This window comes from Flavobacterium sp. N1736 (assembly GCF_025947065.1).
Lineage (GTDB): Bacteria > Bacteroidota > Bacteroidia > Flavobacteriales > Flavobacteriaceae > Flavobacterium.
In genome coordinates, this window is sequence record NZ_CP109994.1 from 980,412 (window position 1) to 1,095,754 (window position 115,343).

106 protein-coding genes and 1 pseudogene (2 of these 107 cut by a window edge) are annotated in these 115,343 nt (G+C 33.7%); 52 read left to right on the forward strand and 55 right to left on the reverse strand.

Annotation, left to right across the window (positions count from 1 at the left end; genetic code table 11):
• The 8 genes and pseudogenes from OLM54_RS04240 to gwsS all read left to right on the forward strand — a co-directional run.
• A protein-coding gene (locus OLM54_RS04240; protein WP_264537358.1) for a SusC/RagA family TonB-linked outer membrane protein crosses the window boundary here: on the forward strand, positions 1-1,359 show its 3' end. 1,782 nt of this gene lie to the left of the window's left edge; the window shows 1,359 of its 3,141 coding nt (coding positions 1,783-3,141); its start codon lies off the left edge, out of view; it ends in the stop codon at positions 1,357-1,359.
• Positions 1,360-1,363: 4 nt separating this feature from the next.
• The gene (locus tag OLM54_RS04245; protein ID WP_264537359.1) at positions 1,364-2,839 is read left to right on the forward strand and encodes a RagB/SusD family nutrient uptake outer membrane protein; all 1,476 of its coding nucleotides are present in this window, start codon (positions 1,364-1,366) and stop codon (positions 2,837-2,839) included.
• Between the two features lie 140 nt (positions 2,840-2,979).
• A complete protein-coding gene (locus tag OLM54_RS04250) occupies positions 2,980-3,255 on the forward strand; it encodes a hypothetical protein (protein ID WP_264537360.1) in 276 nt (91 codons plus the stop codon).
• Between the two features lie 97 nt (positions 3,256-3,352).
• Positions 3,353-5,104: a hypothetical protein gene (locus OLM54_RS04255; RefSeq protein WP_264537361.1), complete on the forward strand. Its 1,752-nt coding sequence runs from the start codon at positions 3,353-3,355 to the stop codon at positions 5,102-5,104.
• A gap of 6 nt (positions 5,105-5,110) precedes the next feature.
• The gene (locus OLM54_RS04260) at positions 5,111-6,034 is read left to right on the forward strand and encodes a hypothetical protein (RefSeq protein ID WP_264537362.1); all 924 of its coding nucleotides are present in this window, start codon (positions 5,111-5,113) and stop codon (positions 6,032-6,034) included.
• On the forward strand, positions 6,027-6,194 hold the full coding sequence (locus OLM54_RS04265; protein ID WP_264537363.1) for a hypothetical protein: 168 nt from the start codon (positions 6,027-6,029) through the stop codon (positions 6,192-6,194). The genes OLM54_RS04260 and OLM54_RS04265 overlap by 8 nt, the downstream gene beginning before the upstream one ends.
• Positions 6,195-6,196: 2 nt before the next feature.
• A complete protein-coding gene (locus OLM54_RS04270) occupies positions 6,197-6,397 on the forward strand; it encodes a hypothetical protein (RefSeq protein ID WP_264537364.1) in 201 nt (66 codons plus the stop codon).
• 12 nt (positions 6,398-6,409) lie between these two features.
• Positions 6,410-7,270: pseudogene (gwsS, locus tag OLM54_RS04275) on the forward strand (grasp-with-spasm system SPASM domain peptide maturase); the annotation flags it as partial.
• 281 nt (positions 7,271-7,551) lie between these two features.
• On the opposite strand, the gene OLM54_RS04280 reads toward gwsS, so the two are convergent.
• From OLM54_RS04280 to OLM54_RS04340, 13 genes are all read right to left on the reverse strand, one after another.
• Complete coding sequence (locus OLM54_RS04280) at positions 7,552-8,481, reverse strand: winged helix-turn-helix domain-containing protein (RefSeq protein WP_319802310.1); 930 nt, start codon at positions 8,479-8,481, stop codon at positions 7,552-7,554.
• A gap of 30 nt (positions 8,482-8,511) precedes the next feature.
• Entirely contained in the window at positions 8,512-11,643 is a 3,132-nt protein-coding gene (locus tag OLM54_RS04285; RefSeq protein ID WP_264537365.1) for a type I restriction endonuclease subunit R, read from the reverse strand.
• Positions 11,644-11,673: 30 nt separating this feature from the next.
• Positions 11,674-12,714: a PD-(D/E)XK nuclease family protein gene (locus tag OLM54_RS04290; protein WP_264537366.1), complete on the reverse strand. Its 1,041-nt coding sequence runs from the start codon at positions 12,712-12,714 to the stop codon at positions 11,674-11,676.
• A 19-nt stretch (positions 12,715-12,733) separates the two neighbouring features.
• Complete coding sequence (locus OLM54_RS04295; RefSeq protein WP_264537367.1) at positions 12,734-13,747, reverse strand: PIN domain-containing protein; 1,014 nt, start codon at positions 13,745-13,747, stop codon at positions 12,734-12,736.
• A 3-nt stretch (positions 13,748-13,750) separates the two neighbouring features.
• On the reverse strand, positions 13,751-14,947 hold the full coding sequence (locus OLM54_RS04300; RefSeq protein ID WP_264537368.1) for a restriction endonuclease subunit S: 1,197 nt from the start codon (positions 14,945-14,947) through the stop codon (positions 13,751-13,753).
• Positions 14,944-16,452 (reverse strand): type I restriction-modification system subunit M, encoded by a 1,509-nt coding sequence (locus OLM54_RS04305; RefSeq protein WP_264537369.1) that lies wholly within the window; start codon positions 16,450-16,452, stop codon positions 14,944-14,946. The genes OLM54_RS04300 and OLM54_RS04305 overlap by 4 nt, the downstream gene beginning before the upstream one ends.
• A gap of 398 nt (positions 16,453-16,850) precedes the next feature.
• On the reverse strand, positions 16,851-17,840 hold the full coding sequence (locus OLM54_RS04310) for a virulence RhuM family protein (protein WP_264537370.1): 990 nt from the start codon (positions 17,838-17,840) through the stop codon (positions 16,851-16,853).
• A gap of 324 nt (positions 17,841-18,164) precedes the next feature.
• On the reverse strand, positions 18,165-18,977 hold the full coding sequence (locus OLM54_RS04315; protein ID WP_264537371.1) for an SDR family NAD(P)-dependent oxidoreductase: 813 nt from the start codon (positions 18,975-18,977) through the stop codon (positions 18,165-18,167).
• Positions 18,978-19,150: 173 nt separating this feature from the next.
• Positions 19,151-19,738, reverse strand: a complete 588-nt coding sequence (locus OLM54_RS04320; protein ID WP_264537372.1) for a TetR/AcrR family transcriptional regulator — start codon at positions 19,736-19,738, stop codon at positions 19,151-19,153.
• A gap of 303 nt (positions 19,739-20,041) precedes the next feature.
• Positions 20,042-21,592, reverse strand: a complete 1,551-nt coding sequence (locus tag OLM54_RS04325) for a DHA2 family efflux MFS transporter permease subunit (protein ID WP_264537373.1) — start codon at positions 21,590-21,592, stop codon at positions 20,042-20,044.
• Positions 21,593-21,773: 181 nt separating this feature from the next.
• Positions 21,774-22,235 carry a PaaI family thioesterase gene (locus tag OLM54_RS04330; protein WP_264537374.1) on the reverse strand — a complete coding sequence of 154 codons (462 nt, stop codon included), beginning with the start codon at positions 22,233-22,235 and terminating at the stop codon, positions 21,774-21,776.
• A 289-nt stretch (positions 22,236-22,524) separates the two neighbouring features.
• A complete protein-coding gene (locus OLM54_RS04335) occupies positions 22,525-23,115 on the reverse strand; it encodes a TetR/AcrR family transcriptional regulator (protein ID WP_264537375.1) in 591 nt (196 codons plus the stop codon).
• Between the two features lie 98 nt (positions 23,116-23,213).
• Positions 23,214-23,570, reverse strand: coding sequence for a winged helix-turn-helix transcriptional regulator (locus tag OLM54_RS04340; protein ID WP_264537376.1), 357 nt, complete (start codon positions 23,568-23,570; stop codon positions 23,214-23,216).
• Between the two features lie 280 nt (positions 23,571-23,850).
• On the opposite strand from OLM54_RS04340, the gene OLM54_RS04345 reads away from it, so the two are divergent.
• The 12 genes from OLM54_RS04345 to OLM54_RS04400 all read left to right on the forward strand — a co-directional run bounded on the left by OLM54_RS04345 (position 23,851) and on the right by OLM54_RS04400 (position 33,664).
• Positions 23,851-24,594: an SDR family oxidoreductase gene (locus tag OLM54_RS04345; protein WP_264537377.1), complete on the forward strand. Its 744-nt coding sequence runs from the start codon at positions 23,851-23,853 to the stop codon at positions 24,592-24,594.
• A gap of 180 nt (positions 24,595-24,774) precedes the next feature.
• The gene (locus OLM54_RS04350; RefSeq protein WP_264537378.1) at positions 24,775-25,347 is read left to right on the forward strand and encodes a Crp/Fnr family transcriptional regulator; all 573 of its coding nucleotides are present in this window, start codon (positions 24,775-24,777) and stop codon (positions 25,345-25,347) included.
• A gap of 302 nt (positions 25,348-25,649) precedes the next feature.
• The gene (locus tag OLM54_RS04355; protein ID WP_264537379.1) at positions 25,650-26,186 is read left to right on the forward strand and encodes a YceI family protein; all 537 of its coding nucleotides are present in this window, start codon (positions 25,650-25,652) and stop codon (positions 26,184-26,186) included.
• A gap of 10 nt (positions 26,187-26,196) precedes the next feature.
• A complete protein-coding gene (locus OLM54_RS04360) occupies positions 26,197-26,415 on the forward strand; it encodes a tautomerase family protein (RefSeq protein WP_042564553.1) in 219 nt (72 codons plus the stop codon).
• 5 nt (positions 26,416-26,420) lie between these two features.
• Entirely contained in the window at positions 26,421-27,155 is a 735-nt protein-coding gene (locus OLM54_RS04365; RefSeq protein ID WP_264537380.1) for an SDR family NAD(P)-dependent oxidoreductase, read from the forward strand.
• Position 27,156: 1 nt separating this feature from the next.
• Positions 27,157-27,606, forward strand: a complete 450-nt coding sequence (locus tag OLM54_RS04370) for a nuclear transport factor 2 family protein (RefSeq protein ID WP_264537381.1) — start codon at positions 27,157-27,159, stop codon at positions 27,604-27,606.
• A gap of 16 nt (positions 27,607-27,622) precedes the next feature.
• On the forward strand, positions 27,623-28,708 hold the full coding sequence (locus tag OLM54_RS04375) for an NAD(P)H-dependent flavin oxidoreductase (RefSeq protein WP_264537382.1): 1,086 nt from the start codon (positions 27,623-27,625) through the stop codon (positions 28,706-28,708).
• Between the two features lie 258 nt (positions 28,709-28,966).
• On the forward strand, positions 28,967-29,377 hold the full coding sequence (locus OLM54_RS04380) for a cupin domain-containing protein (RefSeq protein WP_264537383.1): 411 nt from the start codon (positions 28,967-28,969) through the stop codon (positions 29,375-29,377).
• Positions 29,378-29,511: 134 nt separating this feature from the next.
• Positions 29,512-30,513 carry an alpha/beta fold hydrolase gene (locus OLM54_RS04385; RefSeq protein WP_264537384.1) on the forward strand — a complete coding sequence of 334 codons (1,002 nt, stop codon included), beginning with the start codon at positions 29,512-29,514 and terminating at the stop codon, positions 30,511-30,513.
• A 176-nt stretch (positions 30,514-30,689) separates the two neighbouring features.
• Positions 30,690-31,451, forward strand: coding sequence for a DUF1223 domain-containing protein (locus tag OLM54_RS04390; RefSeq protein WP_264537385.1), 762 nt, complete (start codon positions 30,690-30,692; stop codon positions 31,449-31,451).
• Positions 31,452-31,899: 448 nt separating this feature from the next.
• On the forward strand, positions 31,900-32,916 hold the full coding sequence (locus OLM54_RS04395; protein ID WP_264537386.1) for a sensor histidine kinase: 1,017 nt from the start codon (positions 31,900-31,902) through the stop codon (positions 32,914-32,916).
• Entirely contained in the window at positions 32,897-33,664 is a 768-nt protein-coding gene (locus OLM54_RS04400) for a LytR/AlgR family response regulator transcription factor (protein ID WP_264537387.1), read from the forward strand. Before OLM54_RS04395 ends, OLM54_RS04400 begins: the two co-directional genes overlap by 20 nt.
• 374 nt (positions 33,665-34,038) lie before the next feature.
• Here OLM54_RS04400 and OLM54_RS04405 read toward each other — a convergent pair whose 3' ends face one another.
• A complete protein-coding gene (locus OLM54_RS04405; RefSeq protein WP_264537388.1) occupies positions 34,039-34,425 on the reverse strand; it encodes a DoxX family protein in 387 nt (128 codons plus the stop codon).
• Between the two features lie 229 nt (positions 34,426-34,654).
• On the opposite strand from OLM54_RS04405, the gene OLM54_RS04410 reads away from it, so the two are divergent.
• The gene (locus OLM54_RS04410) at positions 34,655-35,137 is read left to right on the forward strand and encodes a TlpA family protein disulfide reductase (protein ID WP_264537389.1); all 483 of its coding nucleotides are present in this window, start codon (positions 34,655-34,657) and stop codon (positions 35,135-35,137) included.
• A 2-nt stretch (positions 35,138-35,139) separates the two neighbouring features.
• The gene (locus OLM54_RS04415) at positions 35,140-35,748 is read left to right on the forward strand and encodes a thioredoxin family protein (RefSeq protein WP_264537390.1); all 609 of its coding nucleotides are present in this window, start codon (positions 35,140-35,142) and stop codon (positions 35,746-35,748) included.
• Positions 35,749-35,790: 42 nt separating this feature from the next.
• Here the strand turns inward: OLM54_RS04415 and OLM54_RS04420 are convergent, their stop codons facing one another.
• Positions 35,791-35,934, reverse strand: coding sequence for a hypothetical protein (locus tag OLM54_RS04420; RefSeq protein WP_264537391.1), 144 nt, complete (start codon positions 35,932-35,934; stop codon positions 35,791-35,793).
• Positions 35,921-36,406 carry a DUF6934 family protein gene (locus OLM54_RS04425; protein WP_264537392.1) on the reverse strand — a complete coding sequence of 162 codons (486 nt, stop codon included), beginning with the start codon at positions 36,404-36,406 and terminating at the stop codon, positions 35,921-35,923. Before OLM54_RS04425 ends, OLM54_RS04420 begins: the two co-directional genes overlap by 14 nt.
• Positions 36,407-36,634: 228 nt before the next feature.
• Between OLM54_RS04425 and OLM54_RS04430 the strand changes: the two genes are divergently transcribed.
• The 7 genes from OLM54_RS04430 to OLM54_RS04460 all read left to right on the forward strand — a co-directional run bounded on the left by OLM54_RS04430 (position 36,635) and on the right by OLM54_RS04460 (position 46,258).
• A complete protein-coding gene (locus OLM54_RS04430) occupies positions 36,635-37,261 on the forward strand; it encodes a LuxR C-terminal-related transcriptional regulator (protein ID WP_264537393.1) in 627 nt (208 codons plus the stop codon).
• A gap of 174 nt (positions 37,262-37,435) precedes the next feature.
• Positions 37,436-38,965, forward strand: a complete 1,530-nt coding sequence (locus tag OLM54_RS04435; RefSeq protein ID WP_264537394.1) for a pyridoxal phosphate-dependent decarboxylase family protein — start codon at positions 37,436-37,438, stop codon at positions 38,963-38,965.
• 7 nt (positions 38,966-38,972) lie between these two features.
• Positions 38,973-40,304: a lysine N(6)-hydroxylase/L-ornithine N(5)-oxygenase family protein gene (locus tag OLM54_RS04440; protein ID WP_264537395.1), complete on the forward strand. Its 1,332-nt coding sequence runs from the start codon at positions 38,973-38,975 to the stop codon at positions 40,302-40,304.
• Between the two features lie 2 nt (positions 40,305-40,306).
• On the forward strand, positions 40,307-41,446 hold the full coding sequence (locus OLM54_RS04445) for a DUF1624 domain-containing protein (protein ID WP_264537396.1): 1,140 nt from the start codon (positions 40,307-40,309) through the stop codon (positions 41,444-41,446).
• An 8-nt stretch (positions 41,447-41,454) separates the two neighbouring features.
• Positions 41,455-43,854, forward strand: coding sequence for a GNAT family N-acetyltransferase (locus tag OLM54_RS04450; protein ID WP_264537397.1), 2,400 nt, complete (start codon positions 41,455-41,457; stop codon positions 43,852-43,854).
• 12 nt (positions 43,855-43,866) lie between these two features.
• Entirely contained in the window at positions 43,867-44,463 is a 597-nt protein-coding gene (locus tag OLM54_RS04455) for a GNAT family N-acetyltransferase (protein ID WP_264537398.1), read from the forward strand.
• A 10-nt stretch (positions 44,464-44,473) separates the two neighbouring features.
• A complete protein-coding gene (locus tag OLM54_RS04460; RefSeq protein ID WP_264537399.1) occupies positions 44,474-46,258 on the forward strand; it encodes an IucA/IucC family protein in 1,785 nt (594 codons plus the stop codon).
• A gap of 237 nt (positions 46,259-46,495) precedes the next feature.
• Here the strand turns inward: OLM54_RS04460 and OLM54_RS04465 are convergent, their stop codons facing one another.
• From OLM54_RS04465 to OLM54_RS04515, 11 genes are all read right to left on the reverse strand, one after another.
• Positions 46,496-47,104 carry an Abi family protein gene (locus OLM54_RS04465; protein WP_264537400.1) on the reverse strand — a complete coding sequence of 203 codons (609 nt, stop codon included), beginning with the start codon at positions 47,102-47,104 and terminating at the stop codon, positions 46,496-46,498.
• Between the two features lie 49 nt (positions 47,105-47,153).
• Positions 47,154-47,339, reverse strand: a complete 186-nt coding sequence (locus OLM54_RS04470; protein WP_264537401.1) for an Abi family protein — start codon at positions 47,337-47,339, stop codon at positions 47,154-47,156.
• Positions 47,340-47,557: 218 nt separating this feature from the next.
• Positions 47,558-47,806 carry a hypothetical protein gene (locus tag OLM54_RS04475; RefSeq protein ID WP_264537402.1) on the reverse strand — a complete coding sequence of 83 codons (249 nt, stop codon included), beginning with the start codon at positions 47,804-47,806 and terminating at the stop codon, positions 47,558-47,560.
• Between the two features lie 333 nt (positions 47,807-48,139).
• The gene (locus OLM54_RS04480; RefSeq protein ID WP_264538610.1) at positions 48,140-48,529 is read right to left on the reverse strand and encodes a RidA family protein; all 390 of its coding nucleotides are present in this window, start codon (positions 48,527-48,529) and stop codon (positions 48,140-48,142) included.
• Between the two features lie 319 nt (positions 48,530-48,848).
• Positions 48,849-49,412 carry a Crp/Fnr family transcriptional regulator gene (locus OLM54_RS04485; RefSeq protein ID WP_264538611.1) on the reverse strand — a complete coding sequence of 188 codons (564 nt, stop codon included), beginning with the start codon at positions 49,410-49,412 and terminating at the stop codon, positions 48,849-48,851.
• 228 nt (positions 49,413-49,640) lie between these two features.
• Positions 49,641-50,795, reverse strand: coding sequence for an acyltransferase family protein (locus OLM54_RS04490; RefSeq protein ID WP_264537403.1), 1,155 nt, complete (start codon positions 50,793-50,795; stop codon positions 49,641-49,643).
• Positions 50,796-50,897: 102 nt separating this feature from the next.
• Complete coding sequence (locus OLM54_RS04495; protein ID WP_319802323.1) at positions 50,898-51,173, reverse strand: LytTR family DNA-binding domain-containing protein; 276 nt, start codon at positions 51,171-51,173, stop codon at positions 50,898-50,900.
• 17 nt (positions 51,174-51,190) lie between these two features.
• Positions 51,191-51,799, reverse strand: coding sequence for a hypothetical protein (locus OLM54_RS04500; RefSeq protein ID WP_264537404.1), 609 nt, complete (start codon positions 51,797-51,799; stop codon positions 51,191-51,193).
• Positions 51,800-52,036: 237 nt separating this feature from the next.
• Positions 52,037-55,174: a T9SS type A sorting domain-containing protein gene (locus tag OLM54_RS04505; protein WP_264537405.1), complete on the reverse strand. Its 3,138-nt coding sequence runs from the start codon at positions 55,172-55,174 to the stop codon at positions 52,037-52,039.
• 49 nt (positions 55,175-55,223) lie between these two features.
• Entirely contained in the window at positions 55,224-55,985 is a 762-nt protein-coding gene (locus tag OLM54_RS04510; RefSeq protein WP_264537406.1) for a LytR/AlgR family response regulator transcription factor, read from the reverse strand.
• Between the two features lie 113 nt (positions 55,986-56,098).
• On the reverse strand, positions 56,099-58,033 hold the full coding sequence (locus OLM54_RS04515; RefSeq protein WP_264537407.1) for a tetratricopeptide repeat protein: 1,935 nt from the start codon (positions 58,031-58,033) through the stop codon (positions 56,099-56,101).
• Between the two features lie 262 nt (positions 58,034-58,295).
• Here OLM54_RS04515 and OLM54_RS04520 point away from each other — a divergent pair, with 262 nt between their 5' ends.
• The 3 genes from OLM54_RS04520 to OLM54_RS04530 all read left to right on the forward strand — a co-directional run bounded on the left by OLM54_RS04520 (position 58,296) and on the right by OLM54_RS04530 (position 61,415).
• Entirely contained in the window at positions 58,296-59,204 is a 909-nt protein-coding gene (locus tag OLM54_RS04520) for an oxidoreductase (protein ID WP_264537408.1), read from the forward strand.
• 19 nt (positions 59,205-59,223) lie between these two features.
• Positions 59,224-60,192, forward strand: a complete 969-nt coding sequence (locus tag OLM54_RS04525) for an SDR family oxidoreductase (protein ID WP_264537409.1) — start codon at positions 59,224-59,226, stop codon at positions 60,190-60,192.
• Between the two features lie 443 nt (positions 60,193-60,635).
• Positions 60,636-61,415: a helix-turn-helix domain-containing protein gene (locus tag OLM54_RS04530; RefSeq protein ID WP_264537410.1), complete on the forward strand. Its 780-nt coding sequence runs from the start codon at positions 60,636-60,638 to the stop codon at positions 61,413-61,415.
• 38 nt (positions 61,416-61,453) lie between these two features.
• On the opposite strand, the gene OLM54_RS04535 is transcribed toward OLM54_RS04530, so the two are convergent.
• The 9 genes from OLM54_RS04535 to OLM54_RS04575 all read right to left on the reverse strand — a co-directional run bounded on the left by OLM54_RS04535 (position 61,454) and on the right by OLM54_RS04575 (position 68,125).
• Entirely contained in the window at positions 61,454-61,861 is a 408-nt protein-coding gene (locus OLM54_RS04535) for a response regulator (protein ID WP_264537411.1), read from the reverse strand.
• A 1-nt stretch (position 61,862) separates the two neighbouring features.
• On the reverse strand, positions 61,863-61,946 hold the full coding sequence (locus tag OLM54_RS21705; RefSeq protein ID WP_413614473.1) for a hypothetical protein: 84 nt from the start codon (positions 61,944-61,946) through the stop codon (positions 61,863-61,865).
• A complete protein-coding gene (locus OLM54_RS04545) occupies positions 61,916-63,070 on the reverse strand; it encodes a sensor histidine kinase (protein WP_413614464.1) in 1,155 nt (384 codons plus the stop codon). Before OLM54_RS04545 ends, OLM54_RS21705 begins: the two co-directional genes overlap by 31 nt.
• A gap of 50 nt (positions 63,071-63,120) precedes the next feature.
• A complete protein-coding gene (locus OLM54_RS04550; RefSeq protein WP_264537412.1) occupies positions 63,121-63,420 on the reverse strand; it encodes a circadian clock KaiB family protein in 300 nt (99 codons plus the stop codon).
• The gene (locus OLM54_RS04555; RefSeq protein WP_264537413.1) at positions 63,421-63,723 is read right to left on the reverse strand and encodes a circadian clock KaiB family protein; all 303 of its coding nucleotides are present in this window, start codon (positions 63,721-63,723) and stop codon (positions 63,421-63,423) included.
• 6 nt (positions 63,724-63,729) lie between these two features.
• Positions 63,730-65,403 carry a circadian clock protein KaiC gene (gene kaiC, locus OLM54_RS04560; protein WP_264537414.1) on the reverse strand — a complete coding sequence of 558 codons (1,674 nt, stop codon included), beginning with the start codon at positions 65,401-65,403 and terminating at the stop codon, positions 63,730-63,732.
• 188 nt (positions 65,404-65,591) lie between these two features.
• A complete protein-coding gene (locus OLM54_RS04565; protein ID WP_264537415.1) occupies positions 65,592-66,830 on the reverse strand; it encodes an RNA polymerase sigma factor in 1,239 nt (412 codons plus the stop codon).
• A gap of 64 nt (positions 66,831-66,894) precedes the next feature.
• Positions 66,895-67,230 carry a YciI family protein gene (locus OLM54_RS04570; RefSeq protein WP_264537416.1) on the reverse strand — a complete coding sequence of 112 codons (336 nt, stop codon included), beginning with the start codon at positions 67,228-67,230 and terminating at the stop codon, positions 66,895-66,897.
• Positions 67,231-67,672: 442 nt separating this feature from the next.
• On the reverse strand, positions 67,673-68,125 hold the full coding sequence (locus tag OLM54_RS04575; protein ID WP_264537417.1) for a carboxymuconolactone decarboxylase family protein: 453 nt from the start codon (positions 68,123-68,125) through the stop codon (positions 67,673-67,675).
• Positions 68,126-68,595: 470 nt separating this feature from the next.
• Here OLM54_RS04575 and OLM54_RS04580 point away from each other — a divergent pair, with 470 nt between their 5' ends.
• The 6 genes from OLM54_RS04580 (at position 68,596) to OLM54_RS04605 (ending at position 80,497) form a co-directional block, all read left to right on the forward strand.
• A complete protein-coding gene (locus OLM54_RS04580; protein WP_264537418.1) occupies positions 68,596-70,053 on the forward strand; it encodes a glycosyltransferase in 1,458 nt (485 codons plus the stop codon).
• Positions 70,054-70,362: 309 nt separating this feature from the next.
• Entirely contained in the window at positions 70,363-70,755 is a 393-nt protein-coding gene (locus tag OLM54_RS04585) for a response regulator (RefSeq protein ID WP_264537419.1), read from the forward strand.
• Positions 70,756-70,895: 140 nt separating this feature from the next.
• On the forward strand, positions 70,896-72,338 hold the full coding sequence (locus OLM54_RS04590) for an ATP-binding protein (protein ID WP_264537420.1): 1,443 nt from the start codon (positions 70,896-70,898) through the stop codon (positions 72,336-72,338).
• A gap of 3 nt (positions 72,339-72,341) precedes the next feature.
• The gene (locus tag OLM54_RS04595; protein ID WP_264537421.1) at positions 72,342-72,770 is read left to right on the forward strand and encodes a response regulator; all 429 of its coding nucleotides are present in this window, start codon (positions 72,342-72,344) and stop codon (positions 72,768-72,770) included.
• Between the two features lie 206 nt (positions 72,771-72,976).
• Positions 72,977-79,252, forward strand: coding sequence for a HAMP domain-containing protein (locus tag OLM54_RS04600; protein ID WP_264537422.1), 6,276 nt, complete (start codon positions 72,977-72,979; stop codon positions 79,250-79,252).
• A 9-nt stretch (positions 79,253-79,261) separates the two neighbouring features.
• Positions 79,262-80,497 (forward strand): response regulator, encoded by a 1,236-nt coding sequence (locus OLM54_RS04605; RefSeq protein WP_264537423.1) that lies wholly within the window; start codon positions 79,262-79,264, stop codon positions 80,495-80,497.
• A 624-nt stretch (positions 80,498-81,121) separates the two neighbouring features.
• On the opposite strand, the gene OLM54_RS04610 is transcribed toward OLM54_RS04605, so the two are convergent.
• From OLM54_RS04610 to OLM54_RS04635, 6 genes are all read right to left on the reverse strand, one after another.
• The gene (locus OLM54_RS04610) at positions 81,122-82,138 is read right to left on the reverse strand and encodes an FAD:protein FMN transferase (RefSeq protein ID WP_264537424.1); all 1,017 of its coding nucleotides are present in this window, start codon (positions 82,136-82,138) and stop codon (positions 81,122-81,124) included.
• Positions 82,139-82,388: 250 nt separating this feature from the next.
• Positions 82,389-84,587 (reverse strand): PepSY domain-containing protein, encoded by a 2,199-nt coding sequence (locus OLM54_RS04615; protein WP_264537425.1) that lies wholly within the window; start codon positions 84,585-84,587, stop codon positions 82,389-82,391.
• Between the two features lie 10 nt (positions 84,588-84,597).
• Positions 84,598-85,077: a DUF2271 domain-containing protein gene (locus OLM54_RS04620; RefSeq protein WP_264537426.1), complete on the reverse strand. Its 480-nt coding sequence runs from the start codon at positions 85,075-85,077 to the stop codon at positions 84,598-84,600.
• 10 nt (positions 85,078-85,087) lie between these two features.
• Positions 85,088-86,566, reverse strand: a complete 1,479-nt coding sequence (locus OLM54_RS04625; RefSeq protein WP_264537427.1) for an ankyrin repeat domain-containing protein — start codon at positions 86,564-86,566, stop codon at positions 85,088-85,090.
• A gap of 202 nt (positions 86,567-86,768) precedes the next feature.
• The gene (locus tag OLM54_RS04630) at positions 86,769-87,203 is read right to left on the reverse strand and encodes a DUF1810 domain-containing protein (protein WP_264537428.1); all 435 of its coding nucleotides are present in this window, start codon (positions 87,201-87,203) and stop codon (positions 86,769-86,771) included.
• A 199-nt stretch (positions 87,204-87,402) separates the two neighbouring features.
• A complete protein-coding gene (locus OLM54_RS04635; RefSeq protein WP_264537429.1) occupies positions 87,403-88,245 on the reverse strand; it encodes an AraC family transcriptional regulator in 843 nt (280 codons plus the stop codon).
• Positions 88,246-88,338: 93 nt separating this feature from the next.
• Here OLM54_RS04635 and OLM54_RS04640 point away from each other — a divergent pair, with 93 nt between their 5' ends.
• The 3 genes from OLM54_RS04640 (at position 88,339) to OLM54_RS04650 (ending at position 91,925) form a co-directional block, all read left to right on the forward strand.
• Entirely contained in the window at positions 88,339-89,337 is a 999-nt protein-coding gene (locus tag OLM54_RS04640) for a hypothetical protein (RefSeq protein ID WP_264537430.1), read from the forward strand.
• 532 nt (positions 89,338-89,869) lie between these two features.
• On the forward strand, positions 89,870-90,451 hold the full coding sequence (locus OLM54_RS04645) for a TetR/AcrR family transcriptional regulator (protein WP_264537431.1): 582 nt from the start codon (positions 89,870-89,872) through the stop codon (positions 90,449-90,451).
• 262 nt (positions 90,452-90,713) lie between these two features.
• The gene (locus OLM54_RS04650) at positions 90,714-91,925 is read left to right on the forward strand and encodes an MFS transporter (RefSeq protein ID WP_264537432.1); all 1,212 of its coding nucleotides are present in this window, start codon (positions 90,714-90,716) and stop codon (positions 91,923-91,925) included.
• An 87-nt stretch (positions 91,926-92,012) separates the two neighbouring features.
• Here the strand turns inward: OLM54_RS04650 and OLM54_RS04655 are convergent, their stop codons facing one another.
• Positions 92,013-92,897: a DMT family transporter gene (locus OLM54_RS04655; protein WP_264537433.1), complete on the reverse strand. Its 885-nt coding sequence runs from the start codon at positions 92,895-92,897 to the stop codon at positions 92,013-92,015.
• Positions 92,898-92,927: 30 nt separating this feature from the next.
• On the reverse strand, positions 92,928-93,569 hold the full coding sequence (locus tag OLM54_RS04660) for an FMN-dependent NADH-azoreductase (protein WP_264537434.1): 642 nt from the start codon (positions 93,567-93,569) through the stop codon (positions 92,928-92,930).
• A 78-nt stretch (positions 93,570-93,647) separates the two neighbouring features.
• On the opposite strand from OLM54_RS04660, the gene OLM54_RS04665 reads away from it, so the two are divergent.
• The 3 genes from OLM54_RS04665 (at position 93,648) to OLM54_RS04675 (ending at position 96,226) form a co-directional block, all read left to right on the forward strand.
• Positions 93,648-95,111 (forward strand): PLP-dependent aminotransferase family protein, encoded by a 1,464-nt coding sequence (locus OLM54_RS04665; RefSeq protein ID WP_264537435.1) that lies wholly within the window; start codon positions 93,648-93,650, stop codon positions 95,109-95,111.
• A 181-nt stretch (positions 95,112-95,292) separates the two neighbouring features.
• The gene (locus OLM54_RS04670; protein WP_264537436.1) at positions 95,293-95,748 is read left to right on the forward strand and encodes a MarR family winged helix-turn-helix transcriptional regulator; all 456 of its coding nucleotides are present in this window, start codon (positions 95,293-95,295) and stop codon (positions 95,746-95,748) included.
• 43 nt (positions 95,749-95,791) lie between these two features.
• On the forward strand, positions 95,792-96,226 hold the full coding sequence (locus tag OLM54_RS04675) for a carboxymuconolactone decarboxylase family protein (RefSeq protein WP_264537437.1): 435 nt from the start codon (positions 95,792-95,794) through the stop codon (positions 96,224-96,226).
• 107 nt (positions 96,227-96,333) lie between these two features.
• On the opposite strand, the gene OLM54_RS04680 is transcribed toward OLM54_RS04675, so the two are convergent.
• Complete coding sequence (locus OLM54_RS04680; protein ID WP_264537438.1) at positions 96,334-97,392, reverse strand: DUF4932 domain-containing protein; 1,059 nt, start codon at positions 97,390-97,392, stop codon at positions 96,334-96,336.
• Between the two features lie 106 nt (positions 97,393-97,498).
• Here OLM54_RS04680 and OLM54_RS04685 point away from each other — a divergent pair, with 106 nt between their 5' ends.
• Both OLM54_RS04685 and OLM54_RS04690 read left to right on the forward strand, forming a co-directional pair.
• Positions 97,499-98,653: an alpha/beta hydrolase-fold protein gene (locus tag OLM54_RS04685; protein ID WP_264537439.1), complete on the forward strand. Its 1,155-nt coding sequence runs from the start codon at positions 97,499-97,501 to the stop codon at positions 98,651-98,653.
• 41 nt (positions 98,654-98,694) lie between these two features.
• The gene (locus OLM54_RS04690) at positions 98,695-99,462 is read left to right on the forward strand and encodes a methyltransferase domain-containing protein (RefSeq protein WP_264537440.1); all 768 of its coding nucleotides are present in this window, start codon (positions 98,695-98,697) and stop codon (positions 99,460-99,462) included.
• 143 nt (positions 99,463-99,605) lie between these two features.
• Here the strand turns inward: OLM54_RS04690 and OLM54_RS04695 are convergent, their stop codons facing one another.
• Positions 99,606-100,709, reverse strand: a complete 1,104-nt coding sequence (locus OLM54_RS04695; protein WP_264537441.1) for a PepSY-associated TM helix domain-containing protein — start codon at positions 100,707-100,709, stop codon at positions 99,606-99,608.
• Between the two features lie 235 nt (positions 100,710-100,944).
• On the opposite strand from OLM54_RS04695, the gene OLM54_RS04700 reads away from it, so the two are divergent.
• Both OLM54_RS04700 and OLM54_RS04705 read left to right on the forward strand, forming a co-directional pair.
• Entirely contained in the window at positions 100,945-103,353 is a 2,409-nt protein-coding gene (locus OLM54_RS04700) for a TonB-dependent receptor (protein ID WP_264537442.1), read from the forward strand.
• Between the two features lie 409 nt (positions 103,354-103,762).
• Positions 103,763-104,011, forward strand: coding sequence for a hypothetical protein (locus OLM54_RS04705; protein ID WP_264537443.1), 249 nt, complete (start codon positions 103,763-103,765; stop codon positions 104,009-104,011).
• Positions 104,012-104,198: 187 nt separating this feature from the next.
• Here OLM54_RS04705 and OLM54_RS04710 read toward each other — a convergent pair whose 3' ends face one another.
• The 8 genes from OLM54_RS04710 to OLM54_RS04745 form a co-directional block, all read right to left on the reverse strand.
• Entirely contained in the window at positions 104,199-104,501 is a 303-nt protein-coding gene (locus OLM54_RS04710; RefSeq protein WP_264537444.1) for a hypothetical protein, read from the reverse strand.
• Positions 104,502-104,524: 23 nt separating this feature from the next.
• Positions 104,525-104,662: a hypothetical protein gene (locus tag OLM54_RS04715; protein ID WP_264537445.1), complete on the reverse strand. Its 138-nt coding sequence runs from the start codon at positions 104,660-104,662 to the stop codon at positions 104,525-104,527.
• A 121-nt stretch (positions 104,663-104,783) separates the two neighbouring features.
• A complete protein-coding gene (locus tag OLM54_RS04720) occupies positions 104,784-105,236 on the reverse strand; it encodes a hypothetical protein (protein WP_264537446.1) in 453 nt (150 codons plus the stop codon).
• A 122-nt stretch (positions 105,237-105,358) separates the two neighbouring features.
• Positions 105,359-105,499 carry a hypothetical protein gene (locus tag OLM54_RS04725; RefSeq protein WP_264537447.1) on the reverse strand — a complete coding sequence of 47 codons (141 nt, stop codon included), beginning with the start codon at positions 105,497-105,499 and terminating at the stop codon, positions 105,359-105,361.
• Positions 105,500-105,621: 122 nt separating this feature from the next.
• The gene (locus OLM54_RS04730) at positions 105,622-107,202 is read right to left on the reverse strand and encodes an FAD-dependent oxidoreductase (protein WP_264537448.1); all 1,581 of its coding nucleotides are present in this window, start codon (positions 107,200-107,202) and stop codon (positions 105,622-105,624) included.
• 150 nt (positions 107,203-107,352) lie between these two features.
• The gene (locus tag OLM54_RS04735; RefSeq protein ID WP_264537449.1) at positions 107,353-108,825 is read right to left on the reverse strand and encodes a glycoside hydrolase family 130 protein; all 1,473 of its coding nucleotides are present in this window, start codon (positions 108,823-108,825) and stop codon (positions 107,353-107,355) included.
• A 424-nt stretch (positions 108,826-109,249) separates the two neighbouring features.
• On the reverse strand, positions 109,250-109,846 hold the full coding sequence (locus tag OLM54_RS04740) for a hypothetical protein (RefSeq protein WP_264537450.1): 597 nt from the start codon (positions 109,844-109,846) through the stop codon (positions 109,250-109,252).
• Between the two features lie 78 nt (positions 109,847-109,924).
• Positions 109,925-110,275 (reverse strand): hypothetical protein, encoded by a 351-nt coding sequence (locus OLM54_RS04745; protein ID WP_264537451.1) that lies wholly within the window; start codon positions 110,273-110,275, stop codon positions 109,925-109,927.
• A 132-nt stretch (positions 110,276-110,407) separates the two neighbouring features.
• On the opposite strand from OLM54_RS04745, the gene OLM54_RS04750 reads away from it, so the two are divergent.
• Positions 110,408-110,830 carry a hypothetical protein gene (locus tag OLM54_RS04750; protein ID WP_264537452.1) on the forward strand — a complete coding sequence of 141 codons (423 nt, stop codon included), beginning with the start codon at positions 110,408-110,410 and terminating at the stop codon, positions 110,828-110,830.
• Positions 110,831-110,920: 90 nt separating this feature from the next.
• Here the strand turns inward: OLM54_RS04750 and OLM54_RS04755 are convergent, their stop codons facing one another.
• Positions 110,921-111,334, reverse strand: coding sequence for a helix-turn-helix domain-containing protein (locus OLM54_RS04755; protein WP_264537453.1), 414 nt, complete (start codon positions 111,332-111,334; stop codon positions 110,921-110,923).
• Between the two features lie 353 nt (positions 111,335-111,687).
• On the opposite strand from OLM54_RS04755, the gene OLM54_RS04760 reads away from it, so the two are divergent.
• The 3 genes from OLM54_RS04760 to OLM54_RS04770 all read left to right on the forward strand — a co-directional run.
• A complete protein-coding gene (locus OLM54_RS04760; RefSeq protein ID WP_264537454.1) occupies positions 111,688-112,266 on the forward strand; it encodes an RNA polymerase sigma factor in 579 nt (192 codons plus the stop codon).
• Positions 112,267-112,500: 234 nt separating this feature from the next.
• Positions 112,501-113,352 carry a FecR family protein gene (locus OLM54_RS04765; protein WP_264537455.1) on the forward strand — a complete coding sequence of 284 codons (852 nt, stop codon included), beginning with the start codon at positions 112,501-112,503 and terminating at the stop codon, positions 113,350-113,352.
• A gap of 136 nt (positions 113,353-113,488) precedes the next feature.
• Positions 113,489-115,343, forward strand: partial view of a TonB-dependent receptor gene (locus tag OLM54_RS04770; RefSeq protein ID WP_264537456.1) — the 5' portion only. It continues 1,379 nt past the right edge of the window; only the first 1,855 of its 3,234 coding nucleotides appear in the window; it begins with the start codon at positions 113,489-113,491; its stop codon lies off the right edge, out of view.

A 115,343-nucleotide genomic window follows, 5' to 3' on the forward strand; every position in this document is an offset into this window, starting at 1 on the left:
TCATATACAAGAAATTATGGAACTGAATCTTATTTTTCAAGAGTTGGATATGATTATAAGGATAAATATATTTTCTCGGCATCATTTCGCAGAGACGGATCTTCAAAATTTTCTAAAGAGAACAGATGGGGAAATTTTTGGTCTTTTGGCGGAGCCTGGGTACTTTCTAAAGAAAATTTTCTAATTGATAATGCTATAATTAATGATTTAAAACTACGCGCGTCAATAGGAGAGGTTGGAAATGATTCTCATACCAATAATACACGTTTGAATTTTTATGTAAGCCAGCCAACGTTTAGTCTGGGTTATGATAATGGCAGCGAGGGCGGAATTATTACGAATGCTGCAGCTGCACCCAATTTGCAATGGGAAGTGAATACGCAAAAAGATCTGGCGGTAGAATTTGGTTTATTTAAAAACAGGCTAAAAGGAACTGTAGAATATTATAACCGAAATACGGACGGGCTTATATTTTCGGTTCCAAATCCATTGTCTTCAGGTTTAGACAATAGAGTAGAAAATATAGGTTCTATGTTTAACAGAGGTTTTGAGGTTTCATTGGATGGCATAATTTTAAAAACCAATGATTTTTCGTGGAGTTTAAATATAAATGCATCTACTATTTATAATGAAATTACAAGTTTGCCTCAAAAAGAAATAATCACCGGATCGAAAAAATTGGCTGTAGGGCAGTCTATTTACGATTATTGGCTGAGAGATTGGTATGGCGTTGATCCTGCAGACGGATACGCTTTATACGTCTCCAATCCTGATTTAATGGTGGCGAATGACCCAACAGGGCGCGTTGTAAACGGTGTTAATGTTACAACAGATCAAAATAAAGCTGCCTATCATTATGCAGGTTCTGCAATTCCGGATTTGTTTGGAAGTTTTGGTACCGCTTTTAAATATCTCGGACTTCAGTTGGATGTTCTGTTTTCGTATCAATTGGGAGGTTTGATGTACGATTCAAACTATTCCGGATTAATGCATACGGGAAATAATTACGGATCTGCTTTTAGCACAGATATTTTAAACAGATGGCAAAAGCCCGGAGATATTACTGATGTTCCGCGATTGGATATTAATAGAAATACGCAATCTTCTGCAGGTTCTGACAGATGGTTAAAAGGATCTGATTATTTGAATTTAAGGCAGATTAATTTATCGTACAAATTACCTACAGATCTGGTATCGAAACTTGAAATTGATAATGCCACTATTTATATCAATGGCGAAAATCTTTTATTATTTACAAAACGTCAGGGAATGGATCCAACCCAAACCTTTAACGGAACAACGCAGAATAGATATATACCATCACGAGTAATTACGATGGGCTTTAATTTAAATTTTTAATATTATGAAATCAAATTATATAAAAAGGATATTGGGTATAGTGGCAATCTTTATTTCAGCATCTTGTTCAGATGATTTTCTGGATAAAACGCCAACGGAGTTTGTAGATTATGATGCTGCCACAAAAACAACAGAGAATTTAATGACGACCTTAAATGGTATTCACAGATCGTTATACATACGCTACGAATCGAATCAAAACGAATGTGGTTTGGGCGGATTAATGCAGCAAACGGATCTTGTAGGCGATGATGTTGTTTTTCCGGCTGTAAACAGTTATTTTTTGTCTGTGTACAACTGGAGCGGATTAAGCAGTGAAAATTCACAAGATGTCAGGTTTCCATACAGAACGTATTACCGTATCATAAGAAATGCAAATACGATAATAAATGCCGCCGACGCTGCAACGGGTTCTCCGGAAGATAGAAATAGTGTAAAAGGACAAGCGCTTTTATATCGTGCTTTTTGCCATTTTCAGTTGGTTCAATTGTATGGAAAAAGATATGTAAACGGCGAAACAAATTCTCAATTGGGAGTTCCGCTGATATTAACGGTTGGCAATGATAATCTTCCGCGTTCTACAGTCGAAGAAGTGTATGCCCAAATTAATAAAGATCTGGACGAAGCAAATATTTTGCTCGTTGGATATAGTAAACCAGATAACTCTCATTTGAATCTAAAAGTAGCACAAGGATTAAAAGCGCGCGTAGCATTAACGCAGCAAAATTGGGCAATTGCAGCAGATTATGCCAATAAAGCACGATCTGGAATGAGCTTAATGTCTGCTGCAGATTATGGCTCAGGATTTAACGATTTTACCAATAAAGAATGGATGTGGGGAAGTCATATCAATGAAGCGCAAACGGATTATTTTGGAAATTTTGGCGCTTTTATGTCCAGAAATTATAATTCGACTGTAATTCGTACTTGTCCAAGAGCCATTAACAGCAAGCTTTACAATATGATTCCGTCTACAGATGTGCGTTCTTCTGTTTTTAGTAAAGATGGTGATCATCCAAACCTTTCATTGCCGGGTAACTTTTCTAAATTTCCGTATACAAGTCAAAAATTCCTTTCGATAAGTACCGGAGACAGCCGATGTGATGTTCCTTACATGCGTGTAGCAGAAATGTACCTGATCGAAGCCGAAGCAAAAGCAAGATTAGCACAACCCGACGCCGCAACCATACTTTTTGATTTCGAAAAAGCCAGAAATCCAGATTACGTTTTATCGACCAATACAGGACAAGATTTAATTGATGAAATCCTCATACAAAGAAGAATAGAATTATGGGGTGAAGGATTTCGGTTTTTTGACTTAAAAAGAACAAATTCAAATCTGGACAGAACAGGAGCAAACCACGATTCGGCAATTACAAACGGAGTTATGACGGTTCCTTCAACAGATAAAAGATGGCAATGGCTGATTCCGAAAGCGGAAATTAATGCGAATCCGTTAGTGAAGCAGAATGAGTTGTAGGGTTTGATTATTCGAAATTCGAATAAAATACCCAAAATTCGAATAAAAACAGTCGATAATCGCATAAGAAAACACCTATGAATCGAGTATCTTAGGTTTTTTAATTAAATCATTATTTATAAATTAAAATCGAATTGATTATGAAGTTAGAAAGTTTAAAATTAGACAAGTTTAAAGACTGTACTTTAAAAAAAGAACAACTGTTTATGCTAAATGGTGGTGGTATTTATTCAAGTGGATCGAACATTTGTGCTCCTCATGGAGCTTCACAGCGAATCATGAACTTTGATTATGGCTATGACTCCAATAGAAATGGAGTAATTACATTTCATGATAGAACCAATATTCAAGATATTTGTAATAACGGTTTTATTACTGCAGATGATTTAGATATTCCTCTTAGACCAGTTCTATAATAATTATTCTTTTTTGGTCTGAATTGTTTAAATACAATTCAGACTGTTTTTTATTCTTTTGAAGGGATTTATAACCATTAAATTAATATTTATTATTTTGAAAAACACATTTATAATTTTTCTACTTATCTTAATATACATTAGTTCTGTAAATATATCATTTGGACAAAATAAACCTAGTCTTAAAACCTTTAGCCAAAATGATTTTGATAAAAATAAAATATTTGATCAGACTTATAACTTATGGAAGGCTCAAAATAATTGGTTTTCAGAATCAAAAGATACTATATCTTATTTTGTAGACGATAGAAATTATAAAGGCGTTATTAATTATGGCGTAACATTTCGCAGCAAAAATTATAAAAATTTCCATTTTGTTGAACATTTATCTATGTGTTTTTTACAGGTAGAGATAAGTAAGTGTGTTTATAATCCTAATGACAACACCATAGATATTGAAGGATTTATTAGTGGAAATGATGATTGGGGGGCGAATCAATTAATTAAAAGAAAAAAACAAAAAAAATATATTGATGTTTTTCTGGGAGTAAAGACCGATACTGTAAAAATCTGTTATTTAGGTAAAATTGTAAACAAAGACAGTATAGAAGTAAAATTAAGCAATAAAGAAATAGATCAATCGACTACGATTCTTGATACTTTTCCTGCTTTTTATTTTAAAAACAACTCTTTTTATAAAACAATTCAAGGAACGAGACAGCCTTTTAAAATAACCGGAAAAGTTACAAAAAACACATTGCTTGCTTTTGGCTCCGGTATGAATTATTCAGAAATTTTTGATTTGGGTTCTATGGTTTATGACCCCAAGAAAAACAGTCAAAAAAAAATTATCAAAAAAGAACAACTTGAATGCAGACCCATACTTACCGCTAATAAGCTCGTAGCTGATATTGAAAAAGAAAATGCTCAAAAAAAAGAAATCAATTATTACACCTATACACAAAATGCAGAGAATTTTATTTTAGCCAGGCAATATGGTAAAGCAAAAGAAGAATATAATGTGCTTGCTCAAAAATATCCTGTTTTATTTGCCAGAGATATTCATAATGCTATTCGTTGTGCCATTTTATCAAGAGATTTTAAAACTGCTTTTTTATGGAGCGAAAAACTGGCTTTAAAAGGTGTTGAAATACCATATTTCAATTCTAAAATTTTTAATGGTATACGTAAAAATCCCGAATGGAAAAGTTTTAGTATTAAATATGACTCAATTTGCAAATTGACAAAAAAGAGTTTTAACTACAGTTTAGAAAAAGAATTAGCTGATTTACTAAACGAAGACCAAGCTGATTATGGATTGGAAAACCGAAAAAAGCCTAAAGAATTATATGAAACTACAGAAAGAGTGACCGCTAAATTGATTGATCTATTAAAAAAAGAAGGCTATCCATCTGAAGAAAGAATAGGGGCGTATGTAGCAAATGACACCACTTTAATATCCTTTCCTGATTTTAATGTTTTAATACTGCATGCTGTTCAGCTAAAACCAAAAAATCTGGATGTTTTAAACGAATTACTAGACAAAAGCACCAATGCATTGGAGTACGATAGCAAAAGAAGTTATAATACTAACAACGAATTTGGTTCCTGCTTTCGTATCTATAAAGGCAATTTGTACAATTCAAAATCGTGCGGAACAAATTATGCTGAGTTTAAAAAAATAAGTTTCAAATTTAGCAATCCTAACAGTTTTATTATGGATTACGGAAATTTTGTTATTGAAGCATATGATCCTAAAAACCATAAAGCTGCGGACGATTACTATGAAGAAAACTATAATCTTATTATGAAACTTACGGATGATTGGGAGTTTTATGATAAATTTTAATTGACTATGATTTTGATATACAGTAAAGATGTTGATGATTTTGTAAATAATGTGATTGATTGTTTAGATGTTGATTTTGTGAGAATAGGAGAGTCAGATAAAGTTACTATTGTGGAAATGAATTTTAGTAATGAAAATAGCTCTTATACAATCAACACAGACTATTTAGAAAATATAGAATTAGAAAAAATTCAAAGCGTTTGGTTTAATGGCGGCTGTATTAATTCGACAGGAAGCAGTTATGAAGATAAATGTTATGAAGTTCTTAATGATGCCTTTATTTTGCAAAAATCTATTAAAAAAATAGGGAAAAGAATTACCGATTTTGAAACCAATCGGCTTGATATAATGCTGGAAGCAAAAAAGCAGGGATTAAAAATTCCGCATACTTTAATTACCGGCAGTAAAGAAAAGCTAAAAACATTCTATGATATTTTTAATAGTAAAAACGGTATCATAGCAAAAAGAATATTAGATACGCTTTATTATCAGGATGATGATTTTCATTATAATTTTAATTTGACTTTTCAGATCACTGATGAAATTCTGGACAAAACATCAAATGAATTTGCTATTTCATTTTTTCAGGAAAGAATCATAGCCGATTTTGAAATTAGGGTAATTTACATTGATGGTTATTTTTATTCATCAGCAATTCACAATTTTGTTAATACTGTAGATATTAGAACTAAATATATAGAAATGAATGATTTGAGAATAGTACCATTTAAATTACCATTCGTTATTGAAGAAAAACTAGAAAAAGTTTTCAAAAAGTTTAATTTAAATTATGGCTCTGCCGATTTAATGTATTGCAATGACGATTATTATTTTCTTGAAATAAATCCAACCGGACAAGTAAGTTTTATAAATAATGCGTGCAATTATGATCTGGAAAATAAATTAGCTAAAATTTTAGAAAATGGATAATAAAAATAAAAAACCAATTAATGTTTTTAATGGACTAAAATCTAAAGTTAGCAAAGAAACTCAAATGATGCCTGCAAGCAATCTGATTACAATAAAAGCATATCAAAATTCTCAAAATATATCTAAACCATTTGTTAAACCAATTTCTAAAATAATCTGATTTTGAAACAATCAAACTTTATTCTTTTTGCTGACTGTATTCCTGTAAAAGGATTTAACAGAAGCATTATTTGTGACACAAAGAATAATAAATTTTATTTCATTCCCAATGGTTTATATGATATTTTAGAAATATATAATGGTAAAACAATAGAAGAAATAAAAGAAAATTTTAAACATCAGTATGATGAAATTATTGATTAATATTTTGATTTTTTAGTTGCCAATAAACTTGTTTTTTTTAATTCAAATCCTGATTTATTTCCAAAAATTAGTACGGAATGGAATTCACCATCATTAATAACAAACATTATTATAGATTACGATGAAATCTTTCATGACTTTAATAATTTAATACCTCAATTTGAAGCATTAAAATGTTCCTATATTCAGCTAAGGTTTTATAAAAATATAAATCTTGATTATATAAAAAATATTGCAAAATTATTAAAAAAGGAAAAATCCAGAATTGTTTCTATCGATTTTATTTTGCCCTATTATCAAGATTTTAATTTGGAAGAATTAAACATATTATTAGCAGAAAATACCAGAATACATTCAATCATCATTTTTAATTCTCCGAATGATAAAACTTACCAGCCATTAAGGCAAAAAATGGGTTACGTAATGCTAGTAAAAAGAAATATAATCGATGAAAAACATTGCGGAATTATAAATGAAGAATATTTTTATTCGAACATTAAACTTTTCAGTGAATCTCAATATCACAACACTTGTTTAAATAAAAAACTTTCTATTGACAAAAATGGTAACATAAAAAATTGTCCATCAATGCATGAAAGTTTTGGTAATATAAAAGATGCAACATTAAAAGAAGTCTTGAATAAAGCCAACTTTAAAAAATATTGGAACATCACCAAAGATCAAATAGATGTTTGTAAGGATTGTGAGTTCCGACATATTTGTACTGATTGTCGTGCTTATATTGAAAATCCTGATAATATAAATTCAAATCCTTTAAAGTGTGGGTATGATCCTTATACTAATCAATGGACAGAGTGGCAAACGAATCCTCTAAAACAAAATGGGATTGGGTTTTATGGGATAGAAGTATAAAGAACAGATTCTAATTTGGATAGAGAGGAGCAAATCATGATTCTGCCATTACAAGCGGAGTTAAAATGGTTCTAGCACGAGATAAAAGATGACAATGGTTGGATTCCGAAAGCGAAGCTTAATGTAAATCCATTTGCGGTGCAGAATGAGTTGTACGGTTTCTATTGATTTATTGTTATAAACCTGCCCGGATTTTGGGCAGGTCTATTTTTTTAATAAAAATCCTAGAATATAAATGATTCTAAATTATTATATAAAATATAAGAAATAGCTTTTTTATCCTAAATCTCCTCAAAAAAATCCATATCAATTCGTTTTAATTGAATAGTTTCATCGACTTGAACACCAACATTAAATTCGATAGCTAGATTGGCTAATTTTTTGCCATCAATAAGAATAATTTTATGTTGTTTGCTTTCCGATGCAGTTTTTATTGCTTCCGGAGAAAATGAAGAAGTTGTTAGAAAAACACCTTTGCTAAAACCTTTAATAGCTAATGAACCAATAAAATTTCGGATATCTCCAGAACCTGCATTATTTGTGGTAAACCTTTTTGCCTGAATACCTACTGATTCTAAACCAAGGACATCCTGTAAAATTATACCATCAATACCATTATCTCCACTTGAGCCTGTTACCATTCCTGAATCTTTTCTAAATCCTCCATATCCCATTGATTGGAGCAATTGAACCACAAATTTTTCAAAATATTGGAAAGTATTTCCTTTTAAATTATCTAATATATCCGATGCTAATTGTTGATTAATTGCATCGATTGTTGTAGTAAGTCTTTCTTGTGGCGTTAGTTCTTCTTCTTCAATTTTACTTGATTCATTTTCTAATCCTTGTGATCCTGTGTTCGAGTTAAAAGTAGAGCGCCATTCATTATACATTGGAAATTGTAGCAATTCCTGCATTCTTAATTTCTCAGGATTTGTTTTCAGAAAATCTAGGCCAACTTGAGTTATTTGGTATACGCCACGTTCTGGATAATGAACCAATCCTGCATTTTTTAAGTAGCTTCTTGACCAACCAACACGATTTCGAAACAATCCCATTTTTCCGCTTGGAACTTGTAAAGATAGATCATCTGGAGTCAATTTGAAGTGACTTGCTAGATTTTCCATAACTTGATTTAGCGACTGTTTATTGCCGTCGTTTAAGTTTTGTAAAAAAGGTAACATTATGGTTTGAAAATCGGGTACTGACATTGTTATTTATGTATGTTTAATTAAAAATATCTAATAATTATTTAAATTATTCTCTGGAAATACATCTGCTAAAGACTCACTTTGTGCAATAACTCTATCAGCTTCCATTTTTGCAACGGCTGGTGGATAACCATAGCGCATTAATATTTTCTTTACAGTTAAACGTAATTGAGCTCTCACATCATCACGTTTACTCCAGTCTACAGTTGCATTTTTCCGTATAACATCGACAATAGTATGTATTAAATCTTTCATCTTGTCATCATCTAAAAAGGAAGTAGAATCATTATTTTTCAAAACACTATAAAAAGCATACTCTTCTGGTGTTAAACCTAAATCCTTTGATTTTTTATCTTCTAATCGCATTTCTTTTGCAATTTCTGATAGTTCCTGTAATACTTGGGCGGAATCTATTTGATTGTTATGATAACGCTTGACAACTGATTCCAGCATTTCGGAGAACTTTTTACCTTGAATAAGATTTTTTGTTTTACGAACTTTTACTTCTTCGCTTAATAATTTTTTAAGTAATTCAAATGCAAGGTTTTTTTGTTGCATATTTTTTACTTCCAACAAAAACTCGTCTGATAAAATCCCTACTGATGGGGCTTTTATTCCTGCTGCTTCAAAAATGTCAATTACACCATCACTTGATAATGCTTCATCAACAATTTGTTTAATTGCAGTTTCTACTTCATAGTCTGATTTTACACCATTACTATTGAACTTGTTTATTCTTGATTTAACTGCCTGAAAAAATGCTACTCCATTTTTAATTCTATCAGCGTCTGCACTAGGAATAGACATTGCAAACAATCTTGATAGCAAAGTAACTTCTTTTAAAAAGCGATCTTTCAAAGTTTCGCTTGATAATATAAAGTTTTGAGCTCCTAACAATATTTGTAATTTTTGAGGAGTTTCTGAAACAAAATAGGCTTTAAAATTATAGCCATTAAACATTTGTTCTATAACTTCAAATTTCTCTTTCATTCCCGCAATAGCTTCTTTTATATCAAATATTGGTTTTCCTTCACCGCCACTTTGCAAATATATTGCCATTGCATTTCTCAAATCTTGACCAATCCCTATATAATCAACTATTAATCCTCCTGGTTTGTCTTTATAGACTCGGTTAACCCTTGCAATGGCTTGCATCAAATTGGCTCCCTGCATTTTTTTATCGACATACATGGTATTCAAACTTGGCGCATCAAATCCTGTAAGCCACATATCTCTAACAATAACTAATTTTAGTTCATCATTAGGATCTTTCATTCTTACTGCTAAATCTTTGCGCTGTTTTTTTGTTGTATGGTGTGGTTGTAACAAAGCAATATCATCAGAAGCACTCGTCATAATAACCTTTATTTTTCCTTTGTCTATATCTGAATTGTGCCATTCGGGTTTTAGGGCAATTATTTCTTCATATAGTTTAGCGCAAATAGCTCTAGTCATACAAACTAGCATTGCTTTACCTTCAAACACTTCTTGTCGTTTTTCAAAGTGATTAACAATGTCTTTGGCAATGTCTTTCAATCTATCAGGATGTCCAACTACTGCATCAATAACAGCTACTTTCTTTTTTGCTTTTTCTAATTGTTCTTCAGTAGCATCAGAAATGGCATTGATTTCTTCATCAATTGTGGATGTAGTTGCATCGTCTAATTTAATTTTTATTAAACGTGATTCATAGCTAATAGGTACTGTTGCACCATCATCAACTGCTTGTTTGATGTCGTAAACATCTATATAATCACCAAAAACGGCAGGTGTTGATTTGTCTTCTTTTTCTATTGGTGTTCCTGTATACCCTATGTAAGAAGCATTAGGTAAGGCATCACGTAAGTATTTTGCATTACCATATCGCGTTTCCATACCATCTTTAGTTTCCAACTCTTTACCTGCAAAACCATATTGACTTCTATGTGCTTCGTCCGCAACGACAACTATATTCGTTCTTGCTGATAAAGTATCGTAAACATTGCCTTTTTCGGGTGAAAATTTTTGAATTGTAGTAAAAATTACTCCACCACCAGAAACTTTTAATAATTCTTTGATGTGTTCTCTGTTTTCGGCTTGTACTGGTTTTTGTCGTAACAAACCAACGCAGTTACTAAATGTTCCAAATAATTGATCGTCTAAATCATTACGGTCGGTTAAAATTACAATAGTCGGGTTTTCCATTAACGGATGCGTAATGATTTGTCCGCTATAAAAAACCATCGTTAATGATTTACCGCTTCCTTGTGTGTGCCAAACTACACCAGCTTTTCTATCACCATCCGTGCTATGTATTGCTCGTATGGTTTGCGCTACAGCTTTTTGCACCGCATAATATTGATGATAAGCGGCCACTTTCTTCACCTTTGTTTGAAAAATTAATCCTGTTTTTTGATCTTTCTTTTCTTCCGATTCAAAAACGGTACAATAACGTATCAATTCTACTACTGTTTTTTTATCTAACATATATTCTGTTAGAATTTGCAACTCGGTTTTAACTTCGTTACCATTATGTTTTGGTGCTTTCCAAGGTAAAAATCTCGAAAAAGGAGCAGAGACACTTGATGCTTTAGCATCTATACCATCAGAAATAATACAAAGTGCATTGTAGTAAAAAATGCTTGGAACGGTATTTTTATACGTTTGTATTTGTTGAAATGCTTTTAATAATGTTGCTTTTTCATTAGTGGCATTTTTTAATTCTATAAAGACCAGCGGTAAACCATTGATATAAATTACTATATCAAAACGTTTTTCGTTATTATTTTCTTTAACTACTAATTGATTGACAACCCAAAAACTATTATTTTCAATATTTTCGGTATCTAATAGAGTAACCGGAATACCAATTATATTTTCGTCTTTTGTATATTCAACAGTAACACCATTAACAAGATGGTTATGGAAGCGCTCGTTGTTTTCCATAATATCTTCTGTACCCAAATTGATCACTTTTTGAAAAGCTTCTACTCGTGCCGATTCAGGAAGCGTTTGATTAAGTTTTTTTAAACAGTCTTTAAAATGATTTTCTAAAATAACCGAAGCAAAATTTTCTCTTTGTGGGTTTTCACTATAAGGTGCAATATCAGGACCATAAAAATAAGTATATCCTTGATTTACTAATTGTGCTATTAGTGACTGTTCTATAGTGTTTTCATTCATATTTTATCCTGAAAAGATTATTATTTTTTCTTAAACTAAAATAGCGTTTCTGCTATCTGCGTATTCGTTAAGCACATTTTGATAAAACTCAATTTGTTTCACAAATTCAAGATAGTGTAAATCTCCATCAATATTTGTAATTTCAGCTAAAAGCATTGTTTCTCTCGCATTCGAATATTTAGCTTTTCGACACTCAACTCCACTTTTTTTTAAGAAAGGAACAAAGCCATCATAAATATCATTTCGTATTTGAATATTGATTTTTACATTCTCCTTTAGATAGATTCTGTAATTCACACGAAGCCTATCATGTTTGAAAACAATATCCATATAAATTCCAATATTTTTGTCAATTGAGGTTAATTCTTTACCTCCAAACCAAAAAGCAAGAAGCGCTTCTCTATTATTAGCAACCTCACCCCAACCAGCATTAAAATGTTGCTTGTACTGGTGAAAAAAGCGAACACAAGACCACCATTTCCAATCTTTTATTGGTTTTATGAGATAATTGTTTGCTTCGATTTCGGCATTATCGAAATGATTTTCTTTTTTTAGCAAATAGCTGTGATATTGTGATAGAAGATCATTATTTATAACATTAACTTTTTCTAATGTGATTACATTCAAAAGATCTTTTACTGTATAATGGTGGTAATTGTTTTCAATTATTCTTGACAGATTTACTTGATATCCTGTTTTGAAATAAATAGGCACTATAACATTGCAAGTTTTTAATTCGGATATTTTGGTTAAATAGCGCTCTAATTGATTAGAATGATCGGAGCTATGTATTTTATCTTCTATGATAATTCCATAAGTACAATAATCCATTTTAAAAGTAACAAATACATCTATTTTATGAAATTGTTGCTTGATTTCCAGTTCTGATATCTCTCCAATTGTAATATTTTGAAAAGCTACCAAAGATTGTAAAAATGAAGTTCCTAAGTTGTGTAATTTCTCATTCTCATTTTTAAATAAAGAATTAGCCCAATGCAATAGCCAGGTTATAAATGCGTCTTGAGTTAGTTCGCTCGTAGCATAATTGAAAATGTTGGGTTGGTTGGTCATTAGTTATATTATTCTTCTGCTATTCAAAAACTCCTTTTAAAAAACTTAATAATTTCTCATCATCAATAATTTCTTTTCGACTTTCAAATAATAAACCAAGTAATTCTTTAATTTGCGGTTTTTCAATGATCCATTTGATTTGGTTATTTTCCCACGAAGCATTTAAAATTCTCAATATTTCTTCATTATTGAAAAAGATTGTATAAGATAAAAGCAAATCTACTAATTCATCAATTCGATTAGAATCATTAGTAATGACCAACTCATCAATCAATGTAATATAATTACTTCTATAATTAAAATCTATAATTTCTCCCGAATCTGTTTCAATTACATATTCTTCTTCTTCGAATATAATTAATACTACCTTATTATCATTAATATTATACCAGTACTCTTTTATGTTTTCTTTTATAATTTTAATATTTAATTCTTCATTTACTTTTTCAATAAAATAATTATCAAAAAATTGAGAAATACTATATTGCTTAAATTCGTTGTAGTCTTTAACTACAAATACATTAGGATTATTTTTAAATGCTTCTCCTAATCGATTATCCTTGGCACAAACAAAAACATATTTGTTAGGTATTTCTTGTAAATATTCTAAAACAGAAAAATAAATTAGAGCGTCTTTAAATCCTTTGTCTGTATTATCATTGGCTTCAAAAGGAGGTAATTTAGATATTGCCAATTCTTTTATTAGTGGAAGGACAGCATTACTTTTTAAATCAATTACATCAAACGGAATAGTCTCCTCATCAATTAGCTTCTGAATATAATTGTCTATATCAAATAGTTTAGTGTCCTCCTCTTTTATTCCCACAAGTTTATGGAAAGGATTAGAAATAAAACTATTTTTTTTATTAATTAGAGAAACTCTTTTTTGTCTTTTAATCTCTTCTAAGACAGTATAAGGTACTAAAATATCAGCATCTTGTGCAAAAAGCTCGAGTTCTTTCCTATTACCGAGAAAAGTATTTGCTTCTGTATTATGTGTTGTATTAGTGTCAAAAATTACTTTCTCTTTCATATTCTAAACTTTAAATTCATGTAGACGGATTTCACCACTCATTAATCTTGGCAATAATTTATTTCGTGTTTTATTAAGAGTTTGGATTTGGGTGTTGTTAATTTCTAATTTATCTAGCAAAGGGCTAAATAAGTTGTTTAATTTTTTTAAAGTCTCATTGTTTGGAATAATAACTTCCGCTAAATCTAAATGATTTCTATTGATATGTCCCATTGTAGTAGCCTTTGTTGCCGCAATACTTTTAAATTCATTTAAATGAAACAATAACCAATGGTAATAAAACCATTTAGGATATTTTTGAGAAGTAACTTTAAATAAATGCTGATTTAAAGCACCTATATCATGTTGCCAAATTACTACTTCTAAACTTCCTGACCAAGAAAATAAAACATCACCATTCTTAATGATATACTTTTTATCTAAAGTTTTATTGGCCCTATCAGTATTTGAAGTAATACCTTGTTTTAGTTCTTTAATTTTTATCACGGGTAATGATTCCTGACCGTCAATTGGTGGATATTTTTGCAAAGCTAAACCATTCAAAAAATCTGCAATATCAGACAATTTGCCAACGCTCCATCCATCAGGTAACACAGTATTAATTGAATCTTTCCCAAACCATTCTGTAAAAATAGTTTGTGCTGTTGCTTCAAGGGTTTTGTTTTGAGCTTGAAGTAATTCTATTTTATTGTCAAAAGCGCTGAGAATGCAACCAATAGATTTTTGTTCTAAATATTTTGGCAGATTAAATTTATGATTTACTAACATGTCTGTTTGAACCCTTTGGCGTCCTGAAGTTCCGTTCATAGCTTTAATAGCAATTTCTCTAAATCTTGGAGATATAGAAAGATAATATATGAAATGTTTGTCGCTTTTGTCTTTAATTTCTCTAAAAACTAAATATTCAGTTGAACCAAATCCAATCTCGTTTTCATTAAGAATATCCACAAAAGCAGTTTTCCCATTTTCCAGACATGGAGTTATTCTAGCCAGTAGGGTATCACCATTTCTAAATTTTGTGCCACCTCCAAATTTTTTTGAATTATAACGTTTTATCTTTTTTGAAAAAGAATCTATACAATCCATAGGTACGTTAATAGCAATAGCGCCTTTAGATAATGATTCTCTGGGATTCACTAGTGTAATATCATTTAAAGTAGTTTCCTCCCAACCCTCAGGTATGTTATTCACTTCAATCATAGGGTTAAACCAATTTTAGCTAATTGTGTAGCAATTTCGTTATTCAGTTCTACCTCCTTGTTCATTTGCTGTTTTAAAGTAGTTGTTAGTGCAGTTATTTTGGTTTCAAAAGAAATACCATCGTCTTCAAAAGCTTCAATACCAACATAACGTCCTGGTGTCAATACATGATTATGTTTTTCAATTTCTTCAATTGTAGCGCTTTTACAAAAACCTTTTATATTGTTATAGTTTTCTCTTTTACGCCAGTTGTGGTAAATATTAGTAACTAAATCAATATCTGCATCAGCTAAATCACGATGTACACGGTCTTTCATATAGCCCATTTCGGTCGCGTCTATAAACAATACTTCACGATTGTGGTTGCTTTTTTCTCTACGTAAAAACCAAATACAGGCAGGAATACTTGTATTGTAAAATAATTGTTTCGGTAATGCTACAATACATTCAATCAAATCGTTTTCTACTAAATTTTTACGTATGTCGCCTTCACCACTGGTATTAGAACTCAAAGAACCATTACTCAAAACAGTAGCCATAACGCCTCGTGGTGCTAAATGGTACAACATATGTTGCATCCAACCATAATTGGCATTTCCGCTTGGTGGAATGCCGTATTTCCAACGTCCATCTTCTTGTAAAATATCAATACCCCATTCGTTTTGGTTAAATGGTGGATTGGCTAAAATAAAATCGGCTTTTAAGTCTGGATGCGCATCTTTGAGAAAAGTACCTTCAGTATTCCATGCTACAAATTTGGAGTTGATGTTGCGAATAGCAAGGTTCATTTTGGAAAGTTTCCAAGTCGTTTGGTTGCTCTCTTGTCCATAAACGGTAATATCTTTTATATTTCCTTGGTGTTCGGTTACAAATTTTTCACTCATTACAAACATTCCACCGCTACCACTTGCCGGATCATAAACTCTACCTTTATAAGGTTCAATCATCTCTACCATCAATTTTACAATGGATTTTGGTGTATAGAATTGTCCTCCTTTTTTACCTTCGGCATTAGCAAATTCACCTAAAAAGTATTCATACACTCTACCAAAAAGGTCTTTTGATTTACCGTTTTCTACTTGTAATTCTGTGTTAGAAATTAAGTCAATTAATTCGCCTAAAGAGGTTTTGTCTAAATTAGCTCGACCATATACTTGCGGCAAAACATTTTTAAGTTCTTTGTTTTCTCTTTCGATGGCTTGCATTGCTTCGTCAATGGTTTGTCCAATTGTTGGTAATTTAGCATTGGCGTGTATGTGGCTCCAACGTGCCTCTTTTGGGACAAAGAAAGTATTTGCTGCCAGATATTCATCTCGGTCTTCGGGATCTGAATATTCATCAGCTTTTAATTTGTCATGCAATTCTCCAAAAGATTCGGAGATATATTTTAAGAAGATTAAGCCTAATACTACGTGTTTGTATTCAGCCGCATCAATATTTTTTCGCAGTTTATCTGCTGATTTAAAGAGTTTTTGCTCAAAAGTACTATTGTCTATTTTAGCCATTAAAAGAATTAATTTGTGATTGTCAAACTTACCAATAAATTAGCACTTTATCAATTGTAAAATCATTATAAATTTAACGTTTTGGAAAATTTTATTTCTATAAAACTATGTAATAGTTAATTGTTTTCATCTTTCAATTCTGAGAATGACAGCAATATACCTATAAATATAATTGATCAATTTAAACAAAACAAATATTGATTTTTAAAAATTAATTTCCTTACGGAAAAGCATATTTCATTACAATTAATTTTCATCAAGGATAGCAATAAATAAAAATAAGACGCTACGTATTTATACATGAGTTTTTATTATTTGATAACCAATTACCTTAAACTAGATATAACAGATGAGCGGAAATATCTCCTTAATGTTTCCTCTTAATTATTTTGATGCTGTTATTTTTTCAATCTTTTAATATCTGCTTCAATTTCCTTTAAGCTTTGTTCGATCTCTATTGTTTTTCTGCCTTCTTTAAATTTTTCAAATTCTTGAGTAGATTTATCCAAAGCCATTTGATGACTAATTTTACCCGCATGCGACAATAATTCTCTTCCGTTAAGTTGCAAAATACTATCCAGACGTTCTGCCCAATCTTTCATGTACATAGGGGTTTGTTGTTGCGCCATAGTCTCTGCAAATGCTAAATATTGCTCTACCAATAATCCTAAAAGTTTTATTTCATCTTCATTAAGATAATTTTTGGCAATACTAACATCTGTTTTCTGAACTGCTTTTGCTTCTTTTTTATCAAAAGATTGCATTCCTAATAATGGTAAAGAAGCATCAACTCTGCGATATACTAATTCAGCAGCCGTGTTTTGAGAAATTGCCCAAAGGAGTTTGTTTTGTACGATTTTGAAAAATGAAACTGTTTTTTCATCTTTTGGATCATAATCGATGCTTGTGGTATAAATATCTTTTATTTTTTGGTAGAAAAACTTTTCAGATATTCGAATCTCACGAATGCGTTGCTGCAATTCGTTAAAGTAATTCATCGTATTGCCTGATTTAAAACGATCATCATTCAATACAAAACCTTTTACAATATATTCTTTTAATCGTTGGGTTGCCCAAATACGAAATTTTGTTCCCTGAAGTGATTTTACTCTGTAACCTACAGAAATTATGACATCAAGATTGTAAAAATTAGTTTCATAGTTTTTACCATCTGACGCAGTTGTTCGGTATTTCCGAACAACTGAACTTTCATCCAATTCGCCTTCCTCAAAGATATTTTTTATATGTTCGCTAACTGTAGCTTTAGATTTTACAAAAAGATCACAAAGTTGTGCCTGAGTCAGCCAAACCGTTTCTTCTTCAAGTCGCACATCAATTTTAATATTGCCTTCCTGATTTTGATATATAAGTATTTCCCCTGTATTCATAATTATGCTGTTCGTCTATAAAATTCATTCATCTTCATTAAAAGCCATTAAGGATTGAGATAAAGTTAAAATGTAATAATTAGATTGCTAAAGTATTGATTATTTAATTAAGATGAATATGAAAAGCATAAACGATTAAAAAAGATATGTTTCTAATAAAACCGATTGTTTTAGCCCTGATGGGAGGGAAAATCCTTTTACTTTTTTCTTTAAAAAGTAAAAGATTTGGAAGGACAGCAGGAACAGCTCCAAAAAAAACGAGACCATTTCTCCTAAAAGAAACAATCTCGTTTTCAATCAACTTAAAAAAATCAGAAATATAAATTATCCGTGCGCTGCTACAGAGACGTCAGCCCATTCTTCCCAGGTTGCTAGTTTTTGTTCGTAAGTTTGTTTTGCAAATGGCAAAGCTACTTTTCCTAAAAATAGGCGTAAAGGTGGGTTTTCAGCTTCAACCAATTTAATAATTGCCGGAACTGTAGCACTTGTTTTTCCGAAAGTATCAGGATCATGTCCTTCTGCAACCGTTTTTTTGATTCCTTCATAAGCTTCGATGCTTTCGCTGTTGAATCCGTTACCCCAAATGTCTGTAAAATAGCCGTTTGGTTCTACCAAAGACACTTTGATTCCGAATTGTTTTACCTCTTGAGCTAAAGTTTCAGTAAGACCTTCAACGGCAAATTTAGAAGCGTTATATATTCCAATAAGTGGTAAAGTTGCGATACCTAAAATAGAAGAAACCTGAATAATGTGACCGCTTTTTTGGTTTCTCATAATTGGCAATACGGCTTGTGTTAACCAAAGCGTACCAAAGAAATTAGTTTCAAATTGTGCTCTTGCTTCGGTTTCGCTTGCTTCTTCTACAGCACCGTTTAAAGCATAACCGGCATTGTTGATCAGAATATCGATTTTACCAAAATGCTGTTTTACTTTTTCTACTACTGCAAATGATTCCTGACGATTGTTTACGTCTAATTTTAGCGGTAAAATGGCATCGCCATATTTTGCTTTTAAATCGCTTAGTGTATCAATATTTCTGGCTGTTGCAGCTACCTGATATCCTTTTTCTAAAAATGCTTCTGTCCAGGCTTTTCCAAATCCTTTTGAAGCTCCTGAAATTAAAATTGTTTTTGACATGATTTCTAATTTTTAATTGTTAATGGTGAAATTTTAATTGTGAATTATAAGTTGTGAATTGTTAATTGTGAATGTTACTATTGAAATTGTTTTTTGCTATTGATATTTGTTTTTTGCCATTGTCATTGATACTTAAACATGACCGTTCGGTCATGTTTTTGATAAAAAAAAAGTTATAAGCACTTTTCTTCAATCATAGATTTTAGGGTTTTGGTGATCACTTTCATTTTTTCGTTATTACCTGACATTCTTGAAATTAAATGTCCGCCTTCCATCATCGCAAACATTACAGTTGCAAAATCGTCTGCGTTCCAGTCCGGTTTAAATTCGCCGTTGGCAATTCCTTTATTAATACTGCTCGCTAAAAGTTGTTGATTAGCGTTACAGCCTTTGTTTATTTTTTCTTTTACAATTGGGTTAGTATCATCAGCTTCAGTTCCAAAATTCAATAACGGACAACCTCCGGTAAGTGGCGGATTTATAGCATTGCTAAAGAAACTGATATAGGTAAATAATTCCTCTTTTGCTGTTTTGGCTTTGCTAATTTCAGACAAAAGTCTATCGCCCAATACTTTCATATTATGATCTACCGCAGCCCAGGCAAGTACTTCTTTATTTTCAAAATGAACATACATGCTTCCTTTAGAGAGTTTGGTGGCCTCCATAATATCGCTCATAGCTGTTGCAGCAATCCCTTTTGTGTTAAAAATTGGGGCAGCTTTCTCTATGATAAATTGTCTGGTTTCTTCTCCCTTTGCCATGATAGCTTTTATTAGGTGTTTTAATTTTACAGTACAAATATATGACCGATTGGTCATATATGCAAATTTATTATGATTTATTTATGATTTGTATGGAAAATAGATTCTTTATGAAGAGAGTTTTTGCCACAGATTTCGCAGATAAAAAGGATTTTTTTCTCGCAGATTACGCAGATTTACGCAGATTTTTAATTTATAAATCTGCTTAAATCTTTTTTAAATCTGTGTTGCGACTTAGCGACTTTGCGAGATTACAAAAGCAGTATAATAAATAATCTTTTTAATCTGTGGCAAGAAAAAATACTAATGATCAGAAAGTATCATATTTGTTTTTGGCTTTTTAGATTTGTTCATTACCAATAATAATAGGGGCAAAGACAAAGCAAAAAACAAACCCACAAGAACAAACGCATCTCTGTAACTTAATAGCGATGATTGTTTGGTAACAACGCCTTCCATGAGTTTTAGAGCTTTACTTCGGGCATCGTTATATGCAAAACCTTTATGTTGAAAATAGTTTATATATGCATTAATTCTGTCCATAGCTTTTACATTATCTGGCGTAACATTTGCAATTAGTACATTTCGGTGTGCGGCAAAACGGTGCGCGATGTACGTATTGATAATCGATACGCCAAAAGAACCTCCCAATTGTCGCATCATATTATTTAGAGCCGCTCCCTGACCAACATCTTTATCATCCAGAGACGAAACGGCGAGCATCGTTAGCGGAACCGTAAGCAAAGCCATTCCCAAAGCCCTAAAAATAAGCGCTGTCGAAATTTCAAACGCACTTGTATTTAAGGTTATGCCTGACATTCGCCAGTTAAAATAAATAAACAATAGAAATCCTGCTGCAATAATAATAACCGGAGAAACGCCTTTTTGTAATAAAGTCCCGCAGAGTTTTAAGGCTACAAGTGCAAATAAAGCTCCCGGAAGCAACAACAAACCTGTTTGATACGGTGAAAAACTCAACAAACGCTGCGCCACAACGGGACTTATATAAATAGAAATAAACATTCCAAAACCGGTTACGAAAGTTAAAATAGCCGCAATACTTAGCGTTTTACTTTTAAGAACCCTGAGATTTACAACGGGTTTTTCGACTTGCAATTCCCAATAAATGAATAGTAATAATGTGGTTACAGCGATCACAGTTAAAATAATAATATATCGGGTTTCAAACCAATCTTCGACTTCGCCTCTTTCCAGAACCGTTTGCAAAGCGCCAACACCTATGGCAAGTAAAGCAATTCCTGTCCAGTCAACTTTTGCTTTTTCAGGTTTAACGGGCGGTTCTTTCAGCAGAAAATAACATGAGATCGCTACCAAAATTCCAATTGGAATATTGATTAAAAATATCCACGGCCAATCGTAATTCTCCGTAATATAACCACCAAGTGTTGGTCCAATTGTGGGACCAATAAAAATTCCTGCACCAAACAAAGCGCCTGCTGTCGATTGTTTGTCTTTCGGAAATAGCTCAAAAACAATAACTTGAGATATAGACAATAAAGCGCCGCCGCCAATGCCCTGAAAAAATCTGAAAAACACCAGCATCCAGATATTCGAAGCATGTCCGCACATAAACGAACAGAAAGTAAACAAGATAATCGAACCAATATAATAATTACGTCGACCGAGAGTCGCGCTCAAAAAACTCGTAATCGGAATAATAATCACATTGGCAATTGCATAAGCGGTGATAACCCAGGAAGTATCTTCGAGCGTTGCGCCAAGATTTCCGCTCATATGATACAGCGCCACATTTACAATCGATATATCAATTAGCTCCATAATGGCGGCTAAGATTACGGTAAAAATCAGTAGTTTTCGGTTTAATTCACTCATGTTATATTTTATACCAATCGGTATATTTTAGTTCAAAAAAATTGTTTGATATGTTGTATAATTTCCAAACACATAGAAATATAGATTTTATAAAAAGCAAAAAGTCGTTTCACTAGTATTAATAAACATACCTATGCTTGAGAAACTATATGTTTCTATGTGTAGATCAATAGGCAAAAGTTTATTTATCAGATGATAAAACCTTTTTTACCACATTGGTTTTATAAAGATTTGAATAGGCGCGGGCAATTAATCTGGTTTCGGCTTCGTTCCAGATTTCGCATTGTGCATTAATAAATTGTCTTCCTTTTTTAATAATTAATGTTTTGGCAAATATCGTATCGCCTACATGAGCGGGAGCAAAATAATCAACATTCAGGTTTATCGTGGTATAAAAATGTTCTTCATCCAATGAAAATAAAGTCGCACCAATACAATCGTCGGCAATTGCAGCGGTAACACCACCGTGTAATGATTTAATCGGGTTCGACATTTCTTCCCTTACAACATATTTAAAAGTAACTGTTCCGGGTTCTGCAACCACAACAATTGGTTTCATCCACAACATAAAAGGCGAGGGCGAAGCTGTAAATTCCCTGTCAAGGTGATCTTGTAATACTTGTAATCTTGTTTTTCGTTCCATTATTTTTGAATTGTAAATTGTGAGTTGTGAGTTGTAAAATGTGAATTGTAAAATATGAATTGTAAATTGTGAGTTGTGAGTTGTGAATTGTGAATTGTGAGTTGTGAATTGTGAGTTGTGAATTGAAAATGTGAATTGAGTTTATTTTGCTTTTGACATCTAACATCTAACATCTAACATCTAACATCTAACATCTAACATCTAACATCTAACATCTAACATCTAACATCTAACTTTTAACTTTTAACTATTTTCATACTGATCGGTATATTTTTGAATAAAAAAAGAGTTATTCTAAGTCGTTTATGATTTTATTTAATGAGATCATGATCGTAGATAAAATGCTTAAATCTCCGGTAACTTTTGCAATCATAACCGCGCCTTCAATTATGGCTATAAAAGTTAAGGCAGTTCGTTCAACGTCAATAGATTTGGCTTTAAATTCGCCCGCAGCAATGCCTTGTTCGATAAAATACATTATTTTTTCTTTCCACCAAAGAATAGCCCTTTCTACATTTTTTCTCAGTATTTGGTGTGTGTCGTCAGCTTCTGTGGCCGTATTCAAAATTGGACATCCACCGCTTGTAACCCTTAAATCATAATAATGAGAATACAAACGCGGATAAACTAATAATTTGTCTTTGAATGTTTTTTGCTTATCAATTTCATTGGCAAAAGTATCCTGAAGTTTTTTGATATTGTATTTAAAAACAGCAATTGCCACTTCATCTTTATTTTCAAAATTGCCGTAAATACTTCCTTTTGTAAGTCCCGTAGCCTCAGTAATATCGCTCATAGAAGTTCCGCTGTATCCTTTTTTATTAAAAATAGGTGCAGTTTTTTCGATGATATATTGCTTGGTTTTTTCGGCTTTACTCATAATTGAAATGAAATAACAGTGCAAATATATACCAATCGGTATAATAAATAATCCTTTTTTATCAATTTTTTTAATTTGAAGAGGATTGAAGTAGAAATTTAATTTTTAGCAGCAGCTTTTGTTTCTCTATTTTTAATATGATTTCGGTGTGCAATTCCCCAATTAATCATCTCCATTATAATTGGTCCAAAAGATTGACAATACTCAGTCGATTCATAAAGTATAGGCACTTTTGCATCACGGTCTTCCGTTCTTTTTACAAGATTATTCAACTCCATATCTTTCAGTTCTTTCGAAAGCATTCGTGAAGTTATGCCCGGAATACTTTGCATAATTTCTGTAAATCGGGTATTGCCATTGCAGATCGAATTAATGATAGGCAATTTCCATTTTCCACCCAAAACATATATAGTATCCTGAAGCGCCTGAAACTCTTCTTTCTGATTTCTAGCCATGAAATATTATTTTTTACTAAGGTATAAAAAACATTTTATTTCTTTTAAAAACACATAAGTGATATAAGTAAAGATATATTTTTTTAAGTCTTGTTGTATTTAAATTTATATCATTCACATAGTTTCGTAACTAATTAATTAAACCTTCAAACCTCTGTCCCTATGAACCTCTGTCCCTTTGCACCTTAAAAAAAACAATTTCAGTATACTCAATGATACCTCCAAAAAAGCAATATACATTTGAATTTAACTTTGTCCCGTTAATTTAAAACATATAAAAATGGACAATTTAAAAAATAAAGTTGCCGTAATCACAGGCGGAAACAGCGGTATTGGTTACGCAACAGCAAAACAATTAAAAGAGCAGGGCGCAACGGTTATTATTACCGGAAGAAGAAAAGAAGCCATCGAAACCGCCGCTTCACAATTAGGCGTTACTGCTATCGTTTCAGATCAGTCAAATGTTGCCGATACAGAAAATCTGGTTGCAAAAGTGAAACAAGATTTTGGCCAGGTTGATATTTTGTTTATCAATGCCGGAATCACTGGATTAGGAACTATCGAACAAACTACCGAAGCTTTATTTGACAGTATTATGAATATCAATTTTAGAGGCGCGTATTTTACTTTAAGCAAATTTATTCCAATTTTAAAAGACGGCGCGTCAGTTGTATTTCTATCTTCAAATACGGCAAGTATGAGTTACGCAGGATCATCTGTTTATTCGTCTGGTAAAGCGGCACTTAATTCTGTTATGAAAATTGCATCTTTAGAATTAGCGCCAAGAAGAATCAGAGTAAATTCGATTAGTCCCGGACCAACAGAAACCGAAGTAATGAAAAAAGCAGGTCTGGACGCTGAAACCCTTAAAACAATTATGGAAGCTGTGGTAGACAAAATTCCCCTAAAACAAATGGGAACTTCAGAAGACGTTGCCAAAATGGTTTCGCATCTAAGCAGCGACGCCTCAAAATTCATCACCGGAGCCAATTTTATTATGGATGGGGGAATGGTTCTTAATTAAGGTTCAAAGGGACAGAGGTTCAAAGTAGCAAAGGCTCAAAGCTGCAAAGTTTTTTTTAAAGTTAATAAGGTTCTAAGTTTTTGCCTACTGTCTTTGTTCCTATGAACCTTTGCAGCTTTGCACCTTTCTCAAAAAAACCTTTGTACCTTTGTTGCTCTGAACCTCTGAACCTTTTTTTTCATGAACTCCAAAGAACTCCTAAAACAGCATATCTCCAAAAACGCTTCATTAACCGATGAACAATTCGACTATTTCTTTTCGCATTTTAAATCGCAGTCTTTTAAAAAAGGGCAAACTATTATAAGTGCAGGCGATAAAGTGGATTGCGAGTATTTTGTGATTTCGGGTTGTTTGAAGGCTTTTTTTATCAACGATGAAATTAAAATGTATATACTGCAATTTTCGATGCCTACCTGGTGGACATCAGATTATGATGCTTTATACAGCCAGACAAAAGCAACCATAAATATTGACTGCATAAGTGATGTTGAAGTGCTTTGTCTTTCCAGTACTGATCGCGAAAAACTGTGTGCCGAATTTCATCAAATAGAACACTTTTTCCGTTGGCGAACCAATAAAGGATATGTCGCTTCTCAAAAACGACTTTTATCTTTCATGAATAATAATACCAAAAAACGCTACGAAGAACTTTTGGCGTTATATCCACAACTTTACAATCTTGTTCCCAAACATTTAATTGCCGCTTATCTGGGCGTTTCAAGAGAAACCCTGAGCAGGCTTTATAATTCTTGATTTTTTTAGCCACAGATTAAAAAGATTAAAGGATTTTTCTAGTTTTCGTGTAGTTTGTCATCCTGACGAAGGAAGGATCTTCGCGAGTAACTCGACATGCAAAATTAACTTTGTGTAGCTTCTTGCGGGGATCCTTCCTTCGTCAGGATGACAAAAATGAGAATAAAATCTGCGTGAAATAAAACAGTTATTGCGTGAAACTAAAACCACAAATTCACCCAAAAATCCGAATGTGATCTACATCACGTAACCAATTTCTATAGTCGCCGTTCCTTTGTATTGTACTTTTAAATACAATAAAAATGGAAACAACAAATTTTAAAATCGTAAGCGCAAACAGCCAAATCGATTGGACCGGAAGAAAAGTAACCGGCGCACATAATGGTACAATTGGTATCAATGAAGGTAATTTCATCTTTAATGATGGAAAAATAAAAGGTGGCAATATTGTCATTAACACGACAGCAATAAAAATTCTGGACGTTACAGATCCTGCAACAAATGCACAATTTGCCGGACATCTTGCTTCGGATGATTTTTTCTCAAGCGAAAAATTTCCTACTGCATCTTTTGATATTCTTTCAGTAAAAGAAATTGCAGAAAACACGTCTTATCTTGAAGGAAATCTTACCATAAAAGGTATTACACATCTTGTTGGTTTTGAGGCATCGTCTGAAAATCATAACAAAAACCTGACACTTAAAGGTAAACTTGTAATTGACCGTACAAAATACGATATCAAATTTCGCTCAGGAAACTTCTTTGTAGATTTAGGTGATACGTTGATTTACAACGACTTTGACTTAGATTTTAATATTACTGCCGAAGCAACAATCTAAAAACTAAACCATGCCTTACGTAAAAATCGAATTGACCCGCGAAGGAGTAACACGCGAGCAAAAACAGGAATTAATAAGTGGCATAACCAATTTAATTACCGATGTTTTGAATAAAGATCCGCATTTAACACATGTGGTCATTCAGGAAATCGAATTAGACGATTGGGGTTACGCAGGCGAACAAGTATCAGTATTAAGAGAAAAAGGCATAACAGCCGATAAAAAATAAATATCATGAAAAAACAAACTATAATCGTTACCGGAGCAGCTTCCGGTATTGGAAAAGGAATCGCCAAATACTTTTTGGACAGAGGCGATAATGTGGTCATCAATTCAGTAACACCAAGTTCATTAGAAAGCACTTATAACGAGTTTGGCGCAGGCGATAATCTGGCAATGTTTGCCGGAGATGTAAGCAAAAAACAAACCGGAGAACAATTGGTGAAAATTGCCATCGAAAAATTTGGTTCTGTAGATGTACTGGTAAATAATGCCGGAATTTTTGACAGCAAACCTTTTTTGGAAGTTGATGAAGCGTATCTTGATAAATTCCTGACTACGAACTTAAAAGGAACTTATTTTACAACACAATCCGTAATTCCGCAAATGCTAAAACAACAAGACGGAGTTGTAATTAACATTGGAACTCCGCTTGTAAATCACGGATTAGGCGGATGGCCGGCAAGTGCTCCCGTAGCAAGCAAAGGCGCAATTCATGCACTTACGATTCAGTTAGCGGCAGAATTTGGAAAGCAAAATATTCGTGTAAATACCGTTGCGCCCGGAGTAATTCGCACACCAATGCACGGTGATAAAGCCGATCAGAATGCAGGTTTGCATTTGGTAAACAGGGTAGGTGAAATCGATGATGTTGCCGAAATGGTTTATACCATTGCAAAAAGTACTTTTATTACCGGATCAATCATTAATGTTGATGGCGGAAAAGGTGCCGGACACAATTTAAACTAAAATGAGAACTTTTTTATTAATTGCTTTTATGCTCTGGAATTTTCAGGGCATAAAAGCACAAATTAAGACTAAAATGGAAAATCAGAAAGAAGTTGAAGCAATTAAAAATGCCATAGAAAACAATTATTTCAAAGGCATTTATGAAGGAGACGAAACGGTTTTGGGAAGCATTTTTTATCCCGGCACATTAGTGTACGGAGATGTAAAAGGACAGCCTTATTTTAAAACCGCAGATTTATATCTTGACGGCGTAAAAAACAGACAAAGTCCCAAAGATTCAGGCAAACCTTTTAAAGGAGAAATTTTGGATATACGTGTTGTAAATTCAATAGCTGTAGCCGAAATTAATGTTAAAATGTACGATTTTAATTATCGGGATTTTTTATCTTTCCATAAGATTAACGGAAAATGGCTGATTGTCAATAAAATGTTGACAGATGTAAGTGAATAACTTTAAATGGAGAAAAATGTGGTACAATACAAAAGCTACAAAATTATTAGGTATTGATTATCCAATAATGCAGGGACCGTTTGGCGGTAATTTATCTTCGGTTGAATTGACCGCAACAGTATCAAACGCCGGCGGACTTGGCGGATACGGCGCTTATACCATGAGTCCGCAGGAAATTTTTGATGTTGATAAACAAATAAAAGCAGCAACCAATAAACCGTATAATATCAATCTGTGGGTTTCTGATCACGATATTCCGCCAACTGGTTTAACAGATGAAAAATTTCGTAAAACGATAGAACAATATAAACCCTATTTTGATGAAGTTGGAGTTCCGTTACCGGAAAAACCCGCGCCGTTTCAATCCAGATTCGAGAATCAATTAGACGTTATTTTAGACATTCGCCCAAAAGTATTCAGTTTTATGTTTGGCGTGCCTTCGGCAGATGTTTTAGAAGAATTCCGCAAAAAAGGAATTGTAACCGTTGGTGCCGCAACCACTTTAGACGAAGCCATTTTTCTGGAAAATGCCGGAGTAGATATGATAATTGCGTCAGGTTTTGAAGCCGGCGGACATCGACCTTCTTTTTTGGCTCCAGCCGAATCATCCTTAACGGGAAGTTTTGTTTTAATGCAATTGATTAAAGAAAAAGTAAAAACACCTATTATAGCCGCAGGCGGAATCGCAAACGGAAAAGGCGTTGCGGCAGCTTTGGCATTAGGCGCCGATGCAGCCCAAATAGGAACCGCATTTCTTGCCACCGATGAATCGAACGCATTACCAATTCACAGAGAAATGTTATTTTCTGATGCATCAAAATATACATCATTATCACGCGCCTACACAGGCAGACTGGGACGCGGAATAACCAGTCGAATCGCCAGAGAAATGATTGGAAAAGAAGAAAATATTCTGCCATTTCCGCTACAGACTACATTAATTTCACCATTGCGAAAAGCAGCACTCGATCAGCAAAAATGGGATATGATCTTATTTTGGGGCGGACAAATTTCGCCCATTTTGAAACACACAAAAGCCAAGGAATTAATGCATTCTTTAATTGAAGAAACTTCTGCATATTTCAATGATTTGAAAGCTTAATTTCAAAATTCACATCAAACCCCAATATTTGTCATTGCGAGGAACGAAGCAACCTCACTCGCTGAATCTACAAAGTTTACCCGCAATATCAAACCCGACAGGTTTTTAAAACCTGTCGGGTTTATCGTCAACCCTCCAAAATGTCCATTTCAACATCTGCTTTGCCTGCTTAACCTATTTACTGATTTTAAATCGCTTGTTATCGTAATACTTTTGACGAAGAAATTAACTGATAAACAATAATTTAAAACATAAAAAATGAAAGCAAGTAAAAACTTCGGCATTTATGCAATTGCAATTTTAGGTTTGATTGCATTACTAATTCCAACAAATACACAGGCACAACAAAACGGAATAAAACGTACCGATTTACAAAGACACAATCTTAGTATTTCAGGAATAGAAACTGTTCAGGCACGTATCGATTTTGATGCTCACACCGCTTTTGGAAAACATTCTCATCCGGGTGAAGAAATCATTTATGTTCTCGAAGGTTCTTTAGAATATGAAATAGAAGGAGAAGCTCCGGTAATCTTAAAAGCAGGAGAAGTACTTTTTGTTCCTGCCGGAAAAATTCACTCGGCAAAAAACAATACAGATAAAAAAGCGTCAGAACTGGCAACTTATATTGTCGAAAAAGGAAAACCAATTCTGGTTATGAAGAAATAATTTCAGGTTTTAGCCTGTCCGTTTCAGCTTTTAATTCGTCCGTTTCAACTTTTTATTCCTTGTACAAGGGCTGTAATCGCGATACTTTTGACGAAGAAATTCACTAATAATCACAACATTAAATATAATATATTATGAAAATAAATATTCAACGCAAAAAAAATATTTCGTCATTACTGCTTTCAAAAGTAGTTTTAATAGCGGTATTTTTCTTTACAATAACACAAATGTCTGCACAATCAGAAAGTTCACTTGGAACATTAAAACAAATTAATGCAGGACTTTTAAATGTGGGTTATACCGAAGCCGGACCTGCAAACGGAAACGCAATAATCCTGCTGCACGGCTGGCCTTATGATATTCACAGTTATAATGAAGTGGTGCCCATTTTGGTCGCAAAAGGATATCGGGTAATCACACCTTATTTAAGAGGTTTTGGCACAACTCGTTTTCTTTCTGACGCAACTTTCAGAAACGGTCAGCAAGCCGCATTAGCAAGCGATATTATTGCTTTAATGGACTCCTTAAAAATTAAAAAAGCAACTATTGGCGGATTCGACTGGGGCGCAAGAACCGCAGTTGTTATGGCAGCACTTTGGCCGGAACGCTTAAACGGATTGGTTTCTGTAAGCGGTTATTTAGTAGTAAATCTTGAAGCCAACCTAAAACCATTATCTCCGCAAGCAGAATTAGGCTGGTGGTATCAATATTATTTTGCTACTGAAAGAGGGAAAATCGGCTACAGCCAAAACACGTACGAATTCAATAAACTAATCTGGAAAATAGCCTCTCCAATCTGGAATTTCGATAAAGCAACTTACGATCAAACAGCACAATCGTTCAATAATCCGGATCATGTGGCAATTGTAATTCACAACTACAGATGGCGTCAATCACTTGAAGCAGGAGAATCTAAATATGATTCTTTAGAAAAACGTTTGGCAGAAAGACCAGCAATTAAAGTTCCGACAATAACAATTGGAAGTGATTTTGACGGCGCTTTCGCAGATGGAAAAGCCTACGCCAGCAAATTTACAGGAAAATACGAACACAGAATTCTAAAAGGAATCGGACATAATGTACCGCAAGAAGATCCAAAATCATTTGCACAGGCAATTATCGATGTGACTAAATAAATTGCAAATGTCAAAAATCAATTACAATATCAATATCAATTACAATATCAATTACAATTACAATATCAATTACAATTTTAAATAATCTAAAATCTAAAATCTAAAGTCTAAAATCTAAAGTCTAAAATCTATAATCTAAAATCTAAAATAACCCCTTGCAGATTAATATAAAAATCATGAAAAAAATAAAATTAATACCTGTTTTGAAAACATTATTTCTTTTTATTGGAATAACTGCTTTCGCACAAAATAATACAGACAGAAAAAGTTTTGCCCTTTTAGAATTATATACTTCCGAAGGATGTTCCAGTTGTCCGCCCGCAGATGAATTGATGGGAAAAATTCAGAATGAATATGAAGGCAAAAATGTATACGTTTTATCGTATCATGTTGATTATTGGGACAAACAAGGCTGGAAAGATATTTTTAGCAATCCCGAATATACCAAACGACAATATGATTATGCTGAATTTTTGGGAAAAGAACCTATTTATACACCACAATTAATCATAAACGGAAAAGCAGATTATATTGGCTCTCAGGAAGCTACAGTTAGAAATGCAGTTAAAGCAACACTTTCAAAACCGGCAGCTGTCGATTTATCTTTACAGGCAAATCTGGTAAATAACAATGTAGAAATAAATTATAATGTCGACGGAATCGCAAAAAATGGTCAATTATGGATTGCGATAGTTCAAAAATCAGCCAAAAGCAATGTAAAAAGAGGCGAAAATGCACATCGCGTTTTATTGCATCACCAAATTGTACGTCAGCTTCATTTAATATCATTATCGAAAAAAAAGAAAGGATTTACGGTGTATCATTTGCCTAAAAATTTCAATTCTAAAGATTTTGAAGTAATTGGTTTTGTTCAGGATTTTAAAACCGGAGCTATTTTAGGAGCGAATAAAGCAGTATTTCAATCATCATCAATATAGGTTTTAGGTGCAAAGGCGCAAAGGGGAAAAGGGACAAAGGCACAAAGTTTTTTCACGCAGATTTAAAAAGATTCACGCAGATTTACACAGATAATTAAATTAAAATCTGCTAAATCTGCCAAATCTGCGGGAAACAATTTTTTAATTTTTTAATCTCGCAAAGCCGCAAAAGCGCAAAGTTTTTTCACGCAGATTCAAAAAGATTCACGCAGATTTACACAGATAATTAAATTAAAATCTGCTAAATCTGCCAAATCTGCGGGAAACAATTTTTTAATTTTTTAATCTCGCAAAGCCGCAAAAGCGCAAAGTTTTTTCACGCAGATTCAAAAAAGATTTAAGCAGATCTAGACAGATAATTAAAATTAAATCTGCTCAAATCTGCGTGAAACTAAAATACTTTTAAAATATTCTATCTTTGGCAAAGCAAGATAAAAAACAATAAAAAATGGAAAAAGCAAAACGCTTTCAGGTATCGCTGCGTGTTATATGGGGAAGCTCGGTAGCATTGGCAATTCTTGCTTCGATACCTAAATTATTCGACGCTTTTTCAACTCCGTCAGACATCATTATAAACTCATCGATTACCCTGATGTTTTCGATATTTATTTGGTATTACAACATTTACAGCCTGCCAAAATTTACGGCGCAGCGCACCAATAAAAGTTTATTTAACTGGAAATTACTTTTGAGTGTTATCATGGGAATCCTGGTAATGGTTATATTGGTAATCGCGCATCAGGAACTTTTTCAGGTATCAAAAATGGACGCACCTATTATGTTTGAATTACGAGGTGTTTTAATCAATTTAATCGTTTATATGTTTCTGCATTTGCTGTTTCAAAATTATCAGACACAACAAATTGCAGTAGAGTTAGAGCGAACACAAGCCGTAAATCTGGGCGCACAATACGAACTTTTGAAACAACAGGTAAATCCACATTTTTTATTCAACAGCCTCAATACATTAAAATCAATGGTTGATATTCAGGATCCGCAAAGTTCTGATTTCATACTGAAACTTTCTGATTTTTATCGTTTTACACTCGAAAGCAGAAAATTAGACTTAATTTCACTTCGCGAAGAACTTCAAATTTTAGATTCGTATGTTTATCTGCTAAAAGCTCGTTTTGAAGACGGATTTGTAATGTTAAACCAAATCGATGAAAAGCAATACAACTCAGCAATTCCGCCTTTTACATTACAATTATTAATAGAAAACTGCATCAAACACAATGTCGTTTCATTAGATAAACCTTTGCAGATTAAATTATATACTGAAGATGATTTCCTTGTAGTCGAAAATCCAATTCAGCTAAAAAGAGGCGCATTATCAACCGGAGTTGGTCTGGATAATATCAATCAGCGTTTTAGTCATTTAATTCACAAAGAAATTGAAATTGACAAAACCGAAACTATTTTTAAAGTAAAAATCCCCATGATTTATGACTATCGTAATAATTGAAGATGAAGTAAAAACAGCCAAAGCGCTTGGTCAGCTTATATTGAGTATCAGACCGGATGCCCAAATTTTATCGTACATACAAAGTATTGACGGAGCGGTGAGTTATCTTTCAGAAAACGATCAGCCCGATCTTATTTTTATGGATATTCAGCTTGCCGACGGTTTGTGTTTTGAGATTTTTAAAAGTGTTACCGTTTTATCACCCGTAATATTTTGTACCGCTTTTGATGATTATGCGATTGAAGCCTTTAAATCAAACGGAATTGATTATGTACTGAAACCATTTTCAAGAGAAAGCATTGCGCAGGCGATTAAAAAGGCGGGAGAATTGAAGAATTTTTTCCAAAGAAATAAAAATGCAATGCCCGATTTTGATTATTTATTAACCAGAACCGGAGAAAATAAAGGGAAAAGCAGTTTTTTGGTTTTTAAAAACAACAAATACCAAACCGTTCTAACAGAGAATATTGCGTTGTTTTATATCAAAAATGAAACCCCAACTATATTGACTTTTGATAAAACAGAATATCAAATTACACAATCATTAGACGAAGTTCATAAACTATTGTCGGCAACTCAGTTTTTTAGAATCAACAGACAATATTTGATTAATTTTTCGGCAATAAGAGAAGCAGAACATTATTTTTCGCGTAAGCTCATTATTAAATTAACAATTCCTACCGAAGAAAAATTATTGGTAGGAAAAGAAAAAGCAACAGCTTTTTTAAGTTGGTTAGAAAACAGATAAGAGTTTCAGTTTTCTATTTCAATTTTTCAATGGCATTTTTAACTGCAATTTCATTTTCCGGAAACATAAAACAACTCAGGAACAATAAGGCAGAAATAACAATTGCAAAAATGATTAAGAGAATTTTTTTCATGATTTTTTATTTTAAGATTAACAAATTGCCTAAGACCAATTCTTAGATTTTTTTATCTCACGCAGATTTTAAAAAGATTTAAGCTGATTTGCGCAGATAATTAATATTTAATTTGCTTAAATCTGCAAAAATCTGCGTGAAAAAAAATTAACAGAGCTATGTGTTTTAATAAGTGAAACGCCTTTTTTAAGCGCACAAAATCTATGTTTCTATGTGTTAAAACTACAAACAGCAAGTAAATTTATGCCACAACATACGTTGCAGGATATAATTTTCTAAACATAAAATAAGTAACACTTACCATTACAAAAGCAATAATAGCATCAGTTGCAGCAGCAAAATTTAATACAGCTAATTTTGAAAAGAAAGCAAAAATGATGTCAAAGTAAATTCCCGTAAATACCCATTCTTTCAATCGAAGCAGTTTATTCGGAATCAATAAAGTGAGAACGCCAGCAAGTTTTACAACACCAAGAATGTAAATAAAATGTGCCGGATAACCAAGTTGCTGCGTTATTTCCCAGACAATTTTATTGGTTGTAAGTTCGAAAAATCCGCTTGCGCCAAACCATAAAGAAGTTAATACTACGCCAGTCCAATAAATAATTTTTGTTGTTTTTGAATTCATAATTTTTATATTTTAAGTTGTTAAACAGGACAAAAGTGCGTTACAACAGAAAGATTTGCGAATGATTTTTTGTCGAAACGGACAAATTAAACTTTGAAATAGACATTCTTAAACCTGATTAGAATTTGTTCTAAAAAATAAACTATTAACAAGAATTAACATTTTTTAAAAATGGATTCGTTTTATATTTGTAATCGACATTTAACAAATAAGATCCAAATCCATTTGTATGAAAAAAATTAAAGTCTTTAAAATTATTGTTTTTCTGTTTCTGGCTTTCTCCTTAAAATCTTACAGCCAGCAAGTAAAATTGCTTAATATCGATCAGCTTCAGGAAAGAATCAAAAACGGAAAAGACAGTACATACGTTGTTAATTTTTGGGCAACCTGGTGTGCGCCATGTATTAAGGAATTACCGCATTTTGAAAAACTAGGCTCAGAATATAAATCAGAAAAACTAGCCGTATTATTAGTAAGCGTTGATTTTAAATCGAAACTAACATCTGCCGTTGTGCCGTTTGTGAAAAGAAAAGGTCTTAGAAATCAGGTATTTATGTTAAACGAAAGCAATCCGCAGGAATATATCGATCGTATTGATCCGTCGTGGTCAGGAAGTATTCCCGCCACATTATTCATCAAAAACGATAAAAGAAAATTTATAGAAAGCGAACTTACCTACGAACAATTATTAACCGAATATAAAAAACTATAATCATGAAAAAGTTTATCACACTTGCATTAATTTTTAGTGCCTTTCTTTCTCAGGCACAAGCTCCAACACTAAAAGCCGGACAAACTGCACCGGATTTTAAACTGAAAAATGTAGACAATAAAGAAATTTCTTTTGAAAGTTACCCAAAAGCAAAAGGTTTTATTGTGGTATTTACCTGCAATACATGCCCGTATGCAAAAGCTTATGAACAAAGAATTATCGATTTGGATAATAAATTCAAACCACAAGGATATCCCGTAATTGCTATTAATCCAAATGATCCTGAAGCTTCAAAAGCAGATACTTTTGACAAAATGCAGGATTTGGCGAAAGAGAAAAAATACGCATTCCCATATTTATTTGACAAAGGACAAATCGTTACAGATCAATATGGAGCAAAACACACGCCACATCTTTTTATAGTTTCAAAAACAGCAAAAGGAACTGTTGTAGAATATACAGGCGCTATCGATAACGATCCGGAAGGAACAAAAGACCTGAGAACAAAATATGTTGACGATGTAATTACATCATTAATAAACAATCAAAAACCGGCAATAACCGAAACAAAAGAAATTGGCTGTACAGTAAAAAGAAAAGCGAAAGCGTAAGTTTTATGCATAAATGAAAAACGCCTCAATTGAGGCGTTTTTTTATATCGTAAATTGAAAATTCATTGTTTTCAATTCTTCTAATTTATTTGAAGTTGTTTTTACAGTTTTGACACTATCTAATTTTTTGTCTATACTGTATTTTGCACCTGTTTTAGTATCTGTAAGCTTCTTAGTTTTCTTCATTGCATTTAGCTTTTATATAAAATCCATAAAAATCATCCGATGCATTAAAAGGTACATTGATAATTTTACCATTGATATTTATTGCACCAAATATAGCGAATGTTTTTGAAATATAGTCAAATTCCTTACAAATCGCTCTTCTGTATAATCTTGTTCTTGCAGGAGTACTACCTTTAAAAAAAATAAGACGATCTGGATAAGTTTCAGAAAAAATATAGGCAGAACTGGCAATTGTAGCCAGAATCTTTTCTAAATCACCATTATTACTTACAGCTATATCATCAATATTTAACTCTCCCGTTTCCTTATTTATTCCTTTGTTATCACCAAAGCAAAGATTATATATTTTAATTTCTTCATTTATGCATTGATAGGTAATGGCTTTTCCAATATTACCATTAGTTCCTTTACTGATAAATTCAAATGTAATATTTTCAGTACTGGAGGTAAAGTCGTATTTGGGATAATTCATTTGTAAGATTTAACTAACAAAATTAATGTTTATTTTTTAAGTTTCTTGTTATAATAATTTAATAATAGGATATTTTGAATTTTATTAAAAAATCTGTTTAGATCTTATTGTCACTCTGACTTTTCTTGCTATACCTGCTATTATAAGAAAATAACTATTTTTTCACTATAAGTTATTCTCCAATTCAATTTTATTATTAATTTTGTTTAGAATTAATCTAAATAATAAATGAAAAATTTCCTTATAGCCGATTCCGAAAACCTACACATAATTGGATTGAGGCATACGCTTAAAAAACGGGTAAAAACACCCAATTTAAAAGTCGTAAATTCAAGAGAAGAATTATTTAAGTGTTTGGATAAGAATAATATAGATTGCCTGATTATTGACCCCAATAACATTTTTTTATTTTATGATGATGATTTAAAACTCATAAAAATAAATTATCCGTCCTGCAAGATCATTATTCTTTCTTATTTTAAAAACAAACAAACCCTCGACAGTTTTTTAAAAGATAATATAAATGGCTTTATATCAAAAGATTGCGAAGAACAAACCATTTTCGATGCCCTTTATAAAATTCAGAACGGTGAACGCTATTTATGTCCCAAAACCTTAAATGCACTTATGGATGTTTTAGTTTTACCATCTGAAGACAGCGATCAAAAACTGACTATTAGGGAATTCGAAATCCTGAAACAGATTGCTCAGGGAAACAATGGTAAAAATATTGCATCAGATCTTTTTATAAGCATTCATACCTTTAGAACGCACCGAAAAAACATCATGAAAAAAACGGGCAGACACACTACTTCTGAACTGATACTCTATGCTTTAGAGAAAAAAATAATGTAATTTTCGTATGACATTAAACTAATTTATGTTTTATTTCCTACTATATATGAGGTATTTTCTCTACCACATATATAGAAACAATTTTCGCTTTTTTGTGGTATTGATTTAATTTTCTCACAAATATACATTTGCTAAAAATTATTCTTTAGAATCAATCTAAATTAAATACCACAAATGGAAGCACAAAAAGTAATAGCATTACAGCAAGAAATTGCAATTGATAATGTGCATGATAAGCATGTTTTTTCGAACAATAATAAATCGATTGGGATTTATAGAAAAAGCATGAAAAAAGCCATTAAAGCAATTGGAAATCACTTAAAAGAAAGGAATACCCCATTTACAGGAACCAGTATTTCAATCATTAAAAAGAAAATTGACAACATTGATATCGAAGAAAATATAAAAGGCAAAAGCCTGGATTATGTTTTAGACGAATTGAAAGACATTTATCTCGACGATTGTATTCATTTTCATAATCCAAAATACATTGCGCATCTTAACTGCCCAATTCTTACGCCGGCACTTGTTGCTGAGGCTTTTATATCATCCTTAAATTCCTCTATGGATACCTGGGATCAAAGTACCGGAGCTACTTTTATCGAATTAAAACTGGTAGACTGGACGCTTGAAAAATTAGGTTATCCAAAAAATGCCGACGGAATTTTTACCAGCGGAGGAACACAATCCAACATGATGGGATTGCTTTTGGCAAGAGATCATTATATTAAAAAACATTACGGAATTGACCCAAAAATGGACGGTTTACCGCCGGAAGCTTCAAAATTCAGGGTTTTATGTTCAGAAGTAAGTCATTTTAGCCTAAAGAAAAACCTGAGTTTATTAGGTTTAGGACAAAATGCAGTAATTCCCGTTGCCGTAGATCCTGATTTTAAGATGAATACCAACGCTTTGAAAAAAGTGATACAACAGCAAAAAGATTTAGGAAACATTCCGATCGCAGTTGTGGGAACAGCCGGAACAACAGATTTTGGTTCTATAGATCCATTGGCAGAAATTGCTGCTGTGGCAAACGAAAACGACTTGTGGTTTCACGTAGATGCAGCTTATGGCGGCGGATTATTGATTAGCGATATTCACAGATATAAACTGGACGGAATTGAATTATCAGACTCAGCAACAATAGATTATCATAAAACTTTTTATCAACCCGTGAGTTCAAGCGGTTTTTTTATGAGAGATAAATCATTCGTCGATTACATAAAATACCACGCCGATTATCTAAATTCGAAAGAACAGGAAGACGAAGGAATTCCAAACATGGTAAAAAAATCAATCCAGACAACACGCCGTTTTGATGCCTTAAAATTGTGGTTTACGCTAAGAATGATCGGAACAAAAGGTTTGGGATCATATATGGAAAAAGCAATCGAAAATGCACAATTTACAGCCAATTTGCTTCGACACAGAGACGATTTTGAAATCATTCATAAACCAGAAATAAGTGCCGTTGTATTTCGTTACACACCATTTAACGGAACTGACTCATCATATTGTGCTGTAAATAGTTACATCCGTAAAGCGATTTTTAACGAAGGAAAAGCCATTATCACAAGCACAAAAGTTTACAATGAAGTATTCCTGAAATTTACCCTTTTAAATCCGTTAACAACGCCTCAGGATATTGAAGAAGTGATCGATTTAATTGTACATCACGGAAATGAATATTCATTAAAAAATTAAAACGATCATGACAAATAAAACATACGATTTCATTGCCGTTGGAGTAGGGCCTTTTAACCTGAGTCTGGCGTGTTTAACTGCGCCAATTGAAAACCTTGATGGTTTGTTTTTTGATAAAAACGAATCCTTCAACTGGCATCCGGGCATGTTGCTGCAGGATACGACCTTGCAAATTCCGTTTATGGCAGATTTAGTGACTTTAGCAGATCCAACAAGTCCGTTTAGTTTCTTAAATTACATCAAACAGCAAGGTAAAATGTATTCGTTTTACATTCGTGAAAACTTTTTATTATTAAGAAACGAATACAATCAATATTGTCAATGGGCGATTAAAAAACTGCCAAATGTATTTTTTAATACCGAAGTTACCGCAATCGAATACGATGAAAATCAGGAACTTTATATTGTAAAAACAGTTGCTGTAAAAACGAATGTTGCAACAATCTACAAGACAAAAAAGATTGTTTTAGGAACAGGAACTGCACCGCATATTCCGAAATCCTGCCAGAATTTAAAAGGAAAAGCAATTCATTCCTCAGCTTATATTCAGAATAAAGCAGAACTTCAAAAACAAAAATCAATCACGGTTTTAGGAAGCGGACAAAGTGCTGCGGAAGTTTTTAATGATCTTTTACAGGAAATTGACGTTTACGGATATCAGTTAAACTGGATTACAAGATCGTCACGTTTTTTTCCGATGGATTACAGCAAGTTAACGCTCGAAATGACCTCTCCGGAATATGTCGATTATTTCTACAATCTTCCGTCAGACAAAAGAGATCATTTGCTAAAAAATCAAAAATTATTGTACAAAGGAATCAATAAAGACTTGATTGCAACGATTTTCGACACGATTTACAACAAAAAAGTAATTACAGAAATTGATGTAAACCTAAGAACAAATGCCGCTTGTACAAAAGCTTCTTTTGATGAAAATAATAAGTCTTTTGAATTAGAATTACATCAGGTTGAACAAGATAAAAGATACCGTCATAAAACCGATGCACTGGTTTTGGCAACAGGTTACGGGTATAAATTGCCTCAGTTTCTTGAAGGAATTGCAAACAGAATTCAATGGGATGAGAAAGGACGTTTTGCTGCCAACAGAAATTACAGTATTGACAATAATGGCAATGAAGTTTTTGTTCAAAATGCAGAATTACACACGCACGGCTTTGTAACACCCGATTTAGGAATGGCTTGTTATCGAAATTCATACATAATCAAAGAAATTACCGGAGTTGAACATTATGCGGTTGAAACCAAAATTGCTTTTCAGGAATTTGGAGTTCCGGCGTCAGAAGTTATAGAGAATTCGGTATTTGAAACAATCGCATAATTATGGAAACAATTCAGAAAAAAAAGAGAGTTTTGGCAATTGATTTTGCCAGAGGTTCAAGTGTAATCCTAATGATGATGGTGCACACCATGTTAATTTACGGCACAATTGCCACACAAACCAATACTGTTTTAGGAGAAATTATTTTGTGGTTAGGGCGCGGAACAACAATGTTTTTGGTTAGCATGGGAATTTCTTTTGTGCTGTCAAGACGACAAAGTTTTCTGGCCGTTTGCAAAAGAGCTTTATACATTTTGGCAATTGGTTACGGAATGAATATTTTGAAATTTCTGGTTCCCGAATTCATTTTTGGCGGACTTCCGAAAGCTTTTATTTCAGCTTATGGCTTACAATCAGGCACTTTACAAACAGGGATTTTCTTTTTGCTTTTAGGCGATATTCTACAACTTGCCGGAATCACTTTGTTTATCATGGGATTAATAAATCATTTTAGCAAAAGCAAATATGTACCGTTAATTGTGGCTTTGCTGATTATTTCGGTTTCAAAAGAATTAAGCGGTTTCAGAGTTGGAATTACGGGTTTGGATTATATCTGCGATTTGTTTTTCAGCAATCAGTTTAATGTCTATTTCCCTGTATTTCCGTGGAGTGCCTTTATTTTAATCGGAATGTTTATGGGAAGATGGTACAAAGAATTAAACGAAAATCAGGAACTATTTTTTAAAAGAATGCTCTTTGTTGGTCTTGGTTTTATAGCCGTTGGAGGAATTTTAAACTTCTCAAATCCTGAATATCATTTTGGCGATTATTATCATTTAGGTCCCGGCGGAAGCATTTTATTACTGGGAACAAATTTGGTTTTATATTGGTTTGTCAACATCATTGTTCATTTGTTTAAAGAAAATAATAGCGTGTTCAATTTACTGACTTTTTGCAGTAAACATGTAACGAGTTTATATGTAATTCAATGGGTTTTGATCAATTGGGGAATGTATGTTTTTGGTTTTTGGCAACACGATCAATGGGTTGTTTTAGGATTATTTCCCGTTGTTATCGCCACAAGTCTAAGCATTCAGATTGCTTACAACGAAATTAAAATATTTTTGGGGTCTGGTAGTACCTCGATTAGACCTAACAGGTTTTTAAAACCTGTTAGGTCTGTATTGAACAATAAAAATTAATCTAAAAAATGAGTACATATAAACCTATTTATAGCACCACAATTCCAGATTTTGGCACAATAGATTTTCGTCCGTTGCAATTAGAAACCGATGCTGAAATTATTTATGATTGGGTCAATCGTGATTATGCCCAATATTGGGGCATGCAGGGAAAAACATTGGAAGAAGTTCGTTTAGAATATGAAAAAATAACCAAAGAATCTGATGTTTTTATTGGATTGGTAAATGGAGAAATTTCTTTTTTATTAGAGCGCTACAATCCAAAACAAGATATTATCAGAAACTATTATGCTGTTCAGGAATATGATTGTGGCATTCATATTATTGTCGCGCCGTCAACAAAACCGGTACATCAGTTTACCTGGCATATTTTTTCGAGTATTATGAAATTTGTTTTCAGAGATTTAACTATTCAACGTATTGTGGTTGAACCGGATATCAGAAATAAAAAAATGTTCGACATCTGTCATCGCGTTGGTTTTGAAGATGCGCATGTAGTCAATTTACCGCATAAAACAGCCTTGCTTGCTTTTTGTACGCGAGAACAATTTATCAAAAAAATAGATTCATTTAACCTCAATTATACCGAAATGAATACCGAAAATCAATTAGAATTTCCCGAAAAAGCCATCACGCATATACAACCCGAAGTGTGGGAAAAAGCCAATCGTTTATTAGTAAAAAAAGCCATTTGTGAGTTTTCGCACGAACTATTAATCGAACCAATATTAGAATCCGGCGTTCAAAATAGTAATAAATACACATTGTTTTCTGATGATAAATCGGTGAAATATACTTTTAAGGCACAACAGCTCGCCATGAATCATTTAAATATAGAAGTTAATTCTATTTCTAAATATATAAATGACGAAGAAATAGCTTTAGACGCCGTTGATTTTATTCAGGAATTCAAAACCAGTTTAGGAATTTCAGAACAATTATTGCCGTCTTACATCGAAGAAATTATCAGTACACTTTACGGAAGCTGTTATAAATTATTAAAAGAAAATTCTACTTCAAAATCATTAGCCAATTCTGATTTTCAAACCATTGAACAAGCCATGATGGAAGGTCATCCGGGATTTGTTGCTAACAACGGCAGAATTGGTTACAACAGCATGGATTACAAAGCCTACGCGCCGGAAGCAGGAAATCCGTTTAAGATTTTATGGCTCGCCGGACATCGCGACAGAACCGTTTATGCGGGAACTAAAAAACTCGATTATGACACACTAATTCAGCAGGAATTAGGTTCAGAAACCATTTCAAAATTCAACGCCACAATCAAAGAAAGAGGACAAAATCCAGCCGATTATTTCTTTATTCCCGTGCATCCGTGGCAATGGTTTAATAAACTGGCTAATTTATTTTCGCCGGAAATTGCCAAAGGAAAACTAATTTGTGTTGGTTACGGACCAGATTTATATCAGGCACAGCAATCCATCAGAACTTTATTTAATTTAAGTAATCCGAAAAAATTCTATACAAAAACCTCACTTTCAATCCTAAATATGGGCTTTATGCGCGGTTTGCCGGTATTTTATTTGGGAACTGCGCCTGAAATGGCTGAATGGCTCGATCAATTATTAAGCGGCGACGCATATTTACAAAAAGCAGGGTTCGGAATGTTGGGCGAAGTCGCTTCTGTAAGTTACATCAATCCGTATTTTGAAAGCTTTGGAAAACACAATCCGTACAACAAAATGATCGCTTCATTATGGCGGGAAAGTCCGGTGGCAAAACTCAAAAACGACGAACAATTGATGACAATGGCGGCATTTTTGCATCTGGATAAAGACGGAAATTCATTATTATCTGAAATCATAAAAGCTTCGGGGTTATCAATAGATTCCTGGCTTTCCGAGTATTTCAAGGTTTATTTAAGCCCGTTATTACATTGCTTTTATCAATATGATTTGGTTTTTATGCCACACGGCGAAAACCTTATTTTAGGATTAGAAAATCACGTTCCGGTGCGTTCTTTTATGAAAGATATTACCGAAGAAGCCGTAATTCTCAATCCCGATGTGGAGATTCCGAAAAACATCGACAGAATTTATGCAGAAGTTCCAGAAGACGTAAAACTACTTTCGATTTTTATTGATGTTTTTGATGGATTTTTCCGTTTTATGTCGGCAATTTTGGTTGCAAGCGATAATTATTCAGAAGATCGTTATTGGGAATTGGTGGCAGAATGTATCTCTGATTATCAGGAACAAAATCCACATTTAGAAGCTAAATTCGAGAAATACGATTTGTTTGCCAATGAATTTCAGCTGTCTTGCTTAAACCGTTTGCAATTAAACAACAATAAAACCATGATCGATCTTGACGATCCAGTGGCGTTGTTACAATTTCAGGGAAAACTGCAAAACCCGATTGCACCGTACAAAAAAATAATCGCTTAAAACCTTAAACAGATGAATAGTATAATAACTCATCCTGAAAATGATGTCTCAACAGCTGTTGTTTTTGTAAAAACGATTCCCGGTTTAGGTGTTTTTGAACTGCGGTCAATTGATATGGAAACAGATATCAAATTGATTCACAATTGGGTCAATCGCGATTATGCGGTTTATTGGGAAATGAATGGATTTTCTGAAGAAGAAGTCAAAAATACGTATTACAATATTTTAGAAAAAGCGCAGGTTTATATGGGCGTTTTTAACGGGAAAGTGGCTTTTTTATTAGAATGTTACGATCCGCAAAACGATTTGGTAGGCAAATATTATGAATCGCAAAAAGGCGATAAAGGCATGCATATTCTGGTGGCACCGTCAGAAAAACCAATCCCGAATTTTACCTGGACTATTTTTACGGTAATTCTTGATTTTATTTTTTCAGATTCAAAAAACAAGCGAATTGTGGTAGAACCTGACGCACGAAATCATAAAATTCATTTACTGAATAAAAGAGCCGGATTTGTTTTTCAGCACGTTCTCGATTTACCGCATAAAAAAGCACATCTCGAATTTTGTACCCGCGAAGATTATTATAAAGCATTACAATCGGTTTAATAACATAAAAATGGAAAAACCAACCCAAAATATACAGCACTTAACAAAAGAAAACTGGAACAAAGCAAACAGGCTTTTACTCAAAAAAACGTTAAGTGAATTTGCGCACGAATTATTGATTGTTCCAGTTTCAAATGGCACTAATTTCTATACTATTTCTTCTCCTGATAAAACAGCTGAATATAGTTTTGAAGCTTCTGTTTTATCCTTAAATCATTGGTCTATTGCAGTTGAATCGATCAAAAAAACAAAAAACGAAATAGATTCGCCTTTGCTTTTATTAGAATTTATAATAGAATTCAAAGACGTTTTAGGCATCGGCGAAAGCCTGTTACCAACGTATTTAGAAGAAATTACAAGCACTTTATACAGCACCGCATATAAAATTGCAAACGAAAAATACAATTCAAAAGATTTACTTGAATTGGATTATCAAATCATTGAACACGCAATGACAGAAGGACATCCGTGTTTTGTAGCAAACAGCGGTAAAAACGGTTTTAATATTGATGATTTTGCCGCTTTTTCTCCAGAAGCCAATGCGCCCGTACAATTATTGTGGCTCGCCGGACATAGGAGCAAAACTACTTTTACGGCGATAGAAGCTTTAGATTATAAAAAAGTATTGCAGCAGGAGTTGGATTCTGAAACCATTTTAAGTTTCAAAAACATATTAAAATCGCAGGGATTTGATGTTGATGATTATTATTTTTTTCCCGTGCATCCATGGCAATGGTTCAATAAACTGGCATTGATTTTTGCGCCGGATATTGCCGAAGGACATTTGATTTGTCTGGGTTATGGTGAAGACGAATATTCCGCACAACAATCTATTCGTACGTTTTTTAATATTTCTTCGCCGGAGAAATTTTATGCAAAAACGGCACTTTCTGTTATCAATATGGGTTTCATGCGCGGACTTTCTCCATATTACATGGAAAGTACGCCCGCAATAACGGAATGGGTTGCAAATCTGGTAGAAAATGATGTGTATTTACAGCAAAAAGGCTTTACATTATTAGGAGAAGTTGCCACTCTTGGCTATCGCAATTTTTTATACGAGCCTTTAGGACGAAGTATTCCGCATAATAAAATGCTTGCCACATTATGGCGCGAAAGTCCGATCCCGAAATTGTCTAAAAATCAAAAGATTATGACAATGGCTGCTTTGTTACATGTGGATCAGTCCGGAAGTTCTTTTGTTCGTGAATTGATAAAAAAATCGGGAATTAGCGCCAAATTGTGGATTAAAAGTTACCTCAACGCTTATCTTTCGTCCTTATTACATTGTTTTTATGAGCACGAAATGGTTTTTATGCCTCATGGCGAAAACCTGATTTTAGTTTTAGAAAATCACGTTCCCGTAAAAGCCATTATGAAAGATATTACCGAAGAAGTTATGGTTTTTAATGCTGCAATTCCGCTGCCGGAAAAAGTAAAACGTATTCATATTGATATGAAAGAATCGTTGAAAATCCTGTGCATTTTTAATGACGTTTTTCAATTCTATTTCCGTTTTCTTTCTGCAATTTTATCAGAATCAAAAACACTTTCTGAAGAAGATTTCTGGTCAGAAGTTGCCGATTGTATCGCACAATATCAGGAAGATCAGCCACATTTAAAAGAACAATTCAAAAAATACAATTTATTTGCTCCCAATTTTGACTCGTGTTGCCTGAATCGTTTGCAATTGCGAAATAACAAGCAAATGTTAGATTTAGCAGATCCTATTGATAGTCTTCAGTTTGTTGGGAAACTAACGAATCCTGTTGCAGCGTTTATTCCTGTTATTTAAATAATCTCACAACCTTCATTTTGACGGAGGAGAAATGGCACGCGTATCTCTACAAAGATTGGCGGTTATCTTTACGGAGTTTCTGGTGTGATCCTTCCTTCGTCAGGATGACAAGATTGTGTCCTTGTGGCAACAAAAAAAACATTCCTTATGTTTAATTATTTTAAGTATAATTACCTGAAAAACAGTAAATTGTAAGAAGATTACTATTTGGAAAAGATAATATTATATTTGGTTTTAAACTTTTTTAAAAATTGGCTGTTCTTTCCATTTCGGAGGAAATCCCATTTTATAAATTGGAGTATTAGGAAATTGATTTAATAAATCAAATAATTCTTGTTTTAAATTATTTCCAGGACTAATTATATCATTAATATAGATAATGGCTGACATAATTGGAAACACTTTTTTTCGTCTTTCAGTGTCAGGAAAGTAATTCAATAGAGGGAAACGTGTATTTGACGGCCAACTGTATGCATTAATCATTACCCTATTCCATAATCGGCTATGATGTGCAATCATATTTCTTATAAAGGTTATTGTTCGCAACCAGCTAGAGAAATCTTTTGAACTATTTAAGCCAAATTCATTTGCTATTTTTGATTTTTCAGCTAGTTGAGGCTTTAAATTACTGTATAATTTAGATAAAGTATTTAAGGTTACAACTTCCAAAGCTTTCCAGCTCTCAGGTTGTTCATTAGGATGATTAACCGCATGTTTTACTATAAATTCTTCACTGCTATCATTTATGTTTTCTAATATTTTATCCAAAAGCTCATCAAAATGCAGTTTTGAATGAAAATGATTTTCATTCAAATACCATTCTGCTCCGTAAGCTAATGACATATGGTAAATAAGCTTTGTTCTCAAAGCAATTTCAATTCTTTCTATAGCATTAAATAAAAATTATACGAAAGTGACGATCAAAATTATAAAGATCTATAACGTCTTCAAAAAATACATTTTCCTGAAAAAGGTGATCATCGTAATCTTCTTGCATTTCCCACCAATATCCTTTCAAACGATAATAGCTTATATTTGCCAAAAAATGAGTTGCTTTTGAAATATCATGAAATTTCATTTCACGGCTTTCTAGCAATTTTATCTGATCTTGTATAGATTTCGGTATTTTAGACAATACTTATTATGAGTTTATTAGTGAAGAAAACGGGAATAGATTAAATAAAAAGACCCGCAAGCTGTTCTCATGGGAAGCTGTACGGGTACTGTTAATGCAAAGATACAATTTTAAACAATATTTACAATGCCTAATTGTATTTTTATGAGTTTCACCAAAGTTTAACCTTTGTAGTTATTTTCTATAATATCTTTTACACTTTTTATAAAGGTTTCAGTGTCTTTAACTTCTTGTTTAATATATAAATCGTATTCAGATAATTTATATTGTTCGATCATATCTTTTTTCAAAAATTTTATCATTGATTCAAGACTTCGGGTGTCATTTTCGTGATTTTTTTTCAGTTCACGTTGTTTGCTTTCCAGATAATTTAATGTCTTTTTTAATCTTTGAAGGTGTAATTTGTCCACGTTTATGATCTTCTTAAAATTGAATAAAAAATAGACGATAATTCAGGAATAAGATAAAATTCAATGTGTTTCCAAAAAACGCAATAATGAATTGAACTTTATCTCGTTATTGAACTTATCTCATTCAGAAATATCGTCTTACCTCTACATACGTTTAAATTGAAAAATTGGTTTTAATATTATTTAATAATTCTCAAATTTTTTAATTGTTATTCAGGTAATTATCTGAAAATCAAAAGTTTATTTGTTTTGTGAAAATTTATTTTTTAAGCAAAAAATAAGCTGTGTCTAATTTTATAACAGACACAGCTTATTTTAGTTTTTTCTATTGAATTATTTTACAACCGTAGCTTCAAATTCAACTTTCAAAGTTTCAAACAAACTTTTTACTTCCATTAAACTTGTGGCTTGCTGAACTCCGTGTTTGGCAATCCAATCCTGAATGATGTTGAAATGTGGCCAAAGGTCTGCAGTATTGGTCGTATAAATTGTCAGCCTAACAATTCCTTTGGGTTCGTATCCGGCTTTTGCGATTACCTGTTCCAGATTATTCAGGGCAAGTTTTATCTGTGATTCCATGTTTTCATTGCTCGAAGTTCCGTCAGCGTTTACGGCGGCTTGTCCGGAAACATACAATGTTCCTTCCGGATTTTTTACTTCAACGGCTTGGTTATAGCTGCGTTCATTTTGCCATTCCCAGGGATTAATTACTCTTTTTTCCATTTGTTTAGCTTTTTTAGTTTGTGCCAATATTGGCATCGCTGTTAATAATAGTAATGCTAAAATTTTTGATGTTTTTTTCACGATTACAGTTTAAAATTGATACTGCAAAGTTGTGCATAACATGCAGAAAGAGGTCTTGACATTTCTCACGATTATAAAGTGAGTTATGTCACATGGAAGAGTTAGGAGGTTAAAAATTAAAAATTAAAAATTAAAAATTAAAAGTTAAAAGTGAAATGTATTAATGAAATCTGCAAATCTGCGTGAAACAAATTTTTCAGTCCTTTGTTAACTGAGACTGAGACTAAAAACTGAAACTTTAGGAAGATAGACGACTCAGCGTTTCGCGAGATACGCCAAGATAAGAGGCAATTAAGCTTTTTGGAACGCGCTGAAAAAGTAAAGGATATTGTTTTAAAAGCTGTTCGTAGCGTTCTTTAGAATTTGAAGTCTGCCAGGAAATAATACGGCGCTGCGATCCCAGAAAACCAAATGTGGCTTTCTCAAGAAAAAAGCGTTCCATTTTTTGCAAACCGTCGCAAAGCTTTTTATAATCTTCAAGCGTACAGCAAAGAACTTCAGTATCTTCCAGACATTCGAGTGATAATGTGGCTTCGGTTTGTGTGAAAAACGCATAATAATCGCTTTCCCACCAATCTTCCATGGCAAAAGAAACAATGTGCTGTTTGGCAGAATTATCAGTATAAACAAGCTTTAAAAGTCCCGAAATAACAAAATAAAAATACTTTACCGGATCGCCTGCCTGAATAAGAAATTGGTGTTTCTTAAACTTTTTAGTCGTAAAATGAGACGCTACAAACGCAAACTCATCATCCGTAAGCGGAATTACTTTTTCGATATGTTCTCTAAGATTTGCCTGCATAAGTAGGGGCAAAGTTATTGAAATTTTTTTTGTCATTTCGAACAAGAAATCACACGAGAAATTCCGTAAAGAGAATCGCCAATCTTTGCAGAGTTACGCATGTGATCCTTCCTCCGTCAGGATGACAAGATTGGCGATTATCTTTGTCTAGTTACGCGTGTGATCCTTCCTCCGTCAGGATGATAAGATTGCGCTGAAAAAAAAGAAATCGTTTTTTGATTGATGATTTTAGATGATTTTTTTAACGCCGGGAATCAATACCAGCAATCCGCCCAAACCGAAACTGCCTGCGACTATCAATGGTGAAACTACAAGAAGTTTTAGGGCAGGATCTACTTGCCAGTTTCTTACGGCTAATGTGAATGCGACAATTACTACGGGATGAAAAATATAAGTTGCAAAACTGTAACGCGATAATTTGGCAAGTAATGGCGTTGATTTGTTCCATTTTGTTCTTCCTTTTATGAGTAAAACGGTTAAAATTGAAAGTCCGATCCATTGTTCCCAAACGGCGTAAAGGAGTTGTTGCCAATGAAAACCTCCGGAATACCATTCTACGGGCATTTTTACAGTGAGTCGGATAACAAAAAATACAATGAAAAAGGCAAGACATAACCATGAAGAAAGGGTTAGACGTTTTCTGGTTTTTTCGGACAATTCGTTGAACCAATTGTTTTTGGCAGCCAATAATCCAATCGTGAAAAAGGCGATGTATTGTGGGAAATGACCTAATTGAAATCCGAATGGTTCCAGAACCCAGCCTACGGGAAATACAATTCTAACTGCGAAACTTACAAGTCCTAAAACTACTGCAAATAAAAGTATGGTTCGTGATGTGGGAACGGGCAATGTGTTTTCGAAACTGATTTTGAAAACGGTTTTTAAGAGTACAAAAATAAAAGTAAATACAAGCAAAGCGAGAACAAACCACATTACGCCAACATCTATCCAGGTATCGTAACCGCTTAAATACTGCAAAAAAGTAATATGATGTTTTTGAGCGAAATAATACACGAGATAACTGGTAAATGGAGAAATAACAAGAGAATAAAATACTAACGGAATTCCTAATCGGATGAAGCGATCTGTTATGAATTTAAAAGTGCCTTTTTTGGTAAATGAAGCTTCGGTAAAATAGGCGGCAAGCATAAAGAAAAAGCCCATAAAAAACGACTGATTGACACTGATAAACATTTTTACGGGAATAAGAACGCCAAAAATCGTGGTTGGTTCTGTATAATACCATCCGTCTGAATTGCTGTAGGCTATAAAAGTGTGGTGCAAAATGACCAATATGGTCAATACTATTTTGATGTTGCTGATGTAAATAAGCTTATTTGGCTGTTGCACTTTTGCTAACAAAGCTGTGTTTTGGGTTGTCATAATAGATTTGATTTAGTGTTTGTGATGGTAAACGTACAACAAGAAAATGCTGTTGTAATTGACCATGTTATCACTAACTAGCTTTTGTGACGAACAACAAGCTTAGGCTATCTGCAGGCTGCGGAGTTGATTGTAACAGTTATTGAAACTCTCAATCTGGTTTCGGGAAACGGGAACTTTTGCATCGGTATTATGAAAAGATAAAAGGTAACCCTGAGAATTTCCGCTTACTTTTTCGATCTTAAACATATTGACTAAATAGGTTCTGTGGCATCTGAAAAAATGCGGATAATGGGCGATTTGTTTTTCGAATTGTGTGAGCGAAATTCGTTTGAGTTCGACAGTTGCTTCTTCGTTGTTTGATTTTGTGATTTCGATATAATTACCATCGGCTTTTACGAATAGTAAATCTTCCGGTTTAAGGTAAAATCATCTTGCTTGACTTGTGTATTGATGAAAAGGGAAGAAGTAACTGCGGGTTTTTCTGTTTCGTTTTTTAGCGGAACAAACTGAAGTACAAATGGCGAACCTTTTTTAGACTTGAAATAAAAGCCAGCCATTCTGAGGAAAAAATAAAAAAGGATTCCCGCCAGAAAGCAGTTTCGAATTTCTTCATACAAATAACGCCAGGACCAGTTATTTGGATTGGTATAAATGAAATCGCGCATTAAAAAACTGGCAATTCCGGACAAAAATAAAAATAGACCAACGTGAAAATATTCTTGTAATAATGTCCATTTTTTAAGCTGATTCCGTTTGATGTAATTGTATGTTCCAAAATATAAAAACAAGATTAATGCAGGCGAAAAAGCGTGAAAAAAGCAAATCAGAAAATAATTAAGTTTAAATTCTGGTTCGTAAACCCCAAACGGACTAAACAATAAAAGGAACACAAAAATCGAAGCAAATACAATCGCCGAACTATTCAGAAGATTTTCGGACTGATATCTTGTCGGATATTCGATTTTCTTAATTAAATGTTCTTTGTTAATGTAAAATCCCATAGAATAAATGTGCTTTGTCCGGGATTAAAAGTACAAAAATAGTTGTTATGAAAACGGGTTTCATAGCCCAGATAGAAGCGATATCCTTTTGTGCCGGGGTTCGGCATAAAAGATAAAGCGGATAGCTGGAAATAGCTCCTGAAAAAATTGATAATTCAAAAAAGCCTCCTAAAATCTAATGATTTCAGAAGGCTTTTTAAATGCGGAATACGAATTACCTAAATTTATTGCTATAATTTATTCTTTAATTACTTTTTCGACTTTCATGCCATTTTCAGTAGTGATTCTGATAAAATAAAGTCCGTTTGGTTTGTTCGAAATATCAAGCTGCGTATTGTTATTGCTTTCTATTTTGTTTTGCAGGATTCTTCCCTGAACATCAAACAATTCAACGCGTTTTATGGTATTATCGCAATTTATCGATACGTTTCCTTTGGTAGGATTTGGATATAATGCCACACTTTTATCCACCTGATGATCTTTAATTCCTAAACTTTTAAAAATAGTTTCGGCTTTATTGGTTTCGATTGGCGCATTATAATCAAAATAAATATCGGCTTCTTTTCCAACTTCATCTCCGGAAATAAGATTATCGCGTGTTTTAATTTTGAATAAAATACTTCCGTGACCTCCAACCGGTGGATCTTTTGCAACACTCAAATTAATATTCGGAAAAATAAATTCGGCTATATTTCCATGAATATTAATCTCTGACGGATGCGATGTATTCTGTACTTGCAAAGAATTAATGTCATATTTCGTTTGATCGACAACCACTTTTACCACTATATTTTCTGCAGGAGCGGTTCCTGTATTTTCAAAATTAATTACATAATGCAGGTAATCGCCAATCGTACTTGGAGAAGCGCTTTTGCCCTCAAGACACGTTATGTCGTTAGGATCGTAAGAACCGATAACTACCTGATTGAAATTGAAGACATTATCTGCCGGATTAATATCGCCTGCAATTGGATTTATGGTTGCTGTAAAGTTTAAAACATCATCTAAATTTACCGGAGGCGTTTGCGTTGGTGTATTAATGTCTAATCTAAAATAATAACTTCTGCTTTCAAAAGGAAGTAAATTACTGTAATTCCAGCCTAATAATCCCGGGTTTTGTACATCTGCAGGTATCGCTGCCTGAACAAAATGCATCAGGTTTTGATTGTAGGTAAAATTAAAACTTCCGTTTGCGGTTTGATTTCCTTTGTTTCTAATCACGATTTGATACCACGCCATAAATCCGGGTCTTGCAGGAACAATGGGCACAATTACAATTTCGACATCGTTTTGAGATCCGTTTGCATTAATACAAAAATCCTGCGTAACAACATGATTATTAGTGTCTGTAAATGAAAGCAGCGGCGTAACTGGTGAAATATTGAATAGCGTTGGATTTTCAAGATGCGGTGTTAAAGCGAAGTTTCCTGTTCCGGTATAAAAAGTATATTTTCCGTTTGCTTTTGTAAAAGTTTCGCTTTGCAGAGATCCATTGTTAAGCCCTATTTTTACATTTGACTGTTTTGCATCTAAGGCATCGCAGCCATTATTGTTAAGGTCAAAAGCGATTGTGCCTGTAATGGTATTATAAGTTCCGCCGGGTGTAAAAGAACAGTACGAATTGACTTCAACATTTGACAAGCCTAAACCTAACAAATAGAATTTTGTGGTGTCGATATTGACTTCATCCTGACAAACAAAAGCCAGATTTGTGTTGGCACTGCCCAAAAATAACGTTTCGTCTTTTCCATTTTTGGCAAAAATCATTTTTAGATTCGGGTTATTACTTGCAGATAAACTCTGAAAATTTGGTAAGCCAGAAATATCAATTGTTTCTAATGCGCTCCCGTTAACGTTTAATGTATTGATATTTGGAGTATCAGAAAAATCTAAGGCTGGAAGAGCAGTTTCAACACAAAAAAGAGAAGTTAAAGCACTGCAACCCGAAAGATCAAGAGAAGTAAGATTATTATAACCGCAATCTAGGCTTTTTAAATTGGTTAAACCAGCAACACTTAAAGAGGTTAACGGTGCTTTTTCAAGAGGTTTTCCGTTTAACGAAAGTGTTTCAAGTGCCGTACAGCCTTGTACATTTATATCATTTAATGCGTTACTAACAGTTCCAATATACGTTAATGCACTACAATTAGAGAAGTTTCCGGTTGCAAGTGTAGTTGTTGGCATATTCAGGATTGATAAAGCGGTGCAGCCTGAAAGATTTAAATAACTCATTGGATTTAGATCTATATCCAGAACTTGAATAGTAGTGTTTCCTGAAAGATCCAGAGACGAAATTTGATTCTGACTTAAAAGGGCTTTTCTCAAATTATTTGTTCCGGTCAGGTTTAAATTCGCAATAAAATTTGATGAAGCCTGAACTTCTTCAAGGTTTGGCGAACTGCTTAAATCTAATGCTGTTAATTGATTATAAGTACAATTTAAAAAAGTAAGTGCCGTACAACCCGTTAATGGCAAGACACTTAAAGGATTATTTTGTATATAAACTTCTTTCAAAGCGCTGCAACCAGACAAATTTAAAGATGAAATGATGTTATCAGGCATTCGCAGATATTCCAGGCTCGCACAGTTTGAAAAATCGGCAGCTTGCATTTCCTGCATTTGTGAAAAAGTAGATTGCGGAAAATTTAGCAATGTACAGCCCGAAGCATTTATTGACTCAAAATGAAGATTATCTTCGATTAAAAAAGTAGTTAATTTTGTTAATCCTGAAGCATTAATTGAAGTTAACTGATTGTTTACAGCGTTAAAATACTGCACATTTGGACAGCCCGTTATATCCAGCGATGTCAAAACATTATCGGCTACATAAAAATTTTCCAAAAGTGGCAAATTGCTGACATTTAAGGTAGAAAAAGCCGGGTTTTGCTGTGCTACAAAAGTAATCAGATTTGGATTGTTTGAAAGAGTTAAGGTCGTCATTAACGGGTTTTCCATAAAAGTGGCGCCTGTTAATCCGTTCATTCCTGAAACTGTCGCTGTTACCAAAGTTGGACTTTTAACAAAAATCGTTTTCAGGTTTGGCATTGCGCTTAAATTGATCGAAGTAACGCTTATTTCTCTAAAACCCATTTCGGTTACGTTTGTAAAACCTTCAATTCCCTGAAGGTTTGTTACCTGCGGAGCATTAAGACCTTCTATCCAAAGTTTGTCAATTAATGCCGCTTCTGAAACCTGAATCTGATTATCAAAATTGGTGTCGATTCTTGTCACTGCAACTCCGCCTGAAAAGGCCGTAAAGTTATTCGAACCGCCATTTACAAGCATGTTTTTTAGTATTGGATCTGTAAAAGTTAGTATCTGGGCGTTTACCATTCCGGTAAGCAGAAATACCATTAAGAGTAATTTTTTTCTCATAATTGATTATGGTTTGAGTTGTTCGTTAGAAATTTTTGGGGATGATTTTTTAAAGTGAGTTGATTAATTCCTGTAATTTTTCTTTTTTGCTCTGCGCAATCGGAATATTGGCATTATCCGCCATAATCACATATCCGCCATCTGTTTTTATATATGATTTCAGATACGATAAGTTGATTAAATGCGATTGATGAATGCGTTCAAAACCGTGTTCTGCAAGCAATTCTTCATATTCCTTGAGTGTTTTTGATATCAAAACAGGTTTATGGTTTTTGATGAAAAATTGGGTGTAATTTATTTTGGCTTCGCACCGAATAATATCCGAAACTTCAAATAAATGAATTCCGTCGCTCGTTGATAAAGCAATTCTCTTGAAATTGTCCACTTTTTTGCGAATGTTTTCGAGCAATAAATCGATGTTTTCAAATGAATTATTTTTCCCGACTGCTTCTTTTATTTTGGCCATTGTAAGCTGCAGTTCTTCGGGATCAACGGGTTTTAGAATAAAGTCTAAAGCACTAAATTTAAAAGCTTTCAAAGCATATTGTTCGTGCGCGGTAATAAATACAACATGCGATTTCAGTTTTCCGTTTGCTTGCGAAAGACGTTCCAGAATATCAAAACCGGTTCCGTCTGTTAAATGAATATCCAGAAAAATAACCTGCGGACGCAATTTTTCTATGGCAGCAATTCCGGTTTTTACACTTTCGGCTTCGCCAACAATAAAAATGTCATTAGTATAACGTTCTAAAAGCGCTTTCAGACCCGTTCGTAAATGTTTGTCATCGTCGATTAATAATGCTGTTATCATGGTTTTGATATTTGGTATTTAGTATTTTGGTATTGACTTTTAATATTGCTATTTGATATTGATATTGCTATTTGATATTGATATTGATATTGATTTTTGATATTGCTTTTTGCCTACGGTATATATTGAATTGGCAGGTATAAAGTAACTTTTGTTCCTGTTTTTTGTTGTGCCGAATTTAATTCGATAATCTCTATTTTTGCCGATTTTGATGTGATCGATTCCATAATCTTGAGGCGTTTTTTTGTAATATCCAATGCCATTGACTGATGTGCGGTAACGGAGTTTTCTTTTAAAAGTTTCGATTCTGATAAACCTATTCCGTCATCGATAATTGTGCAGATTAGTTGTTCCTGCTGAACATCAAAATTCACGCTTATTTTTCCTTTTCCTTCTTTGGGAACCATGCCGTGCAAAATCGCATTTTCTACAAAGGGCTGAATCAATAAAGGCGGTAATCCCATATTAAATTCTACGTTTTCTGTTGATTGAATTTCGAATTCAAATTTGTCATGAAAACGAAGCTGTTCGAGTTCGAGATAATTCTGCAAACTCTCGATTTCTTTATCAATTGGAATTAAGGAACCTTTGGAATATTCGAGCGTAAGACGCATTAATTTTGAAAATTTAGAAAGATATTTTAAGGCAGAATCTGTTCCGTTTTGTACAATAAAACTCGAAATAGAACTGAGGCAATTAAAAACAAAATGCGGATTCATTTGCAAATGCAGTGCTTTCTGTTCGTATTCTGCCACTTCTTTTTTTAGTGTAAGCTGGCGTTTTACCTGCATTCTGTTGTAAATAACCAAACCTAAAACAATCAATAATAAACCTCCTAAAATAGAAAACACAACGAACTGAATTTCTCTTTTGTGTGATTCTGAAAGTATTGCTTCTTTTTTATGGAATTCGTAGTTCATTTCGGCTTTGGCAAACTTACTTTTCGTTTCCTGATTGTTGATGCTGTCGCGGGCAATGATGTAGTTTTTGTAATGCAGTAAAGCGGCTTTCGAATCGTTTAAAGATTCATACAATTCGCTCAGTAATTTTTCTGTATGAAAGGTTTGATCCTGCACGCCAACTTCTTTCGCATACGCTAATGATTTTAAAGCAAACGGAAGTGCTTCATCGTATTTTTGCTGTTTTTGCAATAACAAACCTATATTAAATAAAGCAAGAGAACCGCCAAACTTATTTTGAATTTCGTCGTATAAATGCAATGATTTATTATAATAATCAAGAGCGAGATCTTGATTGTTTTGTTTGGCGTAATAATCTCCCAGATAATTGTTTAAAAGAGCAAAACCGCGTTTATTGCCACTTTTTTCAAAACCTTGTTCTGCTTTTTTATAATAGTCAATCGCATTTTGATATTCGCCCAATTCAAAATAAATAACGCCAATATTAGTGAGTGTTATGGGCGCATTTTCTTCGCCAAGACTCAATTGTATTTTATAAGCTTCTTTTAAATAATACAAAGCTTTCGGGTAAATTTGCTGAGATTTATATACCGTTCCTATATTGTTTAATACTTTTGAAATGCCTTGCTTTTCCTGAATTTCCTGATATAATAGTAATGCTTTTTCATCATTTTTTAAAGCCATAACATAATCGCTTTGTTCGTAATAAACCACTCCTGAACTGGCATACGAACGTGCCAAACCTTTTTTATACTGTTTTTGATCAGGATTTTGTTTCAGACTGATTTCAAATTCGGTTTGGGCATTTTTAAAATATTTTATGGCAACAGGATAATTTCCCAAAATAATAGAAGCGTTTCCTTTATTGGTAAAAGCAGTTGCCAAACCAAAATTATAGTTTGCTTTTGTACTTAAAACGGCTGCTTTTTGAGCGTAGAATAATGTCGAATCAGGATCGATTTCTTTATATAAATCAGCAATTGTATTGTAGTGATTAATCTTTGAAGTATCGATTTTAGTAACACGCAAAATTCTTTTCAAACTGTCTATCTGACTATTTTGAGCATGAACAATGCCGCCAATACATGTACATAATAAGAAAACGGTTAAGCGGAATTTGGGATTCACGTGGTTCTGTTTTTGGTTGTTGTGTGACAAATGTATAATTTGTTTTCAACTATTTTAACACCAATTATTATTTATGCCGTTTTGATTATTATTTGATTGTTTTGGCTTATTTAAGAAAAATGAAAAGTGAAAGATGGATTTTTCCAAAGGAATGCTTTGCTTATAATATGGACTTTTAAACAAAATAAACTTGAACTTTTAAACAAACCTTGACTTTCTCAATATCCTGACCTTTGTCGTATAATTTTTAATTCAGATAAAAATGTGGACAAAAGAAAATATCACGGATCAATCAGGAAAAACAGTGCTTGTTACGGGAGCCAATACAGGAATTGGTTTCGAAACTGCATTGGCTTTTTATGAAGCCGGAGCTAACGTTACGATTGCCTGCCGAAATAAAGACAAAGCCGAAGAAGCGATAAATAAAATGAAGGCAATAGGAGGAAAGGGCACTTTAGAAATTGGAGTTCTCGATCTTACGAGTTTAAATAAAATCAAAAACTTTGCCGATGATTTTAAATCAAAACATCAAAAATTAGATATTCTTGTTAATAATGCGGGCGTTATGATGCCGCCGCCAACTACTACAGATGATGGTTTTGAATTGCAGTTTGGTGTGAACTTTTTAGGACATTTTGCTTTAACGGCGCATTTGTTTCAATTATTAAAACAAGCTTCAAATGCCAGAATTATGACGCTTAGCAGCGGTGCCGCAACTTTGGTTGACGGTATTGATTTTGAAAATTTAAGATTAGAAAAAACATATGATGCACAACGCGAATATGGAGTAAGTAAACTGGCAAATGTTTTGTTTGCTTTTCAATTGAATAAAAAACTAAGCGTTTTAAACAGCACCATTATTTCTGTGGCAGCGCATCCCGGTGTTGTTTACACCAATTTACAGCGTCATATTCCAGCAGATATTTTACAAACTGCTTTTGCACAATTTAAAGAAGTTTCTCAACCCTGGCAAGGCGCTTTGCCGTCGCTTTTTGCTGCGACAGATTCGACGGTAAAAGGCGGAGAATTTTATGGTCCTGATGGCGAAAAAGAATATACCGGTTATCCGGCACTTTCTAAACACACTTCAAAAGCGATGCAGGATCAAGAACTTGCTGTAAAACTTTGGGCATTTGCAGAAGAAATTACAGGTTTACAATTTCCTTATTAATCAATTAAATAAATATAAAATGTCAAATTCAAATAAAACGGTTCTTGTAACCGGAGGTTCAGGTTATGTAGGTACACAATGTATTTTGCATTTATTGCAGGAAGGTTATACAGTAAAAACAACGGTTCGTTCGTTATCAAAAAGCGAAACTGTTCTGGAATCTTTAAAAAGCGGCGGTATTTCATCTTTTGAAAAACTAAGCTTTTTTCAAGCCGATCTTAATAGTGACGCTGGCTGGAACGATGCTGTAAAAGATTGCGATTATGTATTGCATGTTGCGTCTCCTTTTCCTGCGCAACAGCCCGAAGATGAAAACGAATTAATTATTCCGGCTCGTGATGGTGCTTTAAGAGTTTTAAAAGCTGCTCGCGATGCAGGTGTAAAACGATTGGTATTTACATCTTCGTTTGCGGCGATTGGTTATAGTATAAAAGATCAGGATCATGTTTTTACCGAAGAAGACTGGACAGATCCAAACGCGCCAATTCAGCCTTATATTAAATCTAAAACGATTGCCGAAAAAGCAGCCTGGGATTTTATCAAAAACGAAGGCGGAAATTTAGAATTTACGGTAATTAATCCCGTTGGAATATTTGGTCCGATTCTGAATAATAATGATTCAGCATCCGTGCAAGTTGTTATTACAGGAATTCTAAGCGGAATGGTGAAAGAAAGTCCTGATTTTACTTTGGGCGTTGTAGATGTTCGCGATGTGGCTGATCTTCATATTAAAGCCATGACAAATCCTAAGGCAAACGGCGAACGCTTTTTGGCAACTTCAGATGGTGTTGTGAGTTTTTACGATGTAGCGCAGCTTATTAAAAAAGAAAGACCGGAATTGTCAGGGAAAATAGCGGACATTAAACCAACAGCGGAATCGTTTTATATTACCATGTCGAATGAAAAAGCTAGAACAATTTTAGATTGGAAACCAATAACAAAAGAAGAAGCTATTTTGGCAAGCGTTGATACAATAAAGATTGATTAACTTTACACATAGTTTAAAAGTTTTTTTCTCGCAGATTTGGCAGATTGCTTCGCCTGTTCGCTATCGCTCGGGTGAGCAGATTTATTTAATCTTTTTAATCCTTTAATTGTGGCTAAATATTCTAACACATAGAAACATAGGTTTTATAGTTTGTAAAAGAATATAAAAAGAAACCAGTTTCTCACACATAGCTATGTTGTTTATGCGAATGAAATGCCTTTTTTAAGTTTACAATAACTATGTTTCTATGTGTTAGAATTAACATCAAAAGTTTAAAATATTTAACACATAGAAACATAGGTTTTATAGTTTGTAAAAGAATATAAAAAGAAACTAGTTTCTCACACATAGCTATGTTTGTTTATGCAAATGAAATGCCTTTTTTTGAGTTTACAATAACTATGTTTCTATGTGTTAGAATTAACATCAAAAGTTTATAAAAAATGAAATTTAACAACATACAATCCTGTCATCTTGGTCCCGACATTTCTCCTGAACAATTTATTCAGGAACATTTCTTTTTGTTTTTATTGAAAGGTTCCATGATTGCTTATGATGGAAAAAAGAATTATCAAATGAAAGAAGGCGATTATTGCGTTGCCCGAAAAAATCATCTTATTCGCTATACAAAACACAAAGAAGACGGCATGTTTGAAAAAGTCATTATCATTTTTGATGAACCTTTTTTGAAGAAATTTCTGGAAAGACATTCGTATTCAACGTCTGTTTTTGGCAGCGACGATGCCTTTTTGTTTGTTAAGGAAGACAAACTAATTCATAATTTTGTACAATCGTTAGAACCATATTATAATGGATCTGAGGAAATTGATGTGTCTTTTGTAGATATTAAAAGAGAAGAATTACTGATTATTCTTTTAAAGAACAATCCTGATTTAGCAAACGTGTTTTTTAATTTCGGAATTCCGGAGAAGATTGATCTGGAACAATTTATGAATAAAAACTTCAGGTTTAATATTAGTTTGGAGCGGTTCGCTTTTTTAACCGGAAGAAGTTTATCGACTTTTAAAAGAGATTTTCAAAAAACATTCAATAGCAATCCCGGAATCTGGCTAACGAAAAAACGTTTGGACGAAGCTTATTTTCTGATTAATAATAACAATCAAAAACCAAGTGAAATCTATCTGGAAGTTGGTTTTGAAGATTTCTCCCATTTCTCTTTTGCCTTTAAAAAACAATTCGGAAAATCACCAAGTTTATTATAAAAAAAGAGCTGATTTTATAATCAGCTCTTTTTTATTTACTATTGTTGTTCGATAATTTTAATAATTTGTTTCGGAATTTCTTCAAAACCTTCAATAGAATACGGTTTAATGAGGTAGGCTTTTACCCCAAGCAAATCACATTTTTCTTTATAAGCAGGATTTATACTGGTTGAATAAATAAAACAGGGAATAGTTTTGAGAACATCGGTATTTAATATTTCCTGCAACGCTTCGATACCGTCAACTATGGGCATATTAATGTCAGTAAGAATAACGTCGGGAACTTCATTTGAACTATTTTTTAAGTAATTTAAAAGTTCTTCACCATTCGAAACCAGACTAACCTTATCAAAATTTGGATTTTTTTTAAAGATTTCAGTGATTACGTCAGCATCGTCTTCATCGTCTTCGGCAATAATAATATGTAGATTATTTGATTTTATCATTTTATTGTATTGGGAAATAGAGATTAAATGTGGTACCCTCGTTCAGTTTACTTTCTACAGTAATATTTCCTGAATGGTTTTCCATGATTTTTTTGCAAATAGAAAGCCCAATACCGTTTCCGGAATATTCATTCCTGGCATGTAAACGCTGAAATATGGTAAAAATTTGATAAGATGGTTTTTTTCCATTCCAATGCCGTTGTCTTTGATCTGAATTTTCACAAATTTATCAGCCGGTTTACCATCTTCAGATTCAAAATAATCGATTTGATAAATTTCTATTGTGGGCGGAATATCCTGTTTGCTGTATTTAATGGCGTTTGAAATTAAATTAGAAAAAAGCTGCCGCATTTGTACTTTTGAAGCTTGTAATGTTGGCAATTTTCCAATTTGAATTTGGGCTTTTTTATCATTAATTATAATTTCCAGATCCTCGCTGACTTCGGCAATTATATCCACTAAATTTATTTGCGTGCGTTCTTCCTGTTTTGTATGCGACGAATAATTGACCAGATCATCTACAAGAGAGTTTAATCGTAAAGCCGATGATTTCATTACGCTCAGGAATTTAGTATCTGTTTCTGAAAGCGCATCGGTATTAATTCTTTCGTTATACATGACTATTTTCCTGAGCGGTTCTTTAAGATCGTGCGATATAACATGAATAAATTCCTCCAGATTGGTATTAATTCGGTTTAATTCGTTAATCTTTTCTTCGAGTTCTTTTTGATGCTGTATTAAGGCATTTTCGTGTTTTTTCTTTTCGGTTAAATCAGTTACTACAATACCCAATCCCTGAACGGCAGGTTCAAGATCTGTTACAGATATAGACGCCGGAAATGTCCTGGTGCTGTAATTGGTTTTAAATAAAATTTCGTGTGTCGAAATACCGTATTTGAGCGCTTCGATAAGAGAGCCAAAATGATCAGAGTTATTAAAATATTCGTGTAAATAGTTTCCAATTATTTTTTCTGAAGGCACGCCAACAAGTTCCGAAAAATAATCGTTGCAGTACAATATCAAACCATTTCGGGAAATACTTAATGCGCCTTGCCTGAATTTTTCAATAAGCAGCCTAAAGGTATAATCTGCTGTTTCAAGTGAGTAAAGCTGCGGCACTCCGTTATTGTTGACTACCAATGCATCGACATCTCCAACTTTTATGGCTTCAACAATACTATTTGACTCAAAAAGTTCTTCTTTTAACATTGCTATCTCTTGTAGCAAAGACTCAATATGTTTATTATTATCGCTCAAATTTATTCACTTAAATTTAGTATTTTTAATACCTTTTCCTTGTTTGACAAATCACCTAAAATGATTCGTCTGGGCGCAGGACTTACCTTAATTAATGTTGGTATTGCTACAATTTGATGTATAACAGCCTGTTCTGTATCACGACTTATGTCTATAATTTCTAATTCGTAATTGTCTGCAAAATATTTGTCACATATTATTCTTAAATTTTCTATTGCATGCCCTGATTTTACAGACATACCCGAAACAAAAAGCACGAACTTATGATTTTCTGGTTTTGTAACATCAGATGAGTTGTTCATTTATAACGCTTTTAAGGGTTTAATATTGAGCCCCACCAAAACTCTTTCTTCATTAGAAAGATCCCCGATTATTTTGCGAATAGGTTCAGGAAATTTTCTAACCAAAGTAGGAACAGCCAAAATTTGATCGCCTTCGGCCAATTGTGGACTTTTAAGCAAATCTATAATTTCAATACTGTAAATTCCTTTCAGATGCTCTTCGGCATATTTCTTAATATTTTCTAGTGCTGTAATCGATTTTGGCGTTTGCCCTGCGATATATAATCTCAACTGCCATTCGGCTGCTTCAACTTCTTTTTTCATCGTATGCTATTTTTTCTTAGAATTCAGTTTTTCCTGTAATTCCTCAGTGGCTTTCAGAATACTCAATTCTTCTTCTGCCGATTCAAATTCATTTTTAAGCGCTTCTATATTTGCTTCAAGAACCTTGCGTTTGCGCTCAATTTCTCTGTCTTTTCTGTTAATTTCGTTTTGTAATTTAATATCAGAAATTGTTTTCTTGAACTGATGCGATTTTCTTGCCGAACCGGTCAGTATTCCCTGCGGACCTAATTCTACATCCAGCAATTCAATTCCTTTATTCGTAATTACAAATTCCCTAACCTGATTCGAATGTCCCATTCCGCGTGATTTAACGATAAATACTCCACGGTTTCTTTCACCAATTCCTTCCATATCGCGCACGGTAATCCAGGTATCTACTAATGAAGACACAGATTCTTCGGCTAGATCAGGTCTGAAATTATCGGTTTGTTTGTTTAAGGAAGTAAAAAGTGCCGTAATATTATTTGCTTTCAGCATATCTATAAGCCTTACAAGCATCGAACGTACTTCCTGCTCGCTGCCCACATTGATAAGATTACTGATAGGATCAATAATTATCGTAGTGGGTTTAAACTCCTTAATCATTTTTCTAAGCGTAAGCAAATGCAGCTCAAGACCGTTTAATGAAGGACGTGAAGAATGAATTTGCAAACTGCCTTTTTTAATATATTTTTCAAGGTCAATACCTATCGATTTCATATTACGAACCAGTTGCTGCGGAGATTCTTCGAAGGCAAAATAAATAACACGTTCGTTATTTTCGCATTGTTTATTTGCAAAATAACAGCCCACAGTAGTTTTTGCCGTTCCTGCGGTTCCTGAAACCAAAATATTGCTGCCGCGATAAAAACCGCCGCCCTGAAACATATCGTCTAATCCGGGAACTCCGGTTGGAACAATATCCGAAGAAACTTCATTATCCAGTTTTAAAGAAGTAATAGGAAGAACCGAAATCCCTTCTTCATCAATTAAAAACGGATATTCGTTTGTACCATGCGTAGAACCTCTGTATTTTACGATTCTTAATCTTCTGGTCGAAACCTGTTCGATAACACGGTGATCAAGAACAATAACACAATCAGAAACATATTCTTCCAATCCCTGACGTGTAAGTGTTGCTTCGCCGCGTTCGCCTGTAATAATGGCGGTTACGCCTTTGGTTTTAAGCCAGTGAAATAATCTTCGCAATTCAGCACGAAGAATCGCCTGATTATCCAGACCTGCAAATAAAGATTCGATAGTATCAAGAACAACTCTGGTTGCTTTTATAGAATCGATCGCATGTCCTAATCTTATAAATAAACCATCAAGGTCATATTCGCCCGCTTCTTCAATTTCAGATCTTTCAACTCTTACGTGATCTATAACCAGCTTTTTCTCCGCTTTCAGTTTTTCGAGGTCAAAACCAAGAGATTTCACATTTAAAGTAAGGTCATCCGAAGGTTCTTCAAAAGACATGAAAACGCCGGGTTCGTTATACTCTGTAATTCCTTTAATAAGAAACTGCATCGACAACAATGTCTTTCCACAACCGGCACCGCCACAAATTAATGTAGGGCGTCCTTTTGGAAATCCGCCGTTTGTAATTTCATCCAGACCGTCTACTCCCGTAGGACTTTTTGGAAATTTAAAACTATGTAAATTTGTTTGTTCTTGCACGATATAAAAATTCTGTTTACTCAAATATACGTTTTCCCTGAATATTTTTTATTAACATTTATTAAAGATTTAACAGCTGTTTAAATAATTTTGAGGGCATTTTTTCTAAAAACTAGCTTATTTTATCAATAATATAAAGATTAATATAAATACCTTGAATCGTTAATTGAATGTAAGAATTTTTTAAATTAAAAAGAAGAAAGTTGCTGAATATTTTTATTGATGATTTTTTTATCAGCCTCAGTTTTGGCTAAGCCAAGAGCCGTTTTAAAATGCGCATTGGCTTTTTTATTATCAATATCAGTATATAGATTTCCGAGTAACGAAAAATAGAAGTGATTATCGGTTAAATTTAGTTTTTCTGCCTCGATAATGGCTTCCGGTTTGCCATTTACTTTTGATAAGGCATACGTGCGGTTTAAAGCGACAATTGGTGAATATTCTAAAATAATAAGGTTATTGTACAATTCCAGAATATGCTGCCATTTTTCGACAGTATCTTTTTTTTGTGTGTGCCAATATGCAATTCCGGCTTCAAGATGGTATTTAGAAATTGTGTTTCCCGTAGATGATTTACTAAGAAAATAAGTTCCTTTTTCGATTAATTCCTGATTCCAAAGCGATTCATCCTGATCCTGATACAAAATGATTTCACCGCTTTCTGAAGTTCTGGCTTCAAATCGTGAAGAATGAAAACACATTAACGCCATCAAAGCATTCGTTGCCGGTAAATTTGTGGTTTCGTTCTGGATTAACAAATAGGTAAGGCGCATCGCTTCGGCACAAAAATCTTTGCGTAATGTGGTATTTTGCGAAGTCGAATAATAGCCTTCCGAAAACAGCAGGTAAATGGTTTTTAAAACTGTTTCGATCCGGTCATTAATTTCTGCCGAATTCGGGTGCTGAATTTTTATGTTTTCTTCTTTAAGTTTTTCCTTTGCGCGATTGATTCGTTTATAAATTACTTCTTTGTTCGACAAAAAAGCATCCGAGATTTCATTGATTCCAAAACCGCACAATAAGTTCAGTGCAAGTGCAATTTGTGCTTCGTTTGAATTACAGGGATTACAAACCGTAAATATCATTGCCAATTGACTGTCGGCAATATTTTGTTCAGATAAATCGATCTCTGTTTCGGGATTGTTAAGAGGTGTATTGTATTTTATTTCGGTTACGATTTTCTTTTCGAAAACATCATTTCGCTTAAAATAATTCTTGGTTTTATTTTTGGCAACGGTATAAAGCCAAGCCGTGGGATTATCAGGAATTCCCTTAATAGCCCAGGTTTCTGTCGCCGCAAGGAAAGTATCACTCACAATATCCTCGGCAATTTCGATATGATGAATACCAAACAGATTACAGAGTACCGAAACGATTTTTTGATATTCCGTTCTGAATAAGTTTGGTATGAGTTCTTTGTTTTCCATAAAATGCGAAAAGACACAAAATGCGCTTAATCTAAAATCAAATATCTAAAATCTAAAATCAATCTCAAACCGCCATTCTAATTTCTACATTTCCGCCTAAGTCTAAAATAGGGCAATTTTGTGCAATTTCGGCAGCTTCGTCATAATCTTTGGCTTTTACGGTAATCATTCCGCCAATAGATTCTTTGATTTCTGCGTAAGGTCCGTTTGTAACGTTTTTATGAGTTACAATTTTTCCCTTTCCATCCCAGCGTTGCAGTGGTCTTGCGAGTTTATCCTGTGCGGCGAGACTTCCAAACCAGTTTTGCCATTGCTGAAAATGCTGCTGCATTTCTTCGGGAGAAGGCTGTATTTCTTTTGTTGTAAAATCTCTTCTGAAAATTAATAAAAATTCATTCATTGTTTTATGTTTTTTTAAATTATGTGTTCAAATATTTTTTCACGCAGATTTTTTTCTCATTTTTGTCATCCTGACGGAGGAAGGATGACAAACTAGCCGCAAAATGATAAAAAATCTGCAGAATCTGCGAGAACTTAAAAATTTTTCACGCAGATTTTAAAAAAATCCAAGCAGATGCACGCAAATAATCATCCAAATTAAATCTGCTCAATCTGCAGAATCTGCGAGAACTTAAAAACTTTTCACGCAGATTTTAAAAAGATTTAAGCAGATATGCGCAAATAATTATCTAAATTAAATCTGTTCAAATCTGCAAAATCTGCGTGAAATAAAAATCTATTTAATCCTTTTAATCTGTGGCAAATATTAAAAAAAAAGCTGTTTTTTATTGAAGACATAAATTTAATCTTTTACATCATATAAAAAAAACAGCCTTATTTTATTATCCAAATTGTCCCACTCTGTAAGATCCCACATTATTTGGGAAAGCCAGATTCATGCGGTTCCAGGTATTGATGGTTGTAATCGCTAAAGTCAAGTCGATTAATTCTTCATCAGAAAATTGAGTTTTTGCTTCAGCATAAATTTCATCCGGCACGTTGCAGGCTGTTACGGCTTCGGCCCAAGCAAGAGCTGCTCTTTCTTTTGGAGTATAAAAAGGAGTTTCTCTCCAGGCACTTAAACCAAATAAACGCTGTGGAGTTTCTCCGGCTGCCAAAGCTTCTTTTGAGTGCATGTCTAAACAATAAGCACAGCTATTAATTTGAGATACTCTAAAATCTACTAAATCAATTAAAGATTTTTCAAGCCCTGATTTTTTCAAATGAGCGCTAATTCCAAATAAAGTACCTAACGCTTTTTGACCTTTTTCGAATACATTAATTCTAGTTTCCATTGTGTATAATTTTAAATGTTATACCCTAATGACAACTGAACTTTCAGGATTGGACAAAATTTTGAAAAAAAATTAAAAAATATTTTAGAAGATGAGTTTTTAGAGGAATATGTAGCTTAAAATTGAACGCGGATGAAGCGGATTCGCTAAAGCGAAAACGCGGATAAAAACAGATTCATTCATTTTATAAACTAAAAAAATCAGTTTTTATCCGCGTTTTTACGAAGTAAATCTGTGTCATCCGCGTTCTATTTAAGGTAAAATGTGTGTAGTGTATACCAAAACGTGTAAAAAGTATACACACTGTTTTTTGCTAATGTTAGGTAAATCGCTCAATTCCAGTTAAAAAAGATAATGGCATGTTGGTTGCTAAATGAGATAATGTGTTTGTGTAAACAATTTTCTAACAACAGCACATAAACCGGATTTAATAAAAGCCTTTAGATAAAAAATAAAAAACAGGATACAATATGGAAAGTGAAACAATTATCTCAAACCAATTTTATACTTCAAGCGACGCACATACTGACGAACAAATTATAACAAGTTCCATTTTTCGTATTAATAACGATACTACCTCAAAAAATATTGCACAAACATCAAATCGATTAAATTTATTTGTACTTGCAGGTACTTTTTTACTAATGTTTGCAGGTGCTTTTGCCGTTTATTTATTACAAGACGATTTCGATCAGTTTCAATTAGACCGAATTGACTCGACATGGGGATTTCCTTTTTTAATTGTTACGGCGTTATTGTTTTTCTTTCAAACAGGCGCTTTCTTTTATAATGTTTACCTTTTTTTCCGTTACAAACCAATCGAATCTGTTAGCGATGAATTATTGCCAACAACTACGATAATTGTTCCTGCTTACAACGAAGGAAAATTAGTTTGGGATACTTTGCTAAGTTTGGCAAACAGCGATTATCCGGAAGAAAAAATGCAATTATTAGCTATCGATGATGGCAGTAAAGATGATACCTGGTACTGGATGCAGCAGGCAAAAATAAAATTAGGAGATCGTTTAACGATTTTTCAACAGCCGGAAAACAAAGGAAAACGTCACGCATTATACCGTGGATTTGAATTGGGAACAGGAGAAATTTTTGTAACCGTAGACAGCGATTCTATCGTTAAAACAGATACGTTACGAAACTTAGTTAGCCCGTTTGTTACCAATGAAAAATGTGGAGCAGTGGCAGGAAACGTTCAGGTTTTGAATAATAAAAAAGCAATTCTTCCTAAAATGTTAAACGTAAGTTTTGTAATGAGTTTTGAATTCATGCGTTCTGCCGAAAGTATGTTGGGTTCTGTACTTTGTACTCCGGGTGCAGCTGCAGCGTATCGTAAAACAGCCGTTTTTGGATGTCTTGAAGAATGGATCAACCAAACTTTTATGGGACAGCCTTCTGATATCGGCGAAGACCGTGCTATGACCAACATGATTTTAAAACAAGGGCATCATGTATTGTTTCAAAGAAATGCTACTGTATTAACCAATGTTCCTGAAGAATATACCGGTTTATACAAAATGTTTATCAGATGGGCGAGAAGCAATGTGCGTGAAAATATTGCAATGTCTAAATTTGTTTTTACCAATTTTAGAGAAGGATCTAAATTTGGTTCAAGATTATTGCTTATAAACCAATCCATGAAAATGCTAATGTCTTATCCATTTTTATTATTCATGTTCTTTTTCATTGCCGTTCACCCAATATTGTTTTTAAGTTCGACTTTATTAAGCATATTAATTGTATCGAGTTTTCCGGTATTGTTTTATGCTAAAAGATATAACTTGTCTGAATCTCTTTGGGCATATTCATACAGTCTTTTTTACACATTCAGTTTATTCTGGATTACACCTTATGCAATCGCAACAGCAAATAAAAGAGGCTGGCTGACACGCGGTTTAACCGAAAAAAAATAAAACTCTCTAAATAAAAACTGCTTTAAAATTAGAATAGATTATTTGTTTGTAAGACTCCTGCCCATAAAGCAGGAGTTTTTTTTGATCTTATAACCAACAGTTTTATCAAAATATTTATTTCAATAGTTATTAGTTATATTAATAATTAAATTATTACATTTGGTATAAAGGACAATAAGCATACAAATTTTATTTATTGGCATCATAATTTTTTCTATAAAATGAGGCTTAATAATACCACAAAAACGAAGAGAAACAGGCTTAACATAATCGTTAAAATCCGGTTCTCGAAAATTTTAATTAAGACCAATGGCATATAAAAAATTTCTTCAAATAGATGATGATTTAGATGATTGCGAATTGTTTATGGATGCGCTTAATGCGATTTCCAACTCATCATATACAGGAATCAATGATCCTGTAGAGGCTTTTCATAAGCTATTGATGCAGGAAATAAAACCAGACGTAATTTTTCTTGATCTTAATATGCCTGTTATGTCCGGTTTAGAACTTTTAACCGAAATAAAAAAACAGGAAATACTAAAACAAATACCTGTTATTATTTTTTCTACTTCACAACTTGAAGATATTATCTGGGAAGCCAAGCAACTTGGAGCATACGATTACATTTCAAAACCAAATAATTTTGATGCTTTAAAGCAAATATTAAGGAAGTATGCCTGTGAAGTCAAGCATGCCTAAATTTTTAATTTCTTCGAATTATATGACAATACTCAGAATAGATAACTTCAAAAACTTTCGACAGTTATCTGTTTATTTTTTATTATTTTTATTTACAGAAATAGTTCCTGAGTAATCATATGCAAGTTTAATTTTCGAAAATGAAATTATCTACCCAAATCCTTTTAGCATTTACACTGATAATTTTGCTCTCTGTTGCAGACTCATATACCAATTATATGATGTCAAAAAAAGTGCAGCTTAACTCGCATTTTCTCGCAAGATCCGAAGAAATAATCCGTACATCGAACAAAACACACAAAGCAATTATCGAAATGCAAAGCGCGTTTAGAGGTTATTTGCTTACAGACGATCATATTTTTCTGGATACTTATTTTAGAGGACTCAAGATTGTACCGCTTTTAATAAACGAACAAAAACTCCGAATAGGCAATGAGCAGCCACAACGGGAAATTTTAGATTCGATCGATGGGCTTCATAAAAATTGGCTGGAACATTCTAAAAAACTTATTCAAATTAGAAAAGAAGGACCAAAATCACTGAATAATTTTTTTGAAACCTCATTAAAAAGGCACGTCGGAAAAAAAATCAACGATGACATTTCTAAAAAATTCACACGATTCGACCGTATAGAATACAAAAGAAGAAGGCATCATAGTGACGAATTACTTACATCGCTGACACGTACGAGAACTTTTTCTCTCGTTTTTCTGGCTTTAACCATTATCGTTGGTATTTGCAGTACCTTTTACATCATGCAGATAACCACCAAGCGAATTTCTTCGATGGTACGTCTTGCCGAAAATATCTCTAAAGGAAAATTTACAAGTATTGAAGATACCAGAAATGATGAGCTGACAGCATTGGCATCATCGCTAAATAGCATGTCGGGTAAACTGGATAAAAACATTCATGAATTAAAAAACAGAAACGCAGAACTTAATAAGTTTGCTTATGTTGTTTCGCACGATTTAAAGGCGCCAATTCGCGGTATTCATAACGTAATTACATGGATTGAAGAAGATTTAGACGGAGAACTTTCTCCTGAATTAAAACGATATCTGGCTATTATTCCGCAAAAAACCAGACGAATGGAAGCGTTAATCAACGGTTTGTTAGATTACGCCAGATTGAATATAAAAGTATTGCCGGAACATATTAATACCAATAATCTGGTTCATGAAATTGCCGATTCGATTGTACCCAGAAACTTTAAACTTGAAATAAGCAATTTGCCGGAATTGTTTACTGAGCGCATAAAACTCGAACAGGTTTTTGCTAATTTAATTAGTAATGCCGTAAAATATACCGCGAGAGAAGATGCCGTAATTGAAATTAGCTGTAGAAAGTATTCTAATTTTTATGAATTTTCGGTTAAAGACAACGGAATCGGTATTGCCATAGAATACCACCAAAAAATATTCGAAATATTCCAGACACTTCGCGAACAAAACGAACAGGAAAGTACAGGAGTTGGACTTGCGATTGTGAAAAAAATTATAGACGACCAACAAGAACATATTATTGTAATCTCTAAAGTAGGAGAAGGTGCAGAATTTATTTTTACCTGGAGAAATAGTTAAATTATGAAAAAACCAGCCATTTTATTAGTAGAAGATGATGAACTCGACATTATAAGCGTGCAGAGATCATTAAAGAAATTAGAAATAGAATACGAACTTTATTCGGCTTATAACGGTATCGAAGCATTGAAACTGCTTAGAGATCCGGATTTAATGCTAAACCCGCAGGTTATTCTGTTGGATATTAATATGCCAAGAATGAACGGAATAGAGTTTTTGAAAGTAGTAAGGGAAGATGAAAAACTGAAAAATATGAATGTTTTTATAATGACAACTTCTTCAGAAGGACACGATAGGTTCGAAGCAGAAAAACTCGGAATATCCGGTTACATCATAAAACCCTTAAATTATAATGATAATACCAAAAGATCAGATTCTATGGATGCTTTTGTGCAATTTCATTTAAGGAAGATTTTACTGGAGAGTATGTAGAAGGAGGAAGGTTCAAAGTTACAAAGTTACAAAGGTCCTAAGTTAAAAAGGTTCAAAGTTTTTTTTAGAGACTCACAGCAGTGCGTTTAACATACAGTTAAAAAGAATCTGCTAAATCTGCTAAATCTGCGAGAAAAAATATATAACACATTGTTATTAAAAAACAACCAGCCAAAAAATAAATTTAATTCATTTTATAAAGAATTATGAAAAAAGCAAGCGAAGAATTCGAAGAATCTGTTTTAACAGATGCTGAATTTTTAAAGATTTTAGTTAAGGTTAAAAACGGGAATTTTACCCAGCGTTTTCCAACAGATCAAAGTGGTGTAAAACGTTCTATTTGCGATACTCTAAACGAAATTATAGACCTGAACGAAAGGATGGTTTTTGAATTTCAAAAAGTTGGAAAAAGTATTGGTAAACAAGGAAAACTAACCAATCGTGTGGCACTTGACGGCGCAAGAGGTTCGTGGAGTTCCTGCGTTGATTCTGTAAATACGCTGATTTCAGATCTGGTGCATCCTACAATTGAAATTGCACACGTAATTACATCGGTGGCAAAAGGAAACTTATCTCAGGAAATGCCCCTTTCTATTGAAGGAAACCCGCTTCAGGGAGAATTCCTCAGGATTGCAAAAGAGGTAAACGGAATGGTAAAACAGCTGAATTTGTTCTCGATGGAGGTGACCCGTGTGGCGCGTGAGGTAGGAACCGAAGGAAAACTTGGAGGTCAGGCAAAAGTGCGAGGCGTGGGTGGAGTTTGGAAAGATTTGACCGATTCTGTAAATAAAATGGCTTCGAATTTAACGGGTCAGGTACGTAATATTGCCGATGTAACAACGGCGGTAGCAAAAGGAGATTTATCTAAAAAGATTACCGTAGACGTAAAAGGAGAAATCCTCGAGCTAAAAAATACGATTAACACGATGGTGGATCAGCTGAACTCGTTCTCCTCTGAAGTAACACGTGTGGCGAGAGAGGTAGGAACCGAAGGAAAACTTGGAGGTCAGGCGCAGGTAAAAGGAGTTGGGGGAACCTGGAAAGATTTAACAGATTCTGTAAACCAAATGGCGTCGAACTTAACAGGTCAGGTACGTAATATTGCCGATGTAACAACGGCGGTGGCAAAAGGAGATCTTTCGAAAAAAATTACCGTAGACGTAAAAGGAGAAATCCTCGAGCTAAAAGATACGATTAACACCATGGTGGATCAGCTGAACTCTTTCTCATCAGAGGTAACGCGTGTATCACGTGAAGTAGGTTCAGAAGGAAAATTGGGAGGACAGGCAAGAGTACGAGGTGTTGGTGGTGTTTGGAAAGATTTGACCGACTCGGTAAACCAAATGGCATCGAACTTAACAGGTCAGGTACGTAATATTGCTGAGGTAACAACGGCGGTAGCGAAAGGCGATTTATCTAAAAAAATTACAGTAAACGTTGCGGGAGAAATTCTGGAACTTAAAAATACCATCAACACCATGGTGGATCAGCTGAACTCCTTTGGTTCTGAGGTAACCCGTGTGGCGCGTGAAGTAGGCTCAGAAGGAAAATTGGGAGGTCAGGCAAAAGTAAAAGGTGTTGGTGGAACATGGAAAGATTTAACCGATTCCGTGAACCAAATGGCATCGAACTTAACCGGTCAGGTGCGTAATATTGCCGAGGTAACAACAGCGGTAGCAAACGGAGATTTATCCAAAAAAATTACAGCTGTCGCCGAAGGGGAAATTCTGGAGTTGAAGAAAACCATTAATACGATGGTGGATCAGCTGAATTCATTTTCATCAGAAGTAACCCGTGTGGCACTTGAGGTAGGAACAGAAGGAAAACTTGGAGGTCAGGCGAAAGTAAAAGGAGTTGGTGGAACGTGGAAAGATTTAACAGATTCCGTGAATCAGATGGCATCCAACTTAACAGGTCAGGTACGTAATATTGCCGAGGTAACAACAGCCGTAGCAAAAGGAGATTTATCACGCCAGATTACCGTAGATACAAAAGGAGAGATTCTGGAACTTAAAAACACCATTAATACGATGGTGGGGCAGCTGAACTCCTTTGCTTCAGAGGTAACGCGTGTGGCAAGAGAGGTTGGTACCGAAGGAAAACTGGGAGGTCAGGCACAAGTAGAAGGTGTTGGTGGAACATGGAAAGATTTAACAGATTCGGTAAACCAAATGGCATCCAACTTAACAGGTCAGGTGCGTAATATTGCCGAAGTAACCACAGCGGTAGCAAAAGGCGATTTATCATTGCAGATTACCGTAGACGTAAAAGGAGAAATCTTAGAGCTTAAAAATACAATTAATACCATGGTGGATCAGCTGCGAGGATTTGCATCTGAGGTAACAAGGGTATCACGTGAGGTAGGAACAGAAGGAAAATTGGGAGGACAGGCGAATGTGCCCGGAGTTGCCGGAACGTGGAAAGATTTAACAGATTCTGTTAACCAGATGGCGGGTAACTTAACCGCTCAGGTACGTAATATTGCCGATGTGGCGATTGCCGTAGCAAACGGAGATATGTCCCGAAAAATTACCGTTGACGTTCGTGGAGAAATTCTTCAATTAAAGGAAACTTTAAATACCATGGTAGATCAGCTTCGTGAGTTTGCATCAGAGGTAACTCGTGTGGCGCGTGAAGTTGGTACCGAAGGAAAATTGGGAGGACAGGCGAATGTACCGGGAGTTGCCGGAACGTGGAAAGATTTAACAGATTCCGTGAATCAAATGGCGGGTAACTTAACGACTCAGGTACGTAATATTGCCGAGGTAACAATTGCCGTAGCAAACGGGGATATGTCGAAAAAAATTACTGCCGACGTTCGTGGAGAGATTCTGCAATTGAAAGAAACCGTAAATACAATGGTGGATCAGCTTCGTGCCTTCGCATCAGAGGTAACTCGTGTGGCGCGTGAGGTTGGTACAGACGGTAAATTGGGCGGACAAGCGTTTGTTCCCGGAGTTGCCGGAACGTGGAAAGATTTAACAGATTCTGTGAACCAGATGGCATCAAACCTAACAGATCAGGTGCGTAATATTGCTGAGGTAACAAAAGCCGTAGCAAATGGTGACCTTTCGAAACCAATTACGGTTGACGTAAAAGGGGAAATTCTGGATTTGAAAAATACCTTTAATACGATGGTGGAACAGCTGAATTCGTTTGCATCCGAGGTAACTCGTGTGGCGCGTGAGGTTGGTACAGAAGGAAAGCTTGGAGGACAATCTGAAGTAAAAGGTGTTGCCGGAACGTGGAAAGATTTAACAGATTCGGTTAACTTAATGGCTTCGAATTTAACGTCGCAAGTACGTGGAATTGCAAAAGTTGTAACATCTGTAGCAAAAGGAAATCTAAAACAAAAATTATCCATTGATGCCAAAGGCGAGGTGGCGCAATTAACAGATACAATCAACGAAATGATTGATACGCTGGCAACCTTCTCAGATCAGGTAACAACCGTGGCGCGTGAGGTTGGAGCAGAAGGAAAATTGGGAGGTCAGGCGAATGTACCGGGAGCTTCGGGAACGTGGAAAAACTTAACAGAAAACGTAAATCAGCTTGCGGCGAATTTAACAACGCAGGTACGTGCGATTTCTGAGGTAGCATCGGCGGTAACGCAGGGAGATTTAACGCGAACTATTGGTGTTGAAGCAAAAGGTGAGGTTGAAGCCTTAAAAGATACGATTAACCAGATGATTTCGAACCTGAAAGCGACAACATTGCGTAATCAGGAACAAGACTGGCTGAAATCGAATTTAGCGAAATTTACCCAAATGCTTCAGGGACAAAAAGAATTAAATTCGGTTACCAAAAAAATCCTTTCGGAGTTGGCAACGGTTGTAACTGCACAACACGGACTTTTCTATATTTTGCAGGAAGATGAAGAATTCATGGATTCTAAACTTAATCTGATTGCATCTTACGCTTATATTAAAAGAAAAAATTCGCCTACGCAATATGCAATGGGAGAAGGACTTATTGGTCAGGTTGCGGTCGAAAAAGAAAGAATTATTCTGAGTAATGTTCCAAAAGATTACATCAAAATCAATTCGGGACTTGGAGACGCAAAACCAAAAGATGTGATCATTTTACCGGTATTGTTTGAGGGACAATTAAAAGCCGTAATCGAACTTGCATCGCTGGATACTTTTAGTGAAACGCATTTAGATTTCCTTGAAGGATTAACAGAAAGTATTGGTATTGTATTGAATACGATCGAATCAAATTCAAGAACCGAAGAATTATTGGTACAATCACAATCATTGGCAGGAGAGTTGAAAAGCCAGCAGGAAGTATTGAAAAATACCAACGAAGAGCTGGAAGAAAAAGCATTCTTGTTAGCAAACCAAAAAGAAGAAGTAGAGCTTAAAAATCAGGAAGTTGAGGTTGCCAGAAAAGCATTGGAAGAAAAAGCAGATCAGCTGACTTTAACCTCTAAATATAAATCAGAATTTTTAGCGAATATGTCGCACGAGTTAAGAACGCCGCTGAACAGTTTACAGATTTTGGCGAACGAATTAATTGCGAACCGCGACGGAAATTTATCTGAAAAACAAATTCAGTTTGCCAAAACGATCAATTCTTGCGGAGATGACCTTATTCAGTTAATTAACGACATTCTGGATTTATCAAAAATCGAATCCGGTTATATTTCTGTAGATTATAATCCGATTAGTTTTGACGAAATCAGTCAGTTTGTGGCTTCGACTTTCAACCCGATTTCGGCTGCAAAACACCTTCGTTTTAATATTATTATGGATGAAAATCTTCCTGAATTGATCGAAACAGATTCACAACGATTAAATCAGATTTTGAAAAATTTACTTTCAAACTCGTTCAAATTCACCGAAAAAGGAGAAGTAAAACTAAAAATTTACAAAGCAAATAACAACTGGAAAACCAACAATATAAGTCTGGAACAGGCAGAAGCCGTGGTTGCTTTCGAAATTTCGGATACGGGAATTGGTATTTCTAAAGAAAAGCAAAACATCATTTTCGAAGCTTTCCAACAAGCCGAAGGTTCTACAAGCCGTAAATATGGTGGTACAGGTTTAGGTTTATCAATTAGCCGCGGACTTTCTGATTTATTAGGAGGAAGTATCGAGCTGGAAAGTGAAACAAATATTGGTAGTAAATTCACCTTATTCCTTCCATTAAAATACGTTCATATTGCCGAAATAGAGAATATTGAGCTAACAGAAGATACAGACGTAAAAGGACGTATTAAATCATTGCCGTCAGAAAGATTTAACAGATCTGATATTGATTTGTTCTTTGTCGATGAGGTTGGGGATGACAGAACGGATATTAAGCCGGACGACAAGGTTTTACTGATTGCAGAAGATAATTTAACTTTTGCAAAAATTATGTTAGAACAGGCGCACAATAACGGAATCAAAGCGATCGTTACTACAAAAGGAAACGATGTTATTGATTTCATCAATCAGTTTCATCCGCATGCGATTACGATGGATTTGAATATGCCGGATACGAGCGGCTGGAAAATTCTTGATCGTTTAAAAACCGATTTTAATTTGCGTCATATTCCGGTTTATATTATTTCCGGCGAAGATGAAAGAAATAAAGGACTTAAACGAGGTGCAAGAAACTTCCTTCTTAAACCGGTAAAAAATGATTCGCTGACACTTTTATTTAATGATATTCACGATTTTAAAAATAAAAAAGTAAAAAATCTTTTGGTTGTTGACGATAATGAAACCGACTTAAACCGAATATTAGATGCGGTTAATGGCGATGATATTGCCGTTTTAAGTGCAAAATCGGCAAAAGAAGCCGTTGCATTAATCAGCGAAAAATCATTTGATTGTATTATCTTAGATTTGGTTTTACCGGATGCAGATGGTTTAGATTTGATAAGCGATTTAGAGAATAATCTTGCCGGTCAGGAAACCGCTATTATTGTACATTCTGCGGGAGATGTAAACAGCAAACAAAGAGCGAGATTAAACCGTTTTGCGCATAGTATTATCTTAAAAAGCAAAGATTCTATAGATGAACTGATCGATCAGACGGCTTTGTTTATGCATCGTGTTCACAAAGAACTTCCGGAAACAATGCGCGAAAGAATTGAATCTTTCTATTTGAAAGAAGATGTATTGCAGAGCAAAAAAGTGCTTTTGGTTGATGATGATGTTCGAAATTTATTTGCATTAACAACAGCTTTAGAACGTTACGGACTTGATGTTATTAGTGCCGAAAGCGGGCAGGAAGCAATCGATATGCTAAATGAAGACGAGGCAATAGATATTGTTTTAATGGATATTATGATGCCTGAAATGGACGGTTATGAAACCATGAAACGTATTAGAAAAGATGAAAGACATAAAGATCTGACTATTATTGCAGTAACAGCAAAAGCGATGAAAGGCGACAGACAAAGATGTATCGAGTCCGGTGCTTCAGATTACATGACAAAACCTGTAAATGTTGAACAATTATCCACGTTAATGCGTGTTTGGCTTAAATAATTTTTTTCAATGAAAAGTATAATTGCAGATAATCCGATCAAAATTTTGATTGTAGATGACAAAAAAGAAAATCTGCTCTCATTACAGGTAATTCTGGCCGACAGAGGTTATAAATTTGTCGAGGCATCTTCCGGTAAAGATGCCTTGCGAATCCTCTTGAAAAATCAGGATTTTGCCATCATATTAATGGATGTGCAAATGCCGTTGATGGATGGTTTTGAAACAGCCGAGTTAATACGCCAAAGCGATAAATTAAAACATGTTCCGATTATATTTTTGACTGCGAACATGAATACCAACGAATATATTTTTAAAGGATATCAGTCTGGTGCGGTAGATTATATGATTAAGCCTTTATCTCCCGAAATTTTGCAGGCGAAAGTGATGGTTTTTACCGAATTATTCAGGAAAAATCAGGAATTGCAGGCAAAAGAAGAAGAAAGCAGAGCTTTGAACGAAATAATTTTAAAAGCAAATACCAAGCTTGAAGCGCAATATGCTGCAATCGAAAAACATGCCGAAGAACTCAAAAAGAAAAACACTGAACTTGATGCGTTCACCTATATTTCGAGTCATGATCTTCAGGAACCTTTAAGAAAAATCCAGACTTTTACGAATCTTATACTTTCAAACGAATACCCAAATTTATCTGAAGATGGTAAAATAAAATTCAACAGAATTCTATATTCGACTAACAGAATGCGGGAATTGATTAACAGTTTGCTTACTTTTTCGCGTACCACAATTGTCGAAAGAAGTTTTGAAACCGTTGATCTTAATGCGATCGTTGCTGATGTAAAAGAGGCATTGCATGAAAATATAACCGAAAAAAAGGCAACAATTATAACCAATTTGCACGGTTCGGCGAGTATAATTCCGTTTCAGTTTATACAATTATTAGAGAATTTAATTTACAATGCAATTAAATTTGCTAAAGTTGATGTGCCTTTGCAAATTGAAATAACCAGCCGCATTGCTAAAGGTTTTGAATTGCAGGAGGAAAAATTATCTCCAAATGTAAACTATTGTCATATTTGTTTTGGTGATAACGGAATTGGATTTGATGCGCAGCACAACGAAAAAATATTTGGCGTTTTCCAGAAATTACACAGCAAAGATGTCTACGAAGGAACCGGAATAGGTCTTGCAATTGTGAAGAAAATTGTAGAAAATCACAACGGTTTTATAAACGCAAGCGGTGAACCTATGAAAGGTGCGAAATTTAATATTTATATTCCGCATTGATAGAAGTGTAGTCCCTACGGGACAAAATTGTGTGTGTGTAAATGATTTTTTACCAATATTTAATCTCTCCGAGATATGATTTTTTGTTGTTGAGTTAGTCTGATCTTGCGAGATTTTAAGTAATGATTAAACGTAATGTTTGTTATTTGAATCATACCTGTTTGTCATTTGTATGATACTGTTTGTCACTTCAATGATACTTTTTGTCATTTCGACCGAAGGGAGAAATCACACTAGAAACTCCGCACAGAATGTCGCCAATCTTTGTCGAGTTTTAGTGAGGATGCTTCGTTCCTCGCAATGACATAAAATGAGAAAAGACGGAATCTTGATATTAATTTATTTATTGCAAATACTTCGGTGATAGAAAAATAACAATATCACTAACGCAAATAAAGCTTTTGATTTTATAAAAAAGAATGCAAAAAATAACCCGCCAGGATTTTAAATGTTGGTAACAAAACGCGATTCCACCCCACACAAAATATCCCGTAGGGATTCCATCTGAGATGTTTTATTTTAAAAAAAATCAAATAAAATCATTGATAAAATAATCCGCCAGGATTTAAATGTTGGTAACAAAACGCGATTTACCCCAAATAAAATATCCCGTAGGGATTACACTTATATTTTAGGATGAAATTTAGCAATTTTAAAATTCTTCGATTTGATGATTTTTCCGTTATCCGTAATCATAACACAGGAATAATCAGGATATTGATTGATTAATTTTAATCCGGCATCTTTGCCTAAAACCATTAATGAAGTGCTAAAACCGTTTGCTTTTTCGGCATTTGGTCCAAAAACAGTTACACTGCAAAGTCCTGTAGACGGATATCCTGTTGCAGGATTTATAATGTGAGAATAGCGTTTTCCGTTTAAAACCACATATTTTTCATAACTTCCAGATGTTGTTACGGCGCCATCCTGTAACGGTACAACAGCAAAAAGTTTATTAGTATCAAAAGGATTTGTCATACCAATATTCCAGTCTTTGCCGTTAGGCTGTCTTCCCCACGCCGTCATATCGCCAGATCCGTTTACAATTCCTGCAGTTATGCCCTGGCGCAACATCATATCTCTGCATTTGTCTGTTGCGTAACCTTCGCCTAAAGCGCCAAAACCAATTTTCATTCCTTTTAGTTTTAAAAAGATGGTCGACTGAACGCTGTCAAGAATAATATTTTGATAGCCTACTTTTGCAACAGATTGTTTAATTGCTTCTTCTGTTGGCATTGTAGTCATCGATCCATCAAATTTCCATATTTTATCCATTGCGGCAAAACTAATATCAAAACCGCCGTTTGTAATTTTAGAAAACTGAAGTGCTCTTTGTGTTAATTCAAAAACCTCACGATCTACTTTTACGGGACTAATTCCGGCATTTCGATTTACTTCAGATACCTGAGAAGTGGGTTTCCAGTCAGAAATTAGGTTTTCTATTCTTGTAATTTCTGCAATTACGGTATCTATCGAATTTTCTGCGGTTAGAGAATCTTTGGCAACAATAGTAATGTCAAAACGACCGCCCATAAGGAGTGTTGTTCTTTTGCGTAAAATTTGTGCATTTGCTATAAAACAGCATATCGTTAAAAAAACGGTTGCGAAAAATTTGAGATATGTTGGGCATTTGCTTTTCATAATTATTTGTTTTTCACGCAGATTTAAAATGATTTGAGCAGATTTTATTTTTTTATTTTTTAATCTTTTGCTAGTTTGTCATTGCGAGGAACGAAGCAACCTCACTAATACTCGACAAAGATTGACGATTTTGATTGCGGAGTTCCTTGTGCGATTTCTCTCTTCGGTCGAAATGACAAACTAAACTTTAACATTACAATAAAATCTGCTCAATCTGCCAAATCTGCGAGAAAAAATATTTTCAAAATCACTAATAACAATCTGCAAGTATTTGTTTATTGGCTTTATAATGCGCAAGATCAGTTTTGTTTTCCATGCAAATGGTTTCCAATACTTTTTCGACATCTTGCTGCATGGCAAGCGAACCACAGATCATGATTTTTCCGTTCTCTTTTAATAAATTGGCAAAGAAATCAGCGTCTTTTTGTATCAAATCCATAACATAACATTGGTTTTGCTCACGCGAAAAAGCAATGTGAAAACTTTTCAGGTTTTCGTTCTGAATTTGACTTTCTGCAAATTGTTTGTATTTGATAACAGCTTCGGTTTCATTTCTAAAACCGCAATATAAATGCGTTTCTGTTTTATTTTTATTTCCTTCAATCATTCCCAGAAATGGGGCAATTCCCGTTCCGTTGGCGATCAGCGCTACTTTTTGAGTTTTTTTAGGAAAATGAAATGCCTCATTATGAACAATTCTCGCTTTGATCACAAAATCAGATTCTAAATTGTATAAATATCGGGAGCCAAAACCATGCGGATGTAATTTGATCACCAATTGTATATTGCCGTTGCTTTTGCTGATGGAGTAAAAACGATCTCTGCCATCTCCGTCAGGATAAATTGCCAGTAAATCGCCCGAAGTAAATTTGATTTTTTTTCTCGAACGTAAAGTCAGCATAAAAGTATGGTCTTTTTCAGATAATACTGTTTTTTCTGTAACGATCATTTTTTGCAAACCGGTTGGCTTTTGCGCATAAGTTGCGGGAGCAGTCGCCAGATTTATTCCGGTTTGTTGATTCCAGTTTTTTACCCAATCTGTAAATTGTGCAGGCGATTTATCATCGATTGTATGTAAATCTAAAATTCTGTTTGCCCAGGCTTGCTTTATAAGATGGTTGTCTATTTCTTTGGCAAAACCACAAAAATCTGCATACGATTTAGAACCAAATCCTACGACAGAAATATTGACTTTTTTTCCTTGTGGATATTGATTTATAAGTGATAAAAATTTACCTCCGTTTGAAGGCGCATCGCCCAAACCATGTGTAGAAGTGAAGATAATAATATGTTCTGCTTCCGGAAACGCCGCATATTGATTTAATCCTCCCAAATACGAAGAATATCCGTTGGCAATTAATTGCGTGTGAATGGCATTTGCAAAACGAAAAGTACTTCCGTTTTCTGATCCGGCGAGTAAAATAAAACGACTGTCTTTTGCTTTATGTTTGTTTTTAATTCGGGTTTCTTTGCGTTTAAATGTCATCGAAAATCCCGAATAAATAAAGAACATAATATTTAATGACGCAAGTGCCAGAACAATTGCCCAAACAATATTGGCACGTCCGGTATGGAGATCAAGGCTTAAATTTTCGAATAAAATAGTGGCAGGATAAAGCGTTTCGGCAACGATTTGTCCTGTAAACTGATTTACTTTAAGTTCGCGATCTGTTAGTTTTAGTATAAAAACTTCTTCGGGATCTTCGGTATCAAAAGGAAATTCTATTTTTTGAACTTCAGACAGTTTGGTTTTTTTGAAAATATCAAAATTGGCAATATTCTGTTGTTTTGAAACTTTTGTATTTGCCTGAATTTCTTTGGGCTGAATTGGTTTTTCGGTGAAAACCTTAAATCGCAACAGGGAAAGATAGGTTCCGGAAAGTGCAATTATAAAAATAGGAATTAGCATTAATCTTCCTAAAACAACATGATAATATTGGGTAAAATTATCTTTGACTATTTTAGAGAAAAATCGGCGAAAGCCTTTTTGTCTTTGTACAACTAATGCAATACCGGAAAGTACAATCAGGAAAAGTAAAAATGAATTTACACCAATGAAAAACCGTCCTGTTTCATGCAAAAAAAGAGAACGATGCAGGGAGGTTACCCATTGTATAAAATCGCTTTTCTTTTGGGGTTTGCCAAGAATTTTTCCCGTTTCTGGATTTATGTATGCGTCAATATCATTACCGTCGTCATCAAGACCTTTTAGTGTTGTAAATTTATTGTGATCAATGCTGATTTCGGTCACTTCCATAAAGTTTTTACGCCATGTGGGAAGTGTTTGTGCAACCGTCAAATCACCAAAATTTGGTACGCTATAAGGCTGTATTTTCTCCTGTGCAGCGTCTACGGCAAGTACAGTTCCTGTAACTGATGCCAAAATTAGAAATAGAGAAGAAAATACAGCGAGACTTAAATGCGCGTATCTCCAAACGGATAATGTCATTATTTTTGGCTTATATCTTGTTGATTTTTACATATCTAATATACCCTTTCCCTTCTGCTTTCTCTGCAATTCCTTCTGTAGTTAAGAGTATTTCGGCATCGGTTACATGATATTTTTGGTCTTCTACAGCGGTTTCAAAACGTAGTTTGTAACCTTTATTAATTTTAGAAGCATCGATTTCAAATGTTGTTACACTACGATCGCCTCCGGTTACAGAAGCGCCTGTTTTTGCGCTGATATCCGGTTTTTTAGCATAGAATTTATACCATTCTTTAATGCTTTTATACCATTTTTTATCATCGCCCATTACAGACAATGTTTCTTCATATTCTCCTTTTGGATCAATAAGCGATACTACTATATAAGCGCCTTCGCCCACATAATTGGACATTTGCAAAAGGCATTTGTATTTGTCAGTTTGTGCAGATGCCTGAAATGAGAACAGGCACGCGAATGCTGCCACAAGGCAGATTTTAGATAATGATTTCATGTATAATTATTTACTTTAAAAACTCAACGGATATATTATTTTTTTTCAAAACTTCATTCTCTTTTGCCAAATTGTAGGCAGTTTCATCAAACTCGGTTTTAATGTCTTTTTTAGCGCCTAAGGCTACTAAATATTTTAGTACAGAATCGTCTTTTGCAACCATTGCGGCTTTGTGCAATGCGGTTAATCCTTCTTTATTTTTAGCATTTAGATCAACATTAAGTCCTTCCAGATTTTTTAACAAATGAATGTTGTTTTTAATTATCGCTGTATGAAGTACCGTGTTTCCATCTTTTTGCGGCGCAGCAAAATTAATTCCTTTATCTTTTAACACTGTCAGTTTATCTGAAAAATCGTCTTTTTGTGGCGCCGGACCTGCTGGTTTAAAAGAATCTATAAGATAAAAAGCAAGATCATTTCCGTTATTGTCTTTTATATTTACATCAGCACCTTTGCTTAAAAGAAAAGATACTATTTCTGCCGAACTGCCTTTTACAGCTTGTGTTAACGCAGATTCTCCTTTTAAATTTACGGCATTTATATTTTTAACTTTTGGCAATAATGTTTGCAGTAATTCAAGATCTTTTCCTTCCGCTGCTACTATAAAAGCAGTGTTTCCTTCTTTATCGGTTTTGCTTACATCAACGCCTTTATTGATAAAATAAGCAACGATTTCAGACTGTTTTTCTTTTCGTGCCAATATATGAAGCACCGTTTGTCCGTTTGAAGCTGTAACCGTAGGTTTTAATTTAAGATCGTCTACCAAATATTGATAAACTTCGATAGGATTTGCGCTTCGACGCATTCCCTGAGCGGCAGATATAATGGCGTTATCCGTATATTTTACGCCTTTTTCTACAAGTGTTTTCAGCTGGGCAATATTTCCTGCTCTTGCAGCATAATCAAAAGCGGTCTGACCATTTTTATCGACATCTTTAACGGATAAACCTCTTGATTCGAGGTAACTTGTAGTGGTAAGATCTTTATCATTTGGAATGGAAAGTAATAATAAACTCGCGCCGTCGTATTTCTTTTTCGGATCAATTCCGGCTTTAAAAAACGCCTCATAAGTTGCAGGATTTACAATTCCCGCACCGGCTGCAAATGCAATTGGGGTTGCGGCATGGCTGTCTTCAAAATTAATATCAGAACCTTTTGCAATTAAATATTGTACGATTTCAGCGTTACCTTTATAAGCTGCCCAGTGTAAATAAATACGACCGTCGTGTGTGATTTTTTTAATTCCGTTGCCCGGAAGTTCGATTAAATACTTTATAACTTCGTTTGAAGCGCTATTATTGATCGCTAAAACGGTTGGATCAAATGCAAATTGATTTAATTCGGTTGGATTATCTCCTTTTTCAATTTCAGATTTTACAAGGGTAAAATCCGGAGATGTTTTCCAGAAATTAGCATCCAGAAGCTTGTTTTGCTGGGCGTTTACATACAACGATACAGAAAGTATGGCTGCAAAAAGTATTTTTTTCATATTAAAAGTATAAGCAAATGGTATTTTTCTGTTGAAATTTCTGCTTAGGAATTTCAAGGGCGAAAGTTATTGCTTATTTAGAATATTTCCAAATAATAAAGAATAAGATGTAATTAATTTTGTGATGTGAGAATTTTAACCGCAAAGTCCGCATAAAAAACGTTGCGCACTTTGCGGTAAAATTTATTCTAAAAAGAAGAAATTATAAATTGCTATATAATAATTGAATCGTATGAAAATCGTACGAACCGTCAAAGTACTTATTAATAACCTGTTCAAATACGGGTTCTGTATTTTGAATGTTGGCAAATAAAGTCATACTTGATTTTAATTTTTCGGCATCTGCCTGACCAAGAATTTCCAAGGCAGTTTTTTCATTAGTATTAATGAGTTCCTTAGTAATTTCAAGAAGGTGTTTTCCAAGAATGGGATGTTCCAGATACGCCATTGCTTCGTCGGCATTTTTGATCTCGTAAAATTTCGAAGTATCGCTTGATCCCAGACCTTTTATTTGCGGAAAAATAAACCAGATCCACGGCGATTCTTTTTTTCCTTTTTTAATTTCTGCAAGTGCAACTAAATACAATTTATTTTGTGCGTCTAAAAATCGCATCAGATCATTTGTGTTGTAAGCCATTCTGTATTGGAATATAATTTGGGGTCTATTCGGTCGTAAATCTAAACAAAATATGTCTTGATTTACATTACTAAATCTTTATAATTTACTTTTTTTTTTGCAGAATTGCCGGGGTGTAAAAAAAATCTTATGGGTTGTTATTTCTACTGTTTTCTGAACGTTAAGATAAATCTTAAATAAATAAAAAAGCGTCAGGATATTAGTTTGAAACGGGAAATTTTCTAAATGCAGATGGAGTAGTGCCGCGATGTTTTTTGAATATTTTGTTTAAATGACTTTCATCATTAAAACCCAATTCATTTGCAATTTCACCAATTCGTAAATCACTATATAAGAGTCTGTTTTCTACCAGTTTAATTCTGTATTTCGAAATATAATCCTGTAGCGTTTCGTTTGCCTGTTTTTTAAAATAACGCCCAAGATATGTTTCAGAAATTCCAAACTTTTCACTCATTATTGTAATACTTAATTTTTCAGGTTCATAAATATGCGTTTGAATATATTCGAGAATATTATGTGCTTTTCCGTCAGATTGTTTGTTGATGTTTTCAGGAAGGTATTCCGATATATTTCTGGCAATGATTACAATCAAAGTATTTATTAATAATTGAATAAGTTCTGTGTTATAAAGCGTAGGATTTTGATATTCATGCTTAATTGCCTCTATAACAGGATGAACCAAATTTTTATCTGTTATTCTTTTCAGTATACATCCCGGCTGATGATGCGCATGCTGCAATATATATTCGAGTTTATAAAGACTGCCGGAAGTTAAAGGGCTGTTTTTTATGTAAATATCCGTAAAACGCAGCAAAAATATTTGAGTCGGACTATTTATTTCAAGCGAATGTGAATCATCGGGAGTGATCAAAAAAAGATGTCCGGGTTGATACGAAAGCCTGTTTTCATTGATAATCTGGACTCCTGTTCCTGAAATAATATAAATTAATTCGAAGAAATTATTACCTACTTCAGTATGCAAAGGTTCTTCAATATTTTTAAATATGATTTCGTACGGAAGATATAAATTAGTATTTGCCATAACAGAATATTACTAAATTAACGAATAATTTTACAGTTTAAAAACCTTTAAATCAGTATAATTTTGCTCAAAGTTAAATCAAATATTTTAATTATGGACAAAATTGTTAGCAACACAACACAACAAGAGCAGTACCGAGTGCAAAAAATTGCATTACCGCTGGCACCAGCATCTTTTTTTGCGATGACTTTAGGACTGGCAGAAACCGGAAATGCATGGAGAAACGCAACTTCTCTTTGGAATCTTCCGTCGTATATTGGAGAAATTTTAGAAGCATTAGCCGTAATTTCATTTGTATGGTGGCTGCTCATTTTTATTAATAAATGGATTCAGCACAGAAAAGCTGCCATTACAGAATTTAACGATCCGGTACAATCTTCTTTTTTAGCCCTGATTCCCGAATCGATAATTTTAGTTGCATTGGCAATTCATCCTTATAATACGAAGACCGCTATTTATTTTTTCTGGATTGGTTCTGTATTAAATCTTATTTATGGCGCTTACCGACTTTCAACTTTATGGACGCAAGATCGCCAGCAGGAGCAAACGACTCCATCATTATTTTTGACTTTTACAGCAAGTATTTTGGTTAATGCCTTAGTTGCCGGTTTATTAGGATACAATCATTACGGTTTTTTACTTTTGGGAATAGGCACTATTTCCTGGCTTATAATGGATTCTGTAATTACACAGCAATTAACGGTAGGAGGTCTTGGCGTTAAAACCAGAAATTTTATGGGAATTTATATGGCGCCGGCAGTGATTTTATTTGTTGCGTATCAGGTGTTATCGGGAGAAACTATGAATATTTCAATTGCTTATGCTTTAATGGGTTATGCATTATTTATTTTTGTAACGATATCTTTTTCTCTAAAATGGTTAAAAGAACAAGCTTTTGCTCCGGGATATTGGGCGTATACTTTTGGAATCGCAACATTATCGCAAGGTTTATCACTTTTTGCCTTAAAAACAAATGATTATGCTGTTTCTGTTGCCGCTATTATTGTTTTTTGCCTTACGAATATTTTAGTTTTGGGTGTTGTTATAGGATCTGTAAAACTTATAATGAAAGGGAATTATTTTCCGAAATAAAATAATAACGTCAACATATTTATTGAATAGCCGTTGGTTTTAACCAACGGTGATCATAATAATGCTTTTCCGGCTTTAGCCAAATATTGCCATCATTTTGGCTAAAGCCATTTCTTTTTGATCCTTCAACCGTTGGTTAAAACCAACGGCAATTCAAAACCAAGAAACTAATGCAAAATGTACATAAATTGTCGAGCTACTTGTGAAGATCCCTCGTTCCTCGGGATGACAAAAGCGGGCGTTATCTTTGTCAAAGTTTTAAACTTTGACAAAGATAACGTCAACATATTTATTGAATAGCCGTTGGTTTTAACCAACGGTGATCATAATAATGCTTTTCCGGCTTTAGCCAAATATTGCCATCATTTTGGCTAAAGCCATTTCTTTTTTGATCCTTCAACCGTTGGTTAAAACCAACGGCAATTCAAAACCATGAAACTAATGCAAACTGACTCCTTATTTAAATAAAAGTTAAAATACTTGGATAATTAGACCGATCGGTCTTATATTTGCAGTGTAAAATTTAGAAATCATGAGTAAAGCAGAACGCACCAGACAATTTATTATTGAAGCATCGGCTCCTATAATTAATAAAAAAGGAATGGCAGGAACTTCATTGACTGATATTATGGAGGCTACAAAGCTGGCAAAAGGCGGAATTTACGGCAATTTTGAAAGTAAAGAGGAAATTTGCAGAGAATCATTTTTATATCTAAGAGCGCAATTAGGAGGCAAACTAAACGAAGCTGTAACGCAGGGAACATCGGCAAAAGCCAAACTTTATAATTTGTTGAGCGTTTATGAAAATGATAAAAATTTATTGGATGGCTGTCCGATATTAAATTTTGGTGCAGAAGCAGATGATACAAATCCTATTATGAAAGAGCAGGTAAAAAACGCTATTGGTTCTGCACAAAAAAGATTTTACACCATAATTGAAGACGGAATTAAGAATAATGAATTATCGGCAGCGATAAATCCGGAACATTTTAGCATAAAAGTTTTTGCCATGATCGAAGGCGGTATTTTGTGTCGAAAAGTATTAGGAAATAATCAACAAATGATGATTATTCTGGATAGTATAAAAGAAGAATTTGAAAGTTATGTTTTATAAGCCTTATTATTGAATCTATTTTTAAACACATAGAAACATAGTTTTTTATTTTGAAATTAATAAAGAATATAAAAAGAAACAAGTTTCTCACACATAGTCCCGAAGCGTCGGGATTTGTTTATAAAAGTGAAACGCCTTTTTACGTCATACAAACTATGTTTCTATGTGTTAAATAATATAGCAAAATGGTTAAATTAAAACCATATTTTTTTACAAAATTTTAGACCGATCGGTCTTTTGTGTTACTAATTAATTTAAGAAAATGAGAAATTTACAAGAAAACCATCAGGGTTTTAGCACCAAATTAGCGTTTGCATTAATTCCGTTATCGGGATTTGCAACAGATATTTATTTACCATCGCTTCCGGCAATGGCAAAAGATTTACATGTTTCGGCAGGAGCAATTCAGCTTTCGTTAGTTTTTTTTATGTTCAGTCTTGGTATAAGCCAGGTTTTTATAGGAAGTATTCTGGATAGTTTCGGACGTTTTAAAATTAGTATTGCGTCGCTTGCCGTTTTTTCACTAACCAGTTTCGTTATCGCATTGGTGCCGGATATTTATGTTATTTATGCCATGCGAATTATTCAGGGAATCGCCATTGCCTTTATTGTAATTGCCAAACGAGCCTATTTTGTTGATCTTTATTCCGGAGAAAAACTAAAAAGCTACATTAGTTTATTTTCGATTATCTGGGCTTGTGCACCTATTATGGCGCCGTTTTTAGGAGGATATTTAGAAAACAGTTTTGGCTGGCGATCAAACTTTTATTTCCTTGGCGGATTATCATTGGTTTTTTTAATTCTTGAGCTTTTGTATAGCGGAGAATCTTTAAAATACTTTCATGAATTTAAACTAAAGTCTATTGCACAAACGTACTCAAGTATCTTAAAATCAGCTGATTTTACTTTAGGAATTATAATTTTGGGTATTTGTTTTGGTCTCGTTGTAGTTTATAGTTTATCAAGTCCGTTTATTGTAGAACGCGTATTTGGATATTCGGCAATTACTACAGGTTACAGTTCTTTACTGTCCGGTTTAGCGGTTATGATGGGCGGAATCACTGCTAAATCTCTTATTCATAAACCTTTGGTAAAAAAAGTAACAATTGCAGTTGCTGTGCAGTTAACATTGGTTTTACTTATGATTTTTACTTCTTCGATAGCGAGTAATATTTATACTTTAATCGCTTTTACAATGGGAATTAATATGTGTGGCGGTTTTATATTTAATATTATTTATGGGTATTGTTTAAGCCGTTTTTCTAAAAATGCAGGTGTTGCAAGCGGTCTTACAGGCGGTGCAACATATATGGTAAGTTCAATATTCAGCTACGGATTTGTTAATTTATACGCCGTTAAAAGTCAGTTTTTATTAGGGTTAACAAACATTTCACTGATCTTTATTATTGGTATTATTTTTATCGTTTTCAACAGATACAGAGCGGTGCATCTTGCAACTGTTAGTGTGAAATAATTAAAAGGAAATTCTAAATAAAATAAAAAATCCAAATTCCAATATGCGTTGGAATTTGGATTTTTTATTTTCTTATTTTACTTGGTTTTATCTTTTTTGAAGGTTCATTAAAACAACGGCGAAGAGAATCAAAATTACACCAATCCATTGCAGAAAACCGACAGGTTCATCAAGTACAATATATGCGATTGCTATAGAAACGGGAATTTCGACAGAAGCAACAATTGCGCCTAAACCCATTCCTGTTAAAGGCATTCCTTTGGTAAAAAGCAACGGCGGAAGTATGGTTCCAAACAAAGAAAGCATGATTCCCCAACGCAGAAAAATAGCAAACGAAAATTGGGAATTAATGGACGAATAAAAAATAAAAGCCACCACAATACATCCTCCCAAAATCATAAAAAGGCTTCTTTTTAGTACAGGAAAATGGAGTTCGACATTGTTTGATGAATACATGGTTGCCGTATAAGACATCGCAGCCAAAATACCGAATGCAAATCCTTTCCAGTTTATAATTACTGATTCTTCAAGCAGGTTAGTGGCAAGTAATGTTCCTGCCAAAATGATGCAGACAGAAATAATTTTACGCATTTCCGGCATTTTTTTATGCACCAGCATTTCAAAAATAACGCCCATCCAAACGGTTTGCATTAATAATACAATGGCGACGCTTACCGAAATATATTGAACGGCGAGGTAATAAAAAGTGCTCGTTAATCCTAATGAACTTCCTGCAAGTATCAATTTAAAAACACTTTTTAATCCTGAAGTTTCGGGTTTTGCTACCGATTTTTCTCTGCGAAATAAATTTAGGATTAAAAGTCCCAGAAAGCCAAGAAAATATTGTGACATTGTTACTTCGGCGGTAGTAAAACCTTCTTTATATGCTATTTTTACAAAAGTGGCGAGCATGCCGTAACTTGTGGCGCCAAGTGCAACATAAAGACTTCCTTTAAGTACATTATTTTTCATTATTGTATTTTATTTATCAAAGTTAAAGCCTTAAAAAAGTTCGCTGTCAATAAGAAATTTTATCTTTTGATGTGCATTTTCTGTAGTTTGTTTCAATATTTCCTGATCCAGCGATGATCCGTTAACAGCCACAATATGAATATTATGAATTCCCATCATATTGAGAACCGTTTTTAAATAATTGCTTTGAAAATTCATGTGTTCGTTAAATTCTCCCTTTTCGTAACCATTGGAACCTCTTGAAAGCAACAAGAAAACGGTTTTGTTTTCGAGTAATCCAATGTATGGATTTTCGACATTATCAGGATTAAGTTTCCAGGTTTCGTTTACTCTTAAAACCTGATCGATATACGCTTTTAGGGCACTTGGAATTGACCAGTTATACATTGGCGCGCCAATAACAATAATATCCGCCTGATGCAATTCTGCAATATAAATATCACTTTCCTGCAACGCTTTTTTCTCGTCTTCAGATCTTGTATTTTCAGGTTTAAAAGCTCCTGCAATCCAGTTTTCACTGATGTGAGAAACAGGATTATTTCCCAGTTCACGAAACCTGATAATGGCATTGTTTTGCGTATTTTCCCAGTGATCAACGAATACTTCAGTAAGATTTCTGCTTTTAGAATTAAGCGTTCTTGCGCTTGAATTAATGACTAATATGTTTTTCATTTTTTAATAATTTTCTACAAAAGTATCGTCATTTTGGATTAAATTTGTATACCAATTTTTATAAAAACTACAGCCCAGATGCTACCTTATAAATCATTAATTCAAATTGATCGAAACGCTCCCGTTACTATTTATATTCAGGTATGTAACAGCTTTATATCCTTGATTACCAACGGTACATTGCAGCCTTCAGACATATTGCCAAGTTCGCGTATTCTGGCAGAATTAATTGGTATTAACAGAAATACGGTAAAATTGGCTTATGAAGAACTGATTAGTCAGGGTTGGGCAGAATCTGTAGAGCGAAAAGGTGTTTTTGTACTTTCGAAACTGCCTGTAATTTCAAAAAATAAACTTCCTGAAACGAATAAAAATACCGGTAAACAAGAATCTTTTTTGTGGACTAATAAGTTTAAAAATGCAGGTCCGGGCAGGAATTTTCAAAGATCCGGTCTTGCTATAGACGATGGTTTTCCTGATGTACGTTTGGCGCCGGTAGATCAGCTTATGCGTGAATATCGAAGTCTTTCGAAGAAGTTTTACGGAAAAAATTTCCTTAAATACGGAAGTTCAAAAGGATCAGAACATCTTCGGGTTTCTATCTCAAATTATCTTTTGAATACCAGGGGCTTAGCTGTTTCTTCTGAAAATATCGTGATTACAAAAGGAAGCCAGATGGGAATTTACCTTACGGCACAATTGCTTTTAAATACCTCCGATACTGTCGCTGTAGGAATTTCAAATTATAGTTTTGCCGATGATACTTTCAAATATTCCGGCGCGGGTTTAATTCGTATTCCTGTTGATGCCAGCGGAATGGATATTGATTATTTGGAGGAAATACTGCAAAAGCAAAAAATAAAAGCGGTTTACATTATTCCGCATCATCATTTTCCAACAACGGTAACGCTGAGTATGGAACGCAGGTTAAAATTATTAACCCTTGCCAAAGAATACCGTTTTGCGATTATTGAAGACGATTATGATTTTGATTATCATTACGAGAATAAACCGTATTTGCCTCTTGCGAGTATCGATCATCATCATAATGTCATATATATTGGTTCTATTTCCAAGACATTTGCGCCGGCTTTACGAATTGGTTTTATGACGGGACCTTTAGCATTTATTGATGCTGTGGCTTCTTTAAGGGGATTGATTGACAAACAGGGCGATACGCTTCTGGAAGATGCATTTTCTGTATTGTTTAATAATGGTGAAATGGAAAGACATTTTCGTAAATCGTTAAAAATCTACAAACAGCGTCGAAATCTTTTTTGTGATATACTGCAATCTGACTTTAAAGATGTTATTGAATTTGAAATGCCCGAAGGCGGACTTGCGATCTGGTCGAAATTTGATTCTAAAATTGATTTAATAAAAATGTCTGAAAACGCTCTAAAAAACGGACTTTCTATAGACAATGGAAATTTTTACAAAAACGAATCTTTCGCTGCCAATGCGATGCGATTGGGTTTTGCTTCTCTTGACGAAAAGGAAATGGTGAAAGCACTGGATATTCTTAAAAGGGTAACCCAGTAAATTTTCTGGGCTAGTCTTTATTTTAAAATTGGCATATTTTACACCCAGATTGTTGTTCTAATTTTGCTCAAAAGAAATAGAAATGAACACATCTTAAAAACAATCGGGTTTTACTTATTCTACCTGCACATATCTCCTTAATTGGAAAACATTTATATCCGTAAATTTTGTACTTGCAAAAATGAAAATAGAAAATGTTATAAAAACAGCAACGGTATTGTCTTTAAATAAAAAGGCTTTATTGAATATCATTTATACGCACCATTTGCTGACCGAAAATTTTAATGAGATTTTAAAGAAATACGATTTGTCTCCGGAACAATATAATGTTTTGAATATTCTAAGAAGCAAAAACGGGAAACCGCTTAATATGTTTGAAATTCAGGAGCAAATGATTTCAAAGGCAAGCAATACGACTCGTTTGGTAGATAAATTGCTTTTAAAGGGATATATAACGCGTGAAGTCTGTAGTAAAAACCGAAGAAAGATAGATGTATTTATAACAAAATCCGGTGTTGAAGTTTTGACAGATTTAAAACCCGTAATACACATTTACGAGCAAAAACTATCTCAAAATCTGACATTCGAGGAATTGGAAAATCTTAATTTTCTTTTGGAAAAATACAGAAATACGTAACATAATTAATTTAAATAAACAATAATCACATAAAATTTTAAAAATGAAAACACGAATTCACATTGACAAAGTAGAGCCTGCAGGATATAGCGCAATTCTTGGACTTGAAAAATTTATTGAAAGCACTTCATTAACACGCACGCATAAAGAACTGATCAAAATTAGGGCTTCGCAAATAAACGGATGTGCTTTTTGTATCAATATGCATACAAAAGAGGCGCGTATTGCAGGTGAAACAGAACAACGTATTTATGCTTTAAACGCGTGGCGCGACACGCCATTTTTTACCGATGAAGAACGTGCCATTTTAGCGCTGACAGAAGAAGTTACTTTAATTAGCAATCATGTAAGTGATGAAACTTATGAAGCAGCAGCAAAAGTTTTGGACGAAAAATACCTTGCACAAGTAATTTTGGCTATTATTACCATTAATGCCTGGAACAGAATTGGGATTACAACAAACCTTATTCCGGCTTAATATTTAATTTTATCGTTAGTAAACCCGACAGGTTTTTAAAACCTGTCGGGTTTTGTTTTTTAGCTACTATTGTCATTTTGATAATCTGTGGCAAAATGAATTACCATTTATTGCGTTTTAGTTTTGAAAAAGACAGCCATATTAGGATAAAAGCTTTTAAAGTTTGGATATGTATTTCTTGAAGATTCATATTCTCCTAAAAGTGAAACCAGATCTTTTGTCCACACAAAACCTTTTTTCATTTGTTTTTGAGTTTCTTCCTGAATTTCTTCTTCTTTATTTTTGTGATCAATCATATATCGAACCACCGAAGCTCTGATTATCGATTCATTTATCACGCTTTGCCATTCTTCGTAACCTTCAGATTTCATGCTGTTTTTTTCTCTTTCCAACAAAATTTCTCCGCTTGACTGAAGTTGGGTTTCAATGCTTTTATCCTCTAATAAATGATCGACAAAAGAATGGTTAAATTCATGGATTAAATAAGATAAATAAACATCTTTAGGAAATAAAGCTTTGCCGTTTTCATCAAAAGTCCACGAACCCATAATGGCATACACCAGTTTCTTTTTGCTAACCGGTTTTACGCTTGGTCCATAATTGGCGCCTCCATTACTAAGTCCTATAATTACTTTATAGTCAACATCCTGATCTCCGTAATAATCCAGATACCATTGCTGATCAAATTCTGTAACAGACTGATTAAATTGCTTTGTAGCTTCGGCGTAAAGTTTTGCGTGTTCCTTAAAAAAAATATCGAATTTAGATCGCTCATAAAAGTCATTTAATAGTGCAACAAATTTTACGGCATCTTCCATGTCCCATTTATCCGTTAACGAACTTTCGGATTCTTTTATAAAGACAAATTTATTATTTGTAAGCTCCAAATTTACAGCAAGATACATCACTCTTGAAAAACCTATATTTTTTTTGTCTGCCAGTTCTTTTGCGTAGGCGATAAGAGGATCATTTTTATAAACATCAAAATACGAATGAATATCGGCTACATAATTCTTTGCTAATTTCATGTTATATTCGGGATTTCCGGCAAGTCGGAACACGATACTTAGCAATTCTACTCGTTTGTCAACGGTTGATTCTACCTTTTTTTTCGCGGAAGCAAACGAACAAACAAAGAGTAAACAAAATGCAATGGTCAATTTCATATTGAGGTTTTTAGATTAGAATGTCAAAGTTAACTATGTATTTCAATTTCTTTCTTATAAAAATTATAGTATTTTATTGTATTTTCGTTTAGATGAAATACAAAATATGAAAAAAGATATTTATAAATTTACTTTTTATGTTTGTGGAATATTTTTATTTCTTTTTCCAAAACATGCAGTAGGACAAATAATTGACTCAATTCCTTCGGCCAATCAGCAACAGATTTTAATTCATTCTAAAGCGATCAACGAAGACAGGACAATTTGGATTCATACACCTCCGGAATACAAAACTTCAACAGATACTTATCCGATTCTTTATTTGCTTGACGGTGGAAGTCATTTTAAATATGTCTCTGAAATGGTCGATTTTCTTTCTGGTTTTGAGACCAATTTTATTTCAAAAATGATTATTGTAGCAATTCCAAATACAGAACGCGGCAGGGATTTTACACCACGATTTGATTTAAAAGAAAATGGTGCAGACAATTTTCTAAGTTTTATAAAAGACGAACTTGTGCCGTACATTGATAAAAACTACAGGACTCAGCCTTATCGAATTCTTGAAGCGCATTCATTGGGCGGACTTTTTGGAATTTATGCAAACGAAAAATCACCAGACTTATTTCAGGCTTTAATCGTTATTAGCCCGGCTTTGACAGGTGATAAAAACAGAGAGAAAGTAATGGATGATTTCAATTCTTATCTTAAAGAAAATAAACAGCTTTCGAGAAAGATTTTTGTAACTATAGCCAATGAAGATACACAAGCGGTTGATTTGCTAACGAAACAATTAAAAATGTCTGCTCCAAAATCTTTTGAATGGAGTTATAAAGAATACAAAGAAGAAAATCATTTTTCTGTACCTTATAAAAGTATGTACGACGGACTTAGGTTTATTTACCGTAATTGGCATACTGAAGCTTTTCTTAATCCAAATAAAATTTTATATACAGACATAGAAAATCATTTTAAAAAATTGTCCAAAGAATTTGGTTACACCATAAATCCCACGGAAGATTTTATAAATCAGTCTGGTTATCAGCAGCTTCGTTTTAAACATATTGAAGAGGCGATAGCATTTTTTAAGGAAAATGTTAGATTACATCCAAATTCATTTAATGTTTATGATAGTTTGGGAGAAGCCTATATGATAAATGGACAGAAATCTTTGGCAATTGAAAATTATGAAAAATCAATTACTATAAATCCGAATAATGAAAATGGGAAGGAAGTGATAAAGAAATTAAAGAGCAAATAATTTTATATCTTAGCTAATAACACAATTAAAAGCAATACAAAATGCCTTGGAATCCCGACATCTACAACAAATTCAAAAACATTCGTTATCAGCCTTTTTATGATTTAATCGATTTTATTAAGCCGATGGAATTCATGAAAGCCATTGATTTAGGTTGCGGAACAGGCGAACAAACGGCTATTTTGTCCGATAAATTTCCGGAAGCTATTTTTTTGGGAGTTGATTCTTCTGATGAAATGCTGGAACAGTCGAAATCTCTGGAAACGGATAATTTGCATTTTCGCAAAGCAACTACAGAACAAACCATTGACTCTGGCGAAAAATGGGATTTAATTTTTAGTAATGCCGCTTTGCAATGGTCGGATGATCATGAAATATTGTTTACTAAATTGATCGAATTGGTTAATTCAAAAGGGCAATTTGCGGTACAAATGCCTGTTCAGCCGGAAAATAAACTCAATAAAATTCTTTCTGATTTAGTCGATGAAGAACCATTTAAGTCTTATTTAAACGGTTTTAAAAGAGATTCGCCCGTTTTGAGTATTGATACTTATGCGCAAATACTTTTTGATGGCGGACTCGAAGATATTCAGATCATGCAAAAAGTATATCCCATTATTGCCAATGATCACGATACGCTTTATAATTTTATTTCAGGATCTGCATTGATTCCTTATATAGAAAGGCTGGAAGGGGAGCAAAAAGAACTTTTTATCAAAACATATAAGGAGAGAATTGCGCTTGATTTTCCTAAACTTCCTGCGATATATTCGTTTAAAAGGCTTTTGCTTTATGGAAAAAAAGTATAAATGATGCAAAGTTTTTTGCTGTAAATTATTTCACGCAGATTTTAAAAAGATTTAAGCAGATTTTTTTTAATTAAAGATTTGCTCAAATTATCTGCTTAAATCTTTTTAAAATCTGCGTGAAAATTTTTTACCGTACTTTGCGGTTAAACTCGCACTTTTTTAGGTGATTTCTTTTTCTTTTTATTCTTTTTAAGCCAGATTATAAATCCTGTAATAGGTAAACTTGCGGCTATTAAACTTGCTAAAAAGGCAATAATTTTTCCGAAATATCCAAAAAAACGACCTGTATGAACATCATAATTACTGGCTTCGATTATGTCGGCGTTATTAAAATCTTTATAAAGTTTGTAACGAAGCGGTTTTCCTGTTTTGGCATCAAAATAAAACGTGTTTTGCCTGCGCGACCAATTATACGGATATAACATTCGCAGTCTGAGATCTCCCGTTTTTTTAATAGAAAAAGTTATCAAAACCGCTCCGGGATATTGCAGTTTTGCTGTTTTATAAATACGATCGTAACGTTTGCCCAGTGATTCTTTTATTTCAACATATTTTGAATCCACTTTTTTTCCGTCTGTAAGTTCAGAACCGGATAAAAAAGCGGCTGTATTTTTAACTTCTTTAAAAGCAAAAAACAAACCTGTAAGCGCAATAATCAGCAATATAAAAGAAGCGTAAAAACCTAAAACATTATGCAAATCGTAGTTAATTCTTTTAGCTGTGCCTTTCCATTTAATGCTTAATGATTGTTTTAAGGATCTCATCTGAGCGGGAAACCAAATAATAATTCCGGTAATTAACATCAATACAAAAATAACTACAGACCAACGCTGAATAAAGCTTCCGGTTTCGCCCAAAAGCAGACTGGTATGGAGTTTTCTAACGGTTACGAGCCAATCCTGTTTTTCCTGATTGATTAATGTACCGTCGTAAGGGTTAAAATAGTAGCTTTTACTTTTGGTATTTAATTCAACACAAGCGTTAGGCTCTTTTTCGTTTATTTTTATGGAAGTTATTTTTCCTTTCGGAACTTCTTTTTTAAAATTCGTGACAATTTTTTCAAGTCCCACAAATGGTTTTTGCTGTACGGGAATATTTAATTGTTCCTGACTTACAGCATTTCTTATTTCTTCTTCAAAAACATAGATACATCCGGTTATGCTGATAATAAAAACAATAATTCCGGTTGCTAAACCTAACCACAAATGTATTTGTCTTGCTGCTTTTTTTATTTTTTTCTGACTCAATTTAAAAAATTATTTGTGTTGTAGTTGTTAGATTTTCTTCTGTTTAAAAGGCAAATATAAGTGTATTTTAGAAAGAGTCCAAATAATAAATTGTCAATAATCTCTTATTTTACAGGGTTTTGTAAGGTTTTGTTTATCATAATAATTTAAAATATTTTGTAAATCTACTTGGTTAGATTGAAAAAAAATTTGTTCTTTTGCGCTTTAATTTATAATTAGTTTAAATAACAATAAGATGAATAGAATACTACTATTACTTTCCTCTTTTACAAGATATTCGGGTAATAAAACAGGAAATTTTAAATACAATTTCTCTTTAATAGTTGTGATTTGCTTACTGACAAGCGGATTTTCTCAGGCACAAACAGGACAAATAAGCGGTGTAGTTATAACCAATGACGGTACCGCAGGTCAGGGAGTTGTTGTAAAATTAAGTGAAACCAACAAAAGCACAGTAACAAATTCTGCAGGGAACTACGAATTTAAAAAGCTTCCTTTTGGTAAATATATTGTAGAAGTAATTATGGCGGGCTATGAGCCAACTGTTGAAAGTGTTGAAATTACAGAGACAGCGCCATCTGCAATAGTTGACGTTAAACTAAATTCGTCTTCTCAAAATCTTGAAGATGTTGTAATTCGTTCAGGAGGAAATCGTTTTGCCAAAAAAGAAAGTATTGATGTGGCGAAAATGCCCTTAAAAAATATCGAAAATTCGCAGGTTTACATTATTGTAAGCAAAGAATTAATGAAAGAGCAAGTGGTTACAGATTATAACAGTGCTTTTAAGAATGTTCCGGGAGCGGGTATTGCCGAAGTGAGAAATCAAGGGCGAACGACTTCAATGTCAAGAGGTTTTCCAACGCCGCAAGTTGTTAGAAACGGAGTTGGAAGTTTTACCTACACGACAATTGATCCATCAAATTTAGAACGTATCGAAGTAATTAAAGGACCGTCTGCGACACTTTTTGGCAGTACGTTATCTTCATTTGGAGGATTATTTAACCGTGTTACTAAAAAACCTTTCGACACTTTTAAAGGAGAAGTTTCTTATTCAGCAGCAAGCTGGGATCTTAACCGATTAACGTTTGATGTAAACACGCCATTAAACGAGGATAAATCAGCTTTATTAAGAATTAACACGGCTTTGCACAGCGAAAGAAGTTTTCAGGATGCAGGATTCAATAAGAATTTCTCGATTGCGCCAAGTTTTTCATACGCAATCAATGATCGTTTAAGCCTTTTAATTGATATTGAATTTAGTGCTTACAAAGCAACTTCGCCTACGAGACTTGCTCCGTTTGTGGTAAGTGGAAAAGAAATGAGCATCAAAGATCTTGAAATTCCGTATAAATTATCTTTTGCTAATAATACCATCAATTATACAAGCCAGCAGTATAACATTTTTGCACAGTTAAAGTATAAAATGTCAGATACATGGAATTCACAAACTGTTATTTCCAGAACAAGATCTTCTTCAGATGGTTATACCGTTGCTTTGTCGATGAGATCGCCAACTACTTTAAGACAACAGGTTACGTATCAGGAATCTCCTTTTTACGGAACTGATATTCAGCAAAACTTTGTTGGTCAGTTCAAAATTGGTCCGGTTAAAAACAGAATTGTGGCAGGTTTAGATTATTACAGTCTTCGTTCTACCCGAAATGACGCAACGGTGAATATGCCTGCGATGGATTATAAAAAACCGGGCGATGCCTATAATAATTTTACTATAGAAAAAGTAGCGCCAATGTTTAACACGGCTACTTTTGTAAATTTTGTATCGGGTGATGAAGAAACGTATAGTGCTTATGCTTCTGACGTTTTGAATATTACAGACCGATTAATTGCTATGGCGGGAGTTCGTGTTGACCGTTATATCAATAATGGAACATATTATCCTAGTAAAGACTCGATTGCAGGAAATTATAAACAAACGGCTTTGTCTCCAAAATTTGGCGTTGTTTATCAAATCATGAAAGATAAAATTTCTGTATTTGGTAATTATATGAATGGTTTTAGCAATGTTTCAGGTTCTGATTTTAATGGAAATACATTCAAACCAAATCAGGCAAATCAGGCAGAAGGAGGTTTTAAATTTGATTTGGATAAAATCTCTGCAACAATTAGTTATTATGATATACAAGTAACAAATGTTACGCGTACAGATCCGGATCCTAACCATACAGATTTTTTAATTCAGGACGGAACTCAGGTTAGCAAAGGTTTTGAAGCTGAGTTAATTGCAAACCCAATTTCGGGATTAAATATTGTTGCAGGTTATACGTATAATGATAGTAAATACACTAAAAGTAATGCTGATGTTCAGGGATTGCGTCCGGCTACGTCAGGATCTCCGCGAACAGCAAATTTATGGGCGAGTTACCGTGTTGTAAAAGGTGCTGCGCAAGGATTAGGAATTGGTTTTGGAGGTATTTACGGAAGTGAATCGTACCAGACGAATACCGCAAATTTCAAATTTACGATTCCGTCATATACCGTTTTAGATGTTTCTCTTTTTTACGATCAGCCAAAATACAGACTGGGTATAAAAGTAGACAATCTTACAAATGAAAAATATTGGTCGTACAGGCTTGCAGCGCAAAATCCGACGCGCATAACAGGAAATCTTACTTTTAAATTTTAGTAATTTATTTCTAAGTAATAAAAAAAGGGAATATTTCATTATTGAAATATTCCCTTTTCTTTTTTCATATAATATCAAAATCTGGAAATGGTGTTTCGTTTAGAGATAAAATAGTATCAAATTATGCATCTGAAAAAAAATTAGTTTAGAAAATAATTTTTTTTTGAAAGTATCATAATTATGATTTATCTAAATTAAATAGTAAACAACACTGTTTTATTATGAGATAAGATTTTTTTTACATGAATTAACAAAAATATGCCACAAAAATGCAGATTAAAAAAATTAACATAATGTTTATTAATATGTTGATAAATAATGAGTTAAGTTTTATATTTGTGGATTGAATAAATCAATTAATAGCTATATTTGATATTAATTATGAGTCTAATAATTTAAAATATTTACTATGGAAAAAGCTATAAAACTAAAAGTTCGTAAAGAGTTGGATAGTCAACAGCAGTTGAATATAATTAAATTAAAAGGTAGTTTAATTTCCAGAGGATATACAGAAATCATTCATATTCTTGATCAGGATGATGAATTTCACATTAATTCGTTTGAAACTCCTAAAGAAAGTACTACCGAAGTTCAGGAATTTATTGAGGCATTTATTAATAAAGAGAATTTAACAGATACTATAACTGTTTTCAGGTAAATGAATACCGTTTTTGTTAGTCTTATTTTTTAGAAAAAATAGCCAGTAGTGAATGACATGAAACATTAATTTTTTTGAACTTTATCTTTCACCAAAATTACGCAGTACCAAAATCAAATCTAATCAGCAAAAAATAAGCCTTCAATTATGAAGGCTTTTTATTTATAATTCATTTTCTTTTTGATATTTAATAATCAGATTTATCTTTTTCGTCAAAATCATCGTCAAAATCGTCACCATCATCGTCTAAATCTTCATCGACATTTTGGTTTACATCGTCGTCATCTAAATCGTCCTGATAAGGATCATAATCATTTCTTGTATAATTATCTAAATCTTTATCTCTTTCCTGAGATTTATAAATAGAATTTGATCGATACGGATTAAATCCAGAATCTTCATTTAAAATGGTTTCTGAATTTAATCGCTGTTCTTCCGGATGAAAATTGCGATCTCCCAGACCGAAATCTTCGTGAGTTTCATTTACCATAATTCAAAGTTTTAAACATTAATTTATTTTTTCAAAGTCGATTTTCTGGTATCTATATGTGTTTTTTGATTACTTCTTGCCGAGGTCGTTTTTGAATCTGTTTTTCTGTACGATGTTCTTGAACTTTCTGCATAACTGTTTTTAAAAGTTGAACCGTTCATAATAAAATTTTTAGAAGTTTATATTGTATAAATTTAAAACGTGAAAAAACTAAAATTATAATATTGTTTTCAATATTTATATTATTTAATTATACAACTATCTGTAAATGTAGTAATTAGTTTAATTACATGTGAATATTTTATAGACAAAAAATGCAACGAGCCCAAAAATAACATGGGCAAAAAATAATTGTGTATAATATCCTTTAAAATCAATATTTGGTTTTTGAGGTACAATTTCAAAAAGAACAATCCAGCCCAAAATGCCAATAATACCGCTAATTGCTCCAAATAAAAATGCTACGCGCCATGAAAATTCGAAAATGTTATAAAACCATAAATAATGATACGCGATTACAAAGAGTAAACCAATTATATAATGTAAAAGCCACGCTAAAATATTTTTTGTTTTTGGAGATACTTCAATATGAAATTTTGTAAAAATATAAGTAAGCAGCACGGGTTCTTTGTATAATTCTCTTGTGCTGGCCGATACGGCATAACTAAAAAGCGTCATTAAAGAAGTCGCTGCTATAGTCGAAATAACGATTTGTAAAAGTGTACAGATATCCATTTACGAATGTTTTTGAGTTCAAATTAAAAAAAATGTACTTCCAGGTTATAAGCTTTGTTAAATATCAGCATGAAAAAAAACATAGTAAAAACGAGGAAGTACAAAATTTTAAAAAGTATTTATTACTTTTTTGTGGTTCCGGTTTTTTTGGCACCAGAATCAGATTTTGTGCTTTTTGAAGCAGTTTCTTTTTTTGTATCAGTTTTTTTATCTGATGATTTTGCACTATCAGTGCTGCTGTTTTTTGTGTTCGAAGTATTCATAATATTAAATTTTTAAGATTTTTATAATGGTAAATGTACACTTGTGATTTATCAAAATATTATAATTAGGAGTTTTGTGGTTATATAATTCACAGGTATTCAGTTAATTATGTGTTTATGTTTTACGTAATATGAATTTTGCCCAGATCTGTTTGTGCCGGACCATTTGTAACGGAACCGTCTGTTGCAAATCGGGAACCGTGACATGGGCAGTCAAAAGATTTTTCATCGGCATTCCATTGTACAATACATCCTAAATGTGGACAAACCGCAGAAAATGCTTTTAAAGTATTGTCATAATCACGGTAAACAGCAATTTTTTTTAATCCAGACGAAAGTACGCCGCCTTCGCCAATTGGTAAATCTGCTGTGTTTTTTAAATCAGATCCTTTTATCCAATCCAAATATTGACTTGCCAAATTGCCGGCTTCCTTCATAAAATCTCCCGCAGTTTTCAAGGTAATTCTTGACGGATCGTATAAATCTTCCCATTTGTTTTTTATCCCCAAAATACTGTCACAAATAATCATGGCACCAATTGTAGTATGTGTCATTCCGTTGCCGGAATCTCCGGTAATAATGTAAATAGTGTCATCTCCCGGATTTTTCCCCATAAATCCCAGAGAATCTACAGGTTCCATAACCTGACCAGACCATCGATAGGAGATATCATCCATCGTTGGAAAATAATTTCGTGTCCACGCTTCAAGTCTGTCATATCGTGATGATTGAGGAATATCTTCTTCATCTGCCTGACCGGTTTTATGGTCTTCACCACCAGAAATCAGTAAATCGTATTTATCATCATAATTTTCAAGACGAACATAATGATACGGCTGAGAAACCCATTTAGAATCCTGATCGCCGGTATCCCACCAAAGTGAATACGGAAGAATTCCTTTTGGGATTTTAGCGCCAATTACGTATGTTCTGTAAGCATGTTGTTTGGTGTGCATCGTGAGCGTATCATTAATAGGCGTATTGGTTGCCACAACGATATGTTGTGCAGTAAAAGTAAAACCGTTTACCTTTGCGCCTTTTTTGGTAATATCTTCTGCACGGGCTTCGGTATAAATAATTCCGCCAAGCGAAACAATAGCTTCGGCAAGTCCTTTTAGATAATGCAAAATATGAAACTGAGCCTGATTGCTAAAGGCGAGACATCGTTGGTTTTCGCCATTTGCGAGTCCCGGAATTCCTTTTAAAATCGAGGTTCGCAATCCTGCTTTTTTTGTAGCCTCAAATTCTTTTTCCAGATTTTCTTCTTTGTCACTTGGATCGAGAAATAAGTAACCGTTGACTCTTTTAAACGAACAATCAATATTTAATTCGGTAACTATTTTTTCAATTTCATCGATGGCCGCGGCATGACTTTCAGCAGCAAGTTTTGTGGCATTTTCTCCAAAAGTATCTTCAAGAAAATAATAGCGATCATCGAGCGCGCAGGTTAAATGTGCCGTTGTGCGTCCGGTTTCTCCGCTGCCAATAAAACCATCTTCTACAAGTACTATTTTTTTACCTGCTTTTAGTAATTTATAAGCAGTAGTAAGTCCGGCAATTCCGCCGCCAATAATAAGTACTTCGGTTTGAATATCCTGATCGGGTTTATTAAAAGAAATAATAGGAGTGGAGTCGATCCAAAAGGAAACGTTGTCGCCTGAAGTTATGCTGGAATTTTTGAGTGTATTGTTTGATTCATCCATAATATAAATTGTTAGAAATTTATAATGGCTTACAAATCGATTCCTTTTATAAAGAAATAAATTTGTAAGCTATTGATATCAAAGTTAATACGTGTAAAACTCCTGAGTTTACAATTTTAATGGGCAATTTTATATGATTGCCAGTTGTATTTAGTGATTATTACTGTCTTTAAGTGCAGTTAATAATTCGACCATATCTACTGTAGCGTACGTAGACGAATAATCAGAAACGGCATAAGGCAAAATAAGGCTGTTGTTGTGAATAATGGCACCGCAGGAATAAACGACATTGGGCACATAACCTTCTCGTTCATCTTCTAGTGGTGAAACTAAAGGTTCTTTAAGTCGCCCAATTTCTTTAGATGGATCATCGAGATCAAATAACGAAGCACCAATGCAATAACATCGCATTGCACCAACGCCGTGCGTGATTACAAGCCAGCCTTCAGATGTCCAGAGGGGAGAACCGCAGTTTCCTATTTGTGTAAGTTCCCACGTATAACGCGGTTCTTGCAGCAAAATAGGAGTGTTCCATTGCGTTTGCCTGTCTGAATACATGATGTAATTATTGACACCATCGATACGGGCAAGCATAGCAAATTTACCGTTTATTTTTCTTGGAAATAATGCCAGATTTTTATTCTGAGCACCAACACCATGCATTGGCATTACCCTGAAATTATAAAAATCCTCTGTCGAAATGAGTTTAGGCAATATCGCATGACCATTATAAGCGGTATAAGTCGCCATTACGCGTGTAGAACCGTCATCATCTGTGAAGCGAACAAAACGCGCATCTTCTATACCGCGGCTTTCAGAGTCGGATATTGGAAATATAACTCGTTCTGTAATATCAGAATCGTGTTTAAACTGCAGGTCATAAAATGAATTTGCCAGCCAGATTATTTCTTCGAGTGCGGTTCTTCTTTCCTGACGAATCGACGGATCTGCAAGGGCTGTAGTTACCATGCTTTTTAATACTGCAAATTCAAATTCATCCGGCAAATCCTGCATGATTTGCGTAATGTATTTGTCCTGCGTATGCATTTCGGATAATTTTGATAAAAATCGCTCTTTATTGTATAAGGTTTTATGTTCGATTTCGGCTTTATCAATATTATTACCGTTTTTCATTATTTGCAGGTTATTGTCTTTGTCAAGAATTCCTCGTCTAAAAACAATAGATGAAATATGACCTTCGCCTGTGGCACGAAAGGAAATAATAACACGTTTTTCGCCCGTTTGAAGACCTGACTGATCAAAATCTTCTATAATGGAAGGATTAAAAATAGCGGCAGATTCAATCGCATATTCCATGGTACAAAAAGATCCGATAAGCATTTTTCGATCTATAGAAAGTGCATCGTAATCAATTTGCATTCCTTCAATGATATATTTGATTTTTTCGCAGTGTTTAATAAATATGCTCGAAATATTTCGATGACGCCTGGCAAATTCTCGAAGTGTTTGTTCTAAGGTTTGCAATACCTGTTTTTCGTCAAGCATCATAATACGGCCCACCATTTGCTGTGTCCGTTCTTCACCATTCATAAAATATCGTGCAACTACTCTTTTGGAATCTGGGGTAAATTTTATATTTTTTCGAATGATTGATACTCGCATAGTTTAATTTTTAAATTTAAAGTGAAGAAGTGTTTCAATAACAACTTCACAAAATGGTTTGAATTCTTTTGGATAATGTAGAAATGTCACTGTTTGAAACAGCAATATATTCTCTATTACTATTTCTAAGTTAGTGATTTTGTGAACGAAAAAAAACTAATTTTTTATTAAAACTTTAATGTCGACGTTTATTTTTTCAGCCTGCTTTCAGGAAAAATCAGTTTGTAAAGTATGATTATTAATTATGAGGAATATCAAATTTACAAAAAAGAACAAATAGAATATTTATAAATGTTTGATTTTCAGTAAAATTATTTTCATTTCTAATGAACACAAAGTCTTTTAAAAGAAAAAAACGGGATAAAAGAGGTTTTCTTTTTTTCCCGTTTGTTAATTGAATTAATAATATATAACGTTAAGATTTTTATTCCTTGTACAAAATAATTACGGCTTTGTAGCCTTTTCCAACATTCCATTGGCTCGATTCTATAGCAACTCCTTTATCATCATAAACCTGAAATTCTGCTGTATTTGGCGATGCTGAACCTTCATTCAAGGCTTCAAAATCGATCTTGTTGATTCCTTTTACCAAATTTATTTTGAATCCTTTATATTCTCCATCCAAAAGAACTTCGGGTTCAATTACTTTATCATTTAAATAGACTTTTATTTTATCGCCATCTACAAAAGCGGCATCTCTGTAACGAATTGTAGACGTGAATGATTTGGTTACAAAACCTCCTAAATATTCGTTTCTACGATAAAAAACTCCCGGTACATTGGCTTCTTTTTTATAAAGAATATTATTGTTGAAAAGTTCGTCCGGATTAATTTTTAACGTAATCGGATCTTTTGGAATTGTTGGATCATCGGTTTTTGGCAAAGCTTCGGCTGGCGGAACTTCTTCTTTATCTTCTATTTTTTTTGACTCGATTGATTTATTTTTATTATTAAGTTCATCTTGCGCATATCCTTGCATTGAAACACTAATTATGATAATCAAAAACAATATTTTTTTCATACTTTTTAAATATTTAATCTCTTATATAAACAGTCAATTTTGGCATTTATTGCCTTTATCAGGAATTGATTGTCAGGATTAGTCTATTTTATAACCGTCGTCTGAAAAAGTTTCCGGCTCACGATCATTTTCGTCGTAATCTTCTGTTAAATCGTCGTCAAGATCATCTTCGTCTAAATCTTCTTCATCTTCATCTAAATCATCTTCTTCCAAATCTTGTTCGTCTTGGTCATCTTCTTCATCATCTCTTTCAAGTGCATTCGAAAACTCACTGTCTAAATAACTCTGATCTTCATTTAAAAGTAATTCTTCTTCTAAATTATTTTCGCCAATACTGTGTTCTTGTTGATATTGATCAATATAACTTTGATTTTCGTTTGTGATATTACTTTCTTGCTGATCGTAATTTCGGTCGTTATTTGCTATCATAATGATGTTTTTTAATTGATTACTAGATTACTGAACAGTATTGTATGTTCAGCGTTTGAACCAAAATTAACTTTAAATGGAGCAAATTATCTTATAGTATTTAGAAAAATAGTTACTTAATTATCATAGGATATGTCATTTCGACTGAAGGGAGAAATCACACTCAGGAATCGACAAAGATTGGCGATTCTCGTTACGGAGTTTCATGTGCGATTTCTCCCTTCGGTCGAAATGACAAAATTGGATTCTGATTGGGAATTATTGATTAAAATTCTTTTTTTTTGTCATTTCGACGGAGGAGAAATCACACTCAGGAATCGACAAAGATTGGCGATTCTCGTTATGGAGTTTCATGTGCGATTTCTCCCTTCGGTCGAAATGACAAAATTGGATTCTGATTGGGAATTATGGATTAAAATTCTTTTTTTTTGTCATTTCGACGGAGGAGAAATCACACTCAGGAATCGACAAAGATTGGCGATTCTCGTTACGGAGTTTCATGTGCGATTTCTCCCTTCGGTCGAAATGACAAAATTGGATTCTGATTGCGAATGATGGATTAATCCGTTGAAATATCAGAAACGCAAAATAAAGACATAAAAAAAACTCCTTATTTTAAGGAGTTTTATGTGTTATTTGAGAACTTTATTTCAAATTATTATTTATTAGTTTTTCAAGTCTTTGCATCATTTCTTCTTTCTCTTTTAACATACGCTCGTATAATGCTATTTTTTCTTCGTGCAGTTTAACAAATTGATCAATTTGATTAACAGTAGAATTGTAAAATACAGACGCAGGTTGTTGGCAATGATCAAATGTATTTGAAATGATATTTATTGCTTGTTCTTCATCAAAATTCTGAAAAGCTTCAACAGGAATTTTTAATATATTTGAAATTTGCCTAAGCATATCATCTTCAATTACATCTTTTGCTTCCAACATAGAAATTTTCTTCTGATTCCATTCGTTTCCCAAATCAAAAGCCAATGCTTCTTGTTTGATGCCAAGCATTTCTCTGAAGCGTTTTATGTTTCTTCCCTGATGTATTTTTTGTTCCATAATGAATATCAATTTTCTGAAGGCTTAAATATAACGCCATTTAGATTAAAAAGTTGAGTTTCAAAGGTAAAAAAATATACTGAAAGTTGTCAATCTTTGTAGCGTTATGTATGTCTTTTCAACCGAAGGGAGAAATCGCACCAGAATTTCCGCAAGCAAAATCGCCAATCTTTGTAGAATTACTTGTGTGATTTCTCCCTTCGGTCGAAATGACAAACGATATGCTAAATCATCAGAAATAGGAAAAAAAAGTGCGAATATTAATAAATTATTAAATGAATAAATCGTAAAAAATATCAATAACCGTTTATCTTACATTTGTAAGGGTCTTCTTTAACAATTAAAATTACATTATGAGTTCTAATTTGGTATTAAGGTTACGAGAGGGAGATGATGCATGTTTTAAAGAAATTTATGATTTATATCATTACAAAGTGTTTTGCTTTGTTAAAAAATACACGTCACAGCTTGCAGATTCAGAGGATGTTACTCAGAATGTGTTTATTCATTTATGGAATTACCGCACTAAATTGGACCCTGAGGTAAGTTTGGAAGCAATTTTGTTTAAAAGCTCAAAACAAGAGATTTCGAAATGGTACAAAAAGCAAAACAGAATATTTTCTGTAGAGAATGACCAATTGATTAAAGAGATGGATTCTCCCTCAGAATCAGATGATAACTTTGATTTAAAACTCGAAAAAATTCAATATCTGCTGGATAAAATTCCTGAAAAAAGGAGAAAAATTTTCAACCTTCATAAATTTGAAGATCTTAGTTATAAAGAAATTGCGCAGGAAATGAATATGTCGCCAAGCGCAGTTGCGAATCAGATTTCAAAAACACTTCAATTTCTGAAAAAGAACTCGGTAAAAAATCACGAATTATATTGGTTTGCATTATTTTTTGTGAGTCAGCAAAATTTAATTACTTAACATTCTTCGTTACTATTCTTTACAATCATACATTATACTAAAATTATTTTATTTATTTTTTTCGGCTTTGTTTCAGGTGTTTAACCATGATAATAATGCTATATAAGTGTTTATATTACATTAAGAAAACGTTAATAGTAACATTGCCCCGTGACATTTATTTCATTGAAAATCTAATGTAACTGTATCGATAGTACAGGTTTTAATTTATCAATAGTAAACATTTAAATTGTAATGAAGTCAAAAAGGTTAAAGGACGAATGGAACGCAATACCAAACAGGGGAATTCTTCCGGATGAAGTTAAATCCCGAATGTGGAAAAACATTCGTAATGTTACTGTTGATAAATATAGAAATGTATATAACTGGATTGCAGTTGCATGTGCTGTTTTTATTCTTTCGGTGGCTGGTTATTACAATTTTATTCAATTTAATAATCGCCATAAAATTGAAATTGCGTCTACAAGAACATTCAATAAAGATATTCGATTATTGAATTTGCCTGACGGTACTCGTGTCTGGCTAAATGAAAATACTGAAATAGAATACCCTAAACAATTTACAGGAAAAGAAAGAAGGATTACTTTAAAAGGGGAAGCTTTTTTTGAGGTAAAACGTGATCCTTCGCATCCTTTTGTGATTAGTTCAGGCCCCATAAAAACGACGGTTTTAGGAACTTCTTTTAATGTTAAAGCTTACAATAATCATGTGCCGGAAGTTAATGTGAGAACCGGAAAGGTAAAAGTAGAGACAGAAGAAAATACCGTTTTTTTAATACGCGGAGACAAAGCTGTTTATGGCGCCAAAACTGCGATGCTGAGCAAACAAAAAACAACTGTTTTAGAACCGAAATGGAAAAAAGTGCTGATGTATGTTGATGATTTAACGCTGGAACAGGTTATTGATAAGCTAAAAACAGATCATAAGTTTGAAGTAACGTATCTGGATGAAAATTTGCGAAACCTGAAAATGCAGGGAACTCTTGATACAAGACAAGGTTTTTATGAAATGCTGCAAACAATTTCATTTGCACTGGAAATCAAGATTGAGCCTACAGGAAATAATACGTATCTCATTAGACACTAAATAATTATAAACTTTTAATATAACAATTCTAGCCAAAATCAAATTTGAGCTACCAGAGAAGTATTGCCCTATTTTAAGAATATTAACCCTAAATATCATATTAAAATTAATTCTAATAAACTAACAATTATCAATTATGAACAATGATTTTTCCAGGCAATTTGCCATTTGGATTTTGTTTTTCGGTTTCCTTTTTGGAACACACACTATTTATTCGCAAACCGGAACTGTTTCGGTTGATTTTAAAAATTCTTCGCCTCAAAAAATAATAGATAATTTAAAATCTCAAACTCCGTATCAATTTATTTATCAAAAAGATCTCGATTTGAGTTTGCCATTAGTTACATTAAAAAAAGAGAATGTTTCTATTGATGAAATTTTGACTGATTTGCAAAGTCTGACCAATTTAAATTTCAGAAGAAATCAAAATAATATAGCCGTAAACAGTAAAGATTCGGCGAAAAAAAAAAAGAAGGGAAAAATAACGGGTAAAGTCGTTGATGTAAACGGGCTTTCGCTTCCGGGCGTAAATATTAAAGTTGCGGGACTTAATTATGGTACGCAATCTGATATTGACGGTAATTATGTTCTGGAACTTGAAGCGGGCGAATACACGATTGAAATAAGCGCTATTTCGTTTCAGACACAAAAAATTACAAATGTAAAAGTTCTTGAAGACGAGGAAACGCCATTGGTTGTTTCGTTAAAAGAAGATGCACAATCGCTGAATGAAGTTATCATTGTTCAGGATTATAAAAAAGCGACAGCTTCGGTTGAAGGAATGTTGTTGCAGCAAAAAAAAGCGCCACAATTTTCTGATGGTATTTCGGCAGAGCAAATTGCCAGAACGCCGGACAGGGATGTGGCGAGTTCATTAAAACGTATTACCGGTGTAACAACTGTGGGCGACAAATATGTTGTTGTACGCTCAATGGGCGAGCGATGGAATCAGGCGGTAATGGACGGAATTGCCTTGCCGAGTACGGATGCGTATCAGCAAAATTTTTCTTTTGATATTATTCCTACTTCTATTGTAGAGAGTATTGTGGTGAGTAAATCTGCCACTCCGGATATGTATGCCAATTTTGCCGGTGGATATGTCGAGGTTAAAACTAAGGATATTCCAAAAGAAAATTTTACCAATTTTTCTATCAGCACTGCTTATAATAGCAGAAGCACTTTTAAAGAAAGGCTTACAAAACAGGAAGGTGATTATGATTATTGGGGTTTTGATGATGGAAGACGTGATTTTCCCAGTCCTGACAATCTTTCGGCAGCAAATGTAAAAAGCGACGCTGCAGACCCGAATATTTCTATTCAGCAATCAAAACAATTTACTCAGGATAATTTTACGACTTATAAAACATATGCGGCTCCCGGCAGCACAATTCAGTTTGGAATAGGACGAACTTATAAGTTAGAAGACAGTAACAAATGGGGATTTGTAGGTTCTTTAATTTTTAAGAATACACAGGAAAAATTAGATATTGAACATACTGAAAGAGGTAAGTATAAAAGTAATACAGAGTTTTCTCCTGCAAACGAAACAGCGGCATACTCTACTTTTGAAAAATATGGTTTTAATAACTCCGGAGCAAACTATAATTATACGTCAACTTTAGGCGGTATGTTTAATGCGGCAATACAATTAGGAAATCATAAAATTACCAGCCGTAATACAGTAATGCATATCTATAACAGTCAATTAACCCAAATTACTGGCTGGGATAACGGAATGGCGACTGATGGTATCGTAGATGGAAGTATATTAGCGAGAACCTCTGAAACCAATTATCCGGTTTATACCACTTTTATCCAAAATAAAATTGAGGGAAATCACAAATTCGACAAATTAGAAATCAATTGGTATGGCGCTTACGGAAATGTTACAAAAGACACCAAAGATGCTACGTTTTTAAATATTGACAGAAGAAAAGTTGGAGACGATTTACTGGTTTATTATGATGTTTATAATGCAACTCAAAATATTA

Excerpts from the sequence above, each read along its gene's own strand:
- OLM54_RS04245 (WP_264537359.1), top strand. The coding sequence starts at position 1,364 with ATGAAATCAAATTATATAAAAAGGATATTGGGTATAGTGGCAATCTTT.
- OLM54_RS04250 (WP_264537360.1), top strand. The coding sequence starts at position 2,980 with ATGAAGTTAGAAAGTTTAAAATTAGACAAGTTTAAAGACTGTACTTTA.
- OLM54_RS04260 (WP_264537362.1), top strand. The coding sequence starts at position 5,111 with ATGATTTTGATATACAGTAAAGATGTTGATGATTTTGTAAATAATGTG.
- OLM54_RS04265 (WP_264537363.1), top strand. The coding sequence starts at position 6,027 with ATGGATAATAAAAATAAAAAACCAATTAATGTTTTTAATGGACTAAAA.
- OLM54_RS04280 (WP_319802310.1), bottom strand. The coding sequence starts at position 8,481 with ATGTCAGTACCCGATTTTCAAACCATAATGTTACCTTTTTTACAAAAC.
- OLM54_RS04285 (WP_264537365.1), bottom strand. The coding sequence starts at position 11,643 with ATGAATGAAAACACTATAGAACAGTCACTAATAGCACAATTAGTAAAT.
- OLM54_RS04290 (WP_264537366.1), bottom strand. The coding sequence starts at position 12,714 with ATGACCAACCAACCCAACATTTTCAATTATGCTACGAGCGAACTAACT.
- OLM54_RS04295 (WP_264537367.1), bottom strand. The coding sequence starts at position 13,747 with ATGAAAGAGAAAGTAATTTTTGACACTAATACAACACATAATACAGAA.
- OLM54_RS04300 (WP_264537368.1), bottom strand. The coding sequence starts at position 14,947 with ATGATTGAAGTGAATAACATACCTGAGGGTTGGGAGGAAACTACTTTA.
- OLM54_RS04305 (WP_264537369.1), bottom strand. The coding sequence starts at position 16,452 with ATGGCTAAAATAGACAATAGTACTTTTGAGCAAAAACTCTTTAAATCA.
- OLM54_RS04310 (WP_264537370.1), bottom strand. The coding sequence starts at position 17,840 with ATGAATACAGGGGAAATACTTATATATCAAAATCAGGAAGGCAATATT.
- OLM54_RS04315 (WP_264537371.1), bottom strand. The coding sequence starts at position 18,977 with ATGTCAAAAACAATTTTAATTTCAGGAGCTTCAAAAGGATTTGGAAAA.
- OLM54_RS04320 (WP_264537372.1), bottom strand. The coding sequence starts at position 19,738 with ATGGCAAAGGGAGAAGAAACCAGACAATTTATCATAGAGAAAGCTGCC.
- OLM54_RS04325 (WP_264537373.1), bottom strand. The coding sequence starts at position 21,592 with ATGAGTGAATTAAACCGAAAACTACTGATTTTTACCGTAATCTTAGCC.
- OLM54_RS04330 (WP_264537374.1), bottom strand. The coding sequence starts at position 22,235 with ATGGAACGAAAAACAAGATTACAAGTATTACAAGATCACCTTGACAGG.
- OLM54_RS04335 (WP_264537375.1), bottom strand. The coding sequence starts at position 23,115 with ATGAGTAAAGCCGAAAAAACCAAGCAATATATCATCGAAAAAACTGCA.
- OLM54_RS04340 (WP_264537376.1), bottom strand. The coding sequence starts at position 23,570 with ATGGCTAGAAATCAGAAAGAAGAGTTTCAGGCGCTTCAGGATACTATA.
- OLM54_RS04345 (WP_264537377.1), top strand. The coding sequence starts at position 23,851 with ATGGACAATTTAAAAAATAAAGTTGCCGTAATCACAGGCGGAAACAGC.
- OLM54_RS04350 (WP_264537378.1), top strand. The coding sequence starts at position 24,775 with ATGAACTCCAAAGAACTCCTAAAACAGCATATCTCCAAAAACGCTTCA.
- OLM54_RS04355 (WP_264537379.1), top strand. The coding sequence starts at position 25,650 with ATGGAAACAACAAATTTTAAAATCGTAAGCGCAAACAGCCAAATCGAT.
- OLM54_RS04360 (WP_042564553.1), top strand. The coding sequence starts at position 26,197 with ATGCCTTACGTAAAAATCGAATTGACCCGCGAAGGAGTAACACGCGAG.
- OLM54_RS04365 (WP_264537380.1), top strand. The coding sequence starts at position 26,421 with ATGAAAAAACAAACTATAATCGTTACCGGAGCAGCTTCCGGTATTGGA.
- OLM54_RS04370 (WP_264537381.1), top strand. The coding sequence starts at position 27,157 with ATGAGAACTTTTTTATTAATTGCTTTTATGCTCTGGAATTTTCAGGGC.
- OLM54_RS04375 (WP_264537382.1), top strand. The coding sequence starts at position 27,623 with ATGTGGTACAATACAAAAGCTACAAAATTATTAGGTATTGATTATCCA.
- OLM54_RS04380 (WP_264537383.1), top strand. The coding sequence starts at position 28,967 with ATGAAAGCAAGTAAAAACTTCGGCATTTATGCAATTGCAATTTTAGGT.
- OLM54_RS04385 (WP_264537384.1), top strand. The coding sequence starts at position 29,512 with ATGAAAATAAATATTCAACGCAAAAAAAATATTTCGTCATTACTGCTT.
- OLM54_RS04390 (WP_264537385.1), top strand. The coding sequence starts at position 30,690 with ATGAAAAAAATAAAATTAATACCTGTTTTGAAAACATTATTTCTTTTT.
- OLM54_RS04395 (WP_264537386.1), top strand. The coding sequence starts at position 31,900 with ATGGAAAAAGCAAAACGCTTTCAGGTATCGCTGCGTGTTATATGGGGA.
- OLM54_RS04400 (WP_264537387.1), top strand. The coding sequence starts at position 32,897 with ATGACTATCGTAATAATTGAAGATGAAGTAAAAACAGCCAAAGCGCTT.
- OLM54_RS04405 (WP_264537388.1), bottom strand. The coding sequence starts at position 34,425 with ATGAATTCAAAAACAACAAAAATTATTTATTGGACTGGCGTAGTATTA.
- OLM54_RS04410 (WP_264537389.1), top strand. The coding sequence starts at position 34,655 with ATGAAAAAAATTAAAGTCTTTAAAATTATTGTTTTTCTGTTTCTGGCT.
- OLM54_RS04415 (WP_264537390.1), top strand. The coding sequence starts at position 35,140 with ATGAAAAAGTTTATCACACTTGCATTAATTTTTAGTGCCTTTCTTTCT.
- OLM54_RS04420 (WP_264537391.1), bottom strand. The coding sequence starts at position 35,934 with ATGAAGAAAACTAAGAAGCTTACAGATACTAAAACAGGTGCAAAATAC.
- OLM54_RS04425 (WP_264537392.1), bottom strand. The coding sequence starts at position 36,406 with ATGAATTATCCCAAATACGACTTTACCTCCAGTACTGAAAATATTACA.
- OLM54_RS04430 (WP_264537393.1), top strand. The coding sequence starts at position 36,635 with ATGAAAAATTTCCTTATAGCCGATTCCGAAAACCTACACATAATTGGA.
- OLM54_RS04435 (WP_264537394.1), top strand. The coding sequence starts at position 37,436 with ATGGAAGCACAAAAAGTAATAGCATTACAGCAAGAAATTGCAATTGAT.
- OLM54_RS04440 (WP_264537395.1), top strand. The coding sequence starts at position 38,973 with ATGACAAATAAAACATACGATTTCATTGCCGTTGGAGTAGGGCCTTTT.
- OLM54_RS04445 (WP_264537396.1), top strand. The coding sequence starts at position 40,307 with ATGGAAACAATTCAGAAAAAAAAGAGAGTTTTGGCAATTGATTTTGCC.
- OLM54_RS04450 (WP_264537397.1), top strand. The coding sequence starts at position 41,455 with ATGAGTACATATAAACCTATTTATAGCACCACAATTCCAGATTTTGGC.
- OLM54_RS04455 (WP_264537398.1), top strand. The coding sequence starts at position 43,867 with ATGAATAGTATAATAACTCATCCTGAAAATGATGTCTCAACAGCTGTT.
- OLM54_RS04460 (WP_264537399.1), top strand. The coding sequence starts at position 44,474 with ATGGAAAAACCAACCCAAAATATACAGCACTTAACAAAAGAAAACTGG.
- OLM54_RS04465 (WP_264537400.1), bottom strand. The coding sequence starts at position 47,104 with ATGTCATTAGCTTACGGAGCAGAATGGTATTTGAATGAAAATCATTTT.
- OLM54_RS04470 (WP_264537401.1), bottom strand. The coding sequence starts at position 47,339 with ATGAAATTTCATGATATTTCAAAAGCAACTCATTTTTTGGCAAATATA.
- OLM54_RS04480 (WP_264538610.1), bottom strand. The coding sequence starts at position 48,529 with ATGGAAAAAAGAGTAATTAATCCCTGGGAATGGCAAAATGAACGCAGC.
- OLM54_RS04485 (WP_264538611.1), bottom strand. The coding sequence starts at position 49,412 with ATGCAGGCAAATCTTAGAGAACATATCGAAAAAGTAATTCCGCTTACG.
- OLM54_RS04490 (WP_264537403.1), bottom strand. The coding sequence starts at position 50,795 with ATGACAACCCAAAACACAGCTTTGTTAGCAAAAGTGCAACAGCCAAAT.
- OLM54_RS04500 (WP_264537404.1), bottom strand. The coding sequence starts at position 51,799 with ATGGGATTTTACATTAACAAAGAACATTTAATTAAGAAAATCGAATAT.
- OLM54_RS04505 (WP_264537405.1), bottom strand. The coding sequence starts at position 55,174 with ATGAGAAAAAAATTACTCTTAATGGTATTTCTGCTTACCGGAATGGTA.
- OLM54_RS04510 (WP_264537406.1), bottom strand. The coding sequence starts at position 55,985 with ATGATAACAGCATTATTAATCGACGATGACAAACATTTACGAACGGGT.
- OLM54_RS04520 (WP_264537408.1), top strand. The coding sequence starts at position 58,296 with ATGTGGACAAAAGAAAATATCACGGATCAATCAGGAAAAACAGTGCTT.
- OLM54_RS04525 (WP_264537409.1), top strand. The coding sequence starts at position 59,224 with ATGTCAAATTCAAATAAAACGGTTCTTGTAACCGGAGGTTCAGGTTAT.
- OLM54_RS04530 (WP_264537410.1), top strand. The coding sequence starts at position 60,636 with ATGAAATTTAACAACATACAATCCTGTCATCTTGGTCCCGACATTTCT.
- OLM54_RS04535 (WP_264537411.1), bottom strand. The coding sequence starts at position 61,861 with ATGATAAAATCAAATAATCTACATATTATTATTGCCGAAGACGATGAA.
- OLM54_RS21705 (WP_413614473.1), bottom strand. The coding sequence starts at position 61,946 with ATGGAAAACCATTCAGGAAATATTACTGTAGAAAGTAAACTGAACGAG.
- OLM54_RS04545 (WP_413614464.1), bottom strand. The coding sequence starts at position 63,070 with ATGTTAAAAGAAGAACTTTTTGAGTCAAATAGTATTGTTGAAGCCATA.
- OLM54_RS04550 (WP_264537412.1), bottom strand. The coding sequence starts at position 63,420 with ATGAACAACTCATCTGATGTTACAAAACCAGAAAATCATAAGTTCGTG.
- OLM54_RS04555 (WP_264537413.1), bottom strand. The coding sequence starts at position 63,723 with ATGAAAAAAGAAGTTGAAGCAGCCGAATGGCAGTTGAGATTATATATC.
- OLM54_RS04565 (WP_264537415.1), bottom strand. The coding sequence starts at position 66,830 with ATGGAAAACAAAGAACTCATACCAAACTTATTCAGAACGGAATATCAA.
- OLM54_RS04570 (WP_264537416.1), bottom strand. The coding sequence starts at position 67,230 with ATGAATGAATTTTTATTAATTTTCAGAAGAGATTTTACAACAAAAGAA.
- OLM54_RS04575 (WP_264537417.1), bottom strand. The coding sequence starts at position 68,125 with ATGGAAACTAGAATTAATGTATTCGAAAAAGGTCAAAAAGCGTTAGGT.
- OLM54_RS04580 (WP_264537418.1), top strand. The coding sequence starts at position 68,596 with ATGGAAAGTGAAACAATTATCTCAAACCAATTTTATACTTCAAGCGAC.
- OLM54_RS04585 (WP_264537419.1), top strand. The coding sequence starts at position 70,363 with ATGGCATATAAAAAATTTCTTCAAATAGATGATGATTTAGATGATTGC.
- OLM54_RS04590 (WP_264537420.1), top strand. The coding sequence starts at position 70,896 with ATGAAATTATCTACCCAAATCCTTTTAGCATTTACACTGATAATTTTG.
- OLM54_RS04595 (WP_264537421.1), top strand. The coding sequence starts at position 72,342 with ATGAAAAAACCAGCCATTTTATTAGTAGAAGATGATGAACTCGACATT.
- OLM54_RS04600 (WP_264537422.1), top strand. The coding sequence starts at position 72,977 with ATGAAAAAAGCAAGCGAAGAATTCGAAGAATCTGTTTTAACAGATGCT.
- OLM54_RS04605 (WP_264537423.1), top strand. The coding sequence starts at position 79,262 with ATGAAAAGTATAATTGCAGATAATCCGATCAAAATTTTGATTGTAGAT.
- OLM54_RS04610 (WP_264537424.1), bottom strand. The coding sequence starts at position 82,138 with ATGAAAAGCAAATGCCCAACATATCTCAAATTTTTCGCAACCGTTTTT.
- OLM54_RS04615 (WP_264537425.1), bottom strand. The coding sequence starts at position 84,587 with ATGACATTATCCGTTTGGAGATACGCGCATTTAAGTCTCGCTGTATTT.
- OLM54_RS04620 (WP_264537426.1), bottom strand. The coding sequence starts at position 85,077 with ATGAAATCATTATCTAAAATCTGCCTTGTGGCAGCATTCGCGTGCCTG.
- OLM54_RS04625 (WP_264537427.1), bottom strand. The coding sequence starts at position 86,566 with ATGAAAAAAATACTTTTTGCAGCCATACTTTCTGTATCGTTGTATGTA.
- OLM54_RS04630 (WP_264537428.1), bottom strand. The coding sequence starts at position 87,203 with ATGGCTTACAACACAAATGATCTGATGCGATTTTTAGACGCACAAAAT.
- OLM54_RS04635 (WP_264537429.1), bottom strand. The coding sequence starts at position 88,245 with ATGGCAAATACTAATTTATATCTTCCGTACGAAATCATATTTAAAAAT.
- OLM54_RS04640 (WP_264537430.1), top strand. The coding sequence starts at position 88,339 with ATGGACAAAATTGTTAGCAACACAACACAACAAGAGCAGTACCGAGTG.
- OLM54_RS04645 (WP_264537431.1), top strand. The coding sequence starts at position 89,870 with ATGAGTAAAGCAGAACGCACCAGACAATTTATTATTGAAGCATCGGCT.
- OLM54_RS04650 (WP_264537432.1), top strand. The coding sequence starts at position 90,714 with ATGAGAAATTTACAAGAAAACCATCAGGGTTTTAGCACCAAATTAGCG.
- OLM54_RS04655 (WP_264537433.1), bottom strand. The coding sequence starts at position 92,897 with ATGAAAAATAATGTACTTAAAGGAAGTCTTTATGTTGCACTTGGCGCC.
- OLM54_RS04660 (WP_264537434.1), bottom strand. The coding sequence starts at position 93,569 with ATGAAAAACATATTAGTCATTAATTCAAGCGCAAGAACGCTTAATTCT.
- OLM54_RS04665 (WP_264537435.1), top strand. The coding sequence starts at position 93,648 with ATGCTACCTTATAAATCATTAATTCAAATTGATCGAAACGCTCCCGTT.
- OLM54_RS04670 (WP_264537436.1), top strand. The coding sequence starts at position 95,293 with ATGAAAATAGAAAATGTTATAAAAACAGCAACGGTATTGTCTTTAAAT.
- OLM54_RS04675 (WP_264537437.1), top strand. The coding sequence starts at position 95,792 with ATGAAAACACGAATTCACATTGACAAAGTAGAGCCTGCAGGATATAGC.
- OLM54_RS04680 (WP_264537438.1), bottom strand. The coding sequence starts at position 97,392 with ATGAAATTGACCATTGCATTTTGTTTACTCTTTGTTTGTTCGTTTGCT.
- OLM54_RS04685 (WP_264537439.1), top strand. The coding sequence starts at position 97,499 with ATGAAAAAAGATATTTATAAATTTACTTTTTATGTTTGTGGAATATTT.
- OLM54_RS04690 (WP_264537440.1), top strand. The coding sequence starts at position 98,695 with ATGCCTTGGAATCCCGACATCTACAACAAATTCAAAAACATTCGTTAT.
- OLM54_RS04700 (WP_264537442.1), top strand. The coding sequence starts at position 100,945 with ATGAATAGAATACTACTATTACTTTCCTCTTTTACAAGATATTCGGGT.
- OLM54_RS04705 (WP_264537443.1), top strand. The coding sequence starts at position 103,763 with ATGGAAAAAGCTATAAAACTAAAAGTTCGTAAAGAGTTGGATAGTCAA.
- OLM54_RS04710 (WP_264537444.1), bottom strand. The coding sequence starts at position 104,501 with ATGGTAAATGAAACTCACGAAGATTTCGGTCTGGGAGATCGCAATTTT.
- OLM54_RS04715 (WP_264537445.1), bottom strand. The coding sequence starts at position 104,662 with ATGAACGGTTCAACTTTTAAAAACAGTTATGCAGAAAGTTCAAGAACA.
- OLM54_RS04720 (WP_264537446.1), bottom strand. The coding sequence starts at position 105,236 with ATGGATATCTGTACACTTTTACAAATCGTTATTTCGACTATAGCAGCG.
- OLM54_RS04725 (WP_264537447.1), bottom strand. The coding sequence starts at position 105,499 with ATGAATACTTCGAACACAAAAAACAGCAGCACTGATAGTGCAAAATCA.
- OLM54_RS04730 (WP_264537448.1), bottom strand. The coding sequence starts at position 107,202 with ATGGATGAATCAAACAATACACTCAAAAATTCCAGCATAACTTCAGGC.
- OLM54_RS04735 (WP_264537449.1), bottom strand. The coding sequence starts at position 108,825 with ATGCGAGTATCAATCATTCGAAAAAATATAAAATTTACCCCAGATTCC.
- OLM54_RS04740 (WP_264537450.1), bottom strand. The coding sequence starts at position 109,846 with ATGAAAAAAATATTGTTTTTGATTATCATAATTAGTGTTTCAATGCAA.
- OLM54_RS04745 (WP_264537451.1), bottom strand. The coding sequence starts at position 110,275 with ATGATAGCAAATAACGACCGAAATTACGATCAGCAAGAAAGTAATATC.
- OLM54_RS04750 (WP_264537452.1), top strand. The coding sequence starts at position 110,408 with ATGTCATTTCGACTGAAGGGAGAAATCACACTCAGGAATCGACAAAGA.
- OLM54_RS04755 (WP_264537453.1), bottom strand. The coding sequence starts at position 111,334 with ATGGAACAAAAAATACATCAGGGAAGAAACATAAAACGCTTCAGAGAA.
- OLM54_RS04760 (WP_264537454.1), top strand. The coding sequence starts at position 111,688 with ATGAGTTCTAATTTGGTATTAAGGTTACGAGAGGGAGATGATGCATGT.
- OLM54_RS04765 (WP_264537455.1), top strand. The coding sequence starts at position 112,501 with ATGAAGTCAAAAAGGTTAAAGGACGAATGGAACGCAATACCAAACAGG.